The organism is Paenibacillus sp. GCM10023250 (assembly GCF_042653205.1).
In the GTDB taxonomy this organism is placed as follows: Bacteria; Bacillota; Bacilli; order Paenibacillales; family Paenibacillaceae; genus Paenibacillus_Z.
In genome coordinates, this window is the sequence record NZ_JBHSHY010000022.1 from 1 (window position 1) to 103792 (window position 103792).

General features: G+C 62.9%; 98 protein-coding genes and 2 pseudogenes. 30 read left to right on the plus strand and 70 right to left on the minus strand.

Annotated elements, in window-relative coordinates; translation table 11 throughout:
• Nucleotides 1-180 precede the first annotated feature (180 nt).
• The 5 genes from rplT to ACFPB1_RS17080 form a co-directional block, all read right to left on the minus strand.
• Complete coding sequence (gene rplT / locus ACFPB1_RS17060) at nt 181-540, minus strand: 50S ribosomal protein L20 (RefSeq protein WP_379227314.1); 360 nt, start codon at nt 538-540, stop codon at nt 181-183.
• A 36-nt stretch (nt 541-576) separates the two neighbouring features.
• A complete protein-coding gene (rpmI, locus tag ACFPB1_RS17065) occupies nt 577-780 on the minus strand; it encodes a 50S ribosomal protein L35 (protein ID WP_379227315.1) in 204 nt (67 codons plus the stop codon).
• A 25-nt stretch (nt 781-805) separates the two neighbouring features.
• Nucleotides 806-1303, minus strand: a complete 498-nt coding sequence (gene infC, locus ACFPB1_RS17070; RefSeq protein ID WP_379227403.1) for a translation initiation factor IF-3 — start codon at nt 1301-1303, stop codon at nt 806-808.
• Between the two features lie 363 nt (nt 1304-1666).
• Entirely contained in the window at nt 1667-2905 is a 1239-nt protein-coding gene (locus ACFPB1_RS17075) for a glycosyltransferase family 2 protein (protein WP_379227316.1), read from the minus strand.
• Nucleotides 2906-3224: 319 nt separating this feature from the next.
• The gene (locus ACFPB1_RS17080) at nt 3225-4403 is read right to left on the minus strand and encodes a glycosyltransferase family 4 protein (protein ID WP_379227317.1); all 1179 of its coding nucleotides are present in this window, start codon (nt 4401-4403) and stop codon (nt 3225-3227) included.
• 225 nt (nt 4404-4628) lie between these two features.
• On the opposite strand from ACFPB1_RS17080, the gene ACFPB1_RS17085 reads away from it, so the two are divergent.
• The gene (locus tag ACFPB1_RS17085) at nt 4629-5186 is read left to right on the plus strand and encodes a phosphatase PAP2 family protein (RefSeq protein WP_379227318.1); all 558 of its coding nucleotides are present in this window, start codon (nt 4629-4631) and stop codon (nt 5184-5186) included.
• Here ACFPB1_RS17085 and trmB read toward each other — a convergent pair.
• Both trmB and ACFPB1_RS17095 read right to left on the minus strand, forming a co-directional pair.
• A complete protein-coding gene (gene trmB, locus ACFPB1_RS17090; protein WP_379227319.1) occupies nt 5105-5890 on the minus strand; it encodes a tRNA (guanosine(46)-N7)-methyltransferase TrmB in 786 nt (261 codons plus the stop codon). The genes ACFPB1_RS17085 and trmB overlap by 82 nt on opposite strands.
• A gap of 172 nt (nt 5891-6062) precedes the next feature.
• Complete coding sequence (locus ACFPB1_RS17095) at nt 6063-6248, minus strand: hypothetical protein (RefSeq protein ID WP_379227320.1); 186 nt, start codon at nt 6246-6248, stop codon at nt 6063-6065.
• Between the two features lie 409 nt (nt 6249-6657).
• On the opposite strand from ACFPB1_RS17095, the gene ACFPB1_RS17100 reads away from it, so the two are divergent.
• From ACFPB1_RS17100 to ACFPB1_RS17115, 4 genes are read left to right on the plus strand one after another with little or no spacing between them, the layout of a single operon-like run.
• On the plus strand, nt 6658-7632 hold the full coding sequence (locus tag ACFPB1_RS17100; protein WP_379227321.1) for a TIGR01212 family radical SAM protein: 975 nt from the start codon (nt 6658-6660) through the stop codon (nt 7630-7632).
• Nucleotides 7632-8294 (plus strand): class I SAM-dependent methyltransferase, encoded by a 663-nt coding sequence (locus tag ACFPB1_RS17105; protein WP_379227322.1) that lies wholly within the window; start codon nt 7632-7634, stop codon nt 8292-8294. The genes ACFPB1_RS17100 and ACFPB1_RS17105 overlap by 1 nt, the downstream gene beginning before the upstream one ends.
• Nucleotides 8295-8330: 36 nt before the next feature.
• The gene (locus ACFPB1_RS17110) at nt 8331-8729 is read left to right on the plus strand and encodes a VOC family protein (RefSeq protein WP_379227323.1); all 399 of its coding nucleotides are present in this window, start codon (nt 8331-8333) and stop codon (nt 8727-8729) included.
• A 59-nt stretch (nt 8730-8788) separates the two neighbouring features.
• Nucleotides 8789-9754, plus strand: a complete 966-nt coding sequence (locus ACFPB1_RS17115) for a type I phosphomannose isomerase catalytic subunit (protein ID WP_379227324.1) — start codon at nt 8789-8791, stop codon at nt 9752-9754.
• 213 nt (nt 9755-9967) lie between these two features.
• Here ACFPB1_RS17115 and ACFPB1_RS17120 read toward each other — a convergent pair whose 3' ends face one another.
• The 3 genes from ACFPB1_RS17120 to ACFPB1_RS17130 form a co-directional block, all read right to left on the minus strand.
• A complete protein-coding gene (locus ACFPB1_RS17120) occupies nt 9968-10909 on the minus strand; it encodes a hypothetical protein (RefSeq protein WP_379227325.1) in 942 nt (313 codons plus the stop codon).
• Nucleotides 10910-10914: 5 nt separating this feature from the next.
• A complete protein-coding gene (locus tag ACFPB1_RS17125; protein WP_379227326.1) occupies nt 10915-11976 on the minus strand; it encodes a hypothetical protein in 1062 nt (353 codons plus the stop codon).
• 84 nt (nt 11977-12060) lie between these two features.
• Nucleotides 12061-13311, minus strand: a complete 1251-nt coding sequence (locus tag ACFPB1_RS17130) for a glycosyltransferase family 39 protein (RefSeq protein ID WP_379227327.1) — start codon at nt 13309-13311, stop codon at nt 12061-12063.
• 149 nt (nt 13312-13460) lie between these two features.
• Between ACFPB1_RS17130 and ACFPB1_RS17135 the strand changes: the two genes are divergently transcribed.
• The 3 genes from ACFPB1_RS17135 to ACFPB1_RS17145 are packed head-to-tail and all read left to right on the plus strand — an operon-like array spanning nt 13461 to nt 14964.
• A complete protein-coding gene (locus ACFPB1_RS17135; protein WP_379227404.1) occupies nt 13461-14168 on the plus strand; it encodes a glycosyltransferase family 2 protein in 708 nt (235 codons plus the stop codon).
• A gap of 53 nt (nt 14169-14221) precedes the next feature.
• On the plus strand, nt 14222-14596 hold the full coding sequence (locus ACFPB1_RS17140) for a DUF2304 domain-containing protein (protein WP_379227328.1): 375 nt from the start codon (nt 14222-14224) through the stop codon (nt 14594-14596).
• A complete protein-coding gene (locus ACFPB1_RS17145) occupies nt 14593-14964 on the plus strand; it encodes a hypothetical protein (protein ID WP_379227329.1) in 372 nt (123 codons plus the stop codon). Before ACFPB1_RS17140 ends, ACFPB1_RS17145 begins: the two co-directional genes overlap by 4 nt.
• 138 nt (nt 14965-15102) lie before the next feature.
• Here ACFPB1_RS17145 and ACFPB1_RS17150 read toward each other — a convergent pair whose 3' ends face one another.
• The 5 genes from ACFPB1_RS17150 to ACFPB1_RS17170 all read right to left on the minus strand — a co-directional run bounded on the left by ACFPB1_RS17150 (nt 15103) and on the right by ACFPB1_RS17170 (nt 21747).
• Nucleotides 15103-15837, minus strand: a complete 735-nt coding sequence (locus ACFPB1_RS17150; protein ID WP_379227330.1) for a DsbA family oxidoreductase — start codon at nt 15835-15837, stop codon at nt 15103-15105.
• A 317-nt stretch (nt 15838-16154) separates the two neighbouring features.
• On the minus strand, nt 16155-17150 hold the full coding sequence (mgrA, locus tag ACFPB1_RS17155) for an L-glyceraldehyde 3-phosphate reductase (RefSeq protein WP_379227331.1): 996 nt from the start codon (nt 17148-17150) through the stop codon (nt 16155-16157).
• A 68-nt stretch (nt 17151-17218) separates the two neighbouring features.
• Complete coding sequence (locus ACFPB1_RS17160; protein WP_379227332.1) at nt 17219-19033, minus strand: B12-binding domain-containing radical SAM protein; 1815 nt, start codon at nt 19031-19033, stop codon at nt 17219-17221.
• A gap of 140 nt (nt 19034-19173) precedes the next feature.
• The gene (locus ACFPB1_RS17165; RefSeq protein ID WP_379227333.1) at nt 19174-20715 is read right to left on the minus strand and encodes a stalk domain-containing protein; all 1542 of its coding nucleotides are present in this window, start codon (nt 20713-20715) and stop codon (nt 19174-19176) included.
• A 150-nt stretch (nt 20716-20865) separates the two neighbouring features.
• Nucleotides 20866-21747, minus strand: a complete 882-nt coding sequence (locus tag ACFPB1_RS17170) for an AraC family transcriptional regulator (protein WP_379227334.1) — start codon at nt 21745-21747, stop codon at nt 20866-20868.
• A 186-nt stretch (nt 21748-21933) separates the two neighbouring features.
• Between ACFPB1_RS17170 and ACFPB1_RS17175 the strand changes: the two genes are divergently transcribed.
• From ACFPB1_RS17175 to ACFPB1_RS17185, 3 genes are all read left to right on the plus strand, one after another.
• Nucleotides 21934-22767 carry a phytanoyl-CoA dioxygenase family protein gene (locus ACFPB1_RS17175; RefSeq protein WP_379227335.1) on the plus strand — a complete coding sequence of 278 codons (834 nt, stop codon included), beginning with the start codon at nt 21934-21936 and terminating at the stop codon, nt 22765-22767.
• Nucleotides 22768-23651: 884 nt separating this feature from the next.
• Nucleotides 23652-24734 carry an RluA family pseudouridine synthase gene (locus tag ACFPB1_RS17180; protein ID WP_379227336.1) on the plus strand — a complete coding sequence of 361 codons (1083 nt, stop codon included), beginning with the start codon at nt 23652-23654 and terminating at the stop codon, nt 24732-24734.
• Between the two features lie 92 nt (nt 24735-24826).
• The gene (locus ACFPB1_RS17185) at nt 24827-25798 is read left to right on the plus strand and encodes a helix-turn-helix transcriptional regulator (protein ID WP_379227337.1); all 972 of its coding nucleotides are present in this window, start codon (nt 24827-24829) and stop codon (nt 25796-25798) included.
• On the opposite strand, the gene ACFPB1_RS17190 is transcribed toward ACFPB1_RS17185, so the two are convergent.
• On the minus strand, nt 25787-26488 hold the full coding sequence (locus tag ACFPB1_RS17190; protein WP_379227338.1) for an MBL fold metallo-hydrolase: 702 nt from the start codon (nt 26486-26488) through the stop codon (nt 25787-25789). The genes ACFPB1_RS17185 and ACFPB1_RS17190 overlap by 12 nt on opposite strands.
• A gap of 334 nt (nt 26489-26822) precedes the next feature.
• Between ACFPB1_RS17190 and ACFPB1_RS17195 the strand changes: the two genes are divergently transcribed.
• Nucleotides 26823-27461, plus strand: a complete 639-nt coding sequence (locus ACFPB1_RS17195) for a metalloregulator ArsR/SmtB family transcription factor (protein ID WP_379227405.1) — start codon at nt 26823-26825, stop codon at nt 27459-27461.
• A gap of 224 nt (nt 27462-27685) precedes the next feature.
• On the opposite strand, the gene ACFPB1_RS17200 is transcribed toward ACFPB1_RS17195, so the two are convergent.
• From ACFPB1_RS17200 to ACFPB1_RS17210, 3 genes are all read right to left on the minus strand, one after another.
• Nucleotides 27686-29188: an IMP dehydrogenase gene (locus ACFPB1_RS17200; protein ID WP_379227339.1), complete on the minus strand. Its 1503-nt coding sequence runs from the start codon at nt 29186-29188 to the stop codon at nt 27686-27688.
• 91 nt (nt 29189-29279) lie between these two features.
• Nucleotides 29280-30719: a S41 family peptidase gene (locus ACFPB1_RS17205; RefSeq protein ID WP_379227340.1), complete on the minus strand. Its 1440-nt coding sequence runs from the start codon at nt 30717-30719 to the stop codon at nt 29280-29282.
• A 221-nt stretch (nt 30720-30940) separates the two neighbouring features.
• Entirely contained in the window at nt 30941-31879 is a 939-nt protein-coding gene (locus ACFPB1_RS17210; protein ID WP_379227341.1) for an aldo/keto reductase, read from the minus strand.
• A 139-nt stretch (nt 31880-32018) separates the two neighbouring features.
• On the opposite strand from ACFPB1_RS17210, the gene ACFPB1_RS17215 reads away from it, so the two are divergent.
• Together ACFPB1_RS17215 and ACFPB1_RS17220 are read left to right on the plus strand one after the other, a co-directional pair.
• Nucleotides 32019-32885, plus strand: coding sequence for an AraC family transcriptional regulator (locus tag ACFPB1_RS17215; RefSeq protein WP_379227342.1), 867 nt, complete (start codon nt 32019-32021; stop codon nt 32883-32885).
• 74 nt (nt 32886-32959) lie between these two features.
• Nucleotides 32960-33760 carry a Cof-type HAD-IIB family hydrolase gene (locus ACFPB1_RS17220; protein ID WP_379227406.1) on the plus strand — a complete coding sequence of 267 codons (801 nt, stop codon included), beginning with the start codon at nt 32960-32962 and terminating at the stop codon, nt 33758-33760.
• A 71-nt stretch (nt 33761-33831) separates the two neighbouring features.
• Here ACFPB1_RS17220 and ACFPB1_RS17225 read toward each other — a convergent pair whose 3' ends face one another.
• Nucleotides 33832-34893 (minus strand): YeiH family protein, encoded by a 1062-nt coding sequence (locus tag ACFPB1_RS17225; protein ID WP_379227343.1) that lies wholly within the window; start codon nt 34891-34893, stop codon nt 33832-33834.
• A gap of 195 nt (nt 34894-35088) precedes the next feature.
• On the opposite strand from ACFPB1_RS17225, the gene ACFPB1_RS17230 reads away from it, so the two are divergent.
• A complete protein-coding gene (locus ACFPB1_RS17230; RefSeq protein ID WP_379227344.1) occupies nt 35089-36210 on the plus strand; it encodes a stalk domain-containing protein in 1122 nt (373 codons plus the stop codon).
• A 170-nt stretch (nt 36211-36380) separates the two neighbouring features.
• Here ACFPB1_RS17230 and ACFPB1_RS17235 read toward each other — a convergent pair whose 3' ends face one another.
• The 6 genes from ACFPB1_RS17235 to ACFPB1_RS17260 all read right to left on the minus strand — a co-directional run bounded on the left by ACFPB1_RS17235 (nt 36381) and on the right by ACFPB1_RS17260 (nt 42449).
• On the minus strand, nt 36381-37460 hold the full coding sequence (locus ACFPB1_RS17235; RefSeq protein ID WP_379227345.1) for a sulfate ABC transporter substrate-binding protein: 1080 nt from the start codon (nt 37458-37460) through the stop codon (nt 36381-36383).
• Nucleotides 37461-37546: 86 nt separating this feature from the next.
• Complete coding sequence (locus ACFPB1_RS17240) at nt 37547-38611, minus strand: sulfate/molybdate ABC transporter ATP-binding protein (protein WP_379227346.1); 1065 nt, start codon at nt 38609-38611, stop codon at nt 37547-37549.
• A gap of 3 nt (nt 38612-38614) precedes the next feature.
• Nucleotides 38615-39412 (minus strand): sulfate ABC transporter permease subunit, encoded by a 798-nt coding sequence (locus ACFPB1_RS17245; protein WP_379227347.1) that lies wholly within the window; start codon nt 39410-39412, stop codon nt 38615-38617.
• Nucleotides 39409-40212 (minus strand): sulfate ABC transporter permease subunit CysT, encoded by an 804-nt coding sequence (gene cysT / locus ACFPB1_RS17250; protein WP_379227407.1) that lies wholly within the window; start codon nt 40210-40212, stop codon nt 39409-39411. The genes ACFPB1_RS17245 and cysT overlap by 4 nt, the downstream gene beginning before the upstream one ends.
• 245 nt (nt 40213-40457) lie before the next feature.
• Nucleotides 40458-41090, minus strand: coding sequence for a YigZ family protein (locus ACFPB1_RS17255; RefSeq protein ID WP_379227348.1), 633 nt, complete (start codon nt 41088-41090; stop codon nt 40458-40460).
• Between the two features lie 9 nt (nt 41091-41099).
• Nucleotides 41100-42449, minus strand: coding sequence for a glucose-6-phosphate isomerase (locus ACFPB1_RS17260; protein ID WP_379227349.1), 1350 nt, complete (start codon nt 42447-42449; stop codon nt 41100-41102).
• A gap of 356 nt (nt 42450-42805) precedes the next feature.
• Here ACFPB1_RS17260 and ACFPB1_RS17265 point away from each other — a divergent pair, with 356 nt between their 5' ends.
• Nucleotides 42806-43711, plus strand: coding sequence for an NAD(P)-dependent oxidoreductase (locus ACFPB1_RS17265; RefSeq protein ID WP_379227350.1), 906 nt, complete (start codon nt 42806-42808; stop codon nt 43709-43711).
• Between the two features lie 155 nt (nt 43712-43866).
• Here the strand turns inward: ACFPB1_RS17265 and ACFPB1_RS17270 are convergent, their stop codons facing one another.
• From ACFPB1_RS17270 to ACFPB1_RS17285, 4 genes are all read right to left on the minus strand, one after another.
• Nucleotides 43867-44184: a pyrimidine/purine nucleoside phosphorylase gene (locus ACFPB1_RS17270; RefSeq protein ID WP_379227351.1), complete on the minus strand. Its 318-nt coding sequence runs from the start codon at nt 44182-44184 to the stop codon at nt 43867-43869.
• A 108-nt stretch (nt 44185-44292) separates the two neighbouring features.
• Nucleotides 44293-46308, minus strand: coding sequence for a transketolase (gene tkt / locus ACFPB1_RS17275; RefSeq protein WP_379227352.1), 2016 nt, complete (start codon nt 46306-46308; stop codon nt 44293-44295).
• Nucleotides 46309-46635: 327 nt separating this feature from the next.
• A complete protein-coding gene (purU, locus tag ACFPB1_RS17280) occupies nt 46636-47532 on the minus strand; it encodes a formyltetrahydrofolate deformylase (RefSeq protein WP_379227353.1) in 897 nt (298 codons plus the stop codon).
• A 63-nt stretch (nt 47533-47595) separates the two neighbouring features.
• On the minus strand, nt 47596-48723 hold the full coding sequence (locus ACFPB1_RS17285; RefSeq protein WP_379227354.1) for a deoxyribonuclease IV: 1128 nt from the start codon (nt 48721-48723) through the stop codon (nt 47596-47598).
• Between the two features lie 216 nt (nt 48724-48939).
• On the opposite strand from ACFPB1_RS17285, the gene ACFPB1_RS17290 reads away from it, so the two are divergent.
• Nucleotides 48940-49371: a DUF2621 family protein gene (locus ACFPB1_RS17290; protein ID WP_379227355.1), complete on the plus strand. Its 432-nt coding sequence runs from the start codon at nt 48940-48942 to the stop codon at nt 49369-49371.
• A 74-nt stretch (nt 49372-49445) separates the two neighbouring features.
• Entirely contained in the window at nt 49446-50345 is a 900-nt protein-coding gene (locus ACFPB1_RS17295) for a TIGR01777 family oxidoreductase (protein ID WP_379227356.1), read from the plus strand.
• Between the two features lie 257 nt (nt 50346-50602).
• On the opposite strand, the gene ACFPB1_RS17300 is transcribed toward ACFPB1_RS17295, so the two are convergent.
• The 10 genes from ACFPB1_RS17300 to ACFPB1_RS17345 are packed head-to-tail and all read right to left on the minus strand — an operon-like array spanning nt 50603 to nt 61213.
• Complete coding sequence (locus ACFPB1_RS17300; protein ID WP_379227357.1) at nt 50603-52378, minus strand: DUF6382 domain-containing protein; 1776 nt, start codon at nt 52376-52378, stop codon at nt 50603-50605.
• 21 nt (nt 52379-52399) lie between these two features.
• The gene (locus ACFPB1_RS17305) at nt 52400-52921 is read right to left on the minus strand and encodes an A24 family peptidase (RefSeq protein WP_379227358.1); all 522 of its coding nucleotides are present in this window, start codon (nt 52919-52921) and stop codon (nt 52400-52402) included.
• Nucleotides 52914-54008: a TadE/TadG family type IV pilus assembly protein gene (locus ACFPB1_RS17310; RefSeq protein WP_379227359.1), complete on the minus strand. Its 1095-nt coding sequence runs from the start codon at nt 54006-54008 to the stop codon at nt 52914-52916. Before ACFPB1_RS17310 ends, ACFPB1_RS17305 begins: the two co-directional genes overlap by 8 nt.
• A complete protein-coding gene (locus ACFPB1_RS17315; RefSeq protein WP_379227360.1) occupies nt 53971-56232 on the minus strand; it encodes a hypothetical protein in 2262 nt (753 codons plus the stop codon). Before ACFPB1_RS17315 ends, ACFPB1_RS17310 begins: the two co-directional genes overlap by 38 nt.
• Nucleotides 56225-56938, minus strand: coding sequence for a TadE/TadG family type IV pilus assembly protein (locus ACFPB1_RS17320; protein WP_379227361.1), 714 nt, complete (start codon nt 56936-56938; stop codon nt 56225-56227). Before ACFPB1_RS17320 ends, ACFPB1_RS17315 begins: the two co-directional genes overlap by 8 nt.
• The gene (locus ACFPB1_RS17325; protein ID WP_379227362.1) at nt 56928-57119 is read right to left on the minus strand and encodes a Flp1 family type IVb pilin; all 192 of its coding nucleotides are present in this window, start codon (nt 57117-57119) and stop codon (nt 56928-56930) included. Before ACFPB1_RS17325 ends, ACFPB1_RS17320 begins: the two co-directional genes overlap by 11 nt.
• Before the next feature lie 35 nt (nt 57120-57154).
• Complete coding sequence (locus ACFPB1_RS17330) at nt 57155-58009, minus strand: type II secretion system F family protein (protein WP_379227363.1); 855 nt, start codon at nt 58007-58009, stop codon at nt 57155-57157.
• A gap of 13 nt (nt 58010-58022) precedes the next feature.
• Nucleotides 58023-58868, minus strand: a complete 846-nt coding sequence (locus ACFPB1_RS17335) for a type II secretion system F family protein (protein WP_379227364.1) — start codon at nt 58866-58868, stop codon at nt 58023-58025.
• Nucleotides 58865-60103: a CpaF family protein gene (locus ACFPB1_RS17340; protein ID WP_379227365.1), complete on the minus strand. Its 1239-nt coding sequence runs from the start codon at nt 60101-60103 to the stop codon at nt 58865-58867. The genes ACFPB1_RS17335 and ACFPB1_RS17340 overlap by 4 nt, the downstream gene beginning before the upstream one ends.
• Before the next feature lie 12 nt (nt 60104-60115).
• Entirely contained in the window at nt 60116-61213 is a 1098-nt protein-coding gene (locus ACFPB1_RS17345; RefSeq protein ID WP_379227366.1) for a hypothetical protein, read from the minus strand.
• A 304-nt stretch (nt 61214-61517) separates the two neighbouring features.
• Here ACFPB1_RS17345 and ACFPB1_RS17350 point away from each other — a divergent pair, with 304 nt between their 5' ends.
• A complete protein-coding gene (locus tag ACFPB1_RS17350) occupies nt 61518-62156 on the plus strand; it encodes a nitroreductase family protein (RefSeq protein ID WP_379227367.1) in 639 nt (212 codons plus the stop codon).
• A 131-nt stretch (nt 62157-62287) separates the two neighbouring features.
• Here ACFPB1_RS17350 and ndk read toward each other — a convergent pair whose 3' ends face one another.
• Nucleotides 62288-62770, minus strand: a complete 483-nt coding sequence (gene ndk / locus ACFPB1_RS17355) for a nucleoside-diphosphate kinase (protein WP_379227368.1) — start codon at nt 62768-62770, stop codon at nt 62288-62290.
• Nucleotides 62771-62951: 181 nt separating this feature from the next.
• Nucleotides 62952-64745, minus strand: a complete 1794-nt coding sequence (locus tag ACFPB1_RS17360) for a M3 family oligoendopeptidase (RefSeq protein ID WP_379227369.1) — start codon at nt 64743-64745, stop codon at nt 62952-62954.
• Between the two features lie 290 nt (nt 64746-65035).
• Between ACFPB1_RS17360 and ACFPB1_RS17365 the strand changes: the two genes are divergently transcribed.
• Nucleotides 65036-65218, plus strand: a complete 183-nt coding sequence (locus tag ACFPB1_RS17365) for a YycC family protein (RefSeq protein ID WP_379227370.1) — start codon at nt 65036-65038, stop codon at nt 65216-65218.
• A complete protein-coding gene (locus tag ACFPB1_RS17370; protein WP_208850372.1) occupies nt 65215-65451 on the plus strand; it encodes a hypothetical protein in 237 nt (78 codons plus the stop codon). The genes ACFPB1_RS17365 and ACFPB1_RS17370 overlap by 4 nt, the downstream gene beginning before the upstream one ends.
• A gap of 255 nt (nt 65452-65706) precedes the next feature.
• Here ACFPB1_RS17370 and ACFPB1_RS17375 read toward each other — a convergent pair.
• Together ACFPB1_RS17375 and ACFPB1_RS17380 are read right to left on the minus strand one after the other, a co-directional pair.
• Nucleotides 65707-65781 (minus strand): annotated as a pseudogene (locus ACFPB1_RS17375) (DUF2225 domain-containing protein); the annotation flags it as partial.
• Between the two features lie 52 nt (nt 65782-65833).
• Complete coding sequence (locus ACFPB1_RS17380; RefSeq protein WP_379227371.1) at nt 65834-66211, minus strand: globin; 378 nt, start codon at nt 66209-66211, stop codon at nt 65834-65836.
• 459 nt (nt 66212-66670) lie between these two features.
• On the opposite strand from ACFPB1_RS17380, the gene ylbJ reads away from it, so the two are divergent.
• The 3 genes from ylbJ (at nt 66671) to ACFPB1_RS17395 (ending at nt 70415) form a co-directional block, all read left to right on the plus strand.
• Complete coding sequence (gene ylbJ / locus ACFPB1_RS17385; protein ID WP_379227408.1) at nt 66671-67744, plus strand: sporulation integral membrane protein YlbJ; 1074 nt, start codon at nt 66671-66673, stop codon at nt 67742-67744.
• A gap of 132 nt (nt 67745-67876) precedes the next feature.
• Nucleotides 67877-68674 (plus strand): NAD kinase, encoded by a 798-nt coding sequence (locus tag ACFPB1_RS17390; RefSeq protein ID WP_379227372.1) that lies wholly within the window; start codon nt 67877-67879, stop codon nt 68672-68674.
• 1 nt (nt 68675) lies between these two features.
• A complete protein-coding gene (locus ACFPB1_RS17395) occupies nt 68676-70415 on the plus strand; it encodes an ABC transporter ATP-binding protein (protein WP_379227373.1) in 1740 nt (579 codons plus the stop codon).
• A 154-nt stretch (nt 70416-70569) separates the two neighbouring features.
• Here the strand turns inward: ACFPB1_RS17395 and ACFPB1_RS17400 are convergent, their stop codons facing one another.
• Together ACFPB1_RS17400 and lipA are read right to left on the minus strand one after the other, a co-directional pair.
• Nucleotides 70570-71484, minus strand: coding sequence for a YutD family protein (locus tag ACFPB1_RS17400; RefSeq protein ID WP_379227374.1), 915 nt, complete (start codon nt 71482-71484; stop codon nt 70570-70572).
• A gap of 19 nt (nt 71485-71503) precedes the next feature.
• Nucleotides 71504-72394: a lipoyl synthase gene (gene lipA, locus ACFPB1_RS17405; protein WP_379227375.1), complete on the minus strand. Its 891-nt coding sequence runs from the start codon at nt 72392-72394 to the stop codon at nt 71504-71506.
• 227 nt (nt 72395-72621) lie between these two features.
• Here lipA and ACFPB1_RS17410 point away from each other — a divergent pair, with 227 nt between their 5' ends.
• The gene (locus ACFPB1_RS17410; protein WP_379227409.1) at nt 72622-73632 is read left to right on the plus strand and encodes a M23 family metallopeptidase; all 1011 of its coding nucleotides are present in this window, start codon (nt 72622-72624) and stop codon (nt 73630-73632) included.
• 110 nt (nt 73633-73742) lie between these two features.
• Here ACFPB1_RS17410 and yunB read toward each other — a convergent pair whose 3' ends face one another.
• The 8 genes from yunB to ACFPB1_RS17450 all read right to left on the minus strand — a co-directional run bounded on the left by yunB (nt 73743) and on the right by ACFPB1_RS17450 (nt 83863).
• Nucleotides 73743-74630 (minus strand): sporulation protein YunB, encoded by an 888-nt coding sequence (gene yunB / locus ACFPB1_RS17415; RefSeq protein WP_379227376.1) that lies wholly within the window; start codon nt 74628-74630, stop codon nt 73743-73745.
• 75 nt (nt 74631-74705) lie between these two features.
• On the minus strand, nt 74706-77063 hold the full coding sequence (locus tag ACFPB1_RS17420) for an ATP-dependent helicase (RefSeq protein WP_379227377.1): 2358 nt from the start codon (nt 77061-77063) through the stop codon (nt 74706-74708).
• A gap of 119 nt (nt 77064-77182) precedes the next feature.
• Nucleotides 77183-78295, minus strand: coding sequence for a GerAB/ArcD/ProY family transporter (locus ACFPB1_RS17425; RefSeq protein WP_379227378.1), 1113 nt, complete (start codon nt 78293-78295; stop codon nt 77183-77185).
• Nucleotides 78292-78537, minus strand: coding sequence for a hypothetical protein (locus ACFPB1_RS17430; protein ID WP_379227379.1), 246 nt, complete (start codon nt 78535-78537; stop codon nt 78292-78294). Before ACFPB1_RS17430 ends, ACFPB1_RS17425 begins: the two co-directional genes overlap by 4 nt.
• Complete coding sequence (locus ACFPB1_RS17435) at nt 78534-79817, minus strand: Ger(x)C family spore germination protein (protein ID WP_379227380.1); 1284 nt, start codon at nt 79815-79817, stop codon at nt 78534-78536. Before ACFPB1_RS17435 ends, ACFPB1_RS17430 begins: the two co-directional genes overlap by 4 nt.
• Nucleotides 79814-80905 carry a GerAB/ArcD/ProY family transporter gene (locus tag ACFPB1_RS17440; RefSeq protein WP_379227381.1) on the minus strand — a complete coding sequence of 364 codons (1092 nt, stop codon included), beginning with the start codon at nt 80903-80905 and terminating at the stop codon, nt 79814-79816. The genes ACFPB1_RS17435 and ACFPB1_RS17440 overlap by 4 nt, the downstream gene beginning before the upstream one ends.
• A complete protein-coding gene (locus ACFPB1_RS17445) occupies nt 80902-82656 on the minus strand; it encodes a spore germination protein (protein WP_379227382.1) in 1755 nt (584 codons plus the stop codon). The genes ACFPB1_RS17440 and ACFPB1_RS17445 overlap by 4 nt, the downstream gene beginning before the upstream one ends.
• A gap of 226 nt (nt 82657-82882) precedes the next feature.
• Nucleotides 82883-83863, minus strand: a complete 981-nt coding sequence (locus tag ACFPB1_RS17450; protein ID WP_379227383.1) for an aldo/keto reductase — start codon at nt 83861-83863, stop codon at nt 82883-82885.
• A 236-nt stretch (nt 83864-84099) separates the two neighbouring features.
• Between ACFPB1_RS17450 and thrC the strand changes: the two genes are divergently transcribed.
• Nucleotides 84100-85488 carry a threonine synthase gene (gene thrC / locus ACFPB1_RS17455; protein WP_379227384.1) on the plus strand — a complete coding sequence of 463 codons (1389 nt, stop codon included), beginning with the start codon at nt 84100-84102 and terminating at the stop codon, nt 85486-85488.
• A 255-nt stretch (nt 85489-85743) separates the two neighbouring features.
• Here the strand turns inward: thrC and ACFPB1_RS17460 are convergent, their stop codons facing one another.
• Nucleotides 85744-86601, minus strand: coding sequence for an oxidoreductase (locus tag ACFPB1_RS17460; protein ID WP_379227385.1), 858 nt, complete (start codon nt 86599-86601; stop codon nt 85744-85746).
• Between the two features lie 231 nt (nt 86602-86832).
• A complete protein-coding gene (locus ACFPB1_RS17465) occupies nt 86833-87726 on the minus strand; it encodes a helix-turn-helix domain-containing protein (protein WP_379227386.1) in 894 nt (297 codons plus the stop codon).
• Between the two features lie 247 nt (nt 87727-87973).
• Between ACFPB1_RS17465 and ACFPB1_RS17470 the strand changes: the two genes are divergently transcribed.
• Entirely contained in the window at nt 87974-88363 is a 390-nt protein-coding gene (locus tag ACFPB1_RS17470; RefSeq protein ID WP_379227410.1) for a hotdog fold thioesterase, read from the plus strand.
• A 143-nt stretch (nt 88364-88506) separates the two neighbouring features.
• On the opposite strand, the gene ACFPB1_RS17475 is transcribed toward ACFPB1_RS17470, so the two are convergent.
• The 11 genes from ACFPB1_RS17475 to pxpB all read right to left on the minus strand — a co-directional run bounded on the left by ACFPB1_RS17475 (nt 88507) and on the right by pxpB (nt 99881).
• On the minus strand, nt 88507-89694 hold the full coding sequence (locus ACFPB1_RS17475) for an LLM class flavin-dependent oxidoreductase (RefSeq protein WP_379227387.1): 1188 nt from the start codon (nt 89692-89694) through the stop codon (nt 88507-88509).
• Between the two features lie 84 nt (nt 89695-89778).
• On the minus strand, nt 89779-90738 hold the full coding sequence (locus tag ACFPB1_RS17480; protein WP_379227388.1) for a 4,5-dihydroxyphthalate decarboxylase: 960 nt from the start codon (nt 90736-90738) through the stop codon (nt 89779-89781).
• Nucleotides 90739-90812: 74 nt separating this feature from the next.
• Nucleotides 90813-91124, minus strand: coding sequence for a 2Fe-2S iron-sulfur cluster-binding protein (locus ACFPB1_RS17485; protein ID WP_379227389.1), 312 nt, complete (start codon nt 91122-91124; stop codon nt 90813-90815).
• A 101-nt stretch (nt 91125-91225) separates the two neighbouring features.
• The gene (locus tag ACFPB1_RS17490) at nt 91226-92938 is read right to left on the minus strand and encodes an FAD-binding protein (RefSeq protein WP_379227390.1); all 1713 of its coding nucleotides are present in this window, start codon (nt 92936-92938) and stop codon (nt 91226-91228) included.
• Nucleotides 92939-92957: 19 nt separating this feature from the next.
• A complete protein-coding gene (locus tag ACFPB1_RS17495; protein WP_379227391.1) occupies nt 92958-93743 on the minus strand; it encodes a LamB/YcsF family protein in 786 nt (261 codons plus the stop codon).
• Nucleotides 93744-93862: 119 nt separating this feature from the next.
• Nucleotides 93863-95293 carry a UbiD family decarboxylase gene (locus ACFPB1_RS17500; protein ID WP_379227392.1) on the minus strand — a complete coding sequence of 477 codons (1431 nt, stop codon included), beginning with the start codon at nt 95291-95293 and terminating at the stop codon, nt 93863-93865.
• A gap of 18 nt (nt 95294-95311) precedes the next feature.
• Nucleotides 95312-96337, minus strand: coding sequence for an ABC transporter substrate-binding protein (locus ACFPB1_RS17505; RefSeq protein ID WP_379227393.1), 1026 nt, complete (start codon nt 96335-96337; stop codon nt 95312-95314).
• A gap of 155 nt (nt 96338-96492) precedes the next feature.
• The gene (locus ACFPB1_RS17510; protein WP_379227394.1) at nt 96493-97293 is read right to left on the minus strand and encodes an ABC transporter permease; all 801 of its coding nucleotides are present in this window, start codon (nt 97291-97293) and stop codon (nt 96493-96495) included.
• A complete protein-coding gene (locus tag ACFPB1_RS17515; protein ID WP_379227395.1) occupies nt 97293-98090 on the minus strand; it encodes an ABC transporter ATP-binding protein in 798 nt (265 codons plus the stop codon). The genes ACFPB1_RS17510 and ACFPB1_RS17515 overlap by 1 nt, the downstream gene beginning before the upstream one ends.
• Entirely contained in the window at nt 98080-99114 is a 1035-nt protein-coding gene (locus ACFPB1_RS17520; RefSeq protein WP_379227396.1) for a biotin-dependent carboxyltransferase family protein, read from the minus strand. The genes ACFPB1_RS17515 and ACFPB1_RS17520 overlap by 11 nt, the downstream gene beginning before the upstream one ends.
• Nucleotides 99111-99881 carry a 5-oxoprolinase subunit PxpB gene (gene pxpB, locus ACFPB1_RS17525; RefSeq protein ID WP_379227397.1) on the minus strand — a complete coding sequence of 257 codons (771 nt, stop codon included), beginning with the start codon at nt 99879-99881 and terminating at the stop codon, nt 99111-99113. Before pxpB ends, ACFPB1_RS17520 begins: the two co-directional genes overlap by 4 nt.
• Before the next feature lie 367 nt (nt 99882-100248).
• Here pxpB and ACFPB1_RS17530 point away from each other — a divergent pair, with 367 nt between their 5' ends.
• Both ACFPB1_RS17530 and ACFPB1_RS17535 read left to right on the plus strand, forming a co-directional pair.
• The gene (locus ACFPB1_RS17530; protein ID WP_379227398.1) at nt 100249-101013 is read left to right on the plus strand and encodes an IclR family transcriptional regulator; all 765 of its coding nucleotides are present in this window, start codon (nt 100249-100251) and stop codon (nt 101011-101013) included.
• A 229-nt stretch (nt 101014-101242) separates the two neighbouring features.
• Nucleotides 101243-101458: a small acid-soluble spore protein Tlp gene (locus ACFPB1_RS17535; protein ID WP_379227399.1), complete on the plus strand. Its 216-nt coding sequence runs from the start codon at nt 101243-101245 to the stop codon at nt 101456-101458.
• 147 nt (nt 101459-101605) lie between these two features.
• Here ACFPB1_RS17535 and ACFPB1_RS17540 read toward each other — a convergent pair whose 3' ends face one another.
• Nucleotides 101606-102418 (minus strand): TrmH family RNA methyltransferase, encoded by an 813-nt coding sequence (locus tag ACFPB1_RS17540; RefSeq protein WP_379227400.1) that lies wholly within the window; start codon nt 102416-102418, stop codon nt 101606-101608.
• 7 nt (nt 102419-102425) lie between these two features.
• The gene (locus tag ACFPB1_RS17545) at nt 102426-103118 is read right to left on the minus strand and encodes a potassium channel family protein (RefSeq protein ID WP_379227401.1); all 693 of its coding nucleotides are present in this window, start codon (nt 103116-103118) and stop codon (nt 102426-102428) included.
• Nucleotides 103119-103236: 118 nt separating this feature from the next.
• Between ACFPB1_RS17545 and sspI the strand changes: the two genes are divergently transcribed.
• Complete coding sequence (gene sspI, locus ACFPB1_RS17550; protein WP_379227402.1) at nt 103237-103473, plus strand: small acid-soluble spore protein SspI; 237 nt, start codon at nt 103237-103239, stop codon at nt 103471-103473.
• Between the two features lie 194 nt (nt 103474-103667).
• Here the strand turns inward: sspI and ACFPB1_RS17555 are convergent.
• Nucleotides 103668-103792 (minus strand): annotated as a pseudogene (locus ACFPB1_RS17555) (transcription elongation factor GreAB); the annotation flags it as partial.

Here is a 103792-nt window from a genome sequence, read left to right on the forward strand (position 1 = left end):
TTTGCCGTAAGCTTCCTTCAGATTCCGCCTCGCGGCGGACACCCTTGCTTTTGGCTAACGGTAGGCGTTCGCCAGCCCCCGTTCGGGACTTTCACCCTAGAGATGACGCCCATGCTGGGCGTACACGGCAAAAAAAGCGCCCTCCGCTCGGGAGGACGCTTTGATAGGCGCAAAAGCAAACTAGGCGTTTACTTTTTGTTTGGCGAGATTCGCGAACGCGTTGAACGAGCTGATGTCGTTCACGGCGAGGTCAGCCAGCATTTTGCGGTTGACTTCGACGCCGGCCAGCTTCAGGCCGTACATGAATTTGCTGTAGGACAGGCCGTTTTGGCGCGCTGCCGCGTTGATCCGGACGATCCACAGTTTGCGAATGTCGCGCTTGTGTTGGCGACGGTCGCGATATGCGTAAAGCAAGGATTTCATCACTTGCTCTTTTGCCGTTTTAAACAGGCGGTGTTTGGAACCGAAATAGCCTTTTGCCAGCTTCAAAATTCTTTTACGACGACGTGCGCGGACGAATCCGCCTTTAACTCTTGCCATGAGTAGAAACCTCCCGAGTGATTAGTAAAAATGGAATTAACCTTTGATGTTTGCGAGACCTTGAGCCAAACGTTTCGCGTCGCCGGAAGCCATGAGCGGCTGCGTGGCCAAAACGCGTTTTTGGCGGGCGGATTTGCCGGACAGCAGGTGATTTCTGTACGCTTTGTAGCGTTTCACTTTGCCCGTACCCGTAATTTTGAAGCGGTCTTTCAGACTGCTGTGAGTTTTCATTTTAGGCATGTGGTGTTCCTCCTCAAAGAATGTGTTAGTTAGTCGGTTTCGGCGCCAGAATCATGATCATGCTGCGGCCTTCGAGTTTCGGCACGCGTTCCATGACGCACAGGTCCGCCACCTCGCTTGCGAGCCGGTCCAGAATCTTCTGGCCGACGGAAGCATGCGTGATTTCGCGTCCGCGGAAACGGACGGAGCATTTCACTTTATCGCCTTCGCCCAGAAACTTCACGACGTTGCGGAACTTGGTCTGGTAGTCGTTCTCGTCGATATTCGCGCGGAACCAAACTTCCTTCGTGTCGACGATTTTCTGGTTTTTGCGGGCTTCCTTTTCTTTCTTCTGCGTTTCATAACGGAACTTGCCGTAGTCCATGATCCGGCACACCGGCGGCTTCGCTGTCGGCGCAACGTTCACGAGGTCCAAGTTCAAATCGATCGCCAATTGCAGTGCTTCACGGAACGGCTTGATACCGAGCTGCTCGCCCTCCGCGCCTACGACGCGTACTTCCCTAGCCCGAATCTCATCGTTGATTTGATGTTCCCTGCTAATAACCTGCCACCTCCAAAGTTTATGAATCGAGAAGTCGCCTTCTCTCAAAAAGACCGGACGGGCTTGGCCCGTTCCGGGCTCTCCAGCAGAAGCAAAAAATGCGGGTCCGCACGGGACCCGCATTCCAATAACCAAGATGGAAGGCATGCTAATCGGCGCAACGCCGTCTGCCTGTTCTTAATCATCGATCGCAAACCGTTCAGCCGCAGCCGAATAGGTGAGAAGCGGGCGCCTCTGCTTATGCGTTTGAATGAAACATGATCATCTCCAAACATGTTACCGAATTAATATAGCACAGCCGGCATTCGCCTGTCAACGGTTATCCGGATGTTCCGGACGAAGCCGTTACACCTGCTTGCTCTGCACTTCCTCGAGGCGAAGCACGCGCGTATGCTGCGTATGGCTCCACTGTTTATTGTTCTGCGTGAAGAACGCGTAAAACGTGATCGGCAGCCAGGACAGCTGGAAAATCACCATCGAGAACAGGTACGCGTACATTTTACCCGACTTGATGCCTTCGAGCATCATGACGAGCGGGAACATGACGACCGTCGCCGTGATCGCGACGATCGCGACCCAGTTCGGGAGGTAGTAGTAAATGGACGCGAACGCGTTGTCCGCCGGAATCAAATTATCGATGTACAGCAGCGCCGTGACGATGAAGCCGACGAACGTGTTGTACACGGAAATCGAGTACAGCGCGGCGTCGAACTTCACGAAGCTGCGCTCCTTGATGCTCTGCCACAGCAGCGGGAAGAAATAGCTGCGCGCGACGGTGAAGTGGCCCTGCATCCAGCGAAGGCGCTGGCGGGCGGAAGCCTTGAACGAGAGCGGCTTCTCGTCGTACACTTTCGCGTCGTAGTTCAGCACCGGATGAATGCCGCGCTTCACGCAGCGCATCGAGAACTCCAGGTCCTCGACGAGGCTCGTGGCGCCCCAGCCCATCTCCTTCATGAGGCCGGCGTCGAAGCACATGCCCGTGCCGCCCAGGTAGTTGGCCATGTTGAGGTTGCGGCGCGACAGCTGCCACAGCCGGTTGCAGTACCAGTACGTGATCGCGTAGGACGCGGTGACCCAAGAGTCCGTCGGGTTCTTCGTGTCCAGGTAGCCTTGGATGACTTTGTGCCCTTCGCACAGGTCGTTGTTCATGTGCAGCAGGAAGTCGTTGCCGACGAGATTGTCGGCGTCGAACATGACGATCGCGTCGTATTGTCGCGGCATCGCCCACAATTCCTTCAGCATCCATTCGATGGCGTGGCCTTTGCCGCGCAGATGCGGGTTTTTGCGCTCGCACGCTTGAGCCCCGAGGCTGCGGACGATCTCGGCCGTATTGTCCGTGCAGTTATCGCAAATGACGAAAATATCGTAAAGTTCTTTCGGGTAATCCAGGTTCTTCAGGTTCTCCACGAGCGCCCCGACGACCTGCGCTTCGTTGTGAGCGGCGACCAGGACGGCAAACGACTTCTGCGGCTTATGCTGCGAGGCTCTGCGCTTTTTGACGATCCCGAACAGGGAAATGCCGAATTGATACACGCCGACGAACGCCAAAAAAATTTGAAACAAAATAATGATGGTGTTAATCATTACTTTTTACTACCCCCTTGAGACCCCTTTTTGATATCTTCTCTCTAGTTTCGTTCTGTCTTTCGCGCGTAAGGCTGTAAGCGGTATGTATAGTTTTTGTAAACCGCAGCCCTACTGATTTTCCATGCTCAGCATGCATTTGTCAAAGATGGCAATGCCCGCTCAACCGCCGAGAACCCGCAGAAAAACGCTTGCATCGGAGATGCTCGCTGCGGAAAGCCTGTTTTCTTCCGTATCGCCCTTATTTTCGACCAATTGCGGGTAAAACATGTTTCAATCTCAAATAACGTTCGGGCGGGCTGGAAAGTTTCGGAGCCGGTCATCCGCGAATGTGACGAATTTGTGAACGCTCCTCCGCGAACGACGCTTCCGCGACGCGGGCAAGCAGCTCGTCGAAGATCGCGTCCCACGATTGCCGCATGCTGTGCGCAAGCCCGCGCGCGCTCATCCGGCTGCGCAGGCTTTCGTCGCGGTACAGCCGCTCCAGCGCCGAGGCGAATGCATCGACGTTGCCCGGCTCGCAGCGAAGCCCGTTCCACTCGTGCCGGACGGTGTCCGTGACGCCGCCGGTATCAGCGCAGACGACGGGCGTGCCGCAGGCCATCGCCTCCAGCACGACGTTGCCGAACGTCTCCGTCGGCGACGGAAACAGGAACACATCCGCCGCCGCGTACCATCGCTGAAGCTCCGGCATGGCGCTGAAGCCCAGGAAACGCGCGTCCACGCCTTCCTCAAGCGCTTGCTGCTTGAGCTGTTCGAACGACGGTCCGTCGCCCGCGATGACGAGCACGGCGTCCTTGCATACGTCCCGCGTGAATTTCGCGAATGCCGAAATCGCGACGTCCGCGTTTTTCTCCGGGGCCAGCCTGCCCGCGTAAAACACGATATAGGAGCTGTTCTTCAGCCCGTGCGAAGCCAATAATTGCGGTTTGTCCACGTTCGGATGGTAGCTCTTCGTATCGACGCCCCGCGTCCAAACGGCCAATCGGTTCTCATCCCACCCCCGTTCCTTCAGATCTTGAAGGGTCGATTTGGAGGGTACGAAAATATACCGGCAATCCTGATGGAACCAGTAGATATACCTCCATAACATCTTAACCATCCATTGGATGTTATAAAACGCCAAATAGCGATCAAAATGCGTATGATAGGACGCGACAAGCGGAATGCGGTGCTTTTTGGCATAATGAATGCCGAAGAGCCCCATATTGAACGGGGTCGCGACGTGAATCACGGTCGGCCGGAACGCGTCGAGCGCCCGCCGCACGTGGATGGGGTTGGGCAGCGCCAGCCGGCACTCCGGATAGAGAAAGAACGGCATGCTCGCGAAGCGCTCCACGAACGGCGACGCCTCGGGAGACGCGGAGGAAGCCGGATCCGGAGCGAACACGAGACAAGGAATGTCCCGCGCCTGCAAATAATTCGTCCATCGTTCGAGCGTCCGGGCAACCCCGTTGATCTCCGGCGCAAACGTATCCGTAAACAAAGCAAGCCGCATTTGAAATCGCCTCCAAATCCGTGCTCGGCACCCGCGATCCAAGCCTTCCGCCTCGGCGAGCCGGTCATTTGGATTCATCGTAAAAGCGTTGTATTACCGCCGTATCAAGACTTCATAAAAAGTTGGTGAAGAAATTAATATCGGCTTAGCAGATCGTTGACGCCGCGCAAACAATCGGCGCTTATGCTGGGGGTGAAGCACATTCGGATATCGGAGGGAATCGCCATGGTCCAAATGGTTTTCTGGGCATTGACGCAGGAGCAGCGACTCTTCTTCTGGGCGAACCGCAGACCGTCTCACCAAGGCCTCAATCTGTGGCTGAGCCGCTGGCTCGGCACGATCACCCATACCGGAGGCGCGACGTTCACACTCCTGACCGCGCTGATCGGCGCGCTCGCCGCACCCGGCATGTGGGGCACGGCCGGCTGGAAAGCACTCGCCGCCGTCGCGATCAGCCATATTCCCGTCGCAATCGTCAAACGCAAATTCCGCCGGCTTCGCCCTTATCAGGCGCTCGCCGCCGTTCATACATGCAAAAAGCCGCTGTGCGACTCGTCGTTTCCTTCGGGTCACACAACGGCTGTGTTCGCCTGGCTCATGCCATGGCTGCTTGTCGATTACGCGCTGCTGCCGGTTCTGCTTCCGCTCGCCATGCTGCTCGGCTTATCGGTCGCTTGGTCGCGGATGTATCTCGGACTGCACTATCCTTCCGACGTAACGGCCGGCGCGGTGCTCGGCTCGCTCACGTCCGCGCTCGTCTCCGCCGCCTGGTCCTCCCTCTGAGCGTCGCGCTTCGCGGCCCGATGGGCGGCGATCGCCTTCGCGCCGACGACGACTTCCACGCGGTGAATGTTGTTGCCGCGCTCCACGAACTTGGATTCGTATTCCGTCAGCACGAGGTCGTCGCGCACTTCGTCGCGATGCAGGTTCAGCGAGATATTGCGCATCATCAGTTCCATGTCCGCGAAGCTGTTCAGCGAGAATTCGAACAGCGTCTGCGAGTCCGTCTTGAAGTGAATCTCGCCGTACTCGTTCAAGATCTCGATGTATTTCGCGACGAACCGCGGGTGGGTCAGCCGGCGGCGCGCATGCTTCGCCTTCGGCCACGGATCGCTGAAATTCAAGTGGATCCGCTGCACCTCGCCCGGAGCGAACATGTTCTCGATGCCTTCGATGTTCGCGCGCAGCAGCGCGAGGTTCGCCGGGCGGTCCGTGCCGTGGGCCGCTTCCCAGGCGATCCGGGCCTTCTCGCTCGCGCGGCGGATCAGCTCGTCGTACATGTCCACGCCGATATAATTGATATGCGGATTCCGCACGCTCATGTCGCTGATGAATTTGCCCTTGCCCATGCCGAGCTCCACATAGATGGGACGATCGTTGCCGAAAAACTCCCGCCAGCGTCCCTTAAGCGGCGCCGCGTCCAGGACGACGAGCTCCGGCTGGGCCTCCAGGCTTTCCAATATTCCTTTTCTTCCTCTAAGGCGCATAATGCACTCATTCCTCCACGTTCGTAAGCTAGTCCTTATTGTGCCCGAATTGCGGGGCCGTTGTAAAGCGCCGAATTCCCGCCTGCCGGGCCTTCGGCGAAGACAGCCGAGGGCAAAATAAAAAGCCGAGGGCGATCGTCGCCGTCGGCCGTGCGTTCGGGTGGAACCTTGCTTAGTTGAGCAGCTGGCTCGGAGCGCTCTCCTGCGACTCCAAAATTTCGTGCAGCTTCTTGCGCGCGGACACTTCAATCTTGTGGTTGTCGTGGAACTTGATCCCCGCCAGCGACATCAATTCCTTGCGGGTCAGCTCGACCGTTACTTTCTCGTCTCCGTGCGGAATTTTCAGTTGCGTATTCATCCCTCATCACCTCACTGTTTTTTTCAAGGCGTCAGCCGTTCTTCTTAAGCGAATTTCCAGAAAATCAACTTGCTATGAGAAGAGTGGGAAGATGGAAAAATGAAGTGAATTCGCTGATCTGTCGCCCTTTTAATATAACAGGTCATGTTAGGTTTAGCAAGCCCTTTTTCTAAATAAATCGCTTTCATTTTCCAGTATTATTCCTGGCTTGTCCGACAATTTCCAGGCCCCGAACCGAACTTCGAACCGGGGAATCATGGCGTTTTGCGGTGAGATTCGTTATGATTGTAACTAACCGCGCGGCAGGCGGCCGAAGCGGTCCGGCGCACAAAAAGCTTCATGAAGCAAGCGAAATCGCGAACCTGCCGATCGGGCGGCGAACTATAGAAGCAAGAGGAGTTTAACGCGCATGCAAGCAGAACTTAAGCCGGAAGCCGCTTCCCCATCTCCTAGATTATGGAGCGGCAAAAGGTTTCATACATGGAATCACGAGATGAAGCGGCAATTCGGGGGCAAAGTGTTCAAGGTCATGCTCGACGCGGGGTTCACTTGCCCCAATCGGGACGGCTCCATCGCGGCTGGCGGCTGCACGTTCTGCAGCGCCCGGGGCTCCGGCGACTTCGCCGGCAGCCGCAGGGACGACCTGGTCACCCAATTCAACACGATCCGCGACCTGCAGCACCAGAAGTGGCCGGAAGCCGCGTACATCGGGTACTTCCAAGCCTATACGAACACGTACGCGCCGGTCGAGGAACTGCGCGAGTATTACGAGGCGATCCTCGCCCAGCCGGGGGTCGTCGGCCTGTCGATCGCGACGCGGCCCGACTGCCTGCCGGATGACGTCGTCGACTACCTGGCCGAGCTGAACGAGCGCACGTACCTGTGGGTTGAAATGGGCCTGCAGACGATTCACGAATCGACTTCGGCGCTCATTAACCGCGCGCACGATACGGCATGCTACGAGGATGCCGTCAGGCGGCTGCGCGCGCGGGGCATCCGCGTCTGCGCCCATATCATCTACGGCCTCCCGCAAGAGTCGCACGAGATGATGATGGCCACCGGCCGGGCCGTCGCCGCGATGGACGTGCAGGGCATCAAGATCCACCTGCTCCACCTGATGCGCAAGACGCCGATGGTGCGGCAGTACGAGGCGGGCTTGCTGCGCTTCCTCGATCAGGACGAATACGTCAAGCTGATCGTCGATACGCTGGAGCTGCTGCCGCCGGACATGATCGTGCACCGGCTGACCGGCGACGCGCCGCGCGACCTGCTGATCGGGCCGATGTGGAGCCTGAAGAAGTGGGAAGTGCTGAACGCGATCGACCGCGAGCTGGCCGATCGGGGCACGTGGCAGGGCCGGCTGTGGACAGAGGAAGCGCGGTAATGGGCTTCCTGAGCGTGCTCGGCATGGCCCAGCGGCTCGTGAAGGAGCGCGTCTCGCCCGGCGACGCCGTCATCGACGCCACCTGCGGCAATGGCGTGGATACGCAATTCCTGGCGGAGCTCGTCGGTCAGCGCGGCGCGGTGTATGCCTTCGACGTGCAGGCCGAAGCGCTGGAGCGGACGCGCCTGCGTGTGGCCGGAGCTTGGCCGGCCGGCGCTGGAGGCGGCGAAACGACCGAGGGCGGAACGAGCCCTTCGGCGGCTGGACCCGGCGCGGCCGGTAAGGGCGAGGGCGAGGCCGGACCGCTCCGGCTCGTCCATGCGAACCACGCGGAGATGGACGAGCATGTCGCCGAGGCGCATCGCGGCCGGATCGCGGCGGCGATGTTCAATCTCGGCTATTTGCCCGGCGCGGACCAAGCCGTCATCACCGAGCCCGCCTCCACGCTCGCCGCGCTGGAGGCGGCCGTCGCGCTGCTTCGTCCGGGCGGCATCGTCACCGCCGTCCTCTACCCCGGCCATCCCGGCGGGCGCGAAGAGGCTGACGCGGTCTCGGCCTGGGCGGCGTCGCTTCCGCAAGCGGCCGGCCAGGCCATGCAGTACCGGATGGTCCAGAAGGCGCAAGCACCCTATCTAATCGCCATCGAGACAAGAAAAGCCTGATCATCCGCGGTAGACCACATTAAGGAGGAATTATTCATGGCAGTGCGCAAGCTGGAACACGTCGGCATCATGGTGACCGACATGGACAAATCGATTCGGTTTTACACGGAGGTCGTCGGCCTCAAGTATCTGTACTCCTTGACGCATTCGAACGGCGTCATCCTGATGGCCTTCCTCACGGGCAGCGACGGCGAGCAGACGGAAATCGAGCTGATCCAGAACTATCCCGGCCAGCTGGCATCCGAAGGCCGCACGCATCACGTCGCCTTCACGGTCGACGACATCGAAGTCGAGTTCGCGCGCTTGAACGCCCTGGAAGGCGTCACCGTCCGCGACGCGGAAATCACGACGCTGCCTAACGGCGCGCGCTATTTCTTCTTCGACGGGCCGGACGGCGAGTTCCTGGAGATGTTCCAGCCGGCGAACCAGGGCTAATTTTTTCGCTTCATTATATACAGACAAATAGAGACAATTTACGACAAGGAGAGAAACGCATGACTACACCCTATCCGCTGCAATTCAAACCTGAAATGAAAGAACGCATCTGGGGCGGCCGCGCGCTGGAGCGCTTCGGCCTCGAGCTGCCGGAAGGCGCCATCGGCGAAGGCTGGATGATCGGCGACCACCCGAACGGCACAACGAAGGTCATGAACGGCGAGCTCGCCGGCCTCGGCCTCGACGAGATCCGCGAACGGTACGGCCGCGAATTCTTCGGCACGAAGGGCTACGCCGAGAACGGACGCTTCCCGCTTCTGATCAAGCTGCTCGACTGCAACGACGACCTCTCCATCCAAGTCCATCCGACGGATGCGTACGAGAAACTGCCGAAGGGCGAGCTCGGCAAGACGGAAATGTGGTACGTCCTCGATGCCAAGCCGGGCGCCAAGATCATCTACGGCCTGAAGGAAGGCGTGGATCGTCCGGCGCTCGCCGCCGCGATCAAGGAAGGCCGCGTCATGGACTGCCTGCAGGAAGTGCCGGTCGAAGCCGGCGATGCGTTCTACATTCCGGCCGGCACCGTTCACGCGCTGTGCGCGGGCGTCGTCGTGGCCGAGATTCAGCAGAATTCCGATACGACGTACCGGGTATTCGACTATAACCGTCCGGGCCTCGACGGCAAGCTCCGCGAGCTGCACGTCGAGGATTCCCTCAACGTCACCGCGTACGAAGGCGCAGGGGCGACCCGCATGAAGACGGACGGCATCGGCGCGAACGAATGGCTCGTCATCGCGGAATCGCCGTACTTCGTCGTCGAGAAGGGCCTCGTGCGCGCGCCTTGGCAGCTGTCGACGACGCCGGAGTCGTTCGTCATTCTCGTCGTTGCCGAAGGCGCCGGCACGCTGAGCTGGGACGGCGGCAAGCAAGACGTGAAAGCAGGCGAATGCTTCCTGCTCCCGGCCAACCTCGGCGGCTACGAGCTGGACGGCGAGCTGACGGTGCTTCGCAGCGTAACGCCTTAAGACATCCCGGCACGCGGGGTTCCGCAGCCGTACCGGGCTGGTGCGGCATGGCATGGAAATCCGCAGCCCAAAAAGACATCCCGATCGCCGGGATGTCTTTTTGCGTTCCAGATGTCTGTGTGCGTTCCAATTGCAGCGCCATGGCCGTCTCGCACGGTCCCCGCATCATCATCGCATGGTCCCTCAACGCCACCGCACGGTCACAGACGCTGGTCAAGACAAGTTCACGACGAACGGGGCCGTGATCACCTTGCCTTCGTACTGGAACTGCGCCCACAGCTTATAGACGCCCGCCTTAGGGAAGGTCGCGTGGAACATGACGCTGGAGCCCGTGCTCATCTCGGCCGCGGCGTGCACGTGCAAGTACTGCTGCGCGTTCGCGTCGAGAATGACGCAATGTCCCGGCGTGCCGAGGTACGGCTCGAGCACGATCCGCTCCCCCGTCTCAGCCTTGCGCACCGAGAAGTCGAGCATGGCCATCTCGCCGGCCTTCAGTTCCCCGGTGGACGGCATGGACGACAGCTTCACCTCGAGGCCGTCCGCGACGATGCTCGGCGCCGCCGACGGCACCGGCGGATTCGCCTCCTGCTTCGCGCCGCCGACCTCGATCCATGTCTTGTAGACGGTCAAGCCTTTTCCGTCCGGCATAAACTCGGCGATCAGCAGGAACGGCCCGCCGTGCGGAAACGTCAGCTTCAGGCTGAACGCGCCGCCGCCTTCGTACGTCGGATGCAGATGCTGGAATTCCGCCAAATCCTTGCTGACGACGATGAAGTGCATCAGCTTCGTCATGTCTTCCGCAAAGTCCTCGGCCGGCTGCCCGGACGGATTCAGCACGCGAAGCCGCAATTCGGTCTCGCGGCCGCCCTCCGGCTGGCCTTCCGCCACCTCGACCTCGACCCGGTAGCCCCGGTCGGAGACGTTGCCCATCTGCCCTGCCTGCTGCAGGACATGCAGCAGCCCCTTCGTCGGCGGATGCGCGTCCACGCCGCGCATCGTTCCGCTCGCGCAGCCGCTCAGCAGCGCGAGCAGCAGCGCCGCCGGCAGCAGCGCCGCGAGCAGCCGCCGCGGGATGACCGCCCGCGGAGGTTTCGCCGCCGGATGCGCGGCTGCCGCCATGGCCGCCGGACGGCGGCGCCATCGTCGCCTCGCCATCCGCTTCAGCTCCGCGCCGCCGCGGGCTTCGGCGCGGCCAGCAGCTGCAGTCCGAGCGACAGCAGCGTCGCTTCCACGATCGAGCCCGCCCACAGCTCCGTCTCCCAACCGATGCCGTCCGTGATCGCCATCCAAGCGTAGTAGAAACTCCAGAGCGCGATCGGCAGCGCCGCGGCGACGATCCGTTCGGCGAACGCGCGCCCGTCTTCGGCCCGCAGCGCCTTATACAAAATATCGCCGACCAAGCCGGCCCCGCACGCGATGAAGATCGACGGGTAGTTTTGGAAACCGTCCAGCACGTTCATCATGACCGTCACGATCGTGAAGTGCAGCGTAATCGTGCCGATCGGCAGCGCCCAGCGCTTCATGAGCAGGAAGACCGGGAACATATAGACGAGCGTGTCGATGAGGATGTACGACAGCCCGCGCTCCGCGTTGTTCTCGGCGATGAACCCGCCCCCGAACTGGTTCGAGTACCAGTCCACCGACGATGCTGCCGGCAGGTTGTAGCGGAACATCCACGCGTACATGAGGAAGAACGCCACGGCGCCCGTCGTGACGACGAGCGAGATGAACGCGGGCGTGAACGCCGCCCAGCCCGGCTTCGTCAGGCTCGCGTCGTGCCAGCTCGCCCGGAATGGACTCGAGAGGATCAAGAGACCGCCGAGCAGCAGCAGCAGATGCGTCGGGCTGAGCAGCGCGGCGATATTTTGCTCAATGCCGAACACGGTATGCCAGTACATGTCGCCGAGACCGCCGAGCAGGAAGAGCCCCACCCCGATCAAGCCGAGCCCGTAGCCGGCCGGCGCCGCCTCCGTCCACGATACGCCCGACGCGCGCTTCGCCTGCAGCAGCAGCCAGCCCATCCAGATCGCCGAAGCCATAAACCCTGAATACAAAATCGCGTGCCACGGGGTAAAAAACGTCTCCACGGCGCCGTGGTTATGCGCGAAGCCGTCCACGAACACGCCCGCGATCAGCCATACGCCGAACAGAATCGTCACATACTCCTTGCCCGTCGCCACGCGCGCCGCCGGCCGTGCCGCCGCCGATATCGTTACCTGCATGCTTCAAGCGCCTCCTTCGGATTACATCCTGAATCTGCCAATATTGTAACCGGACCGCGGCCGTCATGGGAAGAGGCCGCCGAATTATTCGGCAGCCCCTTCTTGATCCCGCGAGACGCCCCGCGCCTCCAGCAACGATACGATCGCGTACGCCGCGAAGATCGTGATCAAGGCCATTAGCGGATAACCATAGCGTCCGAAGGTAATAAATGGTAGATGAATGAACCAATAGTAGAGAAACGGCAGCAAGAGCGGCAGCACAAGCTTGAACCGCCGCCGGACGACCGTCAGGACGATCCCGGCGAACCCGAGCAGCACATAGATCCAATGCACGACGTTGATGGCCGGCCGCGGCAGTCCCGGCACTGGCCTCGAGTAGAACGGATTGATGAAGAGCTCGATCGATTTGCCGACCGTGAACCAGTACGTATATTCCAGCGTCTGATGCTTGAAGCCGTAGGCGATCAAGCGCTGCGCCGTCCGCTTCTGCTCAGCGTCATAGCCCGCGAACAGGTTCTTGCTGTCGTGCCCGTATTCCGGGTATTGGTCGAAGAAGCCTTGCGGCGGCGCGGCCCGCTTGATCAGCGCGCCCAGCAGCATCGGATTGCCCGTCGACTTGGTGAACGGAATGAAGGCGTGGAAATCGTGGTAGTTGCGAACCCACCAGGGCGTGAGCAGCAGCATGCTGCAGGCGCCGACGATCGCGGTGTATTTGACGATCTCGGTCCATCGGTACCGGCGGATCAGCCAGAGAATCAGCAGGCAGACGGGAATGAGCGCGCACTGCGGCTTCACGTAGCAGGCAAGGCCCAGCATGGCCCCGGCGAAGACGTACGCACCCGCCGTCCGCTTTCGCACGGCGTACAAGAAGCTCGCGATCAGCAACAAAAAGAGCAGTTTGAACGTCGATTCCGTTAGAATCGCGCCCGAAGCGAACAGGTTCGGGATGTACAGCGCGTCGAGCAGCACGGCGACGGCGGCGACGCGGCGGCCCAGCGTCTCACGCGCCAGCACGAAGATCAGGTAGACCGAGGCGGCCTGCATCAGACATTGGAGCAGCCGGAAGCCCATCACCGCGGCATCGCGGTCGAACAGCGCCATGAACCCGCTCAGCATCACGGGAATGGCCGGCATGATGAAGTTCGTCGGCTGCAGCCCGCTGTTGTAGACGAGCGTTCCCCGCTCGATGAGCACCTGTGCGGCGTACACGTATTTGACGTCGTCGTTGTCCCGTTTCTCGTACGAGCCCAGCAGATAATGATCTCCCAGCCAGAGTACGCTCACCACGTGGATCAGAAGCACGGCCCCCATTACGACCCCTAGATATTTCCTCATGCGGGAGGTCTCCGATCGCAGTGAAAACAAGTTTGGCAGCCCCTTTCCAAAAAACTGGTTTTTCGGCATCGGTTTCTATTATACTATATAAGATTTGGTAGCAAGCAACTCCCGGCGCCGAAAGACGAGAAAGAAGGTTTAATCGCGTGATGCAAGAACAATCCCGAAGCAGCGACATCCTAGTGATCATTCCCGCTTATAACGAGGAAGCGTCCCTGGCCCGTACGGTGCATGAATTGAAACGGCATACGCCGTACGACTTCGTCGTGATCGACGACGGCTCGAAGGACCGGACTCCGGACATTATCCGCCAAGAGGGATTCCCGTCGCTTCGGCACGCCGTCAACCTCGGCATCGGCGGATCCATGCAGAGCGGGTACAAATACGCCGAACGCTGCGGTTACGCCTATGCCATCCAGTTGGACGCGGACGGCCAGCACCGTCCCGAGGACATCGCGAAGCTGGTGCGCGAGATCACGGAAGGCGGCTGGGACATGGTCATCGGCTCGCGCTTCGTCGAGAAGAGCGGCTACAAGGGGAGCTTCTCCCGCCGCGCCGGCATCTTCTACTTCCATCAGCTGATTCGGCTGCTGACGGGCATTCCCGTCTACGACCCGACGTCGGGCTTCCGCATCGTCGGACGCGCCGCGATCGAGCAGTTCGCCCGCAGCTATCCGACAGACTATCCCGAGGTCGAGGTGCTCGTCAGCCTCGCCAAGCGCGGCTATAGCATCAAGGAAATCAGCGTCGAGATGCGCGGCCGCCAAGGCGGGACGTCCTCGATCAACTGGTCCAAGTCGATCTATTACATGCTGAAGGTGACGATGTTCTCGCTCATCCGCAAGAGCTTCTCCTAAGGCAGTCCGGCACGACCGAACCACGATAGCAATCCGAAAGGGAAATCCGGCTCATGAACCAGCTCGTCGCCATTTTGATCACGTTGTTTTTTCTCGGCTTGATCGTCTACTTCACGGTCACCCAAAAGCTGAAGGACCGCTACGCGTTCCTCTGGCTCGTCACCGCCGCGGCCGGCGTGCTCGCGGCCGTCTGCATTCCGCTGCTCAACCGGTTCGCGGTCTGGATCGGCATCGCCTACATGCCGACGTTCGTCTTCCTCGTGACGATCATCTTCATCCTCGCGCTGCTCGTCCGGCAGACGATCAGCCTCTCCAAGCAGGCTGACCGGATCAAGACGCTGACACAGGAATTCGCCGTCATGGAGAAGCGGCTGCTCGAGCTGCAGCAGTCCGCGCCGGCATCGGCGGAAAGGCGTGAACCGTTATGAATATCGTGCAATTTCTGCTTATTTTAGCGAATACGCTCATGCTCGTGGCAGGGCAGTTTCTGTGGAAATACGGCTTGATGCAGCGGGAGAAGGCATTCGAGTCGCTGCGGTCGATCCTCGAGCTGCTGTTCTCGCCGTACATTCTCGGCGGCCTGTTCGTCTACGGCTGCGCGACCGTCCTCTGGCTCTTCATCGTGTCCAAGGTCGACCTCGGTCTCGCGTATCCGATCCAGAGCCTGGCGTACATCCTCTCCATCGTCGGCGCGTATTACTTGTTCGGCGAATCGCTGTCCGGCCTCAAGATCGCCGGCTGCCTGCTCATCCTCGCCGGCGTCGCCTGCATCGGCTTGTCCGCCAGATACGCCTGAATCGCCTTGGCCGACCGACTGCACGTTCTTCCATGCCACAAACACGAACCGCGCGGATCCTGCCCTTCGGCCGAGAATCCGCGCGGTTTGTGCTTGAATGGATCTGTAGCGCTCATACAATCGCCGCGGTTGCCGGCTTTACCGGCCCGGGTCCGCTTCGCCGATGCCGCAGCTGTCGTCCGTGCACACCTGGCCGGTCTCGCTGTCCGTCGAAGACGGGTCGATGAAGATGAGCGGTTTCTCTTCGGCCCACGTCCGGTTCAGCACCTCGAGGAACACGTCGCTCGACTGCGCGCCTGCCACCGCGTATTTGCGGTTGATGACGTAGAACGGCACGCCGTTCGCGCCGAGCTGCGACGCTTCGCGGCATTCCGCCTCTACCTCCGCTGTGAGCTCGTCGCTCGTCAGGAGCACCTCCGCCTCCTTCGGATCGAGGCCGATCTCCGCCGCGATGCCGGTCAATGTCTCCAGCTCGCCGATATGCTTGGAATCGGTGAAATACGCTTTGAACAGCTGTTCCGCCGCCTCCGTCCGCTTGCCGTAGCGGCCGGCGAAATGAATGAGCCGGTGCGCGTCCAGCGAGTTCGCCGGAATCGCGTGCTCGAAATTGTAAGTCAGCCCGACCTCGGCCGCCTGCTTCACGAGATTGTCGTGCATGGCGACCGACTCTTCGCGGCTGATGCCGTACTTCTCCGCCACTAGGCCGTACGCGTCCTGCTGCGGGTATTTCTCCGCGGCCGGGTTCAGCTGGAAGCTCTTGTACTCGACCTCGATCTCGTCTTTATGCGCGAACTGCTCCAGTCCCGCTTCGAACCGGCGCTTCCCGATGTAGCAGAACGGGCAAGCGATGTCGGACCACACTTCTACCTTCATATCGCACACTCCATCGTCAGTAATTATCGTCGTTGATTGTATTATACCGCCATCTTCGCGGAAGGTCGAATGTTTCGGCGCGGACTGGCGCGGGGGGCAGGAACGGCGCGGAGCGAAGCGAAATGGGTTCGCGCGCGGCGAGTACGTCTTCTGCGCGGGGGCTCGCCCGTGCGCGGCGTACACGCTTCCTGCGCGGGGGCTCGCCCGCGTGCGGCGTACGCGCTGCCGGCGGCCAAGTCAAAAAGAGCCGCCCCCGACACTACGTCGGAAGCGGCTCTTCGCCATGCCTGTCCTTGCTTGCGCGTGCTTGTCCTTGCTTATCCGCGCAGGATCGTCTCGATCGCGACGAGCTCCTCGTCCGCGAACGCCAGGTTGCCCAGCGCCGCGACGTTGTCCTCGATCTGGCCGACGCGGCTCGCGCCGATCAGCGCCGACGTCACGCGTCCGCCGCGGAGCACCCACGCGAGCGCCAGCTGCGCCAGCGATTGGCCGCGCTCCTGCGCGATCGCGTTCAGCTTCTGCAGCTTCGCCACGGCTTCCGGCGTGACCGCGGATTCCCGCAGCGCGCCGGTCTTGCTCGCCGCCCGGGAGTCGCTCGGAATGCTGCCGCCCAGGTACTTGTTCGTCAGCAGCCCTTGCGCCAGCGGACAGAACGCGATGCTGCCGACGCCATGCTCGTCCAGCACGTCCTGCAGGCCGTTCTCGATCCAGCGGTCGAACATGTTATAGCTCGGCTGGTGAATGAGCAGCGGCGTGCCGAGACGCTTCATGATGGCGATCGCTTCCGCCGTCTGCTCCGCGCTGTAGCTGGAAATGCCGACGTAGAGCGCCTTGCCGGAGCGGACGATCTGATCGAGCGCGCCCATCGTTTCTTCGAGCGGCGTCTCCGGGTCGAAGCGGTGCGAATAGAAAATATCAACGTAGTCCACGTTCATCCGCTTCAGGCTTTGATCAAGGCTCGCCGTCAAATATTTGCGGGAGCCCCATTCTCCGTACGGTCCCGGCCACATGTAATAGCCGGCCTTGGACGAAATGATCATTTCGTCGCGGTACGGCTTGAAATCGGTCGTCATCATGCGGCCGAACATCTCCTCCGCCGAGCCGGCCGGCGGGCCGTAGTTGTTCGCCAGGTCGAAATGGGTGATGCCGAGGTCGAACGCCCGGTGAAGCATGGCGCGGCCGTTCTCGTACGTGTCCACACCGCCGAAATTGTGCCAAAGTCCGAGCGAAATCGCCGGAAGCTTCAGGCCCGAACGGCCGACGCGATTGTACTTCATAGAAGCGTAACGTTCCGGATGTGCTGCGTATACCACAACAATCTCTCCTTCGTTGATCCGATTTTAGGAAACCTCTCTCATCTTACCCCAGTGTGCCCGTAGGCTCAAGCCTTCGCCGCCGCGAACACCGGCAGCGTGAAGAACGCGGCATTCCGGTGCTCCCCCTTGCCGCCAGCGCCGTAGACGACGATGAGCAGCGTCTCCGCTTCGTTCGACACCGTCCCCTCGGCCAGGTAGCGCCGCAGGTCGAACGGCAGCCGTTCGATGACGGCGTGCTTGTGCAGCTCCTTCTCGCTCAGGCTGAGCGCGGCGAAGGCGTCCGACACGTCCCCGGGACGATCGGCGAGCCGCTTCATCCAGCCGCTCCACTCGTCCTTGTCCATGGCGAACTCCCACCACACCTTGCGCGGCTTGTAGTTGTGGCCGAGGAAGTAATCCAGCTTCATGAGGCCGAGCGCGACCTCGAGCGACCACTCCCGCTCCTGCGCGTCCGCGCTTTGCGCATAATCCTCCGATAGGAACGCCCACAGCCGCGCGAACAGATCCTCCAGTTGATGGCCGATCTTCTGCCAGCCCCGCGCCTCCCAGAAATCGCCGAACGATTGGAAGAAGTCGAACGCCGACGGAAACGCGCGCTCGATCAGGTACAGCAGCGCGTGATCCATCCGGTGCGCGTTCCAATACTTCTCCAGCACGTCCTCGACGCGCTTGATGCGCACGATGTCCGCGAACGGCAGGATGTCGTTGCCGAGAATCTCATACGGCGCGCGGTCCATGTAGACGTAGCCGTGCTTCTCCGCGTCGATGCGCATTCCCGTGCCGCGGAGCATCTTGAGGAAGCCGAGCTGCAGCTCCTCCGGGCGCAGCGCGAACACGTCGTTGAACGTGTTCCGGAACGAATCGTAATTCTCGTGCGGCAGGCCGGCGATCAGGTCGAGATGCTGGTCGATCTTGCCGCTCTCCTTCACCTTCGTGACCGTGCGGGACAGCTTCGCGAAGTTCTGGCGGCGCTGCACCGCTTCGTTCGTCAGGTCGTTCGTCGACTGCACGCCGATCTCGAAGCGGAAGATGCCGGGCGGCGCGTGCTCCGCCAAATAATCCAGCACTTCCGGCCGCATGATGTCCGCCGTGATTTCGAATTGGAACACGCAGCCGCGGTGGTTCTCGATCAGGAACTTGAAGATTTCGAGCGCGTAGTCGCGCTTGATGTTGAACGTCCGGTCGACGAATTTGATCAGCTTCGCGCCGGCGTCGATCAAGTACAGGATGTCGGACTTGGTCCGTTCCATGTCGAAGTAGCGGACGCCGACTTCGATGCTCGACAGGCAGAACTGGCAGCTGAACGGACAGCCCCGGCTCGTCTCGAAATAAACGACGCGGCTTCCGAGGCTCGCGGTATCCTCCGGAAACCGGTGCGGCGACGGCAGGGTGGCGAGATCCAGCTTCGGACGCGGCGGATTGACGATGATTTCGATTCTTCCGTCCGCGTGCGTCTTCCGGTAGGCGAGCCCGAAGACAAGATGGAACTTCCGGTCGCCGGACAGCTCCGTGAGCAGATGGTGGAACGTCTCCTCGCCTTCGCCGACGACGATATAATCGACCTGCCCCAGCCGTTCCAGCCAGTGGGCCGTGTCGTAGCTCACCTCCGGCCCGCCGAGCACGATGCGCAGCTCCGGTTTGATTTTGCGCAGCATGTCGATGACGGTGATCGTCTCTTCGATGTTCCAAATATAGCAGGAGAAGCCCACGACGTCGGGATCGCGCGCGAACAGATCCGCGACGATGTTCATGGCGGGGTCCTTGATCGTATATTCGGCGATGTCGATGTCGAAGTCTTTCTCGCTGTACGCTTTCAGGCAGCGAAGAGCGAGCGAGGTGTGTATATATTTGGCGTTCAGCGTCGCCAGTGCGACTTTCATCCGGGTCATTCCTATCTATTCGCGATTTCGGTTCGTCCCTATTGTACCAGAAATCGCCGCCAAAAAAGAAGCGGCCCCTTCGGACCGCCGCTTGACGCAGCCGGTGTCCGCACGGAACCGCTCTTGCCGGATCGCGTTTGTTACGCATTCACGCGCACGATCGCCTTGTCCTTGCCTTGGTAGTCGATGACCGGGAAACGGACGCGCCACGTGCCGTCGCCGTTCGCCGTCACCTCGCCGGCGTCGAAGCCGCGCGGCTCGAAGCTGAACGTCTGGTCGTAGTACACCGTCAGCTGAATGTTCTCATCCGGCAGCAGCTGGCGCAGCTTAGAGCCGGCATCGATCGCCCAGTAGCGCAAGTCCTCGCTCGACGCGTGGCCGTACAGCATGTAGTACGCCGGGTCGATCAGAGCCGTGATGACGAGCCAGCCGTCCGCGTCGCGTTTCACCTCGAACTGCTTCAGCTCCGTTCCGCCCTGCGAGGTCGAGATGACCGCGAACTGATCTTCCATTAGCTCGCGGATGGCCTCGGTCGTCGCGCCTTTAAGGGTATCCGGCAGCTTGCTCGGGAGGAACCCGATCTTGACCGGCGGGTTCTCCTCGATATCGTACAGCAGCGCCATGATGCTGTAGGACGGCACCGCGAAGTTCAAATCCGCCTGCGTGTCGTCGATGCCGGCCGACGTCAAGCCGACGAGCTGGCCGTAATCGTTGAACAGGCCGCCGCCGGAGCTGCCGTGATCGATCGGTGCGCTGATCTGGTACTGGTACGGGTCGCCGGCGGCGCCCGACAGGTTGCTGATCAGGCCGTCCGACACCGTGTTCTGAATGCCCTGCGGGCTTCCGATCGCGACGACGTGGTCGCCCTTCTGCACGGCGAGGCCGATGTCGACCGGCGCGATGCCAAGCGGCGTCTTCGTCTTCAGAATCGCCAGGTCGTCCTCCTCACTGTAGCCGACGAGGCCCAGCAGCTCGACTTGACGGCCGTTCAGCAGCGTCGCGGACGCTTTCGCCGCATCGGCGACGACGTGGTAGTTGGTCAGAATCTCGTCTTTGCCGATGATGACGCCGCTGCCGAGCCCCTGGTCCGTCGTAATCATGACGACCTTGCCGTCGTTCAGCGCAACGATCTGCTTCGTCGTCAAGGCCTTCGGCCGGTTGGCCGCCTGCTCCTTCTCCCACTCGGCTTCCTTCTGCCGCTGGGTCGCTTCGGCGGAGGCGATGCGGACGATCTGCTTCGCCGCGTCATATTTCACGTCCGCGCCGAGCGCTTCGGCGATGAACCGGAGCGGCACCATCGTCGTGCCGTTTAATTGCCGCGGGGCTTCCGTCAGCGTGAACGACCTGCCGTTCTTGACGGCCTTCTTCGAGCCGATCTGCAGCGAGATCGTCGTGGTGCCTTTGACAGCCAAAATCGTTTTGGTGCTTTCTTCCCATGTCACGTTGGCATGCAGCGCCTTGAAAATCGGGCGCATCGGCACGAAGGTCGTGCCCTTCGAGGCGACGGGAGCCGGGCTCAGCGCCAGCTTCGCGCCGTCGACGTAGACCGCGGCCGCGGCGGGTTGCGCGGACGCCGCGGCGGCATGGGCGGGCGCGCCGAGCGCGGCGGCCGGCGTCAGAACGAGCCCGGCGGCGAGTACGGATGAGAGCATGCGTTGCTTAAGGTCGGCGTTCCATTTCACGGGCGGTTCCTCCATAATCTACTAAATCATGCGTGATTTCATGGTAGCACCGCGGCCCTACTTTGTCTATGAAATTAGGATGAATCTATTAAGAAGAATCCGCAAATAGTAGCAGGTATATCCAGGCCGTGCAGACTGCCGCGTCCGCGGCTATTGCTGCTTGAATTCCGTCGGCGTCAAGCCGGTCTCCTCCTTGAAGTTGCGGGAGAAATAATGCACGCTGGCGTAGCCGAGCCGCTCGGCGATGGCCTCCATTTTCTCGCCGCTCAGCAGGTAGAACTTGGCCTGCCGGATGCGCTGCGAGATCAGGTACTGCTTCGGGTTCTCGCCCGTGCATTTCCGGAACAGCGACGAGAAATAGATCGCGTGGTAGCCGCACAGCGCCGCCAGCTCGGCCACGGTCCAATGCTTCTCCGGTTCCCGGTGGATCGCCTGCAGCGCGGGTTCGATTTTGCCGCGCTCCGCCGATTGCGGGCGCGCGGCCAGCCGGTGGCGGACGACGAGCAGCAGCAGCTCCGTCATGAGCGCCCGCAGCAGCATCCCATAGCCGGGCTGTTCGTTCATATATTCTTTCACGATCCGCATCAAGGTCGGCTCGAGCCCGGGCACCGTTTGGAACGGCGGCAGCTCCAGCTCCTCCCCGCCGCCCAGCGCCAGCAGGTACCGGCCGCGCCGGCTCGCCGCCAGCTCCGCCTCGTCCGTCATGACGATCGAGAACGCGGGATGCACCGGCGCGGGCGACGCATGGCGGACATGGAAGTGGATGCCGATGAAGACGGTGTCCTCCAGAATGAAGATGGCGTGCGGGCAGTCCGGCCCGTAGAGCGCGAATTCGCCTGGCCGCAGCATGCGGACCTCGCCGCCGACGACGAGCTTCGCCCGGCCGGACACCAGATAGAAGAGCTGATAGTCCGGGATGATCCGCGGGCCGAAGATGGTCCCGGCTTCGGTAAAGGCATGGCTGGCGAAATTGACCGTCGGCTGCAGCTCGTCGAGCGCCCCGAGGCGGATCGCGTCTTCGCGCTTCGTCATGGCGGCACGGCTCCTTTCGGTAGTTGCGCGGGCCGGCGGGGCCGGCGCTTCATGGATGCGGCGAGGATCTTAGAAAAGTGCAAAGCCCTGTTTCGTCCGTGCAAATACACCGCTTTCAAGATGGCGTATGCTTAGTTCATCGGAAGGCAACGCCATCGAAAACGAGAGTCAGGGAGGAAACGCGCTATGTTAAGTCAAGCACAATTGAACGAATTTGAAAACAACGGATTTTTGAAGGGCGACGTCGTCTTGAGCGACACCGAGGTCGAAGCGCTGCGCGAGGAGCTCGACAAGGTCATGAACGGCGAGACGGTCAAGAAGCCGGTGCTGAACCGCAACATGCTGGAATCGGATTCCCCATACGACAACATGAAGATGATCGCGAGCGAGAAGGTCGTGCAAATCGTCAACGTTTGGATGGCGAGCGACCTGTACCTGCAGCATGCCGGAAACGCCCAAATTTGCGAAGAGGTCGCCCAGCTCTGCCATACGGATTCGCTGCGCATCTGGCACGACCAGATCCAATACAAGCCGCCGGTGACGGGCGGGCCGACGGCCTGGCACCAGGATCACCCGCTGTGGCCGATCATCCAGCCGGCCGATCTCGTCAGCGCCTGGGTCGCGCTGGACGACGCCGTCATCGAGAACGGCTGTATGTGGATGGTGCCGGGCAGCCACAAATGGGGCAACCACCAGCGCTACCTCTCCAGCACGCCGGATTTCAAGCCGTATCACAAGCGCCCGGAGATGCTGCCGAACCACGCGGGCGTCGAAGCCGTGCCGTTCGAGATCAAGAAGGGCCAAGTCGGCTACCATCACTGCCTCACATGGCACGGCAGCCCGCATAACCGCTCCGACATGAAGCGGCGCGCGATCGCCGTACACTACATGCCGGGCCATACGCGCTACGAGCCGGTCGGCGAGCACGCCATGCTGTCGTACGTCAACGTCCAGCCGGGCGAACTGCTCGCCGGCGACCACTTCCCGGAAGTGTACAACAAGCAGCGCGTCCGCCTCTGAGCGTTACGGCGCCAAGCCTCCGTCCCCCGTTCCCCGGAGGGACGGGGGCTTTTTGCGAGCGGGCCGTGCCAGCGTGGGCGCGGCGTGAACAGCCAGTCGCGACAGCGGCAAAGGCGGGGTTCGGCGCGCGCCGGTACAGCGCGGGCGAGCGACGAAGCGTGCGCGCTGAACTGAGCCGAAGCAGCAGAGCGGCATGCGCGTAGAGAGGCGCCAGTCTTGGCGTCGGGAACGGTGCGGTGCGATTCGGGGGTATGGCGGGGGTACAACACGAATGCGCTGCGGATGCGGCGGGAGTACGCGCGGATGCGGCGTGAGTACGCGCGATGCGGCACGAGTACGCGCGATGCGGCGCGAGTGAGGCGCAGGCGGTGGTGCCGCAACTATTCATAGCGCCATGCTATCGCCGAGACCGAAGCTCCGGCGCGTTGGCGGCCAGCATTTCCGTTATTTGTGAACTTTCGCGATTATCACGGATTTGGCGGACACAGATGACGTTATTGGCCTATTTTCACGGCAGAATCCACGCCTTAGTGGTGAATAGCTGCATCTGTGGCCGCTTATTTCGCCAGATTCCTTGTTTTGTCAATATAGCGGCTCTGGTGGCCGCGAATTGCAGGGTGACGCCCAGGCTCCGCTTCCGTTCCAACGTCCAGGTGCTCCATTCGGTTCGATCACCATCCCCGCCCCGCCCGCTGCTCCTCCACAGGGGCGCCGCCGCTTCCACGTCACTGCTCGCCCGCCAACTCCCGCCCGTCCTCCACAGACGCCTCGCCGCCTCCCAGCTCCCTCCCCAGGTCAGCGGCCTGGCCGCATTCCGTTTGTAAGCCTCCGCCGCTTTCGGTATAGTAGAAATCAGATTGCACGTATAGGAGCGCATGTACCCCATGGATAAGAACGTATCGCATACCCCCGCCGCCAAAAAAGCCGGCCACCCGGCAGCTCGGGGCAAATCCGCCCCGCGCGGCGCCTCACCCCGCGCGCACGGCAAGCCCGCAGGCCGGCCGCAGCCGGCCGGCAAATCCGCGGCGCAGCGCGGCAAAGCCGCCAACCCCGCGGCGCAGCTGCGCGGCCCGGTTAAGCCTCCGGTCCGCGCGTACCAGGTGAACGAGCCGTCGGAGCTGCTCGCTTTCCTGCTTCAACATGTCGCGGGCGAAGGCCGCAACGCCCTCAAATCGATGCTGAGCCGCGGCCAGATCGCCGTCGACGGCACGCCGGTCAAACTGTACAACCATGCCCTGCGGCCCGGCCAGACCGTTACCATCTCCAAAGAACGCATCTCCGAGAAGCCGCCGCTGATCGGCCTCGCGATTCTGCACGAGGACGACGACGTCATCGTCGTCGTCAAGGACGCGGGCCTGCTCTCCGTCTCCACCGGGCAGGAGAACGAGCTGACCGCGTACCGGCAGCTGACCGCGCATGTGCGCGCGGCCGATCCGAACAGCCGGATTTTCGTGCTGCACCGGCTCGACCGCGACACGTCCGGGGTCATGATGTTCGCGAAGAGCGAGCACGTGCAGCAGCAGCTGCAGCACGCTTGGCAGGACGACGTGGAGGAGCGCACATACGTCGCGCTCGTCGAAGGGAAGGTCAAAAAGCCGGAGGGCACGATTACCTCGTACTTGAAGGAGACCAAGACGCTCAAGATGTACTCGACGAACAATCCGGAGGGCGCGCAGCGCGCGGTCACGCACTTCAAGGTGCTGCAGAGCGGGTCGCAGTTTTCCCTGCTCGAATTGTCGCTCGAAACCGGGCGCAAAAACCAGATCCGCGTGCACATGGAGGATATCGGCCATCCGATCGTCGGCGACAAGAAATACGGCGCCCGATCGAAAGCGATCGGCCGGCTCGGCCTGCACGCCCGGGTGCTGGCGTTCAAGCATCCCCGGACCGGCGAGACGCTGCGGTTCGAGACGCCGATTCCGAAAGCGTTCCTGCAGCCGTTCAAAGAAAACGCCGGCCCGCATTAAGCGGACGCTCCCGCCGGCTCGATCGTGTCCGCGTCCGAATTTCGAATGGCTTCGGCCCGCCGATTTCCATTTTTTCCAAGGAGGTGCGCCCAGTGTCCAAAGCCGACAACATGCTCGCGATCCTCTGGCTGCTCAAAGCAAACAAGCGCATGACGGCCAAACAGCTGGCCGATGCGCTGGAAATGCATGTTCGCACGGTGTACCGCTACATCGACGCGTTGTGCGCGAGCGGCGTGCCGATCGTGGCGGACTCCGGCCACAACGGGGGCTACAGCCTCCTGCCGCAGTTCAAGGAGTCGCCGCTCTTCTTCGATCTCGAGGAGCAAAAGGCGCTGCTGCAGGCGGCCGTCTTCGCCCAAGAAGCCGGCTACCCGTACGGCGACGTCCTTCGGCAGGCACTGACGAAGCTGAAGCGGTATACGAACGAGGAGCAGCGGACCGCGATCGACCGCCACCTCGTCGGCTTCGACGTCATCAGCTCCGGCCCGGACGAAGGCATGGCCCCGGTGCTGCGGCTGCTCGAAGCGGCCGTCGCCGGGAACGGCACGATGCTGATCGAGCATCACAAGGGCGTCGGGCTCGAACCGCAGCGGCGGCACATCGACCCATACGGCCTCGTGCATTGGAAGAGCAAATGGTACGTCGTCGCCCATTGCCATCTGAGGGAGGAGATCCGCAGCTTCCGCGTCGACCGCATCGTCTCGGCTGAGCCGACCGACGCGCGCTTCGAGCGGCCCACGGACTTCTCCGCCCGCAGCTACCTGCTGCAATTCCTGAAGCCGTGGAGCAGCGCCGACGGCGAGAAGCTGATTGCGGTCGTCGTGGAGGGCAAGCCGGAGACGCTCAATTCGCTTTGCGAAATGGGGCCGTTCGGCGATTCGCTCGTCGAGCGCACGAAGGACCGGGCGCATTTTCTGCTGGAAGAGAACGCCGTGCTCACCTACGTCCCCTACTACCTGCTCGGCTTCGGCGCCAGGCTGACCGTTCTCGGTCCGCCCGAGCTGAAGGCGCGCATGGCGAGCCTCGCCCTGGAGCTGCACGAGCATTACACCTCAATGCTGTAGTGAAACGCCGCCTCCGGCCGCGAAGCCCAGGCTCCGCTGGTACGCATCCAGCTGATCCGCCGGATTCGGGACGGAGCCGCCATGGCACACCTCGAGCCGCGACGGGAGAAGCTTGCGCACGATCTCGCTGCTGCGGACCGCTTCCGCCATGTCCGCCGTGAACATCGGCATCGGCTTGCGGAGCCGTCCGCCCTTCGACGTGAAGAGATCGCCCGCGAGCAGAACGCCGTCCGCCTCGTGGAAGTAAACGACGTGGCCCGGAGAGTGGCCCGGCGTCAAATGCGCCGACAACCCGCCCACGCGGGCAACCGTGCCGTCCGCTTCCATGGGCAGCGGCTTCGCCAGCCCCGGAGCGACGAACTGCTGCGGCTTTTTGCGCCGCGGGTAAGGCAGCCGCCCTTCCATGTACGGAATTTCGATCTCGTGCGCATAGACGGCCACGTCCGGGTAGCGTTCGACCAGCTTCTTGACCGCCCCTATGTGGTCCGCATGGCCGTGCGTCAGCACGATGCGCCGCAGCGGCAGCCCGAGCCGTTTCTCGGCAAATGCCGCAATCCCCTTCGTCATCGTCGAGATCCCCGCGTCCACCAGCGTAATGCCGTCCTTCTCCACGACCGCCCAGACATGAATCGGAATAATGACCCACGTGCTCAAACTCCAAACATGCTCCGAAATCCGTTCGACTTTCATCCGTATCCCCAGCCTCTCATTAGGATTGCCTTGTTATAACCAGTGGTTACTAACCGTTGGTTATAATATAAAACATATTCCACCGGCTGTCAATGCTCCATTTATTGCTCGCTTCTTCATGACCGCGGTTCCCGTCCCGCTCGCCGCGCTTTCGCGGATCGGCCCAGGATGCTTAGGTCCGAGCTTTAGCGAACATTTAGGCTTGAGCCGCTTGACTCCGTCAATCAGATTAGATTAATATCTAATTAGATATTCGTTAAATTTGATAAATGACAAATTTAATGAGTGACGAATTTGAGAAATGCCATACCACCGAAAGGCGGCGACCGCTATGATGCAGCTCGACAAAATCGTCAATTATCACAAAGCGCTGGCCGATCCGACCCGCGTCCGCATGCTGATCCTGCTGGCGGAAGGCGAGCTGACCGGCCAGGAGCTGGCCGAGAAGCTGTACCTCTCCCCCGCCACGATCACGCATCACGCCGGGAAGCTTCGGGCCGTGAGCCTGATTCGCGAGCGCCGCGACAAGAACGCGATCTATTTCTCGCTGGACCGGTATTTCGTGAAGCAGTACGAGGGGGCGCTGCAGGCCATGCTGGCCAAACCGGCGGAGGCCGATACGAGGAAGGAGGCGGAACCGATGGACGAGAAGAACGAGAAGAACGAGAAGGACGAGAGGAACGAGAAACTGAAGCAGTCCGTGCTGCGCAATTTCTTTACCGCGGAAGGCAGGCTGAAGCATATTCCCGCCCAGCTGAAGAAGAAACGCATCGTGCTGGAGCATCTGGCGGAACGGCTGCAGGAAGGCCGCAGCTACACGGAGAAGGAATTGAACGCCTTCATCCAAGACTACCATCCCGACTTCGCCACGATCCGGCGGGAATTCATCATGCACGCGTACCTGTACCGGGAGCGGGAAGTGTACGAACGCAATCCGCGCGAGATGTGGGAGCGCTGGGAGACGCTGGCGTGATCGCGCGCGGGAGCGCAACCGGCAAGGCGAACGGATTGGCGCTCGGCTAGACAATGACAACGTACACGGCAAGGCAAAGGTCCGCGACGCCCCCTGACCGCGACTGCGGGTAAACGTCGCACGCGCCAAAAAACAGAAGGCTGCGCGAACCCGATCGGGTCCGTGCAGCCTTCTTGCTTCGATTGCTTCAATTAATAGCTTCGATTGATATTTTCGATCCGGCCTTACTCGCCGGCGATGTTGTTTTCCTTCAGTATGACGTCGTGCGCGCCGCCCTCGACAATGCTGGTCGCGGAAACGAGCGTGATCCGCGCGTTGCGCTGGAGCTCCGGAATGGAAATGGAGCCACAGTTGCACATCGTCGATTTGATCTTGTGCAGCGTCTTGCCCAAATTCTCCTGCAAACTGCCCGCGTACGGCACGTAGGAGTCGACGCCCTCCTCGAACATGAGCCCCGCCTTGCCGCCGGTGTCGTACCGCTCCCAGTTGCGGGCGCGGTTCGAGCCCTCGCCCCAGAATTCCTTCACGAAGTTGTTGCCGACCTTGAGCTTGCGCGTCGGGCTCTCGTCGAACCGCGCGAAGTAGCGCCCCATCATGACGAAGTCCGCGCCCATCGCGAGCGCCAGCGTGATGTGATAGTCGTGCACGATGCCGCCGTCGGAGCAGATCGGCACATACACTCCGGTTTGCTCGTAATACGCGTCGCGCGCCGCGGAGACCTCGATCAGCGCGGAAGCTTGTCCGCGGCCGATGCCCTTCTGTTCGCGCGTGATGCAGATGGAACCGCCGCCGATGCCGATCTTCACGAAGTCCGCGCCGGCGTCGACCAAGTATTGGAAGCCTTCCTTGTCGACGACGTTGCCGGCGCCGATCTTGACGTCCGGGAAGTTCGCCTTGACGAACTCGATCGTGTCCTTCTGCCATTCGGAATAGCCGTCCGAGGAGTCGATGACCAGCACGTCCACGCCCGCCGCCACGAGCGCCGGCACGCGGTCCTGGTAATCCTTCGTGTTGATGCCCGCGCCCACGATGTAGCTCTTGTTGGCGTCGAGCAGCTCCATCGGGTTCACTTTATGCTCGTCATAGTCCTTGCGGAAGACCAGGTACTCCAAGTTGCCTTCATCATTCACGACCGGCAGGCAGTTCAGCTTATGGTCCCAGATCAGATCATTCGCTTCCGACAGCGTCATGCCGGATTTGCCGTATACCAGCTTCTCGAACGGCGTCATGAAGTCGGCGACGGACTTGGACTGCGGATCCCGGCTGACCCGGTAATCGCGGCCCGTCACGATGCCGAGCAGCTTGCCGTTCGGGGAACCGTCGTGCGTGATCGCCACGGTGGAATGGCCCGTCCGCTCCTTCAGCTCCAGCACGTCCTTCAGCGTATGGTCCGGCGTCAGGTTGGAGCGGCTGACGACGAAGCCGGCCTTGTAGCTCTTCGCCCTGCGGACCATCTCCGCCTGACTCTCGACGGATTGCGATCCGAAGATGAACGAGATGCCGCCGCTGCGCGCCAGCGCCACAGCCATGCGGTCGTCCGAGACGGCCTGCATGACCGCCGACGAGAACGGAATGTTGAGCGAATACGCCGGCTGCTCGCCTTTCTTGAATTTGACGAGCGGGGTCTTGAGCGACACGTTCGCCGGGTTGCACGCCTTCGTCGTCAGATTCGGCACCAGCAGAAATTCGCTGAAGGTGCGGGACGGTTCCATGTAATAATAAGCCAAAACAATGCGCCTCCTGGAATGATGGATTCCGAATAAATTTTTACAAGCATATCACAGCACCCGCGAACAAGCAATGGAAGTTCTGTTAAACCTATTTGCCGGACGAGGCGGCCGCTTCCGCCGCCTTCAGCAGCTCGATCGCTTTGTTTCGCTGCGGATCCTCGGTCTGGAATTTGGCCGTCAGCCGATCCAAAATCCGGTAGGCCGTCCGGTCGTTCATCTCGCCGGTCACCGGCAGCGACTCCTTCTGCTGGAAGGCGCGCACGGCCGATTCCGTCGCCTCGTCGAAGATGCCCGACCCCGTCCCGGTGCCGTAGCCGATCGCCTGCAGCATCTTCTGCACGGTGACGACCTTGTCGCCGTAATCCCCGGCCCTCAGCTTCAGGCCCGGGTCAAGGCGCGGCAGCAGCGCGTAATCCGGCGGCGCGACCGCCACGTTCGGCTCGATGCCTTTCTTGTGGATCCACTGCCCGTTCGGCGTCCGCCACTGCGCTTCGGTCAGCTTCAGCACGGAACCGTCCTTCAGCTGGTTGAAGTTCTGCACGATGCCCTTGCCGAACGTCTTCTCGCCGACGACCTGCGCGCCTGCCGTATCCTTGAGCGCCGCGGTCAGCACCTCGGCGGAGCTGGCCGTATGCCCGTCCACGAGAATCGCGATCGGCAGCGTCCACGGCTCCTTCTGGCTCGACGTGTGCGTGAGCACCTGCTTCTCATCCTTGTACACGACCTGCACGATCGTCTTCCCTTTCGGCACGAACCGGTTCGCGATCTCGATCGTCGGGTTGAGCAGCCCGCCAGGATTGCCTCGCAGATCCAGCAGCAGCGCCTTCATGCCCTGCTTCTGCAGGCTCTGGACCGCCGCGTCGAATTCCTTCGCCGTCTTCTCCGCGAACCGGCTGATCGTGATCTCGCCGATGCCGTCCGCCTTCATCGCCGAGGAGACCGTCAGCACCGGCACGTCGCCGCGCTTCACCGAGACGGTCACCATGCCGCTGCGGCCGGGCCGCTGCACCTCCAGCTTGACCGTCGAGCCCGTCTTGCCCTGCAGCTTGCTCTTCAGCTCGTCGAAGGTCAAGCCCTTCACGCTCTTGCCGTCAACCGTCTCGATGGCGTCTTCCTTCTGAAGCCCCGATTTCTCGGAGGGCGCTCCTTTAATGATATTGTCGATGATGAACGCGCCGTCCTCCTGCCGGATCTCCACGCCGATCCCGACGAAATGGTCCTCGTACGACTGCATGTACGCCTCGCCCTTGTCCTCCGACAGGTACACGGAATATGGATCCTGCAGCGAGCCGACCATCCCTTCCGCCGCGCCGTCGACGAGCGCCTTGGACTTCGCCCCGTCCAAATAATCGTTCATGATTTCCTTGTACGCGTACGATAAATTGCCGAACGCCTGATCCTTGATGATCGGATACTGCACCAGCATGCTCAGCCGGCCGACGACGAAGCCGCCCAACAGCAATATCGCCATGATCGCGACGAGCGTCACGCGCCGCTGCTTCGCGGCCTTCTCACCGAACCTATTCATCCCCACACCTCTTCCGCAATTGAACCTGTTTCCTCACTCTATCGCATTCGGAGAGCCGCCGCAAGTTCGCGCGATCCCCAGCGAAAAAGACCCCTCCCGAGACTTGCGGAAGGACGGCGCGGCCGTCGTTCTCGCGTGCTCGAAAAGGGTCTTCGTTGCGATGTGAAGAAGCTGCCCGGCGCCGCGCGACGCGGGAGGCGGCGCGGGCCGCGAATGCGGATTTACAGCGGCACGGTCTCCGTCGCGAGCGCGAGCCAAGCGCGCTCTTCGGCGCTCAGCGCGATCGGCAGCGCGTCGACGCTGTCCTTCAGCTCCGCCGGCGACTGCGGCCCGATGATCGCCGCGACCGGGAACGGCTGGTTCAGCACGTACGCGAGCGCGATCTGGTTCGCGGTAACGCCGTACTTCTCGCCAAGGACGCCGGCACGGCGCTTCCGCTCCCAGTTCTCGTCGCTGTAGTAGACGCGGACCATGTCGGCGTCGCCGCGCTTGTCCGGGGCGCACCGGTCCGTGAAGAAGCCGCCGGACTGCGACGACCAGGACAGGATCGGCAGGCGGGACTGCTCGTGCCATGCTTCGTCTTCGGCCGTCGTCGACACGCAGCCGGCCCAGCGCGGCTCGATCGGACGGGCGAGGCCGAGGTTCGGGCTGCTGCAGCTGAAGCCCGTCATGCCGTGCTTCTCCGCATAGGCGTTGGCCTCGCGGATACGCGCGACGCTCCAGTTGGACGCGCCGATCGCCCGGCAGCGGCCGGCTGCCAGCTGATCGTTCAGACCTTCGAGGATGTAGCCCACGTGGACGTTGGGATCGTCGCGGTGCAGCAGATACAGATCCATGTAATCCGTGCCTAACCGTTCCAGCGATTCGATCAGGTCGTTCTGAATGCATGTCTTCGTCATGCGCGACTGCTCGTACGGATGCGCGCCCTTGCCGATCACGACGATGTCGGCGCGGTTGCCCCGCGCTTCCATCCATTTGCCGATGGCCTGCGCCGAGCTGACGCCGTAGATGTGGCCAGTGTCGATCGCGTTGCCGCCGGCGGCGGCGTACGCGTCGAGCAGCCCGCCCGAGTAGTCCATGTCTTCGGTCTTCAGCATCATGGAGCCCTGGATCAGCTGCGTGACGCCTTGCGGAATGCCCGCGATCTCGATTCGTTTCATGCGATTCGTTCTCCTTTGCACCTATAGATTGAGCTATATTGCTTATTATAGTAAAGGATTCCGCCGCGCCATATCGAAATATATTGCTTGCGTTACCACGATATTGACGTTTACATCGACATGAACGGGAGGCGACGACGTGTTCCGCAACCATCTTACCCTGCCGCTGCAGCCGCCCGGCCGGTTCTATTGCTTCCCGGAGTCGGCCGGCCATTATCAGCCCGACCCCGAACACGAGGTCCGGCGCGAGGCCGGCACGATGCAGGCGTTCAACCTGCATCTCGTGACCGCCGGCAGCGGCTTCGTCGAGCAGGACGGCCGGCGCCGGGAGCTGCGGGCGGGCGACTGCTTTCTCTATTTCCCCGGCGACCCGCAGGTCTATTACGCCCATCCCGACCATCCGTGGGCGATCAAGTGGATTCACTTCTATGGCAGCGGGATCGAGGCGGACTTGAAGGCGCGCGGCTTCCGCCGCGCCGTGCCGTGGCGGCCGCGCACGGCGGCGGAGCTGGAGGCCCGGTTCGACGACCTGCTCGCCGAAATCGAACGGCACAAGCTGCTTCACCCGAGCCGTGTCGCCATGCTGCTGTACGGCGTGCTCGCGGAATTCATCGAGCAGGCCGAGCCGTTGTCCGCGCCCGCCGCCGGTCCGCCGGCCGCCGCCGCGCGGCGCATCCTCGCCCTGCTGCCGGAGCTGCAGGCCGCCGCGGCCGAGCCGTTCGACCTCGACGCCTGGGCCGGGCGGGCGGAGACGAACCGCTACGCCTTTTGCCGCTGGTTCCGCCGCGCCGTCGGCCGGACGCCGCTGCAATTCGTCACGCTCTGCCGCATCCAGCGGGCCAAAGCGCTGCTCGTGGAACGGCCGGAGCTGAGCATCGGCGAGGTCGCCCGCCAGTCCGGCTACGAGACGGCCGGCTACTTCAACAAGCGGTTCCAGGAGAGCGAAAACATGACGCCGACCGCCTACCGGCAGCAGTTCGCGGGACGCCGCGCCGGACGAAGATAACGCTTGTTCCCGCCCCCGATTTCCGCTACAATCAAGGACAATGCAAGCCATAGAGAGAAGGAGCGGAGAGCATGATTTACAAACTGATTGCCATCGACATCGACGACACGCTGCTGACGGACGACATCGTCGTCACGCCGGGCACCAAGGCGGCGCTGGCCGCCGCGATCGAGCGCGGCGTCTTCGTGACGCTGGCCACGGGCCGGATGTTCCCGTCGGCGAAGAAGATCGCGAAGCAAATCGAGCTGAACGTGCCGATCATTACGTACCAAGGCTCCATGGTGAAGACGCTGCTCGACGAGCAGGTGCTGTACGAACGCTACGTGCCGGAGGACGCGGCCCGCGAGCTGTACGCCTTTTGCAAAGCAAACGGCCTTCATCTGCAGCTGTACATCGACGATATCCTGTACGTGCAGGAGGACAATGATAAAGCCCGCGCCTATTCCGCGCTGTCGAACATCCCGTTCGTGGTAGAGCCGGACTTCGAGTCGCTGCTGGCCAAACCGTCGGCAAAAATGCTCATGATCGACGAGCCCGCCCGTCTGGACGAGGTGGCGGAGCAGCTGGCCCCGCTCATCGGCAACCGCGTGCATATCACGAAGTCCAAGCCGCATTACCTGGAAGTGACGAACAAGGAAGGCACGAAGGGCCACGCGATCGCGTTCATGGCCGAGCATATCGGCTGCACGCTGGACGAGGTCATCGCCATCGGGGATTCCTGGAACGATCACGAGATGATCGAAGCCGCCGGCCTCGGCGTCGCGATGGGCAACGCCCTCCCGAAGCTGAAGGAAATCGCGCAGTACGTCACGAAGACGAACAACGAAGAGGGCGTCAAGCACGTCATTGACAAATTCATTCTGCAAACGGTGTAAACGCGAAGAGCCGCTGCCTCCCGTCCGAAGGACGAGGCATGCGGCTCTTTTTTGCGCTTGCGCGCCGCGGCTTATACCGTGAAATACGTCCACGCCGACAGCAGCAGCGACGCCGCGACCATGGCCGCGAGCGCCTTCAGCACCTCGCCCCCGAGCTTGCGCAGGTCGACGTTCAAGCCGAGTCCGATCATCGCCATCGTGAGCAGGAACGTCGTCGCGACGGTCAAGGCGTCGACGGCGCCAGGCGCCGCTTGCAGGAGACGATGGCCGAACGCGCTGCTGCCGAACAGGCTCATGGCCGCGAAGCCGAGCAGGAACCACGGGAACGGCAGCGGCGTCTTCGCTTCTCCGCCCTGCGCCTCGCCGCCGCGGCGGCGCAGGCGCCGCTGCACGTACACGATCGCGAGGCAGACCGGCACGAGCAGGAAGACGCGGCCGAGCTTGGCGAGCAGCGCCAGCGCCAGCGCGTCCTGCCCTGCCGGCGACGCGGCGAGCGCGGCATGCGCGATCTCGTGCAGGCTCGCGCCGGACCAGATGCCGTACTGCGCATCGGTCAGCCCGAGCAGCGGGCGAAGCAGCGCATACGCGACGGCGAACGCCGTGCCGACCAGCGCGATCAGGCCGGCGCCGATCGCCGTGTCCTCCTCCTTCGCGCGCAGAATCGGCGAGACGGCCGCGATCGCCGCCGCGCCGCAGATGCCCGTGCCGATGCCGAGCAGCAGCGACAGCCGCGGATCCGCCCGCAGCCATCTTGCGAACAGCATCGTGCAGCCGACCGCGAACAGCACGACGGCCGCGTCCCGGACTAGCAGCCCGAGGCCTTCCTCGTAGACCGCGACGACGTTCAGCTTGAGGCCGTAGAGCACGATGGCCAGCCGCAGCAGATGCTTGCTCGCGAACTGGATGCCAGCCTTCTGCCGCGCGGGGTAGCCCCGCAGCTGCCGGTAGACGACCGCCAGCAGGATGGCGCAGGCCATTTGGCCGGCGTAGCGAAATCCGGGCAGGAACGCGAGGCCGCAGCCGGCCGACGCGATCAGCAGCGTGAACGCAAGGCCGCCGAGCCGCAGCCGGCAGGCGCGGAGCAGGGCGTGGGGAACGCCGGGCGGCCGTTTCAGCGAGTAAGGGATCGTCATGTCTGTACCGCCTCCGTACGTTCGGGATGGTTCCCATTATACCGGCCGTTCTTCGATAAGAGAAATCAATCCTTATGATGAATCGGATCAGCATTTGTTATGCCGGGCGAACGATCGGGTTCGTTACCGTTTTGTTACGATCATCCCGGGGTCAAGCGTTTATAGTATAAGCAGACCTATACAGGAGGGATTTCCATGAACCACCGCACGCACAACCGCCCCGTCAAAACGATGACCGCCACCGTCCTCGGCACGGCGCTTCTTCTCTCGGCAGCCGCACCGTTCGCATTTGCCGCGGAGACGGGCCAATCGTCCGCCGCCCCAGTGGCCGTCGTCGCGCAGGCGAACGGTGCCATACAGATGACGACGACCGTCATCAAGAATTCGACGAACCAGCTCGAGACCGATCTCGAGATTCCGGTCCTGAAGGGCATGAAGGACGCCGCCTACCAAAACGCACTGAACGCGAACATCGCCGCGCGCGCGAAAGCGGCCGCCGACGCGATCGCTAAGCAAGCGGCCGCAGGCGCCGGTTCGGACGAGCTCCGCCCTTACGGCGTCACCGTGAAAGCCGAGCTGATCTCGAACGGCAGCGCAGCCGCGGACGGCGTCCTCTCGCTCCGCGTCCTCACGTATACGTACACGGGCGGTGCGCACGGCGTCACCCTCGCGGAGACGTACAACGTCCGCAACGAGGCGAAGGCGTCCCCGATCAAGCTGAAGGATCTCTTCGGCGCGAACTACAAGAGCATCGTCAACCGCGCGGTGCAAGCAGAGATAAAGGCGCGGCCGGGCGACTTCTTCGCCGATCAGTTCCGCTCAATTGCCGATGATCAAGCGTTCTATATCAAGAACGGCGTCGCGTACGTCATCTTCCAGCAATACGAGATCGCTCCGTATGCCGCAGGCATGCCGGAAATCGCAGTCGTCATTCCGGATGGCGCCGCCGTGCCCGCAGGCGCGGTCAAGCTGCCGGTCGTGGCGAACGGCCAAAACGTGAAAGCCGCCTTGTACGCGGCTCCGGGCGGTACCGTCATGGCGCCGCTGCGTACGGTCGCCTCCGCGCTCGGCTACACGATCAGCTACGACGCGCGCACGCACCAGACCAAAGCAACCAAAGGCAACGACTGGGCGAAAATATCGGCCGGCCTGAACCGTTACGCCTTCAAAGACATGGCCTCCTTCGCGCTTGGCGCCGCACCGGCGACGAAGAACGGCACGCTCTACGTACCGCTGGATTTCTTCGCGAAGGTGCTGCACGCCGACCTGGCGTACACGAAGCAAGCCATCGTCCTGACGTCCGCGCCGGCGAACTAATGCGCGCAGCCTCCCTTTAGCCGCTGCCGCATGCCGCACGCTAGGTCGTCGTCGCCCCGCGCGTCGGCGAGCTAGCGTGCGTGCATCTAACCGGCTTGAAACTAGCATGAACAAGGCCCTGCCGCTTCCATCGAAGCGGCAGGGCCTTGTTCGGTTCAATGAGACATGCGTCAAATGCCCGCCAGGATTTGATACCAGACGCCTTTCGGCGAATAGAGCGTATTGCGGACTTCCGCCCAGCCGCCCAGGTACGAGATATCGAACAGCCCCGGCGGCGTGACGAACTTGTCCTTGACCTCCTCCATGACGGAGGCGTTCACGGGGCGGAAGCCGTACTTGGCGAGTATCCGCTGCGCGTCCGGGCCGTGCAGGTAGGCGACGAGCGCTTCCGCGACCTTGCGCGTCCCGTGCTTGTCGACGTTCTTGTCGACGACCGCCGCGGGGTTTTCGATCAGGATCGTCGAGGACGGAATGACTTCCTCGTAAGGAACGCCCTGCCGCTTCCGGCCGAGCAATTCGTTCTCGTAGGTGACGATCACGTCGCCGAAGCCGTATTCGAACGCGGCCATGGAGGCGCGCCCGCTCTTGTCGAGCGACTCGACGTTCCGGTGGATGCGTTCCAGGAACGCCTTGGCATACGCCGGATCCTTCTTGCCCGTCTTCGCCTCGGCTTCTTTCAGCCCCGCGCCGTACATCGCATTGATGTCCCATTGCGCGCCCCCGGACGTCTTCGGGTTCGGATAGAGCACCTTGACGCCTTTGCGGGTCAGATCGTCCCAGTCCTTGATCCCCTTCGGGTTTCCTTCGCGGGTGCCCATAACGGCGATCGATCGCGTGATCATGCCGGCGTCGCCGAACTGTTTGCGCCAGTCGGTCGTGATGAAGCCGGCCTTTTGAATTTTGTCGATGTCGCTTTCCATCGCGAGCACGGCCACGTCCGCTTCGAATCCGCCGGCGATGGCGCGGGCCTGCGTACCGGAGGCCTCGTACGATTCCTGGAATGTCACCGTCTGCCCCGTCTCGGCCTTCCACTGCTTCGCGAACGCGGGCAGCAGCTCCGCGAACGAGTCCTTCACGACGGAATACGCGCCGATGACGAGCGTCGCGCCGCCCACGGGCGCCGTCTGCGCGCCGCCGTCCGCTGCGCCCTCCGCGCCGCCGTCCTTCCCGCAGGCCGCCGTCAGGAGAAGCGTCAGCGCGAGAAGCGCCGTACCCGCAATCCGCCATCCTTTGAGTAGGGTAGGTTTCATTGTGCACACAACACTTTCTGTTTCGGCAAGCGAGTCGCCAGGATAGGACGGCCGGCTTCGCGCGCGGCCGGGATGCCTAGATGCGGCTAGATATAGATCGGCATCGGGTCTTCCTTCAGCTTGTTCTCCATGATCCACGTGTCGTCGTCGTTGAACAGGTACGCGCGGTGGATGAGGACGCTCACCGGCTCGCCCGGTGTCAGGACGTCCTTCTCGAGCGAACGGTACGTGATCAGCTTGATGTCGCCGATCTCGACCTCCACCATCCACTCGCTGCCGCGGAAATGCAAATGCCGCACGATGCCGTCCACGGTCGCCGAAGGTATGCGGAAGTCGCTCCGCTTGCCGATCTCGATATACTCCGGCCGGATCAGCGCCTTCGTCGACGGCCAGTTGGCCGCCTCCTCGAAACCTCGCAGCCGCTGGACGTTCTCGACGATCGTCGATTCGCCGATGAAGCTGGCCACGAACTGCGTTTGCGGGCTTTTGTAGATATCCCAAGGCGTGCCCTTCTGTTCCAGCCGCCCTTTGTTGATGATCATGATCTCGTCGGCGACCTCGATCGCCTCGTCTTGGTCGTGCGTCACGAAGATCGAGGTGATGCCGAGGCGCTCGATCATATCCTTCAGCCACGTGCGCAGCTCCGTCCGGATCTTGGCGTCGATGGCCGCGAACGGCTCGTCGAGCAGCAGCAGCTGCGGCTGCGGGGCGAGCGCCCGCGCGAACGCAACACGCTGCCGCTGGCCGCCGGAGAGCTGATGCGGGTAGCGGTGCTCGAAGCCCTTCAGGCCCGTCAGCTCGATCAGCGACATGACGCGCTCGCGGATGACGTCCTTCTTCTCCTTCTTCACCTTCAGGCCGAACGCGACGTTGTCGTACACGGTCATGTGCTTGAACAGCGCATAGTTCTGGAAGACGAAGCCGATGCCCCGCTCCTGCGGCGGCAGGTCGTTGACCCGCTTGCCGTGGAACACGATGTCGCCTGACGACGGGGATTCCAGCCCCGCGAGCATGCGGAGAATCGACGTCTTGCCGCCGCCGCTCGGGCCGAGCAGGCCGATCAGCTGGCCTTTGGCGATGTCGAAACTGACATCCCGTACGGCGTGGAAATCGCCGAACTGTTTATTTAAGCCGCGCACCTCGATATGCATCGTTCAATGCACTTCCTTTCTCTTCTTCGCCCATTCCATGAGCAGCAGCAGGCCGACGGAGAACGCCGCGAGCACCAGCGCGACGCTGCTGGCCTCGGTCACGTTGAAGTTCTCCACGTCCTGGTAGACGAGCGTTGTCGCCGTCTGTGTCTTGTTCATAATATTGCCGGACACGACGAGCACCGCGCCGAACTCCCCGAGTGACCGGGCGACTGTCAGTACCACGCCGTAGATGACGCCCCAGCGGATCGACGGCCACGTCACCTTCCAGAAGGTGTACCACGAGTAGGCGCCGAGCGTCGACGCGGCTTCTTCCTGCTGCGCGCCGATCTCCTGCAGCACCGGCATGACTTCGCGCACCATCAGCGGGAACGTGACGAACAGCGTCGCCAGGATCATGCCGGGAAGCGCGTACACGACTTTGAAGCCGATATCCTCGAAGAACGCGCCGAGCGCCGAGCTCGGTCCCAGCACGAGGACGATCATGAGTCCGCCGATGACGGGGGAGACCGCGAACGGCAGGTCGACGATGCTGTTCAGGAGGCCCTTGATCCGGCGGGACAGCCAGGTCGCCCGGACGAGGTACAGCGCGAGCATGACGCCGAACAGCGTGTTCAGCAGCGTCACGATCACGACGAGTATGCCCGTCATCATAAGCGCGTGCAGTGATTGCTCGCGCGTGAGCGACGCCGCGAAGCCGCTCCAGCCGTCGCCCCAGGAGCCGATGAAAATCTTCCCCAGCGGCGCGACGATCAGAATCAGGAACACGAGATACGTCAGTGCAATCCACAGTTTTTTCATTTGGCGTGCCTCCTCGCCTGAACGAGGTTGACGGCGCCGAGGATGAGGAACGAGAGCGTCAGGAGCAGCACGGACACGGCCGCGGCACCCTGCGCGTTATCGCTTTCGATTTCGCCGAAAATATAGACCGACGCGATCAGCGTCTTGCCCGGAATGTTGCCGGCCACGAGCACGACGGCGCCGAATTCCGCCAGCGCCCGGGAGAACGCCAGCATCGCGCCGCTGATGATGCCCGGCAGCATCGACGGGAAGATCACCTGCAGAAACGTCCGCGTTCTGGACGCTCCGAGGGTATAGGAGGCTTCCTCCTCGGATTTGTCCAATTCCTCGAGCAGCGGCTGCACGCCGCGAATGACGAACGGAAACGTCACGAACACCATCGCGATCACGATCGCGGGCTCATGGAATACGATTTCAAAACCGAGCTTGCCGGCCAGGCCGCCGGCGATGCTGTTGGGGCCGAGCAGCAGCAATATCATCAAGCCGCCGACCGCGGTCGGCAGCGCAAACGGCAAATCCACGAGGCTGTTCAGAATGCTCCGCCCGGGGAACCGGTACCGGATCAGCACCCAGCCGATCATCGTGCCCAGAAGGACGTTGATCAGCGCGGCGAACACGGACAGCTTCATCGTAAGAAGAACGGCTTCCCATGCCAGCTGGTCCGTCACGCTTTGCCAGAACGGCGCCCAGCCCAGCTTGAACGACTGGGTGTAGATGCCGATGATCGGCAAGACGATCAGCAGAATGAAATAAAGCATAATGGTGCTGCGAAACCCGAAGCTCCACAAGCGGCCGCGCATTATGAAATTCAAGCTGAATAACCCCCTGACGCTTTCCTTGAGGAATCGCGGTGCGGTATAGATAATCCCCATTAAAATACTTGGTATTCACACTTTAGCAGACCGCGGGATGTCTAGTCAATCCTTGGAACAGTGAAAATCTCGCGCAGCCGGCGAAAACGAAAAGCTCCCCAGAGGTCCATTCGGAACCTCCGGGGAGCTGGTCGCCCGTTCTCGGGCCGGGGCACACGGCAGTGCGCCCGAATCTACTCGCCTTCGATATAATAACGGTCCTCGCCGATCGCGATGACCGCCTGGCCCTGCGTCAGGTCCGTGATCCACGCCGCGAACGCCTCCGCGCCCGGCGCCTCGGGCAGGCACGTGATGACGACGCGGTCGGTGAACTCGGTGCCGTCGACGCGCACGCCGCGCGCGTGGAATTCGTTCTCGAGCTTGCCGTACCAGGTGTAGTCGACATCGACGACCACCTCCCGGTGCAGCACTTGCGTAATGGCCTCCGACGCTTCGATCGCCGCGACCGCGCCGTCGGTGTAAGCGCGGATCAATCCGCCCGCGCCAAGCATGATGCCGCCGAAATAGCGGGTTACGACGACGGCGACGTTTTTGAGCCCTTGATGCTTGATCACTTCAAGAATCGGTTTGCCGGCCGTGCCGCTCGGCTCGCCGTCATCGGACTGCTTCTGGCATTCGTCGCGTTCGCCAACGACGTAGGCCGAGCAGTTGTGCGTCGCGTTCCAATGGAGCTTCTTGATCTCCTCGATGAAGGCGATCGCTTCTTCCTCCGAGGCGACGGGTCTGCCGTGGCCGATGAAACGCGACTTCTTGATGACGATCTCCTTGCTTCCCGGCTGCCGCAGCGTCCGGTAGCGGTTCAACATGTCCGCCGCTTACAGCCGAGCTTCGAGCTCGGCTTTTTCTTTCTCGTAGCCCGGCTTGCCGAGCAGCGCGAACATGTTCTTCTTGTACGCTTCGACGCCCGGCTGGTCGAACGGGTTCACGCCCGACAGGTAGCCGCTGATGCCGCAGGCGATCTCAAAGAAGTAGACCAGGTAGCCGAACGTGTACGGCGTCATGTCGGCGATGTTCACGACGAAGTTCGGCACTTGGCCGTCCGTGTGCGCGAGCAACGTTCCTTCGAACGCCTTCTTGTTGACGAAGTCCATCGTCTTGCCGGTCAGGAAGTTCAAGCCGTCCAGGTTGCTTTCGTCGTGCCCGATCGTGATTTGCTCGGCGACGGTGCCGACTTGGATGACCGTTTCGAAAATATTCCGGTTGCCCTCCTGAATGAACTGGCCCATGGAGTGCAGGTCGGTCGAGAAATCGACGGCCGCCGGGAAAATGCCTTTGTAATCCTTGCCTTCGCTTTCGCCGTACAGCTGCTTCCACCATTCCGACACGAAGTGCAGCGCCGGCTCGTAGTTGACGAGGATTTCCGTCACTTTGCCTTTGCGGTAGAGCGCGTTGCGGGCCGCGGCGTATTGGTATGCCTCGTTCTCGGCCAAGGCCGGGTTGTTGTAGGCGACGGACGCGTCCGCCGCGCCTTTCATCATGGCTTCGATGTCGATGCCCGCCGCCGCGATCGGCAGCAGGCCGACGGCCGTCAGCACGGAGTAGCGTCCGCCGACGTCGTCCGGAATGATGAAGGACTCGTAGCCCTCTTCGGTCGCGAGCTTCTTCAGAGCGCCCTTCTCGCGGTCCGTCGTGGCGTAGATGCGCTTGCGCGCTTCGGCCTTGCCGTACTTGGCTTCCAGCGCTTCGCGGAAAATGCGGAACGCGATCGCCGGCTCCGTCGTCGTGCCGGATTTGGAAATGACGTTGATCGACCAGTCGCGGCCTTCCAGCAGCTGAAGCAGATGCGTCACGTACGTGGAGCTGATATTGTTGCCCGCGAACAGAATTTGCGGCGTCTTGCGCTGCTCCTGCGGGAGAAGGTTGTAGAAGGAATGCGACAGCATTTCGATCGCGGCGCGCGCGCCGAGGTAGGAGCCGCCGATGCCGATGACGACGAGCACTTGGGAGTCGGATTGGATTTTGTTCGCCGCCTGTTGGATGCGCGCGAATTCGTCTTTATCGTAATTCGTCGGCAGGTCGATCCAGCCGAGATAGTCCGAGCCCGCGCCGGTGCCGCTGCGGAGCTGGTCGTGCGCCGTGCGCACCTGCTGCGCCAGATTGTCGATCTCGTGCTGGCCGATGAACCCGAGCGCTTTGCTGTAATCGAAGGAAACTGCTTTCGTCATGATGGAACCTCCTGAAAGTTTTTTGCGATGCTTCGTGGATATTCTTCAATGCGAGCGAAAAACTCGCTTCGAAAGCATAGGCTTAAGTTTTTTGCGATGCTACTGTGGATATTCTTCAATGCGAGCGAAAAACTCGCTTCGAAAGCGTGCATTATGTATGGCGGACCCGTTCCGGCTCGGCTTGGCTCCAAGACGTGCGCGTTCGGCCGCCGCGGGCATGTCCTGCTTACGTCACGATAAGGATAATGGATTTCCTACCCAAAAACAAGGGAACCCCGGCAAGCATGCAGCTTGGCCGAAAAGTATGGTAAAATGGTTGGAGCTTTGCACAAACGGAAACTAGGAGATGACGTACCATGTTCAAAATCGGCTTTATCGGCCTCGGCGTCATGGGCGAGCCCATGGCGGCCAACCTGCTGCGCAAAGGCTACCCGGTCACGGTCTACAACCGCACCCCTGGCAAGGCGGCCCAGCTGCTCGAGCTCGGCGCGGCGGAAGCGAAGACGCCCGCGGCGGTCGCCGAAGCTTCCGATATCATCATGACCATGATCAGCAACGACGATTCAATCCGCGAAGTCTACTACGGCGACAACGGCGTGCTTGGCGCGCTGAAGCCGGGCTCCATCGCCATCGACAGCAGCACCATCTCGCCCGCCCTCTCCCGCCAGCTGCACCAGGACATCGCGGCCAAGTCCGCCTCCTTCCTTGACGCCCCGGTCACGGGCAGCAAGCCGGCGGCGGAAAGCGGTTCGCTGACGTTCATGGTCGGCGGGGACGCGCAGGTATTGGCGAAGGTCCACGACGTGCTGAGCGCGATGGGCCGCAAGATCATCCCGATCGGCCCAGGCGGCAGCGGCTCGACCGCCAAGCTTGCCCATAACGCGATCGTCGGCATTAACGTGGCCGCGCTGCTGGAAGGGATGGCCATCGCGGCCAGCGGCGGCATCGACGCCGCTTCGTTCCTCGAGCTCGTCCAATCCGGCGGCGCCGCGAGCAAAATGGCCGAGTTGAAAACGCCGAAGCTGCTGGAACGCGATTTCAGCGTGCAGTTCTCGCTCGGACTGATGCTGAAGGACCTGCGCCTCGCCTCGGTGCTGTCGGACGAGCTGAAGACGCCGACGCCGATCCTGGAAACGGTCAAAAGCCTGTACCAAATCGGCGACGCGATGGGCTTCGCCGACTTGGACCTCTCCGCGCTGGCGCACAGCTACGAGCAATGGATTAACAAGCCGATCACGAACCATGGCGGCGCGAAAGCTTAAAGCGATTCGCATGGTGTCCTGCTAGTGCCGCAACGAAGACAAAAGGCTGCTCCGAGCCCCGCTATTGGCGGGTGAACGCGGAGCAGCCTTTTTTGCATGCTTGGCCAGGCTCGGAGCCGCGGCCGGATGCCGAGCGGCGGGTCGAGCGTGCCGGATTATTCTTGGATGTACGAGCAGGCGTAGTCGGTAATTGCCGCGACCTGCAGTTTGAACTTGGCATTGGCCGGAACGGTGAACTCGCCTTCGCCGGCAATATGGAGCCATTCCGTATCGCCCGGCAGCAGCACCTTCAGATCGCCGGCGAGAATCTCCATGATCTCTTTGGCGTCCGTGCCGAATTCGTAATCGCCCGGCAGCATGATGCCGAGCGTTTTTTTCGTGCCGTCCGGAAACAGGACGGTGCGGCTGGATACTTTGCCGTCGAAGTACAGGTTGGCTTTTTTAATGACGGTGACGTTATCGTACTGGGACATAAGGGCATATACTCCTCTGCGGATGGGATGATGGCAATATGTAAAAAGCGGGGCTCACGGCCGCCGAAGCGGCCTTAAGCCCCGCGATTGGAACCGATTATGCGCCGATTACAGCAGCCCTTTGACGTGGCTGACGACGTTCTCGACCGTGAAGCCGTATTCCTGGATGACGCGGTCGCCCTTCGCGGACGCGCCGAACTTGTTGATGCCGAGCACCGCGCCTTGGTCGCCGACGTAACGCTCCCAGCCGAACGGCGACGCCATTTCGATCGCCAGGCGCGCCTTGACGTCAGGCAGCAGGACGGAATCCTTGTACGCCTTGGATTGCCGCTCGAACAGGTCGAAGCTCGGCATGCTGATGACGCGCACGTGAATGCCTTCTTCCGCCAGCGCCTTCTGTGCGGCTACGGCCAACTGAACCTCGGAGCCCGTCGCAATCAGCTGCGCCTGCGGCTTGCCGTTCGCCGCGTCGGCGATGACGTACGCGCCCTTCGTGATGCCTTCACGCGATTTTTCGTTCGTGCCTTCGAGGATCGGCAGGTTTTGCCGCGTCAGCACGAGCGCGACCGGCTGGTCCGCTTGCGAGAGCGCGTAGGCCCAAGCCGAGGACGTCTCGTTCGCGTCCGCCGGACGGATGACCGTCAGCTGCGGAATGATGCGCAGGGAGGCCAGCTGCTCGATCGGCTCGTGCGTCGGGCCGTCTTCGCCGACCGCGATGCTGTCGTGCGTCAGCACGTACGTGACCGGCTGCTTCATCAGCGCGGAGAGACGTACCGCCGGGCGGAGGTAGTCCGTGAATACGAAGAAGGTCGCGCCGTACGGCTTCACGCCGCCGTGCAGGCTCATGCCGTTCACTGCGGCCGCCATAGCGAATTCCCGGACGCCGAAGTACACGTTGCGGCCTTCGTAGCTGCCCGGCTTGAACACCGGCAAGCCTTTCAGATGCGTCATCGTGGAGCTCTCCAAGTCGGCGGAGCCGCCGATCAGGTTCGGCACGTTCTTCGCCAGGCCGTTCAGCGCGTTGCCGGACGCCACGCGCGTCGATACCGCCTTATCCGACGTCGTGTACGCCGGCAGCTCCTTGTCCCAGCCTGCGGGCAGCTTGCCGCTGATCGCCGTTTCGAATTGGGCCGCCAGTTCCGGATAGGCGGATTTGTAGGACGCGAACAGCTTGTCCCACGCTGCGTTCACTTGCTCGCCGCGCGCCTTCACTTCCGCGAAGTGAGCGCGAACCTCGTCCGGCACGAAGAACGCTTCATGCTCCCAGCCGTAAAATTGCTTCGTCAGCACCGTCTCTTCGGCGCCGAGCGGGCTGCCGTGCGTGCCGAGGTGACCGCCTTTGCCGCCTTTGTTCGGGCTGCCGTAGCCGATCGTCGTCTTGACTTCGATGAGCGTCGGGCGGCCGAGCTCCGCTTGCGCCGTCGCGACGGCCTGCGCGAGCGCGTTCAGGTCGTTGCCGTCCTCGACGCGAAGCACCTGCCAGCCATACGCTTGGAAGCGGCCCTGCACGTTCTCCGAGAACGCGAGGTTCAGCTCGCCGTCGAGCGAGATGTCGTTGGAATCGTACAGCACGACGAGCTTGCCGAGCTTCAGGTGAGCCGCCAGCGAAGCCGCTTCGCTCGCCACGCCTTCCATCAGGTCGCCGTCGCCGCAAATCGCGAATGTGAAGTGGTCGACGATATTCAGGTCCTGCTTATTGTAAGTCGCGCCCAAGTGCGCTTCCGCCATAGCCATGCCGACCGCCATCGCGAAGCCTTGCCCGAGCGGGCCTGTGGTGGCGTCCACGCCGGCCGTGTGGCCGTACTCCGGGTGGCCTGGCGTCAGGGAGCCCCATTGGCGGAACTGTTGCAGTTCTTCCATCGGAAGGCCGTAGCCCGTGAGGTGAAGCAGGCTGTACAGCAGCATGGAGCCGTGGCCAGCGGACAGCACGAAGCGGTCGCGGTTGATCCAGGTCGGATTGGACGGATTGTGCTTCATCGTCTTCGCGAACAATTGATAGCCCATCGGCGCCGCGCCCATTGGCATGCCCGGATGGCCGGAGTTCGCTTTCTCGACCGAGTCGATCGCCAGGGTGCGAATAGTGTCGACGGAAAGTTGATCGATGGTTTTCTGCGTGACTGTCATTCAAATACTCCTCCTAAATCGCAATGGGTACAGCTTTCGCATTTCTCTCTATTTCTATTATTGGCAGGGAATCCCGCACTGGCTTTGAAATATTGTACCATTACCTCTCAGCCATTGCCATCTTTATTGCGGTGCTGTTCTAAGATTCGACACATTAAATTATGGCCTAACTTTTTCATTCTTATTGCTACTCGTACCTCATTATGCGGACCGCCCGGACCATCGGCGGAGAACGCAAAAAAACGTGCCGTTCCTTGGAGAACGGCACGCCGGACACGATTTATATGCAGAAAATTCACGTAGGCTTGCGAACGAACCAACGAAAAATTAATTGAAGACGACCGTTTTGTTTTGATGCACGAGAATCCGGTCCTCGGCATGCCATTTGACGGCGCGCGCGAGCACGACGCGTTCGATGGTCCGGCCGATCCGCTTCAGGCTGCCGACGTCGTCGCGGTGCGTGACGCGCTGCACGTCCTGCTCGATGATCGGACCGCCGTCGAGCTCTTCCGTCACGTAGTGCGCCGTGGCGCCGATGATCTTGACGCCCCGCTGGTACGCTTGCGCATAAGGCTTGCCGCCGACGAAAGCCGGCAGGAAGGAATGATGGATGTTAATGATCCGGTTTGGGAACTGCTCGATGAATTTCGGCGAGATGATCTGCATGTACCGGGCCAGCACGATCAAATCGGCTTTGCCTTTGACCGCTTCGAGCTGGCGTTTCTCGGCTTCCGCCTTCGTGTCCGGGGTGACCGGAATGTGATGGAACGGGATGCCGAACGATTCCACGAGCCCCTGCATGTCGGGATGATTGCTCACGACCATCGCGATCTCCGTATCGAGGTCGCCGGCTTGCCATTGCCAGAGCAGCTCCAGCAGGCAGTGGTCTTCCTTGGAAACGAAGATCGCGAGACGCTTCTTGCGGCTGGCGCGGAACGTGTTCCATTTCATGTCGAAGCGGTCCGCCACGCGGGCGAAATCTTCCTGAAGCACCGGCAGCTCGCGCTCCAGGTCGTTCAGATCGAATTCGAAACGGATAAAAAACATGCCGCCGCCGGGATTCAGCGTGTATTGGTCCGATTGCACGATATTCGCGCCGTGTTCGTACAGGAATTGCGACACCGCGGCAACGATGCCGTTACGGTCCGGGCACGAGATGAGCATCCGAGCGCGGTTGGCGTTATCCGGCTGCGACGGCCGCGGGGTTTGATGAATGGTTTGCATGAGAGACAGTCTTCCTTCCGTCGACGATTGGGTAAGGCGAAAGCCGGCCTAGGCCGGGCGGAATCAGGCGTTTACGAGCAGCGTCTTGCCGGCGAACCAAGCCGTGATGCGCTGGTTGACCGCTTCCTCGGACAGCTCGGGCAGCACGCGGTGCTCGGCCACGAGATCGTACAGCCGGTCCATCGGCTCGCGCGGGTCGGCTTTCTTCGCTTTCGCGTCGGTTTTGAGCACGTCCCAGACGTTCAGCACGAATTGGCGGTGGTCGATGTCCTGCTTGCCGAAGAAATGGTGCAGGCGCTCGACGTCTTCCAGGAACTCGCCGCCGAAGCGGTTCGACATGTCGCCCCGGAGCAGTGCGATTTCCGCTTCGTACATCGGACGCTGCGTCTTGCTCTCCTGGCCGATCCAAGGCGTCTCGAGAATGAACGGACGGCCCTTCAGCGCCTCATGGTGCACGAAATTGCGGATCGCGTCGTATCCGATCCAGCCCGCGCCAATCGGGGCGTGGCGATCTTTCGCGGCGCCGCGCGGGTTTTTGCTGTCGTTGACGTGGACGACGGCTACGCGATCGAGCCCGACGATGCGGTCGAAATCGCTCAGCACGCCGTCGGGGTCGTTCACGATGTCGTAGCCGGCGTCATGCATATGGCAGGTGTCCATGCAGACGGTCAGCCGGTCGTTCGCGGCGACTTTATCGATAATGGACGCGATTTCCTCGAAGCTGCGGCCGATTTCCGTACCTTTGCCGGCCATCGTTTCGAGCGCGATGTTCACGTTCGTTTCTTTCGTGCCGTTCAGCACTTCGTTCAAGCCTTCGGCAATGCGGGCGATGCCGTATTCCGCGTCCTTGTCCGTGTAGGCGCCGGGATGCAGCACGATATTGCGCACGCCGATCGCGTCGGTGCGGCGGATTTCCTCCTGGAGGAACCGCACGGCGAGCTCGAACGTGTCTTCTTTATAGGAACCGAGGTTAATAATATAGGGGGCGTGCACGACGATTTCGTCGATTCCGGCCTCGCCCATCGCGGCCTTGCCTTCCGGAATATAGAGGTCCTCCATCGGCTTGCGCCGCGTGTTCTGCGGGGCGCCGGTGTAAATCATGAACGAGCTGGAGCCGTACGAGACGGCTTCGTTCGTGGCGGTGAGCAATCCTTTATCGGAAAAAGAAACGTGCGAACCGATTTTCAACATGGACGTATAATCGCTCCTTTCGTTTATAAGGCGGAAGCCTGCGAAGGGGCAGGTCCTGGTTCAATGCTTGTCCTTCCTATCTTACAGGGAACGGCGAAATAAATCTAGGTTCCGATCATGACCGATTGTTGCGGCCGAAGGCCGGCTTGGCTTATAATAGGCATGATTTGCCGATATTTTTCGAGGCAGAGAGTGCCGCAAGAGGTGAGGGTAGCGATGGCTCCGAATTGGTTCATGTATTTCATCGTGTTCTGGGCGGTCGTCATGATCGTTTTCATGTCGATCGGCGGCTATTTCATGTTCCGCAAGTTTCTGAAAGTGCTTCCCCAGCGGGACGGGAAGTCCAAGCTGGACTGGCAAAACTATTGGGTCGAGCGCAGCCGCGGCATGTGGTCCGACGAGGCCAAGGCGTTCCTCGAGAAGCTCGTGTCGCCGGTACCGGGCGCGTTCCGCGATATCGCTAGGCATTCCATCGCCGCCAAAATCGCGCAGGTGGCGGTCGAAGGCGGCGCGACCGAAGTCTCGCAAAGTCACTGCATCGAAGGCTACATCCGGGCCACGCCCAAACGCGACTACCGCAGTTTGATTACGTTTCTGGAGAAGGAACAGATCGACTATCAGCCGTATACTCATCTGCTGAATAAATAAGCCGCCCGCTCGGGCGGCTTTTGTTGTACCATGAATACATAAGTGGGAACGATTGGAAAACAGGAGGGAATAGCATGAAAGTGGCCGTTGCCGGCGGGACCGGCTATGTGGGGCGCCTGCTCGTCGCCGCGCTAATGGCGCGCGGGGACGAGGTCGCGCTGATTTCCCGTTCGGGAGGAGCGGCGGCTTCGGGACCGCGCCGGATCACGTGGGCGGAGCTCGAAGCGTCGCCCGACGTCTTGGAGGGTTTCGACGCGATCGTGAATCTGGCCGGGGAGACGATCAGCCGCCGGTGGAACGATCGCGGCAAGCGCGCGATTGTGCAATCGCGGCTGGACGCCGTCGATGCGCTCGCGAAAGCCATCGCGGCGCTAAGACGGAAGCCCGGCGTCGTCGTGAACGCCTCCGGCATCTCCGTCTACGGCACGAGCGGCGGCGCCGCGCACGATGAGGAAAGCACGGCGCGGGGAACGGACTTTCTCGCGTCCGTCGTGGAGCAATGGGAAGCCGCGGCCGACCGCATCCCCGTGCGCCGCCTCGTCAAGCTGCGCATCGGGCTCGTGCTCGGCCTGGAAGGCGGCGCGTTCCCGAAAATGCTGCTGCCTTACCGGTTATTCGCCGGCGGGAGAATCGGCAGCGGAAAGCAATGGATTCCATGGATCCACGAGGAAGACATGGTGCGGCTCGTCTTGTTCTGTCTCGACCGTTCCGACGTAGAAGGCCCCGTCAATGCCTGCGCCCCCGAGCCGTTGACGAACGACGATTTCGGACGCGCCGTCGGGGCTGCGGCCCGCAAACCGCATTGGCTCCCGCTGCCTTCGTTCGTCCTGAAAGGCATGCTCGGGAAAATGTCCTTCCTGCTGCTCGAGGGCTCGCGCGCGATCCCCCGCAAGGCGATTGAGCACGGATTTACGTTCAGCTACCCGACGGCAGACGCCGCCTTGAGGCAGTTGTTCGGACGCCAGCACGGCTAGGGCCGATCCGATTAGCCCTTACGCTGCGGCGGGCATTGAGCGCTCAGCGTCGTTGAGCGCTCTTTATGGCGCTTCCTTCAAGCGCCTAGCGTCGCCTGAGCGCTCTTTATGCCGCTTCCTTCAAGCGTTCAACTTCTCTTTCAACTTCAGCTTCCGCGAATGTCGTCTTTCCCGTCCTTGATCTGCTTAGCCGCCGCTGGCGCCGACGATTGCCTGCCGCTCGGCACGCTCTACCCCGGCACGATGCTGGCCCATCGTCATCCGGCCCGAAACACGTACACCGGTCCCTGTTCGCCAGCCAGCTGCAACTTGTCCGTATCGGACAGCTCGTACGTCTTATAAGGCACCATGTTGCTCCCATTCAGCGTGCTGCCGTTCCGGGAGCCCATGTCCTTGACGGACCAGCGTCCTCCGCTGGCGAGCAGCTCTACGTGCGCGCGAGAGATGCCCGACGAGCGATCGATGTAATGCACGCCTTCGCGGGAGCGGCCGATGACGAATTGCTGCTGTTCTAGCGGAATCTTCTCTGCCACGCCTTCATCGACCCGACGCTCCAGCCAAGGAATCCGCTTCTCCGCGCCGGAGCCGTCCTTGGCGTCTTGCCCGAGCAGCACCGTCACGTCTTCGGTTCCCGCCGATTTCGCGAATGGCTGCGCGGGGCTTGAAGACGCTTCAGCGGTTCGGACGCCGTTTGCGTGCGGGGCGGATAATTGGCTGCCGCCCGATGCAGCTGGCGAAATCGCGATTCCGGAAGAACCAGCGGACAATCGGCTCTTGGGCATCGCGGCGCCCGGCAGCGTACCGCCGGATAGCGCGGCGGCGGACATATGGCCTTCCGAAGACGAAGCGGCGATCGGCGTTTCCCGGTCTCGCGTCCCTTGCGCCTTCATCGCCGCTGGCTCCAGGGCACGTTGCTTGGACGATTGCGGCGAATGGCCCGGGCCGGAACCGATTTGACCGGAATTCGGCACGAACGCATCCTCGGAGTCCCACGCTTTGCCGGATTCCATATCTTCGGCGGAGGATGAACTTCTTCCGGCCCGCTTCAGAACAACGATCGCCAACGTTCCCGTGAGCAGCGTCAGCCCTGCGCATAGCAACAAATTCGTCCGCGAAGGTGAAGCCAAGTACAGAAACCGCCAAATGACGGCCGCCGCAAGGATCCACCCTGCTCCGATCAGCCATCCCAAACGCGACGGCTCCTTCGCGGCTTCCTCCGGCAGTTCCGTCAGCGGCAGTTCTTCTTCCGCCGGGGGGCGCACCCGTTCGCGGCCGATCGCGTTGTTCCATGCCGCCTCGAGCGGCGAGTGCTCGTGCTTGTCCATGAACATGGCTGGATTCTCGAAGGCGCCTTGAACTTCAGCGGGCTGCTGCGCTGCCGGTGGAGAGACGGCATTCCGTACCGCCGCCGGGTACTCGCGAACATCGGCGGCATCGCCCGCCAGTCCTGCCCGATAGCTCGACCCGAGCAGCGAAAGCAGCGTTTGCCTAAGCAGCGGCCACGAAATGAATTCGCCGCGCAAATGCCGGAACACCTGCTGGAGGCCGATGCCGTCCGGTTCCGCGACGGCGCCGATCCAGCGGATCGCCATCGCGAGCAGCGCTTCGCCCGCTGACGCCACCATGCGTTTGCCGCGTAGCGGAACGTAAGCGAGAACGGCATCGTCCCAATTTTCCCCGATGAAGATGTATTGTTCATGGAGCAGAAAACACTCCGCGCGAAGCATGTAATGCCGGCTGTCGTCCAGCGCTTCGACGACGGCAAGCAGCAGAGCGTAAAACTGGAGCATCGTCAGCTGCTGCGTCTGCAGCCGGTGCGACAGCATGCGCCTCCCGTTCAACTGGTAGCGGAATGTGATTCCGCCATCGATGTCGATCCATTCGATCGGCAGCAGCTTCGGTATGCGCTGGCCCTGCAGCATTTGAATTTCGACGGCGTCGAGGTCGGCTCGTTCGATGCCGGATTTTAGGTCCACGATCATTTCATGGCCGCGTTTCATGGCGTAATCGACCCGAAGATCGTCATGCAGCATAGCAATTCCTCCTTGATGAAATTAAAACGGCGCTATGCACCACGCCGTAACGGCTCCCGGCAAAACCGCAACCATGAATGGAAACCGCAGGCCGCCGGAACCGGCAATATTCGTCTCCCAAGCCGCAGCAAGGCGGGATTCGGCGGCGATGACCGACACGGCGCCGAGCAGCAGCCGCCGGGCGAAGTTCCTCCTCAGCAGCAAAAAGGCAAGTCCCAGCAGTCCGCCGTACAAAATGGCGTACATCATCACCTGCAAAACGGCCGCCGCTCCGACGATCGCGCCCAGAGCCGCGAAAAACTTCACGTCACCCGCTCCGATGCCTTTCAGCCCGTAAAGCAGCAGCATAGGAATCAAGCCGGCGGCGGCGCCCAGCAGCGCCTGCAAGCCTCCATTCCAGCCGCCCGCGGCTAAATGGTAAAGCGCTCCCGCCGCAAAAAAAACGGCATTCAGACGATTCGGAATCGTCATCTTCCGGATGTCGCTTGCGAACGCTGCTGCGACGAACGGCGCAGCCAAAGCAACGACTGCCCAGCTAGCCATTTTCCCCCTCCTTCGGTTTCTTCTGAATGACGAAATGCCGCGCCGCGGATCCGCCGTCGGAAGCCGTCACGACGATTTCCCATACGCCCGGCGTCGTGTTGCCGGATACCAGCCAGGTCCATTCGGCAAGTCCCTCGCTGTCCGTGACCGTATCGCCCAAGTGCTTGGCGACGCTATTCCCGCTCTTGTAGCGCACTTGAATGGACAGGCTTCGGCCCGGGCTCGTCTTGACCACCACGCGGGCCTTATGTCCCGGACGCGCCGGGGAAGGCTCGACCAGCACGATTTGGATCGGCGCATGCTCGTCATCCGAAGCACCGCCTCGCGGCGCCGGGACGGTATCCGGCGTCCAGACCCGTTCCTCCGCCCGTTCCCGCAGCACGATCGCCTTCTTCGTGAACGGAAAGCCGAGCGGAAACGAATATTCCGCTTCGATCGTCAGCGTGAGATCGGTCTTGTCCTTCAGGTCGGGAAGGGAGAGCTTCGTGAGCCGGATCCGCTCCGGATCAAGCACAGAAGCGTCCGCTTCGCGGCGGAGCAGCGGTTCGATAACGGGCCGGCCGACCGTCGCGGCGGCGGTGTCCCGGATCGATTGCCAATCCCCCTTCAAAGCTGCGGAGAGCAAAGGGCCGGCCGGCGACGGGAGCCACTCCTCGAGCTTATCCGCCAGGTACTCGACGGCCGGAAGCGGTTCGTCCGAAGAGGAGCCAGCGGATTGTGCGTTCCTCGGGCCTCCGGGAGAAACAGGGCTGCCGTCCGAGAATTCGCCCGGCGAAACCTCGCCGCCGGAGTCGCCATTTCCGGTTGGATTCCCTTGCGTCCCGCCGCTTGAATCCGCTCCGTTCCCGCTCTCGGCGAGCCGGTTCACGGCAAGATCGATCGGATGAATATTCGCCGCAGCCTGCCGGGCCGTCTGGGAAACGGCGCCGTGAAGCGCCATCTGCGCCGCGTTCAGCCGAATCAAACAAATGAAGAAAATGATCACCATCAGCACGATCGGAAGCGTCAAGCTCGCTTCGAGCGCGATGCTGCCGGACTCGCTCCGCCATCTAGCCGTAAGAGCTGCCGATCGTCTGCGTTTTCTCATAACGGCCATCCTTAACCTTTCCGCTTAGAATGCCGGTCGCCGTGAAGCTCCTCATAAGTCCCGGCAAAAACCAAAGATTGACCGAGGACGTCAGTTCGCCCGACAATCCCGTCGCGACGTTCGACAGATCCACCCCCGTGTTGTGCTCGATGACGGCGATGACGCGAGCCGTCCTCGCTTGGCCGCCGCTCCCGTGAAGCAAGAGAAAGAGGCGCAAATAATCCGCGTACGTCAATTCGACGGGAACATACTTCGAGAGCTGCACTTTACCGGTTTCCGTCAGCGCCGTCATGTCCGCGATCGATTTCTCGACGCCATAGAGCACGGCCGCCGACAGAATCAGAAGCGGGTTCACGAGCGCGCGGCTGGCAATCAAGCCTTCCATGGTCCGTATCGCCAGCCGTGCGGCGAAAATTTCCCCGTACGCGGCGGCGATATTCGCCCCCGGCTCGCCGAAGCCGTATAAAATAAATTCCGTTTCCTGGTTTTCCAGCGCCAACGATTGCGCGAACGCGTCCCGGCTGCCGCCGGCGAACACCTCGCGAAGCTGCTCGGGATCGAACCTGCTGAAACGATGCGCAATGTATTCGTTGACGTACAGCGGATCGCGGATGCCCTGGAGCAGATCTCCCATCCCTCCGAACATCGCCCCCATCGAGGACAGCGCGGACTTCGCGGCATCGCCGGAATCTCCCGCTCCGCTGCCGGACGGCTCGCCATTGGAAGCGTCCCCGCTCTCGGCCGCCTGATTGAACGTCAAATTTTCCGCCGCCAGCCGCTTCGCATCCTCAAACGCTTGACGCTGCTCCTCCGAGCCGGGTTCGGCAGACAGGCCGCCGATCATCGCCTTAACTTGGCCCCACTTCGACTGCGCCGCCGCCTCGTTCGATTTGCGTTCCTCATCGCCGGCATGCCGGCGGCGCAGCTCCTCCCGCCTCGCCTGCAGCGCCGTTCCCGAATCGCCGTAGAGGCGGTCGTAATCCTGAACGGCACGGCTCACGCTCGCCCATGCTTGATCGAGCAAAGCGCCGCCGCCCGGTGCCGCTAAGGCGGACCGGACCGCGGCGTCAAATCCCGCGGCCGCGGCATCCAATCCTTGAAAAGCTTCAAGCTGCCCGTTCAGTTCCTTGCGGTAACGCTCGAACCAGTCCGCTTCCATCGTCAATCCGCCGATGGACTTTCGCGTGTCGCCGAACCCCGCAAGCTCGTCCGGCGTCATGGACGAGGCGGTCTGTCCGCCGATCTGCGTCCCGGCGAGCTGATCGAACCCGCCGCCGTCCTGCGCTTCCTCCATCCGCTTGGCCGCCTCCGCGATTGACGCGTTCAACCGCTCCGCCGACTGGAGCTCGGTCAGCGCTTGCGCGAGCCCGATCATGAGCCGCTCCAGCTCCGACGACGATGCGGCCGCCATAGCCGCCGCATCGTTCAAAGCGCGGACGCGGTAAGCCCCGATGGCAGCCGCGTGCTTCGGCTGCTCGTTCTCGCCGATCGCAGCGTCCTCGCGCAGCCAATTCTCGTAGCTGCCGTAGTCTTCCACGATACCGGATGCGGCATCGAGCTTGGAAGCAAGGCCGGGCAGCCGCCCGGCGCCATCGCGCCGGATCTCCTCGACGCGTTCGAGATGCCGCTCTCGTTCCTCGTATAGTTTCTTGACATCCTCCAGCGCGCCCACCGTCGCGGAGGCCTCCTTCAAGGCGGAGCCCATAGGCGCGAAGCGGGAGGCGATTTCCATCGTGAAATCGATCGGCGCTTTGTACTTCATCTCTTCCAGCACTTGGCGGGTGAACACCGTCTGATTCCCGAGCACCTCGTACGCGTCGACGTGGGAGGCCTCCCGCCGGATGCGGAGAAGCTGAAAACCGTTCCCGTCCTCGGGCTGCCAATTGCGCTCCGCGGCTTGCGCGAACAGCTCGCCGCGATCGGAGCCGCCCGCGCCGAATAAACCGTAACGGGCATATAATGCTTCGTCGTAAGCCGACAAAGCCGAACGGACGCCGGACTGCGCCGCGAGCTCGGTTTGCTTGTTGAACGCGGCGATTCTCGCGTAATCGGCCAGCAGCGCCGTGAACAGCAGCATTGCCGCCGTGGCGACGATCATATACAGCGACACGGATCCGTCCTCCCGGCGGAATGCTCGATGCCATTCCCGCAGCCTCGCTTCCTTGCGGGAGGTTCCTGGCATGCCCGGCCGAATCATGCTCCGCCCTTCCCCGAGCCTAGCCATGGTCCATCTCCTGCCGCCCGATCAGGATCGCCTGCGCCTGCTTTCGCTGGTCGCCGTTCATGCCGCCCTTGAACTTGCCGGCGTAATAACGTACGAGCTCGACGTTCCGGATCAGCTCGACCGGATCGACGATCGAGGCGGCAGCTTCCGCCGCGGGTTCCGAATGGCCCAAAAACGCCTCCAGCACCGGTATCGAAATCGGCTGCCGCAGCTTCGCGTCCACCCGCTTCTCCAGCGAGCCGGAGTAGCGCATCGAGCCTTGGAATGGCCCGGCGACGCGGGCGCCTTCCGTCCGCATCTTGAGAACCGGCAGGGACGCATCTTCTTCTTCGCCGTCATCGGCTCCGGCAGACCCGTTCTCGCCGATGGCGATCTCGATGCCTTCTTCCCCTGCGCCGCTAGAGGCCAAGTCGAACAAGGACCGGAGTGCGCCGTTATCCGTTATGCGCCAATACAAGCCGTCGTAGCTTCCCGTCGGCCCGATGCCGCTGACGGGGTCCCGATAGCTGTTATCCCATCGGAAAGCCGTCCGTTCCGCCGCAAGCGAAGCGCCGTGATACGCCGCGACCGTCTGGTACACGTACATGCTCAGCATCAGCAGCGCGATCAGCGCTATGAACAGCACCGGAAACACAAGACTCGCCTCGACCGTGAAACTGCCCTCTTCGCGCTTAAACAGCGCCGCAAGTGAGCGATTACTTGTCATCGAAAATCCCGCTTGCCTTCTCATCCGCGTTGTCCATCAACTTTTGCAGCAGTCCGATAATCCAATCCTTGAAAATCAACGCCAAGATGATGACGACCGCTATGATGAGCACGACCTCCAACGTCCCCAAGCCGTCCTCGTTCTTCCAAAATCGGCGTACCGCTTGTCCCCATTTGCGCATTTACGTTTTCTCTCCCTCGATTCGAATTTCGGCCGCTATCCGCCCATCATCAGAACGGCAGGCGCAGCGACCACGACCATAAGCACCAAAAAAATGCCGACGAGCGGAAACACCAGCTTCGATGAAGCCTCTTCCCCCCGGGAGCGGATGACGGCTTTGCGTTTCTCCCACAACGAGTAGGACAGCTCCTTCAGCGACAGCACGAGACGATCGCCGCCGCGCCGATAGTTCAGCAGCAGCGTCGTCGTGAATATCGAAACCTCCTGCACGCCGCAGCGCCGGCTGAACTGCTCCATCGCCCCCGCGAACGACTCCCCGTTCCGAACGGTTTCGTTCACGCGCCGCAGCTCCGCGAGCAGCGGATGGTCTTCGGGAGCACCGCTTCGTTCCGCGCAGCGGACTAGCGACCGCTGCAGCGTCTCTCCCGCGCCGAGCAGAAGCATCAATTTATTCAGCAGCTCCGGGAGCAGCAGGACGATGTCCTGCTTGCGCCGAGCCAGCTTCCGGGCAACATCCCGCCACTTCGCCGCGGGAAGAACGAATCCGAGCAGCAGGCCGATCACCGGCATCGCGGGTTCCCCGCTTAAGACACCGAGCCAAGCCCCGCCGCAAACCGCCGCGTATCCCATGCCGACGGCTTCGGCGACATACGTCCGGCTCGCCTCGGCGGTCCAGCCTTGTCCATGCAGGAGCAGCAGCCTTCCGTGCAGTCCCGCGGCAAGCGGCTGCATGCGGTCTAACAGCCCGCTCAGCTGCAGCAGCTTGAGAGCGGGACCCGCGATCCACCGCCGTTTCGGTTCCTTGGTTCCGTCCCCGGAACGCTCGTTCAATACGATTCCATAGAGCCACACTAACGTCATGGCCGAGCCCGCCGCCCACGCTCCCACCATATGTCCATTCTCCTTACAAGCGGATATTCATGATCTTCGACATGAGCGCGTAGCACAGCCCAAGGGCCAGCAATGCGCCGGTCAGCAGGACGTAGCCGGCGCCGCTGTAGAGCGGCTTCATGTATTCCGGCGCGGCCAGGCTCAGAAACGCGAGAAACACGAACGGCACCGCCATCATAATTCGGGACTCGAACCGCTTCTGGGCGATCATGACCGAGATTTCCTGCTGGACCTCCAGCTTCTCGCCGATCATTTGGGATGTTCTCCGGATGACGTCCACCATGTCCCCGCCCGACCGCTTGCAGGTCGTGAAGACGTCGGTGAACTGGGCGATGTCCTCGATCTCCGCCCGCTTGCTGAAATCCGCGAGAGCGAATTCGAGCGGTTCGCCGTACCCCATCCGGGCGGCGAGAATCTCGAATTCGGCCAGAATCTCCGTCCCCGGATCGGGATACAGCAATTTCAAATCCTCCTGCGCGGCCAAAAACGCGTTCTCGACGGATCGCCCGGCCGCGAGCGAGGAAGCGATGGAATACAGCGCTTCTTTAAACTGCTGCGTCAGGCGAAGCTTTCGCCGCCCCAGCAAAAACGCGCGGTACAACCGCGGGGCCGCGATGCCGAGGACCGCCAAAAGCAGTGCGGCCGGCACCGAGCGATAAAATAGATATGCCGCCGCGAACACGGCAGCGCCGCCGGTCAGTGCCGCCGCCGCGAACTGCCGCTTGGTCAGCCGGTAATCGCCATAGCGGACCAGGCCCTCGGAAGACCGGGCACGCGCCTTCGCGGCCGCCGCGTCCGGCCATGCGAGCCAATCCGGCCAATCCCGCCGCGGGCGGCCCTCGCTCCGCTTCTTCTTCATCCTTGCTCGCCTCCGATCGTCTCCGGCATGCCTGCCATCCTCAGCTTCCATGTTCTAGCCAGCCCGTTCCGGCAGCGCTTCAACCCGCCGATGACGCGGCCGTTCCGTTCACCTTCTTCCTCAAAGCGAAACAGCGGCGAGACGTCGACCTCGCCCCCTGCCATTCCGGTCACTTCGCATATCTCCGTCACGCGCCGGGACCGGTCTCGCAGCCGGGCCAAATGCACGATGATGTCGATGGCCGACGCGATCTGCTGACGGATGACCGCGACGGGCAGGTCCGCGCCGCCGAGCGCCATCGTCTCGAGACGGGCGATCATGTCGCGGGCGCTGTTGGCGTGACCCGTGGACAACGAACCATCATGCCCGGTATTCATCGCCTGCAGCATGTCGATCGCTTCGCCGCCCCGCACTTCCCCGACGATGATCCGGTTCGGACGCATCCGCAGCGAAGCCCGAATCAGCTCGCGCATCGAAATCGCTCCCTTGCCCTCGGTGTTGGCGTTGCGCGTCTCGAGCGAGACGAGGTTCGGCACGGATACGATCCGCAGCTCCGCCGCGTCCTCGATCGTGACGAGCCGCTCGTCCTCGGGGATGAACTGGGACAAGGCGTTCAGAAACGTCGTCTTGCCGGAACCCGTCCCCCCGCTGATGAAAATGTTATACTTCGCCTTGACCAGCTTCTCGAGCAGCGCAGCCGCCTCTTCCGGGATCGCTCCGAGCGCGACCAAGTCCCTCATCAGCAGCGGCTTCTCCGGGAACTTACGAATCGTCATCGTCGGTCCCTTCAGCGCGACCGGCGGCAGCACGACGTGCACGCGCGAGCCGTCCTTCAGCCGGGCGTCGACGATCGGCGTCGATTCGTTGACGACGCGGTTCACCCCGGCCACGACGGATTGAATCAGATCCTCCAGTCGCTCGCGGCTCTCGAAAGCGAACGGCAGCCGCTCGAGCCGGCCTTCCCGCTCGACGAACAGTTCCTCGTGCCCGTTGATCATGATTTCCGTCACGGCGGGGTCGTCCATCAGCGGCTGGATCAGGTCGAGCCCGCGGAATGCGTGAAACAGCCGCCGCACCAGCTGTACCTTCTCGCCGGCCGGAAGCGGGTGATCGGCGCACCAGCGGAATACGGCGGCTTCGATCCGCGCCTTGAGCTCCGCGTCCGTGAGCGCGCTGTCGAGTTCAAGCTGGCCGCGGATGCGCTCCTTCAGGCGCTGTACCGTGTCTTCGTGCATGCGGTCGCCCCCTCACGCGATCCCGAGCCGGCGGATGAGCGTCTCGACGGCTCCGCGGTAATGGGGCGCCATCGCACCTGTGCCGCTTAAATGGCCGCCGCTCGCCCATTCCTCGACGTACGGGAGCACCGCGTCGATCCGCAAGTCCCGTCCGCCGTACACGACCGGCTCGTGTGACGATCCGCCTAGCTGCACGAACCGGAACTTCGGCCTCTGGGATGCGAACGCGTCGCCGAACTTCCGCTCGCCGTAGCCCAGCGCGAGCTCGTTTTTGCGCAAGCTGACGGCATCCGGTGTCATCAGCCACAGCACGGCGTCGCTTGCTTCGAAGACGCCGGCGTGCAGCGAGTCGAGCCGGCAATCCAAATCGACGGCGATGCAGCCGTACTCACCGGTGCCGGCAATCGCGGCAATCAGCCGTTTCGCCTGCTCCGCGCCGAGCGCGAGCCGCTCGTCCGGATTGTCGCTCGGCGCGATCATGTCGAGGCCGAGCGACGGATGCCTTCTTCGCAGCGCGGCGACGGCGGATGCGCCTTGCTCGGCATCGGACTGCAGCGTGTAGAGCAGCTTCGCCAAATCTTCGCCACCGCCGTCGCCCTCGATCCAGGAGGCGTTCCACTGTTCCAGGTTCAAATAAAAGCCGGGCATGCCCAAAATGCCGGCCTGCTTGGCCGCCTGCATGGCCAGCGTCGTCTTGCCCGTGCCGCCGGAAGCCGAATAAACCGCGACGACCGCAGGGCCTTTGCCCTCCCGGACGGGCTTCGGCAGGCGGTTGCCGCCCGCGGCGTACAGCGCGGCGAACGCCTGCAGCAGCTGCGGCAGCGGCTGAAACTGCAGCACTTCTTGCTCGTGCCGCGACTGGCCGAGATACTCGACGAGCGCGGCCACGGGCAGATCGGCAGGCAGCTCGCCCAGCTCGCCGAGCATGGCGGGCTGGGCGGCCAGCAGGTCGATTGCGTAGCCCCCGCGGACGAAGCCGCGAAGCGCCGCCGGATTCGTGAACGCCGTCAGCTGCCAGCTCTCGCCGAACGCGGAATCCCGGATATACTCTGCGAACCGCTCGACATAGTCGCCTTCTTTGACCGCCACGATCAAATGTCGTTTGCTCATGTTGACGATTGCCACTCTCCTTCAAGAATGAAACGAACGCAAAAAAGCACCATAACATCGCAGGGTTTCTGCGCGTTACGGTGCTTCCGTAGCGTAAGATCGGTTGATTTGAGCATAATTTACCACGGACATACGTTCGGAGTCAACCATTTTTTAGGTCAATAGCATCATTTATTCCCCAATTAAATTAGTTGCTTATCTTTTGTAAGTTAACTATAATGACCTTACACGATCGCATAGCTGATGCATCGTATATGCTTTATCTAAATACAAGTATTCCAATAGGAAAGGGAGAACAATATCTATGAGCCAAACTAATACGACCGCTAACCTGACGGCCGAAGAGGTCATGCGCGCGCGCGGGTCCGTGCGCGAATACAAACGCGGCGTCGCGATTCCGCAAAAAACGCTGAACGAAATCCTGGAGCTGGCCGCGTCCGCTCCGTCTTCGTGGAACCTGCAGCAATGGCGTTTCCTCGTGATTCAAAAGCAAGAGCAAAAGGATCTGATCGTTCCGATCGCCTACGGCCAAAAGCAAGTATCCGACGCTTCCGTCGTCGTCGTCGTGCTCGGCGACCTGCAGGCGCACCTCACGGGCCGCGAGATCTATGAAGCCGCTGCGAAAAACGGATACGTACCGCAGGACGTGGCCGACAACCTGATCAAGCAAATCGAAGGCGCGTACGCGTTTGAGCAAGTCGCGCGCGACGAAGCGAACAAAAACGCGGGTCTGGCGGCTATGCAGCTAATGCTGGCGGCCAAGGCGAAAGGCTACGACACCGTGCCGATGGGCGGCTTCGATAAAGAAAAGCTGGTCGAAGCGCTCAACATTCCGTCCCGCTACATTCCGGTGATGATGATCCCGATCGGCGAAGCGGCTGCGCCTGCGCGTCCGTCCGGCCGCCTTCCGCTCAGCCAGCTGGTCATCAACGAGTCGTTCTAATCGATCCAATCACAAGCGCTGCCCCATAACCCGTTTATATAACGAAAGCCCTCCGGTCCCGAATGCGCGACCGCGAGGGCTTTCCTTTACTCTGCATCGACATGCAGCCGCTCGCCGGCCGAACGCAGCGCTCAATGCACCGTATGCTCGCCCCCGTGCGCTTCGTCGAGCCCCGCCAGCCAGCCTGCGCTGTGGTCGGCGGGCGTCCGGCCGAAAAACAGTCCGATCTCCCGTTCCGCGCTTGCCGCCGAATCCGAGCCGTGCACGATGTTGCCCGCGATGTCCATCGCGAAATCGCCGCGAATCGTTCCGGGCGCCGCTTCGACGGGATTCGTCTTCCCGATCAGGGCGCGGGCGTTCTCCACCGCGTGCTCACCCTGCCAGATCATGGCGCACACGGGGCCCGACGTCAAATATGCCACCAGCTCGCCGAAGAACGGCTTCGACCGCAGCTCCCCGTAATGCCGCTCCGCCAAGGCGCGGTCGATCGTCCGCATTTCGATGGCCGCCAGCTGGAAGCCCTTCTGCTCGAAGCGGGACACGATCGCGCCGATCAGCCCTCTCCGAACCCCGTCCGGCTTTACCATCACAAACGTCTGCTCTTGCTGCTGCATGCCAACCTCTCCTTCCGTGATCATCCGATCGCAGCATCCCGCGAAGGGACAGAAAAACGGCGCGCGCCCTCGGGCCGCACCGTTCCCTCTGTGCTTAGTATGCCACGCCAAGGGAGCTTTCATTCCTCCACTGCGGCGCCAAAACTTGCCTTCCGTATTCCCTCAGTCTTCCTCTGCCGCCTTACGCTTCGGTCAGAGCCAGGAACGCGTCCACGTCCGCCAGCAGCAGCGCTACCGCTTCGCGCCAGAAGCCCGGCTCGTCGAGCCGCACGTCCAGATGCTTCGCGGCCAGCTCTTCGACCGTCATGAGGCCCGTGTCCCGCAGCAGGGAGACGTACTTGTCCGCGAACGACGCGCCTTCCTTCTTGGCGATGGCGTAGATGCCGCCGCTGAACAGATAGCCGAAGGTATACGGGAAATTGTAGAACGGCACGTCCGTCAAGTAGAAATGCAGCTTCGACGCCCAGAAATGCGGATGCAGCTCGCCCAGCGCACCGCCGAAGCCTTCCCGCTGCGCGTCCGCCATCAGCGCGCTCAATTCCTCGTGGCTGACCATGCCTTCGCGGCGCTTCGCGTAGAACCGGTTCTCGAAAATAAACCGCGTGTGGATGTTCATGAAGAATGCGACCGTGCTCTGCAGCTTCTCGTCGAGCAGCGCCAGCTTCTCTTCGCGTTCGGTCGCCGCTTCCAGCGCGGAATCCGACACGATCATTTCGGCGAACGTCGACGCGGTCTCCGCCACATTCATCGCGTACTCCTGTGCCAGCGGAGGCAGGTCGTTCATGACGTGCTGATGGTACGCGTGGCCGAGCTCGTGCGCCAGCGTCGAGACGTTGTCCGGCGTACCGGAGTACGTCATGAAGATGCGCGTCTGCCCGCTCTTCGGGAACGCGGTGCAGAAGCCGCCTGGCCGCTTGCCGGGGCGATCCTCCGCCTCGATCCACGCGTCGCGGAAGGCCATTTCCGTAAATGCCGCCAGATCCGGGCTGAACGCGCCGAACTGCGCCTTGATGAGCGCGGCCGCTTCGTCGTAGGACACCTTCTTCTCGACTTGGCCGAGCGGCGCGTGGACGTCGTGCCAATCGAGCTTGTCCAGTCCGAGCAGCTTCGCCTTGCGCTCCAGGTAGCGCACGAGCTTCGGCTTGCCTTCTTCGACCGCCGCCCACATCGCGTCCAGCGTCGCGGCGCTCATCCGGTTGATGTCGAGCGGCTCCTTCAGCACGTTCTCCCAGCCGCGCTTGTCGTAGAGCTTCAGGCGGAAGCCGGCAATGCGGTTCAGCGTATCAGCGCACAGATCGGCCTGCTCGCCCCAGCCGCGTTCCCATTCTTTAAAGGCGGTTTCGCGCACGGAACGGTCGGCGTTCGACAACCGGTTGAACATTTGCCCCGCGGACAGCGCCTTCGCGGTGCCGTCTTCCTCCGTCACGTCGAAGCGGATGCGCGAGACGATCGTGTTATAGAAGTCGCCCCAGCCGTGGTAGCCGTCGACCGCCAGCTCGCCGGCCAGCGCCTCCTGCTCCGGCGGCAGCTTCTCCTTCGCAGCTTCGCGGCGCTCGTTCAACACGAACGCGACCTGCGCCGCGTCGCCTTCCTTCAGCCACGCCTCCCACGAAGCGCCGTCGACGCGCAGCAGCTGCTCGTCGTAGCGGGTCAGCGCGGCGTTGAACTTCGCGGACATCGTCTTCACGCGGTCGTTCAGGCCGTTCGCTGCGGCGTCCTTCATCTGCTGCGCCTGCAGGCAGGAGACAAACGAGTCGGACTGGCGCAGCCGCAGCAGGATCGACTGCACGGCGGCCGTCCATGCGCTCAATTGCGCCCCATTCGGCGATGCGTCCGCCGGCAGCGCGGCAAGCTCGCCGGTCAACGCTTCGATGTCGCGTTCCATGCCGGCCAGTTCCGCCAGGAATGCTGCGGAACCCGAGCCGCCCGGATAAATCGCGTCTAAGTCCCAAGTCAACGGATAAGTGGTTGTCATTGTGGGTGCCTCCTCAAAATAAGTTCGTATTCGTCTATGAAGCCAAACCAAGCCGGACATCCGGCCGCCTGCGTCGAGAACAGATTCGCGCAAGGCCGAACCGAACCCTCGCGAACGGCCTCGGGCGCGGCCTTCCGGCATCAGCCCGAAGGCGTACGCGTTGCGCAACGAAGCGCATCGGTGTATAACTGATTATAACGGCAAAGGCCGTCCTTTTACCAATCCTATACAGACAAGTTTTCCGCGCTTACGATTAGACGCGATTAGACGCGACGAAGGAGTTGACGACGATGTCCCAACCGCTGCAGCTGTCCCCCGAGACGGCCGTGAAGCTGGCCAAGGAACTGAACGTGCCGCTGGAGCATCTCATGCATATGCCGAAGCATATTTTGCTGCAAAAAATCGCTGAGCTGGCGAAGGCCGACGCCAAGCCCGCGGCAGGCGACGGCGCCGAAGGAGACGGCAAGCCGTGATCCCGTTCGAGCGCGCCTGGCCGTACGACGTCGTCATGAAGGACGTATACGTCGCCTCCTGTCCGTTCTGCGGGCAGGACAACGTCCTGCTCCCGATGCGGCCGAAGGAGCTGGCCGAGATCCGCGGCGGCAAGAAGAAGCTGCTCGTCTTTCCGTGCTGCCATAATAAAGTGACCGTCCTGGACACGGACCAGGACTACCTGCTGACGGACACCGTGCTGCGCCGCGCCTGAGCCGCGCTTGCCGGCCCCGGCCGCACCCCGGATGGCTGAACGCGAGGGCATAGCCGGACACTTGCCGAACCGGGAACCGAAAAACGAACGCGACGGAAAGCCGCCCGGACTCCCAAGTCCGGGCGGCTTGTTCGCGCTGCCGTTACGCGATGCCGGCGGCCGCACCCTCGCCGAGGCCCGTCTGCTCTCGCGAACCAGCTGCCACTGCTCGCGGCTCGCGCGAATCATCGAGGCGTCGGTGATCTGCTTGTCGTTCACGACGCGGGAGAACCAGCGGACGACGTCCCGCGGCTCGCCGAGGCGCCGGTGCAGCTCCCCGATCACATACATCAGCGTGGCGTTGAGTAATAATCCGGGTCTCGTCAACACGTCTCCAGATCATTCAGGGTTGGTTAATAAAATGATGCGCCGGCCCCGAGAGCCGCTCCAAGATGATCGCCTGCAGCTCCTGCGGCAGATCGGTCTCGGCCAGCGCCTCCTTCATGCACCCCAGCCATGCTTCCGCTCGTTCCGGCGTGATGGGGAAAGGCAGATGTCTGGCGCGCATCATGGGGTGGCCGTACTCGTCCGAATACAGAGGCGGACCGCCGAAGAACTGCGACAGAAACAGCGTCTGCCGGTCCATGACGGGGTCGATGTCGGCCGGGAACAGCGGCCCGATCAGCGGATTGCGCTGCACCTTGGGATAAAAGGCCTCCACGATCCGCCTGATTCCTGCGACGCCTCCAACGGCTTCGAAAATAGTGCTATAGTTATTCATTGTCAACTTCATCTCCGTTAATTAGGTGTTTGAGATTATTATACCAAACATTTCGGCCTTCCGGCCGGGACGAAAACATCAAAAAAATGCCCTCTCGCAAGAGGGCATTGCGGCGTAGTATGAAACTGTTGAACGACGGATCAACTCTCGTAATCCTCTTCCCCCGGAGCCACCAGCGACTCGCGGATGACGTACACGAAGGCGCAGACAAGAATGCCGGCTAGAATACTCATACCCATCACCTCTAGCGTTTGTCTTACTCCGATTGTACCATATCGGAATCAAAAAGACAGCAGGTTTTGCAAGCGTTCTCAAAAAAATAATTTTTCGTGAACCCGGCATTTTCCAGGCTTTTCCGGACAAGATCGCCGGAGGACAAGTGATGATTGTCCGAGCGGGAACATATAGCAGTAGTAAGCCCGATTTCCATTCGTCCATAGGAGGGAACACCCTTTGCATATCGTTCGGTTCCTGCTTCGGCCGTCCGTCGTTCCCGCCTGGTCGACGGCGCTGCTCGCGCTGCTGCTCGCGGCGTTTCCCGCCCAGGCGTTCGAGGCTTCCCTCCGGGGGCTTGCGATCTGGTGGGAGGTGCTGTTCCCGGCGCTCTTCCCCTTCTTCGTCATCTCCGAGCTGCTGCTCGGCTTCGGCATCGTCCACTTCTTCGGCAAAATGCTCGATCCGTTCATGCGGCCGCTCTTCCGCATCCCGGGCATCGGCGGCTTCGTCGTCACGATGGGCTACGCGTCGGGGTATCCCGTCGGCGCCCGGCTAACGGCACAGCTCTGGGAGCAGCGGCTCATCAACCGCGCCGAAGGCGAGCGGCTCGTGGCCTTCACGACGACGTCGGATCCGATCTTCCTGATCGGCGCCGTATCGGTCGGGTTCTTCCACAGCGCCGCACTCGCGCCCATCCTGGCCGCGGCGCATTACGGCGGCGGCCTGATCATCGGGCTGCTGATGCGGTTCCACGACCGCCATTCGCCGGCTAGCGCCGAGGCAAAGGCGGCAGCTCCCGGCAGTCGCGGGCGCGGCCGGTTCGCCGATGCGATCCGGGCCATGCACGAGGCGCGCCTGCAGGACGGCCGCTCCCTCGGCACGCTGCTGCAGGACGCGGTGCAGGCCGCGCTGCGCCTCATGATCGTCGTCGGCGGCCTCGTCGTCGTCTTCTCCGTCGTCATGGAGCTGCTCCGGCAGACCGGCGGCATCGGGGTGCTCGCCGCCGCGATCCGGTTGCTGCTCGGCTTCGCGGGCATGCCGGACGCGCTGTCCGACGCCGTCGTGAGCGGCCTCTTCGAGGTGACGCTCGGCGCGCGCGCCGCGGGCGAAGCCGCGGGCGGCGGGCTCGCGCACCAGGCGGCGATCGCCGCGTTCGTGCTCTCCTGGGCCGGCCTGTCCGTCCATGCCCAGGTCGCCAGCCTGCTCAGCCGCACGGACTTGCGCTATAAGCCTTTTCTCCTGGCCCGCCTGCTGCACGGGCTCATCGCCGCCGCGCTCATCTACGCGCTTTGGGGATGGCTCGGACCGGCCGCGTGACGTTGTGTTCAGCCCCGTTTTCGGCTATGATGCAAGAAGAAACAGGCTGACGCGCCCCGAAGCGGCCGCCGCCCGAACGCGGCGCGGACCGTCCCTTCGGAACGCCCGGCCGTGCGGAAGGGGCTAGAACTTTTGAATTACGACGTCATTGACAGAGGCGACAAGCTGTCCAAGCAGCTGGCCGCCGATTTCCATACGCTCGCGGCAGCCCGCGGCCTGAAGCGCAACGAGGAACGGCCCGAAACGGTCATCTCCATCGGCGGCGACGGGACGCTGCTGCAAGCTTTCCATACCCACATCGACCGGATCGACGACGTCGCCTTCGTCGGCATCCACACCGGCCATCTCGGCTTCTTCGCCGACTGGAAAGCCGACGAGCTGGAGACGCTGGTCGGCATGATGGCGGAGGACGAGCCGAAGATCGTGCGCTACCCGCTCGCGGAAATCGTGCTCGACACGTCCGAGGGGCTGTCCACCTATATCGCAGTCAACGAATTCACGCTGAAGGGCGTGGACAATACGCTCGTCGCGGAGATCGACATCAACGACGAGCTCTTCGAGATGTTCCGCGGCGACGGCATCGTCGTCTCGACGCCGTGCGGCAGCACCGCCTACAACAAGAGCCTCGGCGGCGCGGTCATCCATCCTTCCATCGACTGCCTGCAAATCGCCGAGATCGCGTCCATCAACAACCGGGTGTACCGTACGCTCGGCTCGTCCGTCGTGCTCCCCCAGCATCATCACTGTGACATCATTTCGCGCAAGGACCAGCGGCTGCAGCTGACGTTCGACCACCTGAACATCACGCGCGACGACATCCGATCCATCCGGTGCAGCGTGTCCGCGCGGAAAATCAGCTTCGCCCGCTACCGGCCGTTCCCGTTCTGGAACCGGGTCCGGGAAGCATTCCTGGGCTACGAACTGAAGTGACATGAACCGGTATCGCGCCTTTTACCGCCTCGTCCAGCCGTACAAGTGGCTCGTCGCGCTGACGCTGCTTATCGGCGCCGTCAAGTTCGCGATTCCGCTGACGCTGCCGCTGTTCATCAAATACGTCGTCGACGACGTGCTGCTCGCCAAGCTGCCCGCCGCCGACAAAACCGCCCGGCTGTTCAAAGCAGTCGGGCTGGCCTTTTTGATCTTCGTCGTCCTTCGGTATCCGATTGAATATTTCCGGCAGTATTTCGCCCAGTTCACGACGAGCCGGGTCTTGTATGACCTGCGCAACAAGCTGTACGTGCATCTGCAGCACCTGTCGCTGCGGTTCTACCAGAACCGCAAGTCCGGCGAGATCATCTCCCGGATGATGAACGACGCCGAACAGACGAAGGCGCTCGTGGAGACCGGCCTCATGAACGTCTGGCTGGACATCTTCACGCTCGTCATCGCGCTCGTCATCATGTTCGGCATGAACGTGCCGCTGACGTTCGTCGCGATCGCCATTCTGCCCTTCTACGGCTACGCGGTGAAGAAGCTGTACAAGCGGCTCCGCGGCTATTCCAAGTCCCGCTCGCAGGCGCTCGCCGACATGCAGGGCTACCTGAACGAGCACGTGAACGGCGTCCCGGTCATCAAGAGCTTCACGCTCGAGCGCCACGAGGAGCAGCAGTTCGGCCGACGGAATAACGCGTTCCTCGAGCGCGCCTTCGCGCTGACGCGCTGGAACGCCCTCACGCAGTCGATCATCAACACGCTGACCGAAATCGCGCCGCTGCTCGTGCTGGCCGCCGGCGGCTACCTCGTGATCCGGGGCGCGCTCACCCTCGGCGAATTCGTCGCATTCTACGGGTATCTGGACCGGCTCTACGCGCCGCTGCGCCGGCTGGTCAATGCGTCGACCGAGCTGACGCAGGCGTCGGCTTCCCTCGAGCGGGTCATGGAGCTGCTGGACGAACGGCCGGAGGTGAAGGACGCGCCGGACGCCGCCGCGCTGCCTGCGGTCCGCGGCGACATCGCGTTCGAGAACGTCTCGTTCCGCTATCAGCACGAGACGGATTGGGTGCTGCGGCGCATCAACCTGACGATTCCGCGCGGGGCGACCGCCGCGCTCGTCGGCATGAGCGGCGGGGGCAAGTCGTCAATGGTCAGCCTGCTCGCCCGGTTCTACGACGTGCAGGAAGGCTGCATTCGGATCGACGGCGTGCCGATCGACCGCGTCACGCAGCGGAGCTTGCGCGCGCATATCGGAATGGTGCTGCAGGACAACATCCTGTTCAGCGGCTCCGTCCGCGACAATATTTTGCTCGGCAATCCCGAGGCTTCCGATGAAGCCGTCGTCGAAGCGGCCAAGCGGGCCAACGCCCACGCGTTCATCCAGTCGCTGCCCCAAGGCTACGATACCGAGATCGGCGAACGGGGCGTCAAGCTGTCCGGCGGGCAAAAGCAGCGCATCGCCATCGCCCGCGTCTTCCTGAAGGATCCCGCCATTCTCGTGCTGGACGAAGCGACGTCGGCGCTCGATCTCGAGTCGGAGCACGCGATCCAGGAATCGCTCGCGGAGCTGGCCCGCAACCGGACGACGATCGTCGTCGCCCATCGGCTGTCGACCATCACGCATGCCAATCCCATCGTCGTCATGGAGCACGGGGAAATCGTCGAGCTGGGGACGCACGACGAGCTGATGGCCCGGAACGGGGCGTATGCCCGGCTCTATAACGTGCAGTATCTATAGCTTCCGGGCGGACGCCGGAACGTGAAGCAAGGACCGGGCGGCATTGGCCGACCCGGTCCTTGCTGTGTTCAGTCCGCCGGCCGCCGCGCCTGCGAAAAAACGGCCCTGCAGGCTCGAGGCCTGCAGGGCCGTTTGGCATGCGACGCGCTCGCAGCTACTGCTGCTTCGGCGCGGTGTCTTTATTCTTCGCCGGCGAATGCTGCTGCTTGGGCTCGGAAGCCGCCGCTGCGGGCGCCTTCGGATGCTGCTGGTTCGGATTGAAATGACGCTTGCCCCGGTTGCGGTCCGACCGCTCCGGGCGGTCGCCTCGGTCGGGACGTTCGCCGCGATGCTCGCTGCGTTCCTGACGTTCCCCGCGTTCCTGGCGCTCGCCGCGGTCCTGCCGTTCCCCGCGTTCCTGCCGCTCGCCGCGGTTCGGCCGGTCCTGACGCTCGCCGCGTTCCTGGCGCTCCCCGCGGTCATGCTGCTGGCCGCGTCCGCCCTGCTGGCCTTGACGGCCTCCATGGTCGCGGTCCTTGCCGGCCGGCTTGCGGTTCTCGCGTCCGCCGTCCTTCTCTTTGTCCGTTTCCTTCCCCGTGTCCCGGTGCCGGTTGCGCTGCTGCTCGCGGCGCAGGTCCCGTTCGTGGCGGGGCATGAACTTCACGTGCGGGTTCTCCGCAGCCGGCGCCTCGACCGCCTTGGCGGCCGCGATCGCGCGGGAAGCCGTCAGATAGACCTCCTCGGCGCTGTCCGGCACCTCGATGATCTCGATCTCGCCGTCATTGCCCGCGTTGCCGTCCTCGCCCTGCTTCGAGCCGCCGGGCTGCTTCTCGAGCACGAAATAGGCGCAGCCGAAATTGCAGTATTCGTTGATATAATCCGCCATCGAGGAGATCACGGTGTCCCGCGTCGCCTTCGGATGGCCGTCGCGGAAGAACCCCTTGAGACGCAGCTGATTGTAACCCCAGTCCCCGACGACGTAATCGTACCGTTCCAGCACGTCGCTGTACCGTTCGCGGAACGCTTCCAGATTCCAGCCGTTTCTGTTTTCGTGAATTAATGCGTAGGTTCTGCCGCTAATATGGATCAAGGGTGCTTCTCACTCCTTCTCACAAGGATGCGGTACGGGCTTCCTCCGCGGATTTCACCTGCTCGTGCGCGTGGTACGAGCTGCGGACGAGCGGCGCCGATTCCACGTGGCTGAAGCCGCGCTTCAAACCCTCTTCCTTCAGCTTCGCAAATTCGTCGGGATGCACATAACGCGCGATCGGCATATGGTTCGGCGATGGCTGCAGATATTGGCCGAGCGTCAAAATATTGCAATCCACGGCGCGCAAATCATCCATCGCTTCCAAAATTTCGTCCCATTCCTCGCCGACGCCGAGCATGATGCTCGATTTGGTCGGGATATCGGGCTGCATCTCCTTGGCCCGCTTCAGGAGCTCCATGGAACGCGCGTATTTGGCCTTCGCGCGGACGCGGTCCGAGAGCCGGGCCACGGTCTCGATATTATGATTCAAAATATCCGGCTTGGCATCCATGACCGCCTGCAGCGCGTCCCAGTTCCCCATGAAATCGGGAATGAGCACTTCCACGCTGCAGAACGGCAGCTTACGGCGGATCGCCTTGATCGTCTCCACGAAAATGCTCGCGCCGCCGTCTTTCAAATCGTCGCGCGCCACGGAGGTGACCACGCAGTGGCGCAGGCCCATTTGCTCCGCGGCTTCCGCCACGCGCTCCGGCTCCTGCAGGTCGAGCTCCGTCGGCAGTCCGGTCTTCACTGCGCAGAACCGGCACGCCCGCGTGCAAATGTCGCCGAGAATCATGAAGGTCGCGGTCCGATTCGCCCAGCATTCGTAAATATTCGGGCAGCGGGCTTCTTCGCATACCGTATGCAAAGTCTTGGAACGCATCATATCTTTGAGTTCGGCGTAATTGCCGCCCGTCGTTAACTTTATTCGCAGCCATTCCGGCTTGGGTTGCTTCTCTTTGGTTTTCATCCGCTAGTACCTGCTTTCCTGTTCGATGATTCCGTCTTATTATAGCATGTTTCGGATAAAAACCAATGATTTGCAAACCATAACTGCAGGAAGGCGCCGCTTCGCGCGGCGTCCAATTTAAGACAAACGGCCCGACGCGGCACGTGCCGGCGACGGAATCGGCGCGGCTGACGGACGGCCCCCATGCTTGGAGGCTGAACCATGTGAAATCATATGCTTTCCGCCTCATGGCGGTGCTCCCGCTCGCGCTCGCGCTGCTCCTGCAGCCGGCCGCAGGACGGGCGGCCGCGGCGGAGCCCGGAAAAAAAGAATCCCAAGAGGACATCTACGCCAAACGTCGCGTGCTGTATGACGAGATCAGCATCGTGACGGGCATCCCCTGGTATCGGCTGGCCGCCGTGGATCAGTACGAGCGGACGATGACCAAAGCCCGCCCGAAGACGCGCGAGCAGCTCGGCGCGTACATCGGCGTGTTCGTCACCGACACGCAATGGGCCGGCGAGCTGAACCCGGACAGCGGCGACCAGTCGCCGCTGTCCATCCATTGGTTCCACGGCCTCGGGGAAGACGGCGACGGCGACGGGCTCGCCAAGCGCACGGACGATACCGATCTGCTGTACGCCGTCGCCAACCATCTGCTGCAGTACGGCACGGAGGAGGACGACTTCGCCATCGGGCTGTGGCAGTATTACCACAACACGCGGGCCGTGCAGCGCATCCGGCAGTTCTCGCGCCTGTACGAATCCTACGGCAAGCTCGACCTGTTCCGGCACGCCTTCCCTCTGCCGCTCGGCAACAATTATTCGTACAAAGGGACATGGGGGACGCGCCGCAGCTGGGGCGGCTACCGGATCCACGAGGGCACGGACATCTTCGCGAACCACGGCGTGCCCGTGCGGAGCACCTGCTTCGGCGTTGTCGAGGTGAAGGGCTGGAACCCTTACGGCGGCTGGCGGATCGGCATCCGCGACCTCAACAATTACTATCATTACTATGCGCATCTGTCCGGCTATGACAAGACGATCGCGGTCGGCTCCATCGTCAAGCCGGGGCAGACGATCGGCTGGGTGGGCAGCTCGGGCTACGGCCGCCCCGGCACGCAGGGCAAATTCCCGCCGCATCTGCATTACGGCATCTACCGCGACCGCGGGCTCGTGGAATGGTCGTTCGACCCGTATCCGAGCCTGCGGCAGTGGGAAGCCGAAGAACGCCGCGCGCTGCGCGCCGCGCGGCGGTAGCCGCACCGCGCGACTCCCCCCGGCCTCGCTCCGGGCATCGTGCGCGCAAAACAAGAAGAGCGCTTATCCGGTCCCAAGCCGATAAGCGCTCTTCTTCGCGTGGCCGGACGTCACGATTCGGCGTCCGCCTCGTCCGCGTCCGCGTGCCCATACGCGTCCGCCGGCAGCGCGTCCTCGTCCGGCGCGGAACCACCGTCCGCCTCCGCGCCTTCGCCCGCGCCGCCGGCGCCGCCCTGCTTGTCGCCGGGATTCGCCGGAATGGCGATGCTCGGGGCGTTCGGGGCGGTATCGCCGACGGGATTGCCTTTCCCGTCGTAATAATACGTCGGCACGTCGCCCACGACGAGCAGATAGGAGATCGGAATCTCCGTCTCCACGAGCTCCGGCTTCGTGTCGAACGGAATGATGATGGACACCTCCGCCGCGATGTGCATGTACACTTCCACGAGAATCATATTGATGCCGGCGTCTTTCTGCCGGGTGCTCAAATCCACCTTCACGGCGCCGATCGGCTCGAACTTGACCGGGATGCGCGGGCCGAACGACGCGATGATCGCGCTGCCGAGCGCCTGCCCGAGCGGAATCTTCTCGGGAATGTCCCCCATCCGGTCCAGCGTCTGCTGCACCGTGTCGATCGTCTCGGACGTGATCCGCATATGCTCGGAATAATTGAGCATGAAGCCGGAGATTTTGCCGGCGGCGTTGGTCTTCCAATCGATCAGCCTGTCGGCGTTCGTTCTCTCCGCCACCTGCTCGGTGATCGACTTGTTGATCGCCTGCGTCGCCTCCTGCTTGACGCGCACCTTCGCGACGGCCATCAGCGGTTTCTGCAAATTCCGCTCGACGAAGATGAACGTCTGGAAGAAGAAGATCAGGAACAGCAGGGTCAGAAGCAGCACCAGCCTCCGGCGGCGGTTCGGCTTCTTGCCGCCCGCGGCGCCGCCGGACCGGCGCCGGACGCCTCTGCTCCGCCAGCCTCTTCTTCCCCATCTGCGCATCGCACGTCCCCCTTCCGAGCGTTTGTCCGCTTCCCTTTCCAAGCTTATGCGGGAGGCGTCCAAAAAAGAAGGCGGCTAGCGGCGCGTCAGCATGCCCGCGCCGATGCAGGCCGCGGCCGACAGCTTGCGCACGCCGATGCCGAAGCGGATCTCGACGTAGTCCCGGCCGGCGGAGAGAAATTCGCCTTCGCCGAAGGCCGAATGGACGAGCGCATCGCCGGGCTTCAAGCCGTCGAAGCTGCGCAGCGCGCGCGGATTGCGCTCGCCCCGCGCATCGCCCGGCCGGCCTTCGGTGACGGTCACGCCCGAGCCGCCCGGCACGGGCCGCGCGCCGGCGCGTTCGCGCGCGGCCGGGCGCTTGCCGCCGGGCGCGGCCTTCCGCCCGGCGCGGTCCGGCCGGCCGTCGGCCGCTTCCGTCTGCCAGGCGGCTTCCGGCCGCGCGGACCCGGAGCCGGCGGGCGCGGCCGGCTCCGCCGCCTTCGGCGGCGCCTGAAGCTCGCGCACCGCCGCCATGAACGGCGATTCCTTCACGTCCTCGCCGTCGCGCCGCGCGTAGCTGAGCAGCGTGAGCTCGCGCTTGGCCCGCGTCATGCCGACGTAGAACAGGCGGACCGCCTCCTCCATCAGGTCGGACGTTTCGCCGTTCACCTTCTTCGCGTCTTCCTTGGACGGCAGGATGCCATCGATGAGGTCGACGATGAACACGCGCTCGAACTCCAGCCCTTTCGCGCTGTGCAGCGTGGAGAAGGTGACGGCGTCGGCCTGCCGGTTCTTCTTCGAGGCCTTCATCGCCGTCTCGAGATGCTTCAGCCGAGCCGCGAAATCCTCCAGCGCCGGCAGCCCGTCGGCGATGTCCTCGAGCGTGTTCAGGATGCCGGTCAGCCCCTCCTTGCGGAAGCCGAGCCGCTCGCACATCCGGTCGAGCGCCCGCTCGTAGCCGAGCTTGAAGCGGATGAGGCGGATCGCCGCGCGCGGCTCCATCCCCCGCATCGCCCGGAACGCTTCCTTGCACTCCTGCAGCTGCTTCGGCTGGTAGGGCTGGAGCGGAACGAGCGCGATCAGGTTGTCGAAGACGGATTCGCCGTTGTCGATCGCCTGCAGCGCGGCCATCTGCGCCTTCGATACGTAGCCGGCCATCTTGGTATGGATCTTCTCGAGCAGATCGGGACGCTTGTCCGTGTAAGCCATCCGCATGAAGCCGAGCACGTCCTCCACCACCCAATGCGAGAAGAAGCGGTTATCGCCGTCCTTCATGTAGAACGGGATGCCGCGGCGGTCGAATTCGTTCATGAGCATGATCGACGAAGCGTTGTTGCGGTACAGTACAGCCGTCTCGCGCAGCGGTTCCTTGCCTTCGACGGCCGCGGCCACGTATTTCGCCTGGCCCTTGTAGTCGTCCAGCTGCTTCAGATATACGGGCCGGCTGCCGGGATTGCGGGTGAACATGTTTTTGTCGTAGCGCTTCTCGTTGCGCTTGATGAACCGGTTCGCGACGTCCACGATGTTGCGCGAGGACCGGTAATTCTGCTCCATCTTCAGCACCGCCGCATCCGGGAACACCCGGCGGAAGTCCAGCAAATACTGCGGCTCCGCGGCCCGCCACGTATAGATGCTCTGATCGTCGTCCGCCACGACGCACAGGCAGCCGTGCCGCCGCGCCAGCTTCTCAATGATGGCGTGCTGCACAAGCGACGTGTCCTGGCTTTCGTCGGTTAGGACGTAGTCGTACCGGTTCTGGTATTTCCACAGCAGCTCGCCGTTCTTCTCGAGCGCTTCGTTCGCGAGGACGAGCATGTCGTCGTAATCGACCAGCAGCTTGCCCTCGAACGACCGCTTGAACGCTTCGTATTCGCGCATGACCCGCGCCGCCTCGGGCACGTCGCACGGCACGTCCGTCCACTCTTCTTCGGGCAGGAGCTTGTTCTTCGCGAAGCTGATGAACGTCGTCAGCTCCTCCATCTGCTCCTCCGTCAGGTTCTCGCCCTTCGCCTTGCGATAGAGGTCGCGGAGAATCAGCTTCTTATGAAGCGGCAGCTCCTCGCCCGCCTCGGGATCGACGTCCCCCTCGATGATCTGGAACGACGTGCGCGCGCGGCGCAGATAGTCCCGCATGACCTCGAACGCGAAGCTGTGGATGGTGGAGAACTGCACGCCGCCCTCCGGATGATCCGGAAAAAAGCGCGCGTACCGCTCCTTCATATCCTGCGCCGACGCCCGGCTGAACGTCACCGCCTTGATCCGGGACGGATGGACCCGCTTCACCTCGATCAGGTAGCCGATGCGCATAATAATCGTCGTCGTCTTGCCGGAGCCCGGCGAGGCGAGCAGCAGCAGCGCGCCCTCCGTATGCAGCACCGCCCTGCGCTGCACCTCGTTCAACCGTACGCCGAGCTCCGCCTGCTTGCGCTCAAAAAAATCCATGCCTGCGGCCATGCTTTCCTTCCTTCCGTACGGACGCGAAAACATCCCTCTTCCGAAGCCGAGAGAGGGATGCCGTATTCCGTCGTTTGCTTACGTCCAGTATCGCAAGAACCCGCCTTCCGGCGCAAGGGTTAATTTTTGCCCGCTGCCGGGCGGCCGGCGCCGCGAAGCTTGGCGATCGCCCACAGGATCAACGGAATGCCGAACATGTGGTACGGCAGGATGTACGGAATCGCGATCCGCTGCGGGAAAATGACGGAGCTCTCCACGAAATCGCGCGGGACGAGCGCGATGGCCACGACCGCGGGGGCCGTGAACCAGATCATCCGCCGCCAGCGCCGCACGCCGAACCACTGCGCCGTCCCGTGCGCGCATACGAAGAAATAGAGCGATACCTTGATGAACACGCTGACGATCCAGATCGCGATGACGAGCGAGTCGAGGTTTTGCACGAAATCGAAATACGAGGTGTTGCGGATCAAGTTAAAGTACGGATAGGTAATGACCGCGCCCTGCGCCGAACCCAGCACGGCAACGACGAGAAAGGTGCTGACGCAGGTGAGAAACGATGAGACGGCGACGCCGAGCAGGACGAAACGCGAGCCGCGCTTCGGCCTATCCACGAACTTGTAGAGCATGCACATGATGACGCAATCGCCGAGAAACGTCATGGTCGGCAGCGAGCCTTCGAAAATCTTAAGGAAGCCCGTGTCCGCGTAGACGGGCAGCACGTTAATCATCTTCATGTCGCTGATCGATAACAGCAGCGGCAGGAAGATGCCGAGCAGGATGAACGGCCCGAACAGCTCTGCGCAGCGCGCCAGCACCTCGATGCCCGCCGCCGTCACGTAGACGGCCGCCAGCAGCAAGCCGAGAAGCGGGACGAGCAGCGGCGTGCGGGGCAGAATGGTGGACAAGATGAATTCCGTGTACTGCCGGAGGATCATCGCTAGGACCACGTACCAGAACAGCATGTAAAATCCGATAAGCGCGTTGCCCGCCCATTTGCCGACGATCTTCACGACGTATTCGACGAAGGTCATGCCGGGATAGAGCAGGCTGAGCCGGGCATGCACGAAGACCATGAACATGCCGGCCGCGCCCGCGAGAATCTCCGAGAGCCAGGCATCCTGTCTGGCGGCCGCGATGGTCGGGTTGATGGTCAGCAGGACGTTCATGCCCGATTGCATGACGGCGATCAGACAGAACAGCTGCTTGCCGCCGATCCGTTCCCTCGTCTTCATGTGCCGGCCTGCCCTCGATTAATGAGCATCGTACCGAGGCGCTCGAACAAAAAATCGACGAACTCGCTCGGACCCGGCAGACGAGGGAATAGGTAGAGCAGCACGCCGACCGCCCAGCCGATGGCGGTCAGCACCCAATACGCGGCCTTCTCGCGGCGAGGCGCGCTCCGCGTCCACCGCCACTGCGCGGCCGCCAAAAAAAAGCTCGTCGTCAATAGACTCGGAATGGCATACCATATCATTCCGCATCCTCTCCTTCCTTCTCGCCGCCGCTCTGATCTTCCCCGTCCTTCGCCGCGCGCTCCTGCTCATCCCCGTTCGTCGTCGTCGACTGCACGTTGGTCAAGCCGGGGCGCAGCAGCAGGGAAGACGGTTCCACCTTCACGTCCACCTCCGGAAAAATCTCGTCCCATCGAGCCTTGCTGCGGTGCCACTCCTTCGGGTAGGCCCGGTGGAATTCCCCCGCAAAATCGAAGACGTCCGCCTTCAGCCCGTTCTGCACCCGCCGCAGCGCTTGCTCGACGCGGTCGGTCATGTCTTTGTCCATGGCGCCTTCCACGTACTTGACATCCGTGGGGTTGGACAGCAAATTCGCGGACGAGGCGTTCTGCAGCGCCTCCAATTCGGATTTGATGCGGACGGTCATGCTCCATTTGCCGCCCTGGATATGCGGATACAGCTTCGTCTTGCTCCGCAGCAGCTTCGCGGACACCGTACCCGTGGATTTCTCAGGCTTGACCGTGACGACGCCCATCTTCACTTCGTTCCGCAGCCAGAGGATGCCCCTCGTGGTCGCCGCGTCCACGACGCCGACCATCTTGTCTCCCTTGAAGATCGCCGTACCGTTCGCGTAATTGGCCGTGGAGTCCGGGTTTCGCTTGGTATGCGGCGGATTCATCCGGAGCCAGGGCAGCGCGGCCGCGCCGGAATCGCTCGTCAGCATCTGCGCGAGCTCCGTCATGGTCACGCTCATGGTCAGCTTGCTTTTGGCGATTTCCCGAAGCGCTTCGGAGGAATCGCGCTCGAGCACCGCCTGCATCTCGAGCGCCTTCTTCGCCATGCCGTCGCACACGTAGATATACGCCCGTTCGCGGGGCTGCGGCGCCCGCATCAAATAATCGACGTCGTCCCCGATGCCATGCCGGGCTTGCTCTTCCCCGAATATGATCACCTCGGCGTGCCCCCAGAATAACCTGCGCGGGAGCCGTTCCTGAATGTGCGACAGCGCGTCGGCGATATTCTCGCCAATGCCGGAATGCACGAAGGTATTGGAATTGCCGCCGCCTTTCATGTCCATGCCGGCTCCCCCTGCCCCGCCGCCGGTTCCGCCGCCTCCCGATGCACGGGGAATGTAAATCTGCACGGACAGCTGAATCAGCTTGCTGTTGTACCGGTCGATGGCTGCCCCCGTGATCAGCCCCAGGTCGTTGATTTCCGTCCGGTCCCAGCAGCCTGCCAGCGGCAGAGCGCCGGCGAGGACCGCCAGCAGCAGGACGATCCGGCCCGCTCGGCGTGCGCTCATGACGCCCTCGCCCCTCTCGCCGCGGCGATGCCGAGCATGGCGGTCGGAATGATCAGCTGGAAGATGAACGAGAAGAACGGCACGCTGTTGCCGAGCAGCTCCAGCAGCTCCTCCAAGTTCGGCGCGCACCACAGGCTGAGCAGCGTCATCAGCAGACCGATCGGCGCGATGAGCACGCGGTAATTGGACAACCGGAACAGCTGCGCCGTTCCGAGGGCGGCGGCGTAATATACGACCGTGATTTTGATGAAGATCGCGACCAGCCACGCCGCCATCAGCAGCGACTCGACATGCTCGATGAAGTCGGACAGCGAGATGTAGCGGACGGCGATCAGGAACGGGTAGTTGTACCCCTTGTTGATGTCGCCGAAAATATACAGCACCGCCAGGTTGATGCACGTCATTGTGGCCAGCACGGAGGCTACGCTGATCATGCACCACTTGAACGCCGAGACGCGGCTCTTCGTCAAATACGGCAGGAAAATCGCGATGATAAAAAACTGCGAGTACCAGGAGGACGGCACGATGGACGACCGCAGCAGCGGCAGCGGCCCGAACTCCATCATCGGAAACATCTCCTTTACGTGCATGTCCGGCACCATGATGATCAGCATCAGGACGATGATGACGAGCGCGGCCGGAATGAGCAGCTGCGACGCCCTGGCCCACACTTCAATGCCTTGGTGAAGCGCGTAGGCGCAGACGAACATCAGACAGATGATCACGAATACCGTCGGGGTTTCCAGCAGGAACGTCGCGGCGATGAATTCGCCGTATTCGCGGATGACGATCCCGTTCGTATACACGAACGAGAAGAGGTAGGACACCGCGATCAAGCGACCGAGGTACGGCCCCAGGATGGATTCGCTGTATTGAATGAACGTATCGTTCGGGTAGCGTTCGTGCAGCTTGTAGACGACGAACACGACCAAAAAGCCGATCACGGAAGAGACGATCGGCGCGGCCCACATATCGCGGCCCGCCGTCTTCATGGTGATGGCGGGGACGGAGAGCGAAGCCGTGGCCAGGATGGTCGGATGCATGAAAATGGCAAGCTGCAGCGGCGTTATGCGCCCTTTTTCGATCATGAAGTCTCAGTCCCTTGCGAATCGCCGCCTTGCGGCGTATTGCCTTGCGGCGCGCTGCCCTGCTGCGGCGCGTTGCCCTGTGGTGCGCCGCTTTGCGGCGAACTGCCCTGGGAGCCGTTGCCCTGCGGCGTCATCCCTTGCTGCGGCCCGCCGCTCTGCGACGCGCCGCCCTGCGGCGCATTCCCTTGCGGCGCGCTGCCTTGCGACGCGCTGCCTTGCTGCCCCTGCCCCTTGCCCTGCGGCGCGTTGCCCTGCGGCGGCTTCGGCTTCAGGCCCTGCACTTGGCGGATGGGGTTCGGCGAGTCGCCCGTCAGGCTCGGACGCCTGCGCTGCATCCAGATCGGCGGGCGCATCAGCACGTCTTTCAGCTCGAAGCCCTTCATCGGCGCGATCGGCTGCAGGTACGGCACGCCGAACGACCGCAGCGAGCAGAGATGCACGACGATGAAAATAATGCCCAGCATCAAGCCGAGCAAGCCAAGCATGCCGGAGAGGAACATGATCGGAAACCGCAGCATCCGGATGGCGATGCCCGCGCTGTACTGCGGCATCATGAAGGACGCGATCCCGGTGATGGCGACGACCATGACCATCGGCGCGGACACGAGGCCCGCGGACGTGGCCGCCTGGCCGATGACCAGCGCGCCGACGATGCTGACCGCGGCGCCGACCTGCTTCGGCAGGCGGACCCCGGCCTCCCGGAGCGCCTCGAAGGACACTTCCATCAGCAGCGCCTCCACGAGCGCCGGGAACGGGATGTCTTCCCGCGATTTGGCGATGCTGAGGAGCAGCGAAGTCGGCACCATCTCCTGGTGGAACGTCAGAATGGCGACGTACAGGGACGGCAGGACGAGCGTGATGACGAAGAAGAGATAACGAAGCCACCGAATGAGCGAGCCGACGTAGAAGCGCTGGTAATAGTCCTCCGGCGACTGCAGCATGGAGAACAGCGTCGCGGGCGCGATCAGCACGAACGGCGTGCCGTCGACGAGGATGGCGATTCTGCCTTCCAACAGCGCCGCGGCGACGACGTCGGGCCGTTCCGTCACCTGCATCTGGGGAAATGGAGAAAAGGGGCTGTCTTCGATCAGTCCCTCCACGTACCCGCTTTCGAGGATGCCGTCGATGTCGATGCCGGCGATCCGCTGGTTCGCCTCCATCACGAGCGATTCGCTCGCCGTGCCCTCGATATAGGTGAGGTTGACCTCCGTATCGGTTTGGCGGCCGAGCCGGAAGGGCACCATTTTGAGCGCGGGGGTTTTGATTTTGCGGCGCAGCATGGACCGGTTGACGCTGAGCGTCTCCGTGAACCCTTCGCGCGGGCCGCGGACGACCGATTCGGCGGTCGGCTCCTCGATCGCCCGCTTCTCCCACTTCGCCAGCCCCATCGCGAAACAGACCGACAATCCGTCGATGAACAGCAGGATGCAGCCGTTGCCGACATGCCAGCAGGCGTCCTCGATGGCGTCTACCGACAGCAGGTTCGAGATCGACAGCGTCGATTCCAGCTTCTCCCGCGCGTTCAGGTCGCCAAGCGACATCGACACGCGCTGAAGCGCCCGGATAATATGCTGGTCGAGCACCTCGACGTTGACCAGACCGTCGATGAACAGCACGAAGGCATCCGCCTCATTGCCGATTCTCAGATCGCGAAAGATGACGTCGTTGCATTTGGAATAAATGCCGCTCAAGGTGTCCTTGTTGTCGGCCAGCATAGGTGAGATCGGCTGCAGGGATGCTTCGGCGTTCATAGGCAGTCTCCTTGTCGGTGTTACCTACTAATTTTTCCATCTTTCCCCATCGCTAAACGCTCCCGCGGCAATCGTTCGGAGCGCTTCGCCGGCCGTACCAACCGAACGCCAATAAACCACCCCGCGCCCGGAACGGGAAGTTCCGGCGCGGGGCGGCTTGACGGTTGGGGACGCCGGGCGGTCGGCGTCCGGGCGGCTGAGCTGGCGCGGACGCGCAGGCCGCCCGTCAGGGCAGCCGGTACGTCGCGAACGGCTCGCCGCTGCGGAACGGCTCGCTGACCGCGTTCAGCTCCGCCTGCAGCTCAGGCGTGAGAACGATGGACAGCGCGGCCAGGTTGTCCGCCAGCTGCTCGGCCTTCGTCGCGCCCACGATGACCGTGGAGACGGCGGGACGGGCCATGAGCCAGGCCAGCGAGAGCGCGCCGGGACGAACGCCGTGCGCGTCCGCGATCCGCTTCACCGCCTGGCCGAGCGACAGCTCGCGATCCCGCATGAAGCGGGTGAAGCCCTGATCCGTGTCGGCCCGCGAGCCCTGCGGCGCCGCGGCCGACGCCTCGCCCGCGTACTTGCCGCTCAGGATGCCGCCGGCGAGCGGGAAGTACGGAATGATGCCGACGCCTTGGTCGAGGCAGGCCGGCACGAGCTCGCGCTCCGGCGTCCGGTCGGCGAGCGAATAGCTCGTCTGCACGGACGCATACCGGTTCAACCCCTTCAGCTCGCTGATGCCGAGCGCCTTGGTCAGCTCCCACGCGGCGTAGTTGGACGCGCCAATGTAGCGCACCTTGCCCGCGCGCACGAAGTCATCCAGCGCGCGCAGCGTCTCCTCGAGCGGCGTGTACGGGTCGAACGTATGAATCTGGTACAAGTCGACATAATCGGTCTGCAGCCGCGCCAGGCTCTCGTCCAGCTCCCGCTGCAGATGCTGCCGCGAGGAGCCGGCGCCGTTCGGGCCTTCGCGCCGCGGAAGACCGGCTTTGGTGGCGAGCACCGCCCGGTCGCGCCTGCCTTTGAGCGCGTGCCCGATGATCGTCTCCGATTCCGTGCCCGCGTAGATGTTGGCCGTATCGATGAAATTCACGCCCGCGTCGAGGGCGCAATCGAGGATCGCGGCCGACGCCTCGCGGCCGCAGCGCTTGCCGAACGCGTTCGTCCCGAGCCCGAGCGCCGAGACGGCGAGCCCGCTTCCCCCGAGTCTTCTGTACTGCATGTCCATCGCTCCATTCTCGTGATTGCGGGAAGGCGAATGCTTCCCGTTCTGGAATCAGTATCCCGCCGGGAGGGAAGGCTGTCAAATCGCAGGAAACCGATGCGCCTCTCCTGCGCTTGCATACGGCAGGCGGGCGCCCCGGACCAAATTTCCAATCCGGCTTCCGAGCAATTTTGTAATGGGCATCGGACGCGATTTTTGATACAATGGTTGAAAATTTGGTGAAGGAGATCGTTATGGACTACATCAGCACACGAGGCAACATCGCACCCGTCGGCTTCGTCGACGCCGTTCTCATGGGACTCGCGGACGACGGCGGCCTGCTCGTTCCGAAGCATATCCCGCAGCTATCCGAAGCCGAGCTCGAAGCGTGGCGGGGGCTGTCCTACCCGGAGCTGGCGCTCGAACTGTTCTCGCGCTTCGTCGACGGCGAGATTCCCCGCGCCGACCTGAAGCGGCTCGTCGACGACAGCTACGGCACGTTCCGCGACGAAGCCGTGACGCCCGTCCGCCGCATTCACGACCGCCTGCACGTGCTCGAGCTGTTCCACGGGCCGACCTTCGCGTTCAAGGACATCGCCCTGCAGTTTCTCGGCAACCTGTACGGCTACATCTCCAAGAAGAACGGGTCCACCATCCATATCCTCGGCGCGACGTCCGGCGACACCGGCGCCTCGGCGATCGAGGGCGTCCGCGGAAAGGAAGGCATCCGCATCTGCATCCTGCATCCGCACGGCAAGGTCAGCCGGGTGCAGGAGCTGCAAATGACGACGGTCGACGACGCCAACGTGCTGAACCTGGCCGTCGAAGGCAATTTCGACGACTGCCAGCGCATCATCAAGGAGCTGTTCGCGGACGTGGCGTTCAAGCAGCGCTACCACCTGCGCGCGATCAACTCCATCAACATCGCGCGGATTCTGGCGCAGACGGTGTACTACTTCTACGCCTACTTCCGCTTGGCGGAGCAGGGCGTCCGGGCATCCGTCAACTTCAGCGTGCCGACGGGCAACTTCGGCGACATCTTCGCCGGCTACCTCGCCAAGCGCATGGGGCTGCCGATCCATAAGCTCATGCTCGCGACGAACGAGAACAACATCCTCGAACGCTTCGTGACCGAAGGCGTCTATCAGCCCGGCGAATTCCGCGGCACGCACAGCCCGTCGATGGACATCCAGGTGGCGAGCAACTTCGAGCGCTACCTGTATTATCTGAACGGCGAGAATCCGCGCGCCGTGGCCGCGCTGATGGACGCGTTCAAGCGCGACGGACGCATCGCCGTCGAAGGCGATGCGCTGCGCCAAGTGCAGGCCGATTTCGCGGCGTACGGCGTCGGCAACGACGAATGCCTGCGCGAGATCAAGGACTGCTACGACGAATACGGCTACCTGCTCGACCCGCATACGGCCTGCGGCGTCGCGGCGGCGAACCGGCTGTCCGCGGACGGCGAAGTCACCGTCGCCCTGTCGACGGCGCATCCCGCGAAGTTCGACGAAGCGATCCGCCTCGTCGACATCGTGCAGACGGCCCCGGCGCAGATCGCGGCGCTGAGCGACAAGCCGCAGTTCCAAACCCGCGTGGCGGGCACGAACGAAGCGGTCGCGGAGCAGCTGGAACGCTTCTTCTAATCGAACCGCCTTCGCCTGGCAATACGAACAGCTCCCGGCGAGTCCTTCCGCCGGGAGCTCTTTGTCGTGTTTCGCCGAACTGGCGGCGCCTGCTGCGGGCACTTCACCCGGACGCGGGCACTTCGCCTGGACGCAGACGGTTCGTCCGCCCGCAAGCCGGAACATCGCCGGGTCATCGCTGATGGAATCGGCCGCTGCAAGGCACAATAAAGGCAACCTTACGCCTGCGCGCCGCGGGCCGCATTCCCTGATTGATCATGCCCGCGCGTCGTCGTGGTCGGTCGACGTCACGACGTCCTGCCATTCGCGGATATCCATCTCGAGCGCCGCAGCCTTCTCGCGGTACCGGGCCAGCGTATCGTTCCCGAGCAGCAGGTGAACCGGCGGCTTCTCGGCATTCGCCAGACGGACGAACGCTTGGCCGAGCTTGGCCGGGTCGCCCGGCTGCCGATGGTTCGCCTGCGCGGCGAAGCTGCGCATCTCGCCGACCGTGGCGGCGTAATCGTCGATGACGCGCTCGGAGCGGGAGAGGGATGAGGAATCGAGGAAATCCGTCCGGAAGAAGCCCGGGGCGACCACCGTCGCGTGGATGCCGAGCGGCGCGAGCTCCAGCGCCAGCGCTTCCGTTAAGCCCTCGACGGCGAATTTGGCCGCGCCGTAGACGCCCCAGCCGATATAGCCGCTGAGCCCGCCAATGGACGATATGTTGATGACGTGGCCCGAACGGCGTTCGCGCATATATGGCAGCACGGCCCGAATGACGTTCAGGACGCCGAAGACGTTGATCTCGAAATTCCGCCGCACTTCGTTCGCCGTGGCTTCCTCGACGGCGCTTAATAAGCCGGAGCCGGCATTGTTGACGAGCACGTCGATGCGGCCGAAATGCGCCACCGCCTCGCCCGCTGCTGTGCGCGCCTGTTCTTCATCGGTGATGTCAAGCTGGGTTACGAACAAGTTCTCCGGATTGTTCAGCTGGGCCGCCAGCTTGTCGGGCTGGCTGCGCACCGTGGCGACGACCTTGTCGCCCGACGCGAGCACCGTTTTCGCGATCTCGTATCCGAAGCCCCGGGCAGCGCCTGTAATAAACCATACCTTCTGATCGGTTGTATGCATGAATTCGTCTCTCCTCCGTAAGTTGGCTTATCGGCCACAGGGCGAAGCAGGCTTTCCGCATCGTTTATTGTTTGCGGATACGCGCTTGGCGATTCGTGCCGGCTTGGAAAACCGCGCCCTGCCTTGCCGATGACTTCACTATACCTGAGTTGCGCCGCCGCGGCTTCGCTGTGCGGTCCAAGCGGCTTGTGAATTCGGCTCAACGGTGCCTATGGGAGACGAATGATGCCCTCAGGCGTGCAGCTGGCGCGACCGCTGCTTGAATGCGGACGGGGAGACGCCGTACTTTTCCTTGAACGCCTTGGAGAAATGCGCGACGTTCTCGAACCCTGTCGCGAAGCAGACATCCGTCACTGACATCGGCGAATGGAGCAGCAGCTCCCTCGCCTTGTCCAAGCGGCGGGCGCGAATCCACTGGAGCGGCGACGTATTGAACCGATCGCTGAATTCGCGCTTGAACGTCGAGAGCCCCATGCCGGACAAATACGCCAGATCGCTCAGCGTCACCGGGTTGAACAGATTTTCCTCGACGACTTCGGCGATGTTCCGCTTCCCCTTCCGCTTCAGCTGCGCGAACTGGAAGAGGAACCTCTCGTCGGCCGCCGCCGCGTCGAACAGCAGCTCGAGCAGCTTGATTTTGACGAGGGCGTTGTCGACGCGTTCCGGTTCCCGGAAGAGCGGCTTGAGCGACGCGGCGTAGCCGATCAGCCGCTCGGACGCGGGCTTGACCGTGACGGGCACGGCTTCAGCGGGGCGGGATTTGAGATCGGCCAGCTTCGCGAATTCGCGGATGAGGTCGTCGTGGAGGAAGAACATCATATAATCGAGCAAATAATCGGCGCCCGGCTCGCCATGCTTCTCGTATTCGACGACGATAGCCTTCTGCAGCAGCACCATCTCGTTCTCCCGCACGACGTAGCATTGGCTGCCGTACCGGACGGTGTAGCTGCCCTTCAGCACGAAGAGCAGCAGATGATGCTCCAGGAACAGCTCGCCCGTCAGCCCTTCCGTGTAGGTACACGATTCGATGACGGTCAGCCCGTTCAGCTTCAGCTGGCTCCGGCCGATCGGCGCGGCCGCGAGCTCCCGGGGCGCCTTGACGACTTTGGCGGTTCTCATGGACATGGGCATTCCTCCTTGGGCGAAATAATTGGGAACCTATGCTTTGGCTTATTATAGCGTTCGCGCCTAGCCGCGCTCAACTCGGGCAGCCGTTATGAAATTTCCCCGCTCCCCGTCATGAACCCCGCCGCCCCTCCATACGATGAAGTAATCCTGGAACAAGCCTAACCCAAGGAGGGACCCGCGCATGATAGTCGCTCAAGAAGTCCTGGACGCGCATCGCATGTCCTACGATTCGTTCGCCGATTGGATGAGGGAGAAAGCCGCGAAATCCGTGATCGGGCTCATGGGCATCGAATTCGCCGAGCTGTCCCTGGATCGCGTCGTGCTCGAGATGCCTGTCGTCCCGAAGGTCCATCAGCCCGCGGGCATCCTGCACGGCGGCGTCTCCGTGCTGCTCGCCGAGACCGCGGCGTCCATCGCGTCCGAGCTTAACGTCGACCCGGCGCGATACGCGGCCGTCGGGCTGGAGATCAACGCCAACCACTTGCGCCCGAAGACGGACGGCCGCCTCACCGCCGCCGCGACCCCGCTTCACCGGGGACGCAGGACGATGGTGTGGGACATCCGGATCGCCGACGAAGCCGGCAAGCTCGTCTGCATTTCCCGCTGCACGGTGGCGATCGTCGAGAAGCCCTGAGCGCGCGGTCACGGCAGGGCGCGCCGCTCTATCGCAACGGCAATAACCCTCATGTCCAGGACATGAGGGTTATTGCCGTTCGTTCAACTCGCTTCGCGATTCGCGCCATCCGCTCGATGCCTAGGCTCGCTCGCGGCGCCCGGTCAAGGCGCGACCGGCAGCCGCAGCCCCGCCTGCTCGAGCAGCGGGATGACGCTCTCGCCGAAGTACGCCAGCTCCGGCTCGTAATCGTAGAAGGTGATCTGAATGCCGTCGATGCCGGTCGCGTGGAGCTGCTTCAGCTGCTCCGCCACGTCCTCCGGCGAGCCGACGATGTGCAGATGCCCGCCGACGGCGCGGCCCCGCGCCGAGTGCTCCAGCCAGGATTGGCTGTCCCCGGCGGCGTGGCGCGCGGAGAAATTGCCGATCGCGCCGAGGTCGGCATGGTCCATGATCGCCCGGTAGTAGGCGAACGCTTCCTCGCGCGTCGGGCGCACGATGATCGTCGGGTTGATGATGACCCTCACCTGACGGTTGCGGGCGGCCGCGGCGTTCTTGACCGTCGCGACGTGGGCGGGCAGCCTCGGCAGCGCGTCCGCGAGCTGCTCGCCGGCCGGGCTGGAGACGAAGACGACGTCCGAGTACCGGGATGCGTAATCGAAGCCTGCCGGCGAGCCCGATGCCGTCGCCAGCACGGGACGGCCGTACTTCGGACGCGGCGAAACGTACGCGTTCTCGAGGGAGTAGAATTCCCCTTCGTACGTCAGGTTGTCGACGCCGGCCCACAGCGCGTTGCAGATGCGGGTGAATTCCGCCGACTGGGCGTAGCGCCGGTCGTGATCGGCCCGGGTCATGCCGAACATGCGCGGCTCGTTCTCCGCGTAGCCCGTGACGATGTTCGCCCCGAAGCGCCCTTGCGAGATATGGTCGGCCGTCGCCAGGAAGCGCGCCAGATGCATCGGATGCCACGGTCCGTATAGCACGTGGATCGTCCCCATCAGCAGGATCCGGCTCGTCACCGACGCGAGCGCGACCGCGGACACGAACGGGTCGAGAAAGTTTTCCCGGTAGCCGGTTTCCCCGCCGAAGCCGCCTTTCGGCAGCCACTGCGACAGCCCGAAGGCGATGTCAAAACCAAGCCGCTCCGCCTGCTGCGTCAGCCGCGCGTTATAGTCGAACGTCCAGTCGGTTCCCCGCGGCAGCGTCGATTGCGACCAGCCGCCCGTCTGCAGCGGCAGGAACAAGCCGAGCATCAGCGGCTGGGCGAACGCCTTGGACAGCGGGCTGTCCGGATGGTTCTGCGGCTCCTCGGCCGCCCAAAGCTGCGTTTCCGATTGTTGGGATGCGCTCATCGTGTACCTACTCCTATCCAAAAAAATATGGCGGCGTTCCGGTCCCCTGGAAGCAGACGACCGGCGCCGCCTGTCTGGCGCGTATCACGTATGCAGCACCGACGGATGGAAGACCTCTGCCAAGGCCAGCTCCCGCTTCAGCAGGCCGTCCGCGCGCAGATACCCCATGAACTTGACGATCTGCGGCCAGTTCGCGGCAACCCCGTACGGCCACAGCTCGCCTTCCGTCAGCCGCGCCGAGCGCTCGACCGATTCCCAGAGCCATGGATCCGACGTCTGGTTCTTAATCGTTTCCAGCAGCGCCGCGACGCCGTCGTTCTTCATGCCCAGCATGAGATCGTACAGCCGCGACGGCAGTTCGGGATGCTGCCGAATGGTATCCGCCTTCAGCGAGACGAGGTGCATGATCGGGAAAATGCCCGTGCGGCCGAAGTAAGCCCGCTCTTCGTCCCAGACGTCCGGGATCAGCCGGCGAATCGCGCCGCCTTCGCCCGAGGCCGGGAAGTACTTCGCCGGCGGGCGGCGGGCCGACATCACGGCGTCCACGCGGCCCTCGAGCAGCGCTTCGAACAGGTCGCCCTCCGCCAGCGTCGCCGGAATGTCCACCGGCACCCGTTCCGGCCGGAACGTGAACCATTCCATGTCGTCCGTGCCGATGCCCCATTCCTCCCGGAACAGGCCTCTGATCCACACGGCGGCCGTCATTTGGTATTCCGGAAATCCGAAGCGCCGCCCCTTCAGCTCGGACGGATGGCGCCACGGACTGTCCGCGCGCACGTAGATCGCGTTGTGCCGGAACGCGCGGGAGAGGAAGACGGGAACGGCCGTCAGCCGCTCATCTCCGCCCCCCTTGGCGATCAAGTACGAAGCCAGCGACAGCTCCGAAATATCGTACGCCGCGCTTGAAATTTGCTCGATGAAAATATGCTCGATCGTCTCGTGCCGCGCCTCCAGCCCGAAACCGGGCAGGCGGCGGGCGCCGGACAGCAGCTTCTGTGTCCGGTCGCTGTCCGACATCGCCATCGTCAGTAGTGGTTCCGTCATCCTCGGTCGGCTCCTTCCGTCTATCTTTCAATCATTTCTAGCGTTGCGATTGACCGGTTGGCCGGCGCCCTTCGCTAGTCGAGCGAAGTCGCCAGATCCTTGATCCACGGCCGCCCGGTCAGCGGCTCGACGCGCACTTCGCTGCCGGCCTGCGCGCGAATGCTGCACAGGAAGCCGGCCTTGCCGTCCACGAGGGCCGAGCACTCCTTGCACGCATTGGCCGAGCGGCACGAATACCGCACCGCCAGGGAAGGATCCTGGTGCTCGCGGATCCAGAAGATCGCGTCCAGCAGGCTCATCCCGTCCCGGTAAGGCACCTCGTACGACGCGGCGGCCGGCTCGGAGCCGGCCTCGCCGCGGGTCACCCGCAGCTTCACGGTGGACATGCCGCATTCCTCCTTCGTCTGTCAGCCTTGCTCCGTCTATCAGCTTCAATGATGTCTATCGGCGCTGCGCCGCGTCACGCCCTCGCCACCGCAAGACCGCGCTATTCGCCGCGTTCCGCCCGGGCAAGCAGCCATTCCCCGTTGGCATCCAGCGACAAGCTGAAGCCGTCCGCGTTCTCCAGCGTCTCCTCGTAATCGAGGCGCACATGCGCCCCGCGCGATTCGCGCCGTTCGATCGCGCCTAAGATAACCGCTTCCCCGACCTTCAGCATGTTGGCCGCCTCCAGCTTCTCAACCCGCGACAGGGCGAACGCCGACGGCTTCGCCAGCGCGATCGCCCCCAGCTCGCCGCGCAGCGCGCGCACCGAGGCCAGCGCCGCCGTCAGCCCCGCTTCCGTCCGGAGCGGTCCCGCGCCGTCCCACATGATCCGCTGCAGCTTCCGCTTGAACGCCTGCAGCGAGGCGCTGTCCCGCTCCGCGGCCGACGGATGCCAGAACGCGTCCAGCCGAGGCAGCTCCGCCTCCAGCGCGCGCAGCACGGATGCCGCGCGCTCCGCAGCCGGCGGTCCTTCCGCTAGCGCACGCTCCCGAGCCGCCGTCTCGCCGGCGATTCGCCCGGTGACGAGCGCCTCCGTGATCGCGTTGCCCGACAGCCGGTTCGCGCCGTGCATGCCGTAGATCAGCTCGCCCGACGCGAGCAGCCCCGGCACGCGGGTGCGCATAGCTTCGTCCACGCGCACGCCGCCGAGCATGAAGTGAGCCATCGGCGCCACTTCGACCATGTCCCGGGTCAAGTCGACGCCCTGTCCGCGCAGGATGTCGATAACCGGCCCGAACGCTTCCTTCAGCTTGTCCTCCGGCACCATGCGGAAGTCGAGGTACGCGCCGCCGTGCGGCGTGCCGCGCCCGGCCTCCACCTCGCGGAAGATCGCGAGCGTCGTCTGGTCGCGCGCCGCCGTGTACTTGCCCGCCACTTCGCCGTTGTAGCGGTGCATGAATTCCTCCTGGTCCCCGTTCAGCAGTCGCCCGCCCAGCTTGTAGCGGAACGGGTCCCACATGATGGGGTCGATGCCGACGAGCGGCGGGAACAGATGCGCGATCGGAAAGAACTGTACCATCTCCATGTCCCGCAGCTCCGCGCCCGCCTCCGCCGCCAGGACGAAGCCGTCGCCCGTCATGTTCGCGGACGCGCTGTTGCGTTCATATACCTCCGTCAGCCCGCCGGTCGCCAGAACGATCGAGCCGGCCGAGACGGCGACGGGCCGCAGCGTCTCCAGCTCGAAGCCGACGGCCCCGACGGCGCGGCCGTCCTCCACGACGATCTTGGTCATCATGACGTTCTTGAGCCGGCGGATGCGCTCGTCCTTCCAGATGGCCCGCTTCAGTCCGTTCACGGTCGCGCCGCCCGTATTCAAAATATCCACGTACACGCAGCGGGCGCGGGAATGCCCCGGCGCGAACGCCTGCGAACGTTTGCCGTCCGGCGTCCGCGCCCATTTGACCCCGTAATGCTCCGCTTCCAGGATGACCTCCGGCCCGCGGTCCACGACCGCCCGCACGATCCGCGGGTCGGCCAGCCCGCGGCTGCCCTTCATCGTATCCTCGAAATGGACGTCTGGGCTGTCCGCCTCGGCCTCGCCGAGCGCTACCGCGACAGTCATCTGGGCGAGAATCGTGGCCCCGCCCCGGCCGATCAAGCTTTTGTCGGCCAGCAGCACGCTTGCCCCTTCGTCGGCTGCGGCTCTCGCGGCCATCATGCCGGCCGCGCCGGCTCCGATAATGAGAACGTCCGTCTGCACCTGCAATGCTTCCATACGCGCCGCTCCTCTCCGCTTACTCCGCCGCGCCCGCCGCCAACGTCATGCCGACCGGCTGGACGGCGATCCCGGCTTCGCTTAGCGATGCGCGGATCTTGCCGGCGAACTCTACGGCGCGCACGCCGTCTCCGTGAACGCAGATCGTATCGGCCCGGATGGCGATGTCCTCGCCCTGCTGCGCGCGCACCTTGCCCTCGGCGACCATCCGGATCACCTGATCGAGCGCGCGGCCGTCGTCCGTAATGACGGAATCCGGCTGCCGTCTCGGCGTGAGCGAGCCGTCGGCCTGGTACGTCCGGTCCGAGAACACCTCGCTGGCCGTCCGCAGCCCGATCCGTTTGCCCGCCTCGATCAGCTTGCTGCCGGCGAGGCCGTACAGCACGAGCGACGGATCGACGCGGTAGACCGCTTCGGCGATCGCCTGCGCGAGCCGCTCGTCGCGGGCCGCCATATTGTACAAGGAGCCGTGCGCCTTCACGTGCTGCAGCGCGGCCCCTTCGGCGCGCACGAAGCCCCAGAGCGCGCCGATCTGGTAGACGACCAGATCGTAGGCTTCCTCGGGGCTGATGTCCATGTCCCGGCGGCCGAAGCCGATCAGGTCCTGCAGCCCCGGATGGGCGCCGATCGCGACGCCCTTGTCGAGCGCGAGCCGCACCGTCCGGCGCATCGTCGCGGGATCGCCGGCGTGGAAGCCGCAGGCGACGTTGGCCGAGGTCACGAAGCCGAGTATCTCCTCGTCCCTTCCCAGCTTGTAGGCGCCGAAGCTTTCGCCCAGGTCGCAGTTCAAATCCACGGTTTTCATGTCGTTCTCCCTCCCGTTGCGTGTTGTATCCATCTGAACGTTCCGTTAACGTAAGCCAAGCGGCCGCGCTCCGCTGGCCCCGTCGGACCGCGCGGACGCGGCCCGCGGGCCGATCCCGGTTACGGCGCCAGCCACTTGCCGCGCTCCTCGTCGCCCGCCTCGCGCAGCGCCCCCAGATCGGCGAGTTCCACGAACTCCCGCGGCACGACCGCGCGTTTCGGGAAGACGACCGGCGGCGCTGGCTTGGTGGCGTCGACGATGGCGGCGCTGGACATCCGCGGGGTGTTCTTGCCCTCCGCGTTGTACTCCCAGTTCGTCGGCAGCAGGCCGCCCGGCCCGTTCCACCGCGGAATGACCAGCAGATCGCGCTCCGCGTCGAAGCGCGTGCCGATCGCCCAGGCCACTTCCTCGCCCTTGAACACGTCGATGTCATCGTCCACCACGACGATGTGCCGCAGATTCTCCTGCTCGGTGTTGAGCGCCGCGAACGCCGCCTTCTTCACGTCCGCTTCCCGCTCCTTATGCAGCGAGATGTAGCAGTGCATCCGCGCGTAGAACGGCACGTGCACCGTCTTCAGGCTCGGCACCGCCTGCTTGACCGTCTGATAGATGCTGCCGGAGCGCGGCACGCCGCCGACGACGAGATGCTCCCGGCTGGACGCCACGATATCCTGGAAAATCGCATGGTTCCGGTGCGTAATGCGCGTGATGCGGATCGTCGGCACCGAGCCGCCGCCCAAGTAATGTCCCGGCCATTCCCCGAACGGCCCCTCGACATGATCCTCGTCGGGCAAAATCTCGCCTTCTAGGATCAGCTCCGCATGCGCCGGCACGAGCAGATCCGACGTCTCCGCCTCGACCAGCTCCAGCGCCTCGCCCATTAGCGCGCCGGCTGCCTCGTATTCCCCGCCGATGCCTTGCACGCGGGACACCGAGCCCATGACGAAGCCGGGATGGTGGCCGAGGGCGATGGCGATCGGCGCGGGCTTGCCCATCTTCTTGTATTTCTTGTAGATCAGCCCGCCGTGGTGGGCGCCGAGGAACCAGACGCCCATGTCCGTCTTGTTGAAGATCTGGTGGCGGTAGATGCCGGCGTTGATCAGGCCGGAATCGGGATCGCGGATGATCATGACGCCCGCCGACAGGTACGGGCCGCCGTCCATCTCGTTATGCACGGGAATCGGCAGCTTGGCGAGGTCGACGTCCCGCGCTTCGATGACATTTTCCTTGACCTTTGCCCGCTCCCGGGGCACGACGACCGGATCGATCGGCTTCTTCAGCTTCTCCCCGTACACCCGGGGAATGTCCGGCACTTCGCAGCCCAAGTACAGCGCGATGCGGTCGTAGTCGGTCAGCAAATTGGACACGCAGGCGAATTCCGAGCCCTTCACCCGGTCGAAGAGCAGCGCGGGATAGTCGCCCTTCTCCGCCAGCGCCGAAGCGTAAGCGGTAATGCCGAACCGCGGGTCGACCTCCTTGTCCACGAGCCGGACGGCGCGTCCGTCGAACGCCGTCAGCTGGCGGAGGTACGTTCTCAAATCCTGGGCCATGCGATCATCTCCTGTTCGTTAGTGGGGCAGCAGCGACAAGTCCACCGCGTCCTCGAATGCGATTTCCTTCTTCAGAATGCCTTGGTCGAGCTGCGTCTTCTGCACGTAATCGGCGCCGTCCTTCGTCACCTGGAGGCCGTCCGGCACTTTACCCAGCTGGTTGCTCACCGCCGTCTTCAGGACGTCCTGCGGAATCTTATCGAAAATCTTCTGCATCGCAGCCACCGCGCCTGCCGGATCCTGATGCGCCCGCTCGTTGACGTCGGCCGTCACCTGCAAAAACTGCTTCATCAAATCCTGGTGCTTCGCCACCCAGTCGGTCTTGGCCATGATGACGATGCCCGCGAAATCGAACGGCGGATCGTACAGCACCCGGTAATCGCCGGACGCGAGCATCTGCGATATCGTCGGCTCGGACACCATGCCGCCCGCCGCCTGGCCGCTCTCGATCGCCGCCAGCATCGTCGCGCCGCTGCCGCCGTTGATCAGATGCACGTCCTTCTCCGGATCGAGCCCTTCCTGCTTCAGCCCTTCGCGCAGGCCGGTGTCCGAGAGACTGCCGACCTTGGTCACCGCCACCGTCTTGCCCTTCAAATCCTTCAGCGACTGGTACGGCGCGTCCTTCTTCACGATCAGCGAATAGCCGACGCCGTTGAAAATTTCGCCGTACGCCTTGACGCCCAGCCCGTTCTGCTGCTGCCGCAGCACGTGCTCGTAGGAGCCGAGCACGACGTCGAGGCTGCCGCCGACGAGCGCCTGCACCATGTCCGCGCCCGCGGTGAAGTCTTTCTCGTCGATCTGGATGCCGGCCTTCTCGTACGAGCCGTCACTGATGCCGACTTGGGCGACCATCGGCGTCATGCCGCCGCCGACGAGGCCGAGGCGGATCGAACCGCCCGCGGGCGTCTCCTGCGCCCCGGACGAGCCGTTGCCGGCGTTCGTTCCGCCGTTCGCGGCGGGTTTCGCATTGGAGTCGCCGCAGGCGGCCAGCACCGTCAACGAGAGCAGCAGAAGCGCGAACGCGATGAGTTTCATTCTTTTCATGGATACGTCCTCCTCGGGATACCTTGAAATAAGTGCAAATCTAGCCGCTCCCGTTGTCGGGTTGAAGCAAGCGCCGGGTATGGCGTGTACGGCTTGGCCGCGATGAGCCTATGTTCTCAGCCGTTCGTTCATCCGGGCAGGCCGGAAATGCCTGCCTACCGGTACCGCAGCAGCCACCGCTCCAGCAGCAGCACGAGCTGCTCCAGGGCGACGGCGATGATCATGATGAGCACGAGGCCGGTGAAGATGCCCGTCGTGTCCAGCATGTTGGACGAATACGTGATGTAGTAGCCGAGTCCCCGGTTGGAGCCGACGAGCTCGGCGATGACCGAGCCGATGAGCGCCATGCCGATATTGAGCCGGATGCTCGTCAATATCCATACGGTGATCGACGGCAGCACCACCCACCGCAGCTTGTGCGGCCACTTGGCTTTGTAGGTGCTCATCATGTCCATCAGGTCCTTGTCGATGTTGCGAATGCCCTCGAACGCGTTGTAGAAAGCGACGAAGATGACCATCGCCACGACCATCAGGATTTTCGACGACTGGCCGATGCCGAACCAGACGATGAAGAGCGGCGCCAGCGAGACGCGCGGCAGGCTGTAGATCGCCATCATGTACGGATAAATCCACCGTTCGAAAATGCCGCTGAACGCGAGCCCGATGCCGAGCAGCGTGCCCCCGACCATCCCGATCGCCAGTCCGGCGACCGCTTCCGTGAGCGTGGCGCTCATGTGGAACCATAGGTCCCCGTCTCCGAGCATCTCGGCGATCCGGCCCGCGATGAGCGACGGCTTGCTCAGCCAGAAGGCGTTGAACGCCCGGCCGGACAGCACTTCCCACAGGCCCGTCAGCACGATGAACACGGCGATCCGGCCCAGCCAGACGGACGTCCGGGAATATTCGCGCGCCCGGAACGACGCGGCGCGGGTCTTGCCTTTCGCTTGACTCGCCATCAGCCGACACCTCCCGCGCCCGCGCCGTCATCCGACATCTGCGCCCAAATTTCCTTCTGCAGCTCCTTGAACGCCGGTTCGAACCGAATGTCGTAGAACGGGCGCGGACGGGGCAGCCGGATGTCGAACTCGGCCTTGATGCGCCCTGGGGTCGGCGACATGACGATGACCCGGTCCGAGAGCGCGATCGCTTCCTCGATGTCGTGCGTGATGAACAGCACGCTCTTGCCGACCGCCTCCCACATGTGCAGGAACTGCTCACCGATCTTGACCCGCGTCTGGGCGTCCAGCGGACCGAACGGCTCGTCCATCAAATAGATGTCGGGGTCGTAGGCGAAGGTGCGCGCCAGCGCGACCCGCTTCCGCATGCCTCCGGACAGCTGCTTCGGGTAAAAGCCGGCGAAGCCCTCCAAGCCGACCACCCGCAGCAGGCGGTTCGCTTCCCGCACCTGCTCGCTCTCGGACAGGCCCTTGATCGCGAGCGGCAGCCGAACGTTCTGAAGCACCGTCTTCCACGGAAGCAGCGCGTCGTTCTGGAACACCATGCCGACGCCGTCCGGGACGCCCGTCACCGGTTCGCCGTCGATCGATGCGCCCCCGGCCGCCGGCTCGAGCAAGCCGGACACCACCTTCAGCAGCGTGGACTTGCCGCAGCCGCTCGGGCCGACGACCGAGACGAACTCGCCGTCCTTGACGTCGAGATTAACGCCTTCGAGCGCGAGGGTCCGCTGCCCTTTCGACCGATATTCCACCGCCAATTCCCGAATGGACAGCTTCGGGGCCTTGTCATTCGCCATGCGCGTTCACCTTCCCGTTCCTGTTAGTCTGCAGCTGCTCGAGCCCGCCGCGCAGCGCGCGGATGCCATTCTCCCGGAGCAGGTACTGCCGCTGCGCTTCCGCCAGGGAGATTTCTTCGAACCGGACTTGCCCGCCGAGCGGAGTCTGGGCCAGCAGCGGCAGATCCACCGAGGCCGCCTGCGCGATCTTGGGGTAGCCGCCGGTCGTCTGCCGGTCCGCCATGAGCACGATCGGCTGGCCGTCCGGCGGCACCTGAACCGTGCCGAACGTCACCGCGGAGGAGATCATTTCCCGCTTCTCCTTCAGCTCCAGCGCTGTGCCCGCGAGGCGGTAGCCCATCCGGTCGGACTCGGTCTTCACCGCGAAGGCTTCGCCGAAGAAGCGGAGCCGGCTCTCGTCGTCGAAGAGCGCCAGCTCCCGGCCGGCGATGGCCCGGATGGTCGGCCGCGAGGCATAGGCCGGCCGCAGCTCGGACGCGACGGACCAGCCGCTGACCGCGGCTTCGTCCTGCCCCTCGCGGGCGAGCAGCCCGGCCAGCGCGAGGCTGCCCGGCGAGCGCGCGCCGACGGGGAGCCGGTCCCCCTTGCGCAGCGCGCGGCCCTCGTGGCCGCCGATGCCTGCGCGCAAATACGTGGACCGGCTGCCCATCCGCTCCGGGACGTCGAGGCCGCCGGCGACCGCCAGGTAGGCGCGGCAGCCGAGCCGCGCCGGCCCGAACCGCAGCCGGCTCCCCTCCGGCGCGTAAACGGTCCGCCACGCGGGGATCTCGCGCCCGTTCAGCTCGGGCGCGAGATCGCCTCCGCAGACGGCGATCAGCGCCGCCTCGGTAAAGTAAATCTCCGGACCGATCATCGTCATTTCCAATCCGGCATCGTTCTCCGCGTTGCCGACGAGCAGGTTGGCGACGCGCAGCGCGAAGGCGTCCATGGCGCCGCCGACGATGACGCCGTACTTCTGCGAGCCGTGGCGGCCCAAGTCCTGCACCGTCGTCAGCAGCCCGGGCTTCAAGATCGCGAGGCTCATGTCCGCGCCACCTCCAACCGGTCGAACTCCGCCCGGGAGATCGGGCGGAACCGCACGCGATCGCCGGCCTTCAGCAGCGTCGGCGGCATGGCCTCGGGCAAGAACAGCGGCAGCGGCGTCTTGCCGATCAGCTGCCAGCCTCCGGGCGTCACGATCGGGTACACGCCGGTCTGGTCCCCGGCGATGCCGACGGTGCCGGTGGGGATGGACAGGCGCGGCGTCGTCCGGCGCGGCGTCGCGATGCGCGCGGGCAATCCGCCCAGATAGGCGAAGCCCGGCGCGAAGCCCAGCATGTAGACGAGGTAATCGGCCGAGGCGTGAATGTCGATCACGTCCTGCTCGCTGAGCCCGTGATGCGCCGCGACCTCCGGCAGATCGGGCCCGAGGTCGCCGCCGTAGCAGACGGGAATATCCACGATCCGCGCCGGACGTTTCTCCGCTTCGCCCAGCTTAGCGAGGATGCCGGCCAGCAGCCGGACGGCGAGTCCGTACGGGTCCGCCGCGTCCGCGCCGGATTCGTCGAAGCCGTCGTGTGCCGCCTGCAGCGCGAAGGGTTCGTAATATACCGTGACCGACAAGAAGGCCGGCACGTACTCGATCATCCCTTCGAACGGATGCCGCTCGAGGTACTCCGTCAGCTGCCGAACCCGTTCGTGCGTCTCGAGGTCGATCGATTCGCCGAACTGTACCGCGACGGCGCTATCCCCAAGCGGGAACAGCTTCGCCCGGACGGCCCCGAACCGGGCATAGGCATCGCTTGTTGCCATTTCTATTCCCGCTTCTATCTGCGTTTCTATCTGCGTTTCTATCTGCCCTTCTATCAGCGTTTCGGTTCCCTTTTCGATTGACGTTTCGATCGCCTTCTCCGTTGTCGTTTCTTTAGACTTGCGCATGATATCAACGCCCTGTTATAATTAATCCCGAAATTCGGAACAACAATCCCGAATTTCAAACCCAATATATACGATAATTATAGTCGGGATTCGACAAAAATCAAGGGGAACAGCAAAATTAACCACCGTCTAAAATGAAAGCGCATATTCAAACCTTCGCCATTCGGCGTATACTGGTTTGGACATGCCTTGGCACCTTGGCGGGCATCGCCGCTCGACGCGGCTATCCGGGGAGGCAACCGTGCAGAACAAGAACAAAACCGTGATCCGCTCCATGGATCTCTTGAATCTCTTTCTTACGCATACGAAGCTGAGCATGAACGATATGATCCGCCTGTCCGGCATCCCCAAATCGTCGGTCCACCGCATGATCGGGTCGCTGACGGACATGGGGCTGCTGCACAAGGACGAGGAAGGGCTCTACTCGCTCGGCCTGCTGTTCCTGCAGTTCGGCAATCTCGTCGCCGAGCGCCTCGACATCCGGGGCGTAGCCGCAGCGGAGATGCAGCGGCTGCGGGACGCGATCGGCGAGGCCGTCCATCTGGCGGTGCGCGACGGTGACTCCTCGATGTACATCGAGAAGCTGGACACCAATCATCCCGTCCGGCTGTTCACCAAGATCGGGCGGCGCGCCCCGCTCTATGCCGGCGCGTCATCCCGCATCCTGCTTGCGTTCATGCCGGCGGACGAACGGGACGCGTACTTGGACGAGATCGAGCCGGAGGCGATCGGGCTCGGGACGATCGTCAGCAAGCCCAAGCTGCGCGAGGCTTTGGAAGCGGCGCGCGCGCACGGCTACGCATTCAGCCGGTCCGAGTTGGAGAACTACACCGCGGAGCTGAGCGCTCCGATTTTCGACCACACGGGGAAGATGGTCGCCGGCCTCAGCATCGCCGGACCCGAGGTGCGGTTTCGCGAGGACGGCCTGGCCGAGCGCATTCGCATGGTCAAGGAGGCCGCGCATGGCATCTCGCTTAAGCTCGGGTACGCGGGACCTCCAGCTTGACCTCGGCGTTTCAGCCAGCCGCGGAGGCTCTGCGCAGAACGGATACACGGCAAAAGACGGCACGGCGCCCGCGGGCGTCGTGCCGTCTTTCTACGTTCAATGCGCGCCTCCGGACGCGCGCCCGGAGGCGAACCGGCCAGCAGCCCAAGGACCTCACAACCGAATAGTCCGGGAATCTTCCGGATATGATATAGCGGGTTGGCAGCATTAGGCGAGAGGAGGGTGCGACATGGCAAAACCTGATAACCGCGCGGATAACGAGGTTCATCTGCAGCAGCATATCGACCATACGCTGGGGAATTTGCGCGAAGCGGAGAGCTATCTGGACGAACACGCCGACGAGATCGGCGCGGATGAGAAGCAGATCATCGAAGCCAAGAACGAGCGGCGCAAGCAAAGCGTAAGCAAGTTCGTAGCGGAAAAGAAAGATGAGTCATGCGAATAATGGTGATCCGTTCAATCGGGCATATATCCGCTATACACCAAAAAGGCGGCCAACGGGAATCGTTGGTCGCCTTTCGTTTCATACGGGCAAGCGCGGAAGACAATTGGCCGATTCCATTACCGGCTTCTATGGCGTCCAAAACCTCGCTTATTCCGCATACCGCCGCTGCCGAAGCGCTTCGTACAGCAGCACCGTCGACGCCATCGCGACGTTAAGCGATTCCGACCGCCCGTGCATCGGAATGATCATGCGCGTATCCACCATGGCGAGCGCCTCGGCCGACAAGCCGTTCGATTCGCTGCCGAGCAGCAGCCAGGTCGGACCACGCCAGTCGTAGCCGTAGCACGTCGCGGTCGCCTGCAGGCTCGTGCCGACCAGATGAATGCCGCGCCTCTTCGCTTCCGGCAGCAGCTCGGCCAAATCGCCTTCCACCACGGGCACATGGAACAGCGAGCCCATCGTCGAGCGCACCGTCTTCGGGTTATACAGGTCGACGCTTCCGCGGCCGAGCACGACCGCGTCCGCGCCGACGGCGTCCGCGCTGCGGATGATCGTGCCGGCATTGCCGGGATCGCGCACGCCGTCGAGGACGACGACGAGCGAGTCCGGCCGGTAGAGCGCCGAAGCGTCGGCGCGGGGCTTGGCCACGACGCCGAAGACGGGCGGCGGCGAATCCGTGCCGGTGCACTTCGCCATGATCGCCGGCGTTGCCTCGATCAGCTCGCAGTCGGCTTGTCCGAGCGGAGCCCGCAGCTCGGCGGGCACGCCGCGCTCCGCGTCGATGACGATCGTCTCCACGTCCGCCCCGGCCTGCAGCGCCTCCAGCACGAGATGGACGCCTTCGATCAGGAAGCGCCCGCTCCGGTCCCGGTGCTTTTTGTCCAGCAGGGCGGCCATCGCTTTCACTTTTTCGTTTTGCAGCGACGTAATGCTTGTCGTTCGATGATTTGAATTCCGCACGTTCCCCTCAGCCTTCCGCATACGAAATCTCGAGCTCGGCCACGTCTTCGGTCCGGCCGACGATGACGAGCACGTCCCCCGACCGAATGATGTCCTCCGCCGACAGCGCGATGTTCATCTCCGTCCCCCGCTTGATGGCGAGGACGTTGCAATTGTACCTGGCCCGAATCTCGAGCTGCCGCAAATTCCGGCCGATCATAGAATCCGGCGCTTTCAATTCGACGATGCCGTAATCGCTGGACAGCTCGATGTATTCCAGAACGTTCGGCGACAGGAGATGATGCGCGACCCTCAGCCCCATGTCCCGTTCGGGGAACACGACTTTGTCCGCGCCGATTTTGTTCAGCACTTTGCCGTGCAGGTCGTTTCGCGCCTTCACGATGATCTTCGGCACGCCGAGCTCTTTCAGGATAATGGTCGTCAGAATGCTCGCCTGGATGTCCTCGCCGATGGCGACGACCACAACGTCGAAATTGCGGAGTCCGAGCGACCGCAGTGCATCCTCGTCCGTCGTGTCGACCGAGACCGCATGGGTCACCCAGTTCGACACTTCCTGGATCCGCTGCTCGCTAATGTCGATGGCCAGCACCTCGAAGCCGAGCTCGGACAGCTCGTGCGCCACGCTGGATCCGAATCTCCCCATGCCGATGACGGCATACTGCTTTTTCGCCAATCCGCAACCCTCCCGCGCGCGATTCAAGTTAGCTTATTATAGCATATCTGCCGGTGATAACCGAATGGCAAGCCGCGTCGACCCGGCATGAATTGCCCGCGCGGAGGAGATATTAAGCGGGAATTCAAGTGATGGAGGGATAGGCTTGAACAATCTTGATTTGCGGCAGGCTATCGTGCAGCGCGTGCAAAACAAATCCGGCGAGGAATTGACCGACGTGATCGAAAGCTCCATCAACAGCGACGAGCGGGCGCTCCCCGGTCTCGGTGTGCTCTTCGAGATGATCTGGCAAAACAGCAAGGCGACGGAGCAAAACCGGATGGTGCAGCTGCTGTACGACCACCTTAACCACGAGAACGGAGCAAATCCGAGTCCGAGCTGACGAACGGACGCCAGACGCGTTCGGTTCGGCTGGCTTACGAGCGTGCTCGGCCCCGGACGGATGCATATACGGCGCGAACGCGAGGCTGCAAGTGCCGCCGCTGTGGTTGAAGATAATCGAGTAGGAGGAGGCGGCTAGCCTCCGTCCTCTCACACCACCGTACATGCGGGTCCGCATACGGCGGTTCCAAAGGGTTAACAAAGCTCCAAATAACGTGAAAGCATACTCTTGAGCCCTTTCGCTTCCCAGTAGGAAGTCGGAAGGGCATTGTTTGTGTTTCGGGACATTTCCCAGGGGCCACGTCTTGAGTTGCCCATTA

What these genes read in the sequence shown, in the direction of transcription:
- ACFPB1_RS17475 (WP_379227387.1), bottom strand. Translation starts at nt 89,694, where the DNA reads ATGAGCGCATCCCAACAATCGGAAACGCAGCTTTGGGCGGCCGAGGAG.
- ACFPB1_RS17435 (WP_379227380.1), bottom strand. Translation starts at nt 79,817, where the DNA reads ATGAGCGCACGCCGAGCGGGCCGGATCGTCCTGCTGCTGGCGGTCCTC.
- ACFPB1_RS17510 (WP_379227394.1), bottom strand. Translation starts at nt 97,293, where the DNA reads ATGGCGAGTCAAGCGAAAGGCAAGACCCGCGCCGCGTCGTTCCGGGCG.
- ACFPB1_RS17500 (WP_379227392.1), bottom strand. Translation starts at nt 95,293, where the DNA reads ATGGCCCAGGATTTGAGAACGTACCTCCGCCAGCTGACGGCGTTCGAC.
- ACFPB1_RS17240 (WP_379227346.1), bottom strand. Translation starts at nt 38,611, where the DNA reads ATGCATATCGAGGTGCGCGGCTTAAATAAACAGTTCGGCGATTTCCAC.
- ACFPB1_RS17145 (WP_379227329.1), top strand. Translation starts at nt 14,593, where the DNA reads ATGAATATCGTGCAATTTCTGCTTATTTTAGCGAATACGCTCATGCTC.
- ACFPB1_RS17190 (WP_379227338.1), bottom strand. Translation starts at nt 26,488, where the DNA reads ATGAAAGTCGAACGGATTTCGGAGCATGTTTGGAGTTTGAGCACGTGG.
- ACFPB1_RS17175 (WP_379227335.1), top strand. Translation starts at nt 21,934, where the DNA reads ATGTTAAGTCAAGCACAATTGAACGAATTTGAAAACAACGGATTTTTG.
- ACFPB1_RS17320 (WP_379227361.1), bottom strand. Translation starts at nt 56,938, where the DNA reads ATGACAAGTAATCGCTCACTTGCGGCGCTGTTTAAGCGCGAAGAGGGC.
- ACFPB1_RS17130 (WP_379227327.1), bottom strand. Translation starts at nt 13,311, where the DNA reads ATGAGGAAATATCTAGGGGTCGTAATGGGGGCCGTGCTTCTGATCCAC.
- ACFPB1_RS17335 (WP_379227364.1), bottom strand. Translation starts at nt 58,868, where the DNA reads ATGAAGAAGAAGCGGAGCGAGGGCCGCCCGCGGCGGGATTGGCCGGAT.
- ACFPB1_RS17270 (WP_379227351.1), bottom strand. Translation starts at nt 44,184, where the DNA reads ATGTCCCAGTACGATAACGTCACCGTCATTAAAAAAGCCAACCTGTAC.
- ACFPB1_RS17535 (WP_379227399.1), top strand. Translation starts at nt 101,243, where the DNA reads ATGGCAAAACCTGATAACCGCGCGGATAACGAGGTTCATCTGCAGCAG.
- ACFPB1_RS17325 (WP_379227362.1), bottom strand. Translation starts at nt 57,119, where the DNA reads ATGCGCAAATGGGGACAAGCGGTACGCCGATTTTGGAAGAACGAGGAC.
- ACFPB1_RS17290 (WP_379227355.1), top strand. Translation starts at nt 48,940, where the DNA reads ATGGCTCCGAATTGGTTCATGTATTTCATCGTGTTCTGGGCGGTCGTC.
- ACFPB1_RS17420 (WP_379227377.1), bottom strand. Translation starts at nt 77,063, where the DNA reads ATGGCCGCAGGCATGGATTTTTTTGAGCGCAAGCAGGCGGAGCTCGGC.
- ACFPB1_RS17485 (WP_379227389.1), bottom strand. Translation starts at nt 91,124, where the DNA reads ATGTCCACCGTGAAGCTGCGGGTGACCCGCGGCGAGGCCGGCTCCGAG.
- ACFPB1_RS17075 (WP_379227316.1), bottom strand. Translation starts at nt 2,905, where the DNA reads ATGATTAACACCATCATTATTTTGTTTCAAATTTTTTTGGCGTTCGTC.
- ACFPB1_RS17205 (WP_379227340.1), bottom strand. Translation starts at nt 30,719, where the DNA reads ATGAATAGGTTCGGTGAGAAGGCCGCGAAGCAGCGGCGCGTGACGCTC.
- ACFPB1_RS17380 (WP_379227371.1), bottom strand. Translation starts at nt 66,211, where the DNA reads ATGAATAACTATAGCACTATTTTCGAAGCCGTTGGAGGCGTCGCAGGA.
- ACFPB1_RS17515 (WP_379227395.1), bottom strand. Translation starts at nt 98,090, where the DNA reads ATGGCGAATGACAAGGCCCCGAAGCTGTCCATTCGGGAATTGGCGGTG.
- ACFPB1_RS17115 (WP_379227324.1), top strand. Translation starts at nt 8,789, where the DNA reads ATGACTACACCCTATCCGCTGCAATTCAAACCTGAAATGAAAGAACGC.
- ACFPB1_RS17465 (WP_379227386.1), bottom strand. Translation starts at nt 87,726, where the DNA reads ATGTCCATGAGAACCGCCAAAGTCGTCAAGGCGCCCCGGGAGCTCGCG.
- ACFPB1_RS17470 (WP_379227410.1), top strand. Translation starts at nt 87,974, where the DNA reads ATGAGGGAGAAAGCCGCGAAATCCGTGATCGGGCTCATGGGCATCGAA.
- ACFPB1_RS17350 (WP_379227367.1), top strand. Translation starts at nt 61,518, where the DNA reads ATGAGCCAAACTAATACGACCGCTAACCTGACGGCCGAAGAGGTCATG.
- ACFPB1_RS17230 (WP_379227344.1), top strand. Translation starts at nt 35,089, where the DNA reads ATGAACCACCGCACGCACAACCGCCCCGTCAAAACGATGACCGCCACC.
- ACFPB1_RS17120 (WP_379227325.1), bottom strand. Translation starts at nt 10,909, where the DNA reads ATGGCGAGGCGACGATGGCGCCGCCGTCCGGCGGCCATGGCGGCAGCC.
- ACFPB1_RS17365 (WP_379227370.1), top strand. Translation starts at nt 65,036, where the DNA reads ATGTCCCAACCGCTGCAGCTGTCCCCCGAGACGGCCGTGAAGCTGGCC.
- ACFPB1_RS17150 (WP_379227330.1), bottom strand. Translation starts at nt 15,837, where the DNA reads ATGAAGGTAGAAGTGTGGTCCGACATCGCTTGCCCGTTCTGCTACATC.
- ACFPB1_RS17295 (WP_379227356.1), top strand. Translation starts at nt 49,446, where the DNA reads ATGAAAGTGGCCGTTGCCGGCGGGACCGGCTATGTGGGGCGCCTGCTC.
- ACFPB1_RS17160 (WP_379227332.1), bottom strand. Translation starts at nt 19,033, where the DNA reads ATGAAAGTCGCACTGGCGACGCTGAACGCCAAATATATACACACCTCG.
- ACFPB1_RS17460 (WP_379227385.1), bottom strand. Translation starts at nt 86,601, where the DNA reads ATGCATACAACCGATCAGAAGGTATGGTTTATTACAGGCGCTGCCCGG.
- ndk (WP_379227368.1), bottom strand. Translation starts at nt 62,770, where the DNA reads ATGCAGCAGCAAGAGCAGACGTTTGTGATGGTAAAGCCGGACGGGGTT.
- tkt (WP_379227352.1), bottom strand. Translation starts at nt 46,308, where the DNA reads ATGACAGTCACGCAGAAAACCATCGATCAACTTTCCGTCGACACTATT.
- ACFPB1_RS17345 (WP_379227366.1), bottom strand. Translation starts at nt 61,213, where the DNA reads ATGAGCAAACGACATTTGATCGTGGCGGTCAAAGAAGGCGACTATGTC.
- yunB (WP_379227376.1), bottom strand. Translation starts at nt 74,630, where the DNA reads ATGCGCAGATGGGGAAGAAGAGGCTGGCGGAGCAGAGGCGTCCGGCGC.
- ACFPB1_RS17080 (WP_379227317.1), bottom strand. Translation starts at nt 4,403, where the DNA reads ATGCGGCTTGCTTTGTTTACGGATACGTTTGCGCCGGAGATCAACGGG.
- ACFPB1_RS17135 (WP_379227404.1), top strand. Translation starts at nt 13,461, where the DNA reads ATGCAAGAACAATCCCGAAGCAGCGACATCCTAGTGATCATTCCCGCT.
- ACFPB1_RS17195 (WP_379227405.1), top strand. Translation starts at nt 26,823, where the DNA reads ATGCAGCTCGACAAAATCGTCAATTATCACAAAGCGCTGGCCGATCCG.
- trmB (WP_379227319.1), bottom strand. Translation starts at nt 5,890, where the DNA reads ATGCGCCTTAGAGGAAGAAAAGGAATATTGGAAAGCCTGGAGGCCCAG.
- ACFPB1_RS17395 (WP_379227373.1), top strand. Translation starts at nt 68,676, where the DNA reads ATGAACCGGTATCGCGCCTTTTACCGCCTCGTCCAGCCGTACAAGTGG.
- ACFPB1_RS17255 (WP_379227348.1), bottom strand. Translation starts at nt 41,090, where the DNA reads ATGTTGAACCGCTACCGGACGCTGCGGCAGCCGGGAAGCAAGGAGATC.
- purU (WP_379227353.1), bottom strand. Translation starts at nt 47,532, where the DNA reads ATGCAAACCATTCATCAAACCCCGCGGCCGTCGCAGCCGGATAACGCC.
- ACFPB1_RS17180 (WP_379227336.1), top strand. Translation starts at nt 23,652, where the DNA reads ATGGATAAGAACGTATCGCATACCCCCGCCGCCAAAAAAGCCGGCCAC.
- thrC (WP_379227384.1), top strand. Translation starts at nt 84,100, where the DNA reads ATGGACTACATCAGCACACGAGGCAACATCGCACCCGTCGGCTTCGTC.
- ACFPB1_RS17245 (WP_379227347.1), bottom strand. Translation starts at nt 39,412, where the DNA reads ATGAAAAAACTGTGGATTGCACTGACGTATCTCGTGTTCCTGATTCTG.
- ACFPB1_RS17105 (WP_379227322.1), top strand. Translation starts at nt 7,632, where the DNA reads ATGGGCTTCCTGAGCGTGCTCGGCATGGCCCAGCGGCTCGTGAAGGAG.
- ACFPB1_RS17265 (WP_379227350.1), top strand. Translation starts at nt 42,806, where the DNA reads ATGTTCAAAATCGGCTTTATCGGCCTCGGCGTCATGGGCGAGCCCATG.
- ACFPB1_RS17450 (WP_379227383.1), bottom strand. Translation starts at nt 83,863, where the DNA reads ATGCAGTACAGAAGACTCGGGGGAAGCGGGCTCGCCGTCTCGGCGCTC.
- ACFPB1_RS17125 (WP_379227326.1), bottom strand. Translation starts at nt 11,976, where the DNA reads ATGCAGGTAACGATATCGGCGGCGGCACGGCCGGCGGCGCGCGTGGCG.
- ACFPB1_RS17085 (WP_379227318.1), top strand. Translation starts at nt 4,629, where the DNA reads ATGGTCCAAATGGTTTTCTGGGCATTGACGCAGGAGCAGCGACTCTTC.
- ACFPB1_RS17310 (WP_379227359.1), bottom strand. Translation starts at nt 54,008, where the DNA reads ATGAGAAAACGCAGACGATCGGCAGCTCTTACGGCTAGATGGCGGAGC.
- ACFPB1_RS17300 (WP_379227357.1), bottom strand. Translation starts at nt 52,378, where the DNA reads ATGCTGCATGACGATCTTCGGGTCGATTACGCCATGAAACGCGGCCAT.
- ACFPB1_RS17235 (WP_379227345.1), bottom strand. Translation starts at nt 37,460, where the DNA reads ATGAAACCTACCCTACTCAAAGGATGGCGGATTGCGGGTACGGCGCTT.
- ACFPB1_RS17360 (WP_379227369.1), bottom strand. Translation starts at nt 64,745, where the DNA reads ATGACAACCACTTATCCGTTGACTTGGGACTTAGACGCGATTTATCCG.
- cysT (WP_379227407.1), bottom strand. Translation starts at nt 40,212, where the DNA reads ATGCGCGGCCGCTTGTGGAGCTTCGGGTTTCGCAGCACCATTATGCTT.
- ACFPB1_RS17285 (WP_379227354.1), bottom strand. Translation starts at nt 48,723, where the DNA reads ATGTTGAAAATCGGTTCGCACGTTTCTTTTTCCGATAAAGGATTGCTC.
- ACFPB1_RS17505 (WP_379227393.1), bottom strand. Translation starts at nt 96,337, where the DNA reads ATGAAAAGAATGAAACTCATCGCGTTCGCGCTTCTGCTGCTCTCGTTG.
- ACFPB1_RS17110 (WP_379227323.1), top strand. Translation starts at nt 8,331, where the DNA reads ATGGCAGTGCGCAAGCTGGAACACGTCGGCATCATGGTGACCGACATG.
- ACFPB1_RS17315 (WP_379227360.1), bottom strand. Translation starts at nt 56,232, where the DNA reads ATGGCTAGGCTCGGGGAAGGGCGGAGCATGATTCGGCCGGGCATGCCA.
- ACFPB1_RS17480 (WP_379227388.1), bottom strand. Translation starts at nt 90,738, where the DNA reads ATGACGGAACCACTACTGACGATGGCGATGTCGGACAGCGACCGGACA.
- ACFPB1_RS17100 (WP_379227321.1), top strand. Translation starts at nt 6,658, where the DNA reads ATGCAAGCAGAACTTAAGCCGGAAGCCGCTTCCCCATCTCCTAGATTA.
- ACFPB1_RS17495 (WP_379227391.1), bottom strand. Translation starts at nt 93,743, where the DNA reads ATGAAAACCGTGGATTTGAACTGCGACCTGGGCGAAAGCTTCGGCGCC.
- rplT (WP_379227314.1), bottom strand. Translation starts at nt 540, where the DNA reads ATGGCAAGAGTTAAAGGCGGATTCGTCCGCGCACGTCGTCGTAAAAGA.
- rpmI (WP_379227315.1), bottom strand. Translation starts at nt 780, where the DNA reads ATGCCTAAAATGAAAACTCACAGCAGTCTGAAAGACCGCTTCAAAATT.
- ACFPB1_RS17260 (WP_379227349.1), bottom strand. Translation starts at nt 42,449, where the DNA reads ATGACGAAAGCAGTTTCCTTCGATTACAGCAAAGCGCTCGGGTTCATC.
- pxpB (WP_379227397.1), bottom strand. Translation starts at nt 99,881, where the DNA reads ATGGCAACAAGCGATGCCTATGCCCGGTTCGGGGCCGTCCGGGCGAAG.
- ACFPB1_RS17225 (WP_379227343.1), bottom strand. Translation starts at nt 34,893, where the DNA reads ATGACGATCCCTTACTCGCTGAAACGGCCGCCCGGCGTTCCCCACGCC.
- ACFPB1_RS17095 (WP_379227320.1), bottom strand. Translation starts at nt 6,248, where the DNA reads ATGAATACGCAACTGAAAATTCCGCACGGAGACGAGAAAGTAACGGTC.
- ACFPB1_RS17170 (WP_379227334.1), bottom strand. Translation starts at nt 21,747, where the DNA reads ATGACGAAGCGCGAAGACGCGATCCGCCTCGGGGCGCTCGACGAGCTG.
- ACFPB1_RS17440 (WP_379227381.1), bottom strand. Translation starts at nt 80,905, where the DNA reads ATGATCGAAAAAGGGCGCATAACGCCGCTGCAGCTTGCCATTTTCATG.
- ACFPB1_RS17210 (WP_379227341.1), bottom strand. Translation starts at nt 31,879, where the DNA reads ATGAAACGAATCGAGATCGCGGGCATTCCGCAAGGCGTCACGCAGCTG.
- ACFPB1_RS17445 (WP_379227382.1), bottom strand. Translation starts at nt 82,656, where the DNA reads ATGAACGCCGAAGCATCCCTGCAGCCGATCTCACCTATGCTGGCCGAC.
- ACFPB1_RS17330 (WP_379227363.1), bottom strand. Translation starts at nt 58,009, where the DNA reads ATGGTGGGAGCGTGGGCGGCGGGCTCGGCCATGACGTTAGTGTGGCTC.
- ACFPB1_RS17425 (WP_379227378.1), bottom strand. Translation starts at nt 78,295, where the DNA reads ATGAAGACGAGGGAACGGATCGGCGGCAAGCAGCTGTTCTGTCTGATC.
- ACFPB1_RS17430 (WP_379227379.1), bottom strand. Translation starts at nt 78,537, where the DNA reads ATGATATGGTATGCCATTCCGAGTCTATTGACGACGAGCTTTTTTTTG.
- ACFPB1_RS17140 (WP_379227328.1), top strand. Translation starts at nt 14,222, where the DNA reads ATGAACCAGCTCGTCGCCATTTTGATCACGTTGTTTTTTCTCGGCTTG.
- ACFPB1_RS17410 (WP_379227409.1), top strand. Translation starts at nt 72,622, where the DNA reads ATGGCGGTGCTCCCGCTCGCGCTCGCGCTGCTCCTGCAGCCGGCCGCA.
- lipA (WP_379227375.1), bottom strand. Translation starts at nt 72,394, where the DNA reads ATGAAAACCAAAGAGAAGCAACCCAAGCCGGAATGGCTGCGAATAAAG.
- ACFPB1_RS17490 (WP_379227390.1), bottom strand. Translation starts at nt 92,938, where the DNA reads ATGGAAGCATTGCAGGTGCAGACGGACGTTCTCATTATCGGAGCCGGC.
- ACFPB1_RS17305 (WP_379227358.1), bottom strand. Translation starts at nt 52,921, where the DNA reads ATGGCTAGCTGGGCAGTCGTTGCTTTGGCTGCGCCGTTCGTCGCAGCA.
- ACFPB1_RS17340 (WP_379227365.1), bottom strand. Translation starts at nt 60,103, where the DNA reads ATGCACGAAGACACGGTACAGCGCCTGAAGGAGCGCATCCGCGGCCAG.
- ACFPB1_RS17520 (WP_379227396.1), bottom strand. Translation starts at nt 99,114, where the DNA reads ATGAGCCTCGCGATCTTGAAGCCCGGGCTGCTGACGACGGTGCAGGAC.